The organism is Mycobacterium sp. ENV421 (genome assembly GCF_002887815.1).
GTDB lineage: Bacteria > Actinomycetota > Actinomycetes > Mycobacteriales > Mycobacteriaceae > Mycobacterium.
On record NZ_PDHO01000012.1, the window covers coordinates 55,820 to 151,220 of the forward strand.

The 95,401-nt window shown below is 67.7% G+C and carries 85 protein-coding genes and 1 pseudogene (1 of these 86 only partly in view); 58 read left to right on the plus strand and 28 right to left on the minus strand.

What is annotated here, in order from left to right; all coding sequences use genetic code 11:
- The 3 genes in view from carA to pyrF are tightly spaced (at most 9 nt apart) and all read left to right on the plus strand, a layout consistent with a single transcriptional unit that may run on beyond the window.
- Nucleotides 1–467, plus strand: partial view of a glutamine-hydrolyzing carbamoyl-phosphate synthase small subunit gene (gene carA / locus CRM90_RS16010; RefSeq protein ID WP_102807945.1) — the 3' portion only. Its footprint begins 655 nt before the window's first position; the window shows 467 of its 1,122 coding nt (coding positions 656–1,122); its start codon lies off the left edge, out of view; the stop codon is at nucleotides 465–467.
- Complete coding sequence (carB, locus tag CRM90_RS16015) at nucleotides 468–3,809, plus strand: carbamoyl-phosphate synthase large subunit (RefSeq protein WP_102807946.1); 3,342 nt, start codon at nucleotides 468–470, stop codon at nucleotides 3,807–3,809.
- Nucleotides 3,810–3,818: 9 nt separating this feature from the next.
- Nucleotides 3,819–4,640, plus strand: coding sequence for an orotidine-5'-phosphate decarboxylase (gene pyrF / locus CRM90_RS16020; protein ID WP_102807947.1), 822 nt, complete (start codon nucleotides 3,819–3,821; stop codon nucleotides 4,638–4,640).
- Here the strand turns inward: pyrF and CRM90_RS16025 are convergent.
- Nucleotides 4,637–5,080, minus strand: a complete 444-nt coding sequence (locus CRM90_RS16025; RefSeq protein WP_102807948.1) for a hypothetical protein — start codon at nucleotides 5,078–5,080, stop codon at nucleotides 4,637–4,639. The genes pyrF and CRM90_RS16025 overlap by 4 nt on opposite strands.
- A 469-nt stretch (nucleotides 5,081–5,549) precedes the next feature.
- On the opposite strand from CRM90_RS16025, the gene mihF reads away from it, so the two are divergent.
- The 5 genes from mihF to metK all read left to right on the plus strand — a co-directional run bounded on the left by mihF (nucleotide 5,550) and on the right by metK (nucleotide 9,472).
- The gene (mihF, locus tag CRM90_RS16030) at nucleotides 5,550–5,873 is read left to right on the plus strand and encodes an integration host factor, actinobacterial type (RefSeq protein ID WP_036338016.1); all 324 of its coding nucleotides are present in this window, start codon (nucleotides 5,550–5,552) and stop codon (nucleotides 5,871–5,873) included.
- Between the two features lie 7 nt (nucleotides 5,874–5,880).
- Entirely contained in the window at nucleotides 5,881–6,498 is a 618-nt protein-coding gene (gene gmk, locus CRM90_RS16035) for a guanylate kinase (RefSeq protein ID WP_102807949.1), read from the plus strand.
- An 81-nt stretch (nucleotides 6,499–6,579) separates the two neighbouring features.
- Nucleotides 6,580–6,882 (plus strand): DNA-directed RNA polymerase subunit omega, encoded by a 303-nt coding sequence (rpoZ, locus tag CRM90_RS16040; protein WP_036338010.1) that lies wholly within the window; start codon nucleotides 6,580–6,582, stop codon nucleotides 6,880–6,882.
- Between the two features lie 21 nt (nucleotides 6,883–6,903).
- Complete coding sequence (gene coaBC / locus CRM90_RS16045; RefSeq protein ID WP_502693281.1) at nucleotides 6,904–8,148, plus strand: bifunctional phosphopantothenoylcysteine decarboxylase/phosphopantothenate--cysteine ligase CoaBC; 1,245 nt, start codon at nucleotides 6,904–6,906, stop codon at nucleotides 8,146–8,148.
- Between the two features lie 115 nt (nucleotides 8,149–8,263).
- Nucleotides 8,264–9,472 (plus strand): methionine adenosyltransferase, encoded by a 1,209-nt coding sequence (gene metK / locus CRM90_RS16050; protein WP_083122934.1) that lies wholly within the window; start codon nucleotides 8,264–8,266, stop codon nucleotides 9,470–9,472.
- An 11-nt stretch (nucleotides 9,473–9,483) separates the two neighbouring features.
- Here metK and CRM90_RS16055 read toward each other — a convergent pair whose 3' ends face one another.
- From CRM90_RS16055 to CRM90_RS16070, 4 genes are all read right to left on the minus strand, one after another.
- Nucleotides 9,484–10,227: a 3-oxoacyl-ACP reductase family protein gene (locus tag CRM90_RS16055; protein ID WP_102807951.1), complete on the minus strand. Its 744-nt coding sequence runs from the start codon at nucleotides 10,225–10,227 to the stop codon at nucleotides 9,484–9,486.
- Between the two features lie 67 nt (nucleotides 10,228–10,294).
- Nucleotides 10,295–11,887, minus strand: a complete 1,593-nt coding sequence (locus CRM90_RS16060) for an adenylate/guanylate cyclase domain-containing protein (RefSeq protein WP_102807952.1) — start codon at nucleotides 11,885–11,887, stop codon at nucleotides 10,295–10,297.
- Nucleotides 11,888–11,948: 61 nt separating this feature from the next.
- On the minus strand, nucleotides 11,949–12,344 hold the full coding sequence (locus tag CRM90_RS16065) for a hemophore-related protein (RefSeq protein WP_036337995.1): 396 nt from the start codon (nucleotides 12,342–12,344) through the stop codon (nucleotides 11,949–11,951).
- A gap of 93 nt (nucleotides 12,345–12,437) precedes the next feature.
- The gene (locus CRM90_RS16070; RefSeq protein WP_102807953.1) at nucleotides 12,438–13,376 is read right to left on the minus strand and encodes an alpha/beta hydrolase; all 939 of its coding nucleotides are present in this window, start codon (nucleotides 13,374–13,376) and stop codon (nucleotides 12,438–12,440) included.
- On the opposite strand from CRM90_RS16070, the gene CRM90_RS16075 reads away from it, so the two are divergent.
- From CRM90_RS16075 to ribD, 8 genes are all read left to right on the plus strand, one after another.
- Complete coding sequence (locus CRM90_RS16075) at nucleotides 13,342–14,094, plus strand: lysoplasmalogenase (protein ID WP_102808018.1); 753 nt, start codon at nucleotides 13,342–13,344, stop codon at nucleotides 14,092–14,094. The genes CRM90_RS16070 and CRM90_RS16075 overlap by 35 nt on opposite strands.
- Nucleotides 14,095–14,126: 32 nt before the next feature.
- On the plus strand, nucleotides 14,127–16,124 hold the full coding sequence (locus CRM90_RS16080) for a primosomal protein N' (RefSeq protein WP_102807954.1): 1,998 nt from the start codon (nucleotides 14,127–14,129) through the stop codon (nucleotides 16,122–16,124).
- Nucleotides 16,125–16,149: 25 nt separating this feature from the next.
- Nucleotides 16,150–17,955 carry a DUF2207 domain-containing protein gene (locus CRM90_RS16085; protein ID WP_102807955.1) on the plus strand — a complete coding sequence of 602 codons (1,806 nt, stop codon included), beginning with the start codon at nucleotides 16,150–16,152 and terminating at the stop codon, nucleotides 17,953–17,955.
- The gene (locus CRM90_RS16090) at nucleotides 17,949–18,485 is read left to right on the plus strand and encodes a LemA family protein (protein WP_102807956.1); all 537 of its coding nucleotides are present in this window, start codon (nucleotides 17,949–17,951) and stop codon (nucleotides 18,483–18,485) included. The genes CRM90_RS16085 and CRM90_RS16090 overlap by 7 nt, the downstream gene beginning before the upstream one ends.
- A 4-nt stretch (nucleotides 18,486–18,489) precedes the next feature.
- Nucleotides 18,490–19,419, plus strand: coding sequence for a methionyl-tRNA formyltransferase (gene fmt, locus CRM90_RS16095; protein WP_102807957.1), 930 nt, complete (start codon nucleotides 18,490–18,492; stop codon nucleotides 19,417–19,419).
- Nucleotides 19,420–19,568: 149 nt separating this feature from the next.
- Nucleotides 19,569–20,909 carry an RsmB/NOP family class I SAM-dependent RNA methyltransferase gene (locus tag CRM90_RS16100; RefSeq protein ID WP_102808020.1) on the plus strand — a complete coding sequence of 447 codons (1,341 nt, stop codon included), beginning with the start codon at nucleotides 19,569–19,571 and terminating at the stop codon, nucleotides 20,907–20,909.
- On the plus strand, nucleotides 20,909–21,592 hold the full coding sequence (gene rpe / locus CRM90_RS16105; RefSeq protein WP_199189917.1) for a ribulose-phosphate 3-epimerase: 684 nt from the start codon (nucleotides 20,909–20,911) through the stop codon (nucleotides 21,590–21,592). Before CRM90_RS16100 ends, rpe begins: the two co-directional genes overlap by 1 nt.
- Nucleotides 21,589–22,608 carry a bifunctional diaminohydroxyphosphoribosylaminopyrimidine deaminase/5-amino-6-(5-phosphoribosylamino)uracil reductase RibD gene (gene ribD / locus CRM90_RS16110; RefSeq protein ID WP_102807958.1) on the plus strand — a complete coding sequence of 340 codons (1,020 nt, stop codon included), beginning with the start codon at nucleotides 21,589–21,591 and terminating at the stop codon, nucleotides 22,606–22,608. The genes rpe and ribD overlap by 4 nt, the downstream gene beginning before the upstream one ends.
- Here the strand turns inward: ribD and CRM90_RS16115 are convergent.
- Both CRM90_RS16115 and CRM90_RS16120 read right to left on the minus strand, forming a co-directional pair.
- A complete protein-coding gene (locus tag CRM90_RS16115) occupies nucleotides 22,605–23,159 on the minus strand; it encodes a type 1 glutamine amidotransferase domain-containing protein (RefSeq protein ID WP_102808021.1) in 555 nt (184 codons plus the stop codon). The two genes, ribD and CRM90_RS16115, sit on opposite strands and share 4 nt — an antisense overlap.
- 29 nt (nucleotides 23,160–23,188) lie before the next feature.
- Nucleotides 23,189–24,022, minus strand: a complete 834-nt coding sequence (locus tag CRM90_RS16120; protein WP_102807959.1) for a GntR family transcriptional regulator — start codon at nucleotides 24,020–24,022, stop codon at nucleotides 23,189–23,191.
- Between the two features lie 195 nt (nucleotides 24,023–24,217).
- Here CRM90_RS16120 and CRM90_RS16125 point away from each other — a divergent pair, with 195 nt between their 5' ends.
- Genes CRM90_RS16125 through lysA form a run of 10 tightly spaced genes read left to right on the plus strand, consistent with a single transcriptional unit; the run spans nucleotide 24,218 to nucleotide 35,721 of the window.
- Nucleotides 24,218–25,861 (plus strand): ABC transporter substrate-binding protein, encoded by a 1,644-nt coding sequence (locus tag CRM90_RS16125; protein ID WP_102807960.1) that lies wholly within the window; start codon nucleotides 24,218–24,220, stop codon nucleotides 25,859–25,861.
- 6 nt (nucleotides 25,862–25,867) lie between these two features.
- Nucleotides 25,868–26,836, plus strand: coding sequence for an ABC transporter permease (locus CRM90_RS16130; protein WP_102807961.1), 969 nt, complete (start codon nucleotides 25,868–25,870; stop codon nucleotides 26,834–26,836).
- On the plus strand, nucleotides 26,833–27,750 hold the full coding sequence (locus CRM90_RS16135; protein ID WP_102807962.1) for an ABC transporter permease: 918 nt from the start codon (nucleotides 26,833–26,835) through the stop codon (nucleotides 27,748–27,750). The genes CRM90_RS16130 and CRM90_RS16135 overlap by 4 nt, the downstream gene beginning before the upstream one ends.
- The gene (locus tag CRM90_RS16140) at nucleotides 27,747–28,718 is read left to right on the plus strand and encodes an ABC transporter ATP-binding protein (RefSeq protein ID WP_102807963.1); all 972 of its coding nucleotides are present in this window, start codon (nucleotides 27,747–27,749) and stop codon (nucleotides 28,716–28,718) included. The genes CRM90_RS16135 and CRM90_RS16140 overlap by 4 nt, the downstream gene beginning before the upstream one ends.
- Nucleotides 28,715–29,737: an ABC transporter ATP-binding protein gene (locus CRM90_RS16145; RefSeq protein ID WP_158249026.1), complete on the plus strand. Its 1,023-nt coding sequence runs from the start codon at nucleotides 28,715–28,717 to the stop codon at nucleotides 29,735–29,737. Before CRM90_RS16140 ends, CRM90_RS16145 begins: the two co-directional genes overlap by 4 nt.
- Entirely contained in the window at nucleotides 29,734–30,918 is a 1,185-nt protein-coding gene (locus CRM90_RS16150) for a M20 family metallopeptidase (RefSeq protein ID WP_158249027.1), read from the plus strand. Before CRM90_RS16145 ends, CRM90_RS16150 begins: the two co-directional genes overlap by 4 nt.
- Before the next feature lie 29 nt (nucleotides 30,919–30,947).
- Nucleotides 30,948–32,312: an aspartate aminotransferase family protein gene (locus CRM90_RS16155; protein WP_102807966.1), complete on the plus strand. Its 1,365-nt coding sequence runs from the start codon at nucleotides 30,948–30,950 to the stop codon at nucleotides 32,310–32,312.
- Nucleotides 32,309–33,742, plus strand: coding sequence for a xylulokinase (locus CRM90_RS16160; RefSeq protein ID WP_102807967.1), 1,434 nt, complete (start codon nucleotides 32,309–32,311; stop codon nucleotides 33,740–33,742). The genes CRM90_RS16155 and CRM90_RS16160 overlap by 4 nt, the downstream gene beginning before the upstream one ends.
- Nucleotides 33,742–34,467 (plus strand): glucosamine-6-phosphate deaminase, encoded by a 726-nt coding sequence (locus CRM90_RS16165; RefSeq protein WP_102807968.1) that lies wholly within the window; start codon nucleotides 33,742–33,744, stop codon nucleotides 34,465–34,467. The genes CRM90_RS16160 and CRM90_RS16165 overlap by 1 nt, the downstream gene beginning before the upstream one ends.
- Nucleotides 34,468–35,721: a diaminopimelate decarboxylase gene (gene lysA, locus CRM90_RS16170; protein ID WP_102807969.1), complete on the plus strand. Its 1,254-nt coding sequence runs from the start codon at nucleotides 34,468–34,470 to the stop codon at nucleotides 35,719–35,721.
- 1 nt (nucleotide 35,722) lies between these two features.
- Here the strand turns inward: lysA and CRM90_RS16175 are convergent, their stop codons facing one another.
- Together CRM90_RS16175 and CRM90_RS16180 are read right to left on the minus strand one after the other, a co-directional pair.
- Nucleotides 35,723–37,282 (minus strand): MFS transporter, encoded by a 1,560-nt coding sequence (locus CRM90_RS16175; protein WP_102807970.1) that lies wholly within the window; start codon nucleotides 37,280–37,282, stop codon nucleotides 35,723–35,725.
- Nucleotides 37,283–37,293: 11 nt separating this feature from the next.
- Entirely contained in the window at nucleotides 37,294–37,992 is a 699-nt protein-coding gene (locus CRM90_RS16180; RefSeq protein ID WP_199189918.1) for an LppX_LprAFG lipoprotein, read from the minus strand.
- Nucleotides 37,993–38,122: 130 nt separating this feature from the next.
- On the opposite strand from CRM90_RS16180, the gene CRM90_RS16185 reads away from it, so the two are divergent.
- From CRM90_RS16185 to CRM90_RS16200, 3 genes are all read left to right on the plus strand, one after another.
- Nucleotides 38,123–38,722: a riboflavin synthase gene (locus CRM90_RS16185; RefSeq protein ID WP_102807972.1), complete on the plus strand. Its 600-nt coding sequence runs from the start codon at nucleotides 38,123–38,125 to the stop codon at nucleotides 38,720–38,722.
- A 399-nt stretch (nucleotides 38,723–39,121) separates the two neighbouring features.
- Nucleotides 39,122–42,034 carry a beta strand repeat-containing protein gene (locus tag CRM90_RS16195; protein WP_233209359.1) on the plus strand — a complete coding sequence of 971 codons (2,913 nt, stop codon included), beginning with the start codon at nucleotides 39,122–39,124 and terminating at the stop codon, nucleotides 42,032–42,034.
- A gap of 411 nt (nucleotides 42,035–42,445) precedes the next feature.
- The gene (locus CRM90_RS16200) at nucleotides 42,446–46,387 is read left to right on the plus strand and encodes a beta strand repeat-containing protein (protein ID WP_142391384.1); all 3,942 of its coding nucleotides are present in this window, start codon (nucleotides 42,446–42,448) and stop codon (nucleotides 46,385–46,387) included.
- A gap of 469 nt (nucleotides 46,388–46,856) precedes the next feature.
- Here the strand turns inward: CRM90_RS16200 and CRM90_RS16205 are convergent, their stop codons facing one another.
- Nucleotides 46,857–47,351, minus strand: a complete 495-nt coding sequence (locus tag CRM90_RS16205) for a hypothetical protein (RefSeq protein ID WP_102807976.1) — start codon at nucleotides 47,349–47,351, stop codon at nucleotides 46,857–46,859.
- A 1-nt stretch (nucleotide 47,352) separates the two neighbouring features.
- Here CRM90_RS16205 and CRM90_RS16210 point away from each other — a divergent pair, with 1 nt between their 5' ends.
- A complete protein-coding gene (locus tag CRM90_RS16210) occupies nucleotides 47,353–49,668 on the plus strand; it encodes an Ig-like domain-containing protein (protein WP_102807977.1) in 2,316 nt (771 codons plus the stop codon).
- 11 nt (nucleotides 49,669–49,679) lie between these two features.
- On the opposite strand, the pseudogene CRM90_RS30505 reads toward CRM90_RS16210, so the two are convergent.
- Nucleotides 49,680–49,787, minus strand: a pseudogene (locus CRM90_RS30505) (hypothetical protein); the annotation flags it as partial.
- 194 nt (nucleotides 49,788–49,981) lie between these two features.
- On the opposite strand from CRM90_RS30505, the gene CRM90_RS16215 reads away from it, so the two are divergent.
- From CRM90_RS16215 to CRM90_RS16225, 3 genes are read left to right on the plus strand one after another with little or no spacing between them, the layout of a single operon-like run.
- Complete coding sequence (locus CRM90_RS16215; protein WP_102807978.1) at nucleotides 49,982–51,253, plus strand: bifunctional 3,4-dihydroxy-2-butanone-4-phosphate synthase/GTP cyclohydrolase II; 1,272 nt, start codon at nucleotides 49,982–49,984, stop codon at nucleotides 51,251–51,253.
- Between the two features lie 34 nt (nucleotides 51,254–51,287).
- Nucleotides 51,288–51,767: a 6,7-dimethyl-8-ribityllumazine synthase gene (gene ribH / locus CRM90_RS16220; RefSeq protein ID WP_102807979.1), complete on the plus strand. Its 480-nt coding sequence runs from the start codon at nucleotides 51,288–51,290 to the stop codon at nucleotides 51,765–51,767.
- A complete protein-coding gene (locus CRM90_RS16225) occupies nucleotides 51,764–52,228 on the plus strand; it encodes a PH domain-containing protein (protein ID WP_102807980.1) in 465 nt (154 codons plus the stop codon). Before ribH ends, CRM90_RS16225 begins: the two co-directional genes overlap by 4 nt.
- Here CRM90_RS16225 and CRM90_RS16230 read toward each other — a convergent pair.
- Nucleotides 52,215–52,679, minus strand: a complete 465-nt coding sequence (locus tag CRM90_RS16230) for a GNAT family N-acetyltransferase (protein WP_102808022.1) — start codon at nucleotides 52,677–52,679, stop codon at nucleotides 52,215–52,217. The two genes, CRM90_RS16225 and CRM90_RS16230, sit on opposite strands and share 14 nt — an antisense overlap.
- 46 nt (nucleotides 52,680–52,725) lie before the next feature.
- Between CRM90_RS16230 and uvrC the strand changes: the two genes are divergently transcribed.
- The 4 genes from uvrC to whiA are packed head-to-tail and all read left to right on the plus strand — an operon-like array spanning nucleotide 52,726 to nucleotide 57,696.
- A complete protein-coding gene (uvrC, locus tag CRM90_RS16235) occupies nucleotides 52,726–54,750 on the plus strand; it encodes an excinuclease ABC subunit UvrC (protein ID WP_102808023.1) in 2,025 nt (674 codons plus the stop codon).
- A 23-nt stretch (nucleotides 54,751–54,773) separates the two neighbouring features.
- Nucleotides 54,774–55,664 (plus strand): RNase adapter RapZ, encoded by an 891-nt coding sequence (gene rapZ / locus CRM90_RS16240; protein WP_102808024.1) that lies wholly within the window; start codon nucleotides 54,774–54,776, stop codon nucleotides 55,662–55,664.
- Complete coding sequence (gene yvcK / locus CRM90_RS16245) at nucleotides 55,661–56,722, plus strand: uridine diphosphate-N-acetylglucosamine-binding protein YvcK (RefSeq protein ID WP_102807981.1); 1,062 nt, start codon at nucleotides 55,661–55,663, stop codon at nucleotides 56,720–56,722. Before rapZ ends, yvcK begins: the two co-directional genes overlap by 4 nt.
- Entirely contained in the window at nucleotides 56,719–57,696 is a 978-nt protein-coding gene (whiA, locus tag CRM90_RS16250; RefSeq protein ID WP_102808025.1) for a DNA-binding protein WhiA, read from the plus strand. Before yvcK ends, whiA begins: the two co-directional genes overlap by 4 nt.
- Here whiA and CRM90_RS16255 read toward each other — a convergent pair.
- Complete coding sequence (locus CRM90_RS16255) at nucleotides 57,693–58,358, minus strand: MOSC domain-containing protein (protein WP_102808026.1); 666 nt, start codon at nucleotides 58,356–58,358, stop codon at nucleotides 57,693–57,695. The genes whiA and CRM90_RS16255 overlap by 4 nt on opposite strands.
- Before the next feature lie 228 nt (nucleotides 58,359–58,586).
- Between CRM90_RS16255 and CRM90_RS16260 the strand changes: the two genes are divergently transcribed.
- The 5 genes from CRM90_RS16260 to secG all read left to right on the plus strand — a co-directional run bounded on the left by CRM90_RS16260 (nucleotide 58,587) and on the right by secG (nucleotide 62,704).
- Nucleotides 58,587–59,309: an ABC transporter substrate-binding protein gene (locus tag CRM90_RS16260; RefSeq protein ID WP_102807982.1), complete on the plus strand. Its 723-nt coding sequence runs from the start codon at nucleotides 58,587–58,589 to the stop codon at nucleotides 59,307–59,309.
- Between the two features lie 77 nt (nucleotides 59,310–59,386).
- A complete protein-coding gene (gene gap, locus CRM90_RS16265) occupies nucleotides 59,387–60,409 on the plus strand; it encodes a type I glyceraldehyde-3-phosphate dehydrogenase (protein WP_102807983.1) in 1,023 nt (340 codons plus the stop codon).
- Nucleotides 60,410–60,414: 5 nt separating this feature from the next.
- Nucleotides 60,415–61,623, plus strand: coding sequence for a phosphoglycerate kinase (locus tag CRM90_RS16270; RefSeq protein WP_102807984.1), 1,209 nt, complete (start codon nucleotides 60,415–60,417; stop codon nucleotides 61,621–61,623).
- Nucleotides 61,624–61,630: 7 nt separating this feature from the next.
- On the plus strand, nucleotides 61,631–62,416 hold the full coding sequence (gene tpiA, locus CRM90_RS16275; protein ID WP_102807985.1) for a triose-phosphate isomerase: 786 nt from the start codon (nucleotides 61,631–61,633) through the stop codon (nucleotides 62,414–62,416).
- 54 nt (nucleotides 62,417–62,470) lie between these two features.
- Entirely contained in the window at nucleotides 62,471–62,704 is a 234-nt protein-coding gene (secG, locus tag CRM90_RS16280; protein WP_036337899.1) for a preprotein translocase subunit SecG, read from the plus strand.
- Here secG and CRM90_RS16285 read toward each other — a convergent pair.
- Nucleotides 62,701–63,648 carry a quinone oxidoreductase family protein gene (locus CRM90_RS16285; protein WP_102807986.1) on the minus strand — a complete coding sequence of 316 codons (948 nt, stop codon included), beginning with the start codon at nucleotides 63,646–63,648 and terminating at the stop codon, nucleotides 62,701–62,703. The genes secG and CRM90_RS16285 overlap by 4 nt on opposite strands.
- 74 nt (nucleotides 63,649–63,722) lie before the next feature.
- Here CRM90_RS16285 and CRM90_RS16290 point away from each other — a divergent pair, with 74 nt between their 5' ends.
- Nucleotides 63,723–64,205 (plus strand): MarR family winged helix-turn-helix transcriptional regulator, encoded by a 483-nt coding sequence (locus CRM90_RS16290; RefSeq protein ID WP_233209360.1) that lies wholly within the window; start codon nucleotides 63,723–63,725, stop codon nucleotides 64,203–64,205.
- On the opposite strand, the gene CRM90_RS16295 is transcribed toward CRM90_RS16290, so the two are convergent.
- Nucleotides 64,147–65,490, minus strand: a complete 1,344-nt coding sequence (locus CRM90_RS16295) for an HNH endonuclease signature motif containing protein (RefSeq protein ID WP_102807988.1) — start codon at nucleotides 65,488–65,490, stop codon at nucleotides 64,147–64,149. The genes CRM90_RS16290 and CRM90_RS16295 overlap by 59 nt on opposite strands.
- Nucleotides 65,491–65,620: 130 nt before the next feature.
- Here CRM90_RS16295 and ppc point away from each other — a divergent pair, with 130 nt between their 5' ends.
- Nucleotides 65,621–68,428, plus strand: a complete 2,808-nt coding sequence (ppc, locus tag CRM90_RS16300; RefSeq protein WP_102807989.1) for a phosphoenolpyruvate carboxylase — start codon at nucleotides 65,621–65,623, stop codon at nucleotides 68,426–68,428.
- A 3-nt stretch (nucleotides 68,429–68,431) separates the two neighbouring features.
- Nucleotides 68,432–68,899 carry a DUF309 domain-containing protein gene (locus tag CRM90_RS16305; RefSeq protein WP_102807990.1) on the plus strand — a complete coding sequence of 156 codons (468 nt, stop codon included), beginning with the start codon at nucleotides 68,432–68,434 and terminating at the stop codon, nucleotides 68,897–68,899.
- A 162-nt stretch (nucleotides 68,900–69,061) separates the two neighbouring features.
- On the opposite strand, the gene CRM90_RS16310 is transcribed toward CRM90_RS16305, so the two are convergent.
- From CRM90_RS16310 to tkt, 7 genes are read right to left on the minus strand one after another with little or no spacing between them, the layout of a single operon-like run.
- Nucleotides 69,062–70,378 carry a cytochrome P450 gene (locus CRM90_RS16310; RefSeq protein ID WP_102807991.1) on the minus strand — a complete coding sequence of 439 codons (1,317 nt, stop codon included), beginning with the start codon at nucleotides 70,376–70,378 and terminating at the stop codon, nucleotides 69,062–69,064.
- A gap of 9 nt (nucleotides 70,379–70,387) precedes the next feature.
- Entirely contained in the window at nucleotides 70,388–70,774 is a 387-nt protein-coding gene (locus CRM90_RS16315) for an ATPase (RefSeq protein WP_102807992.1), read from the minus strand.
- 4 nt (nucleotides 70,775–70,778) lie between these two features.
- Nucleotides 70,779–71,522 (minus strand): 6-phosphogluconolactonase, encoded by a 744-nt coding sequence (pgl, locus tag CRM90_RS16320; RefSeq protein WP_102807993.1) that lies wholly within the window; start codon nucleotides 71,520–71,522, stop codon nucleotides 70,779–70,781.
- Between the two features lie 25 nt (nucleotides 71,523–71,547).
- The gene (opcA, locus tag CRM90_RS16325) at nucleotides 71,548–72,459 is read right to left on the minus strand and encodes a glucose-6-phosphate dehydrogenase assembly protein OpcA (protein WP_102807994.1); all 912 of its coding nucleotides are present in this window, start codon (nucleotides 72,457–72,459) and stop codon (nucleotides 71,548–71,550) included.
- Nucleotides 72,460–74,025, minus strand: coding sequence for a glucose-6-phosphate dehydrogenase (gene zwf, locus CRM90_RS16330; protein WP_102807995.1), 1,566 nt, complete (start codon nucleotides 74,023–74,025; stop codon nucleotides 72,460–72,462). It lies immediately after the preceding gene.
- Complete coding sequence (tal, locus tag CRM90_RS16335) at nucleotides 74,022–75,152, minus strand: transaldolase (RefSeq protein ID WP_102807996.1); 1,131 nt, start codon at nucleotides 75,150–75,152, stop codon at nucleotides 74,022–74,024. Before tal ends, zwf begins: the two co-directional genes overlap by 4 nt.
- Nucleotides 75,153–75,179: 27 nt before the next feature.
- Complete coding sequence (gene tkt / locus CRM90_RS16340; RefSeq protein WP_102807997.1) at nucleotides 75,180–77,273, minus strand: transketolase; 2,094 nt, start codon at nucleotides 77,271–77,273, stop codon at nucleotides 75,180–75,182.
- A 234-nt stretch (nucleotides 77,274–77,507) separates the two neighbouring features.
- Between tkt and CRM90_RS16345 the strand changes: the two genes are divergently transcribed.
- Entirely contained in the window at nucleotides 77,508–78,437 is a 930-nt protein-coding gene (locus tag CRM90_RS16345) for a heme o synthase (protein ID WP_102807998.1), read from the plus strand.
- Here the strand turns inward: CRM90_RS16345 and CRM90_RS16350 are convergent.
- Nucleotides 78,434–79,642 carry a hypothetical protein gene (locus CRM90_RS16350; RefSeq protein ID WP_142391385.1) on the minus strand — a complete coding sequence of 403 codons (1,209 nt, stop codon included), beginning with the start codon at nucleotides 79,640–79,642 and terminating at the stop codon, nucleotides 78,434–78,436. The genes CRM90_RS16345 and CRM90_RS16350 overlap by 4 nt on opposite strands.
- A gap of 329 nt (nucleotides 79,643–79,971) precedes the next feature.
- A complete protein-coding gene (locus CRM90_RS16355; RefSeq protein WP_102808000.1) occupies nucleotides 79,972–80,946 on the minus strand; it encodes a quinone oxidoreductase family protein in 975 nt (324 codons plus the stop codon).
- A gap of 18 nt (nucleotides 80,947–80,964) precedes the next feature.
- On the opposite strand from CRM90_RS16355, the gene CRM90_RS16360 reads away from it, so the two are divergent.
- Nucleotides 80,965–81,915 carry an ATP-grasp domain-containing protein gene (locus CRM90_RS16360; protein ID WP_102808001.1) on the plus strand — a complete coding sequence of 317 codons (951 nt, stop codon included), beginning with the start codon at nucleotides 80,965–80,967 and terminating at the stop codon, nucleotides 81,913–81,915.
- On the opposite strand, the gene CRM90_RS16365 is transcribed toward CRM90_RS16360, so the two are convergent.
- From CRM90_RS16365 to mptB, 4 genes are all read right to left on the minus strand, one after another.
- The gene (locus CRM90_RS16365; RefSeq protein WP_199189924.1) at nucleotides 81,865–82,794 is read right to left on the minus strand and encodes a COX15/CtaA family protein; all 930 of its coding nucleotides are present in this window, start codon (nucleotides 82,792–82,794) and stop codon (nucleotides 81,865–81,867) included. The two genes, CRM90_RS16360 and CRM90_RS16365, sit on opposite strands and share 51 nt — an antisense overlap.
- Before the next feature lie 91 nt (nucleotides 82,795–82,885).
- Entirely contained in the window at nucleotides 82,886–83,662 is a 777-nt protein-coding gene (locus tag CRM90_RS16370; RefSeq protein ID WP_102808003.1) for an ABC transporter permease, read from the minus strand.
- Nucleotides 83,659–84,591, minus strand: coding sequence for an ABC transporter ATP-binding protein (locus CRM90_RS16375; RefSeq protein ID WP_036337866.1), 933 nt, complete (start codon nucleotides 84,589–84,591; stop codon nucleotides 83,659–83,661). Before CRM90_RS16375 ends, CRM90_RS16370 begins: the two co-directional genes overlap by 4 nt.
- Nucleotides 84,588–86,321, minus strand: coding sequence for a polyprenol phosphomannose-dependent alpha 1,6 mannosyltransferase MptB (gene mptB, locus CRM90_RS16380; protein ID WP_199189920.1), 1,734 nt, complete (start codon nucleotides 86,319–86,321; stop codon nucleotides 84,588–84,590). The genes CRM90_RS16375 and mptB overlap by 4 nt, the downstream gene beginning before the upstream one ends.
- Before the next feature lie 36 nt (nucleotides 86,322–86,357).
- Here mptB and CRM90_RS16385 point away from each other — a divergent pair, with 36 nt between their 5' ends.
- Genes CRM90_RS16385 through trxA form a run of 11 tightly spaced genes read left to right on the plus strand, consistent with a single transcriptional unit; the run spans nucleotide 86,358 to nucleotide 95,347 of the window.
- A complete protein-coding gene (locus tag CRM90_RS16385; protein ID WP_102808005.1) occupies nucleotides 86,358–87,104 on the plus strand; it encodes a helix-turn-helix transcriptional regulator in 747 nt (248 codons plus the stop codon).
- Between the two features lie 54 nt (nucleotides 87,105–87,158).
- Nucleotides 87,159–88,565: a Fe-S cluster assembly protein SufB gene (gene sufB / locus CRM90_RS16390; protein ID WP_502693282.1), complete on the plus strand. Its 1,407-nt coding sequence runs from the start codon at nucleotides 87,159–87,161 to the stop codon at nucleotides 88,563–88,565.
- Nucleotides 88,566–89,756 (plus strand): Fe-S cluster assembly protein SufD, encoded by a 1,191-nt coding sequence (gene sufD / locus CRM90_RS16395; RefSeq protein WP_102808007.1) that lies wholly within the window; start codon nucleotides 88,566–88,568, stop codon nucleotides 89,754–89,756.
- On the plus strand, nucleotides 89,753–90,520 hold the full coding sequence (sufC, locus tag CRM90_RS16400; protein ID WP_102808008.1) for a Fe-S cluster assembly ATPase SufC: 768 nt from the start codon (nucleotides 89,753–89,755) through the stop codon (nucleotides 90,518–90,520). The genes sufD and sufC overlap by 4 nt, the downstream gene beginning before the upstream one ends.
- Nucleotide 90,521: 1 nt before the next feature.
- Complete coding sequence (locus tag CRM90_RS16405) at nucleotides 90,522–91,772, plus strand: cysteine desulfurase (protein ID WP_102808009.1); 1,251 nt, start codon at nucleotides 90,522–90,524, stop codon at nucleotides 91,770–91,772.
- Nucleotides 91,773–91,787: 15 nt separating this feature from the next.
- Nucleotides 91,788–92,237 (plus strand): Fe-S cluster assembly sulfur transfer protein SufU, encoded by a 450-nt coding sequence (gene sufU / locus CRM90_RS16410; RefSeq protein WP_199189921.1) that lies wholly within the window; start codon nucleotides 91,788–91,790, stop codon nucleotides 92,235–92,237.
- Entirely contained in the window at nucleotides 92,234–92,566 is a 333-nt protein-coding gene (locus CRM90_RS16415) for a metal-sulfur cluster assembly factor (RefSeq protein WP_102808011.1), read from the plus strand. The genes sufU and CRM90_RS16415 overlap by 4 nt, the downstream gene beginning before the upstream one ends.
- 9 nt (nucleotides 92,567–92,575) lie before the next feature.
- The gene (locus CRM90_RS16420) at nucleotides 92,576–93,145 is read left to right on the plus strand and encodes a hypothetical protein (RefSeq protein ID WP_102808012.1); all 570 of its coding nucleotides are present in this window, start codon (nucleotides 92,576–92,578) and stop codon (nucleotides 93,143–93,145) included.
- Entirely contained in the window at nucleotides 93,145–93,783 is a 639-nt protein-coding gene (locus tag CRM90_RS16425; protein ID WP_199189922.1) for a hypothetical protein, read from the plus strand. Before CRM90_RS16420 ends, CRM90_RS16425 begins: the two co-directional genes overlap by 1 nt.
- Nucleotides 93,784–93,827: 44 nt before the next feature.
- The gene (locus CRM90_RS16430) at nucleotides 93,828–94,943 is read left to right on the plus strand and encodes an oxidoreductase (protein ID WP_502693283.1); all 1,116 of its coding nucleotides are present in this window, start codon (nucleotides 93,828–93,830) and stop codon (nucleotides 94,941–94,943) included.
- Between the two features lie 44 nt (nucleotides 94,944–94,987).
- A complete protein-coding gene (trxA, locus tag CRM90_RS16435) occupies nucleotides 94,988–95,347 on the plus strand; it encodes a thioredoxin (RefSeq protein WP_102808015.1) in 360 nt (119 codons plus the stop codon).
- Nucleotides 95,348–95,401: the final 54 nt, after the last annotated feature.

Consider the following 95,401-nt stretch of genomic DNA (forward strand, 5'->3'; position numbering starts at 1 on the left):
ACCTGCGGCCGGACGGGGTGTTCCTGTCCAACGGGCCCGGCGACCCGGCGACCGCCGACCACATCGTGGAGGTCACCCGTGCGGTGCTCGGTGCCGGAATCCCGCTGTTCGGCATCTGCTTCGGCAACCAGATCCTCGGCCGGGCACTGGGCCGGTCCACCTACAAGATGGTGTTCGGGCACCGCGGCATCAACGTGCCGGTGATCGACCACCAGACCGGCACCGTCGCGATCACGGCGCAGAACCACGGCTTCGCGCTGGAAGGTGAAGCCGGCGAACGATTCGACACGGACTTCGGGCCGGCCATGGTCAGTCACACCTGTGCCAACGACGGCGTCGTCGAGGGCATCAAACTCGTTGACGGACGGGCGTTCTCGGTGCAGTACCACCCGGAGGCCGCGGCCGGACCACATGACGCGAACTACCTGTTCGACCAATTCATCGACCTGATGGCGGGGGAGAAGTAGATGCCACGTCGCGACGACCTGAAGCACATTCTGGTCATCGGCTCCGGCCCGATCCTGATCGGGCAGGCAGCCGAGTTCGACTACTCCGGCACCCAGGCCTGCCGCGTGCTGCGCGCCGAAGGTCTCGAGGTCACCCTGATCAACTCCAATCCGGCGACGATCATGACCGACCCGGAGTACGCCGACCACACCTACGTCGAACCGATCACCCCGGCGTTCGTCGAGAAGGTGATCGCCCAGCAGGCGGCGCGCGGCAACAAGATCGACGCCGTGCTGGCCACCCTGGGCGGCCAGACCGCGCTGAACACCGCGGTTGCGCTGTACGAGAACGGCGCGCTGGAGCGCTACAACGTCGAGATGATCGGCGCCGACTTCGACGCCATTCAGCGTGGCGAGGACCGGCAGAAGTTCAAGGACATCGTCGCGAAAGTCGGTGGCGAATCGGCGAAGTCGCGGGTCTGCTACACCATGGCCGAGGTCCGGGATACCGTCGCCGAGCTCGGACTGCCAGTGGTCGTGCGGCCCTCGTTCACCATGGGTGGCCTGGGGTCGGGCATGGCGTACTCGGTCGAGGACGTCGAGCGGATGGCTGGTGACGGGCTGGCCGCATCGCCCACCGCCAACGTGCTGATCGAGGAATCGATCTACGGCTGGAAGGAATTCGAGCTCGAGCTGATGCGCGACCACCACGACAACGTGGTGGTGGTGTGCTCGATCGAGAACTTCGACCCGATGGGCGTGCACACCGGCGACTCGGTGACCGTCGCGCCCGCGATGACGCTGACCGACCGCGAATACCAGGTCATGCGGGATCTGGGTATCGCGATCCTGCGTGAAGTCGGCGTCGACACCGGCGGCTGCAACATCCAGTTCGCGGTGGACCCGAAAGACGGCCGGCTCATCGTCATCGAGATGAACCCGCGGGTGTCGCGGTCCAGTGCGCTGGCGTCGAAGGCCACCGGATTCCCGATCGCCAAGATCGCCGCCAAGCTGGCGATCGGCTACACCCTCGACGAGATCGTCAACGACATCACCAAGGAGACCCCGGCCTGCTTCGAGCCGACGCTGGACTACGTGGTGGTCAAGGCGCCTCGGTTCGCGTTCGAGAAGTTCCCCGGCGCCGACCCGACGCTCACCACCACGATGAAGTCGGTCGGCGAGGCGATGTCGTTGGGCCGCAACTTCGTCGAGGCGCTCGGCAAGGTCATGCGCTCGCTGGAGACCACCCGCGCCGGGTTCTGGACCGGGCGCGACGACGACGGCGCGGTGGACGAGGTACTGGGCCGGCTGCGCACCCCGACCGAGGGCCGGCTCTACGACATCGAGCTGGCGCTGCGCCTCGGCGCCAGTGTCGAAGACACCGCGGCAGCCTCCGGAGTCGACCCCTGGTTCGTCGACCAGATCGCCGGCCTGGTGGCATTGCGCCAGGAGCTGATCGACGCCCCGGTCCTCGACGAGGACCTGCTACGCCGGGCCAAACACAGCGGACTGTCGGACCGCCAGATCTCCTCGCTGCGCACCGAATTGGCCGGGGAAGCCGGGGTCCGGGCGCTGCGCCGGCGCCTCGGCATCCATCCGGTGTTCAAGACCGTCGACACCTGTGCGGCCGAGTTCGAGGCCAAGACCCCGTACCACTACTCCAGCTACGAGCTGGATCCCGCGGCCGAGACCGAGGTGGCCCCGCAGACCGAGCGGCCGAAGGTGCTGATCCTCGGTTCCGGGCCCAACCGGATCGGGCAGGGTATCGAGTTCGACTACAGCTGCGTGCACGCCGCGACGACGCTGAGCGAGGCCGGCTTCGAGACCGTGATGGTCAACTGCAACCCGGAGACGGTGTCGACCGACTACGACACCGCCGACCGGCTGTACTTCGAACCGCTCACCTTCGAGGACGTCCTCGAGGTGTACCACGCCGAATCGCAGTCCGGACTGGGCGGCCCGGGCGTGGTCGGGGTGATCGTGCAGCTCGGCGGGCAGACCCCGCTGGGGCTTGCGCAGCGGCTTGCCGACGCCGGGGTGCCGATCGTCGGGACCAGGCCCGAGGCCATCGACCTGGCCGAGGACCGCGGGCGCTTCGGGCAGGTGCTGCACGAAGCCGGCCTGCCCGCACCGAAATTCGGCACCGCCACCAGCTTCGAGCAGGCTCGCGACATCGCGGCCAGGATCGGCTATCCGGTGCTGGTGCGGCCGTCCTATGTGCTGGGCGGACGCGGCATGGAGATCGTGTACGACGAGAAGACGTTGCACGGCTACATCACCCGCGCCACCCAACTCTCACCCGAACATCCGGTCCTGGTCGACCGGTTCCTCGAAGACGCCATCGAGATCGACGTCGACGCGCTCTGTGACGGCACCGAGGTCTACATCGGCGGCGTGATGGAGCACATCGAAGAGGCAGGCATCCACTCCGGTGACTCGGCGTGCGCGCTGCCGCCGGTGACGCTGGGCCGCAGCGACATCGAGGCGGTGCGCCGCGCCACCGAGGCGATCGCCCACGGTGTGGGGGTGGTCGGCCTGCTCAACGTGCAGTACGCGCTCAAGGATGATGTCCTCTACGTCTTGGAGGCCAACCCGCGGGCCAGCCGCACCGTGCCGTTCGTCTCGAAGGCCACCGCGGTGCCGCTGGCCAAGGCGTGCGCACGAGTCATGCTGGGCGCCAGCATCTCCCAGCTCCGCGGGGAAGGGGTGCTGGCCGCCACCGGCGACGGCGCCACCCCGGCGCCGAACGCGCCGATCGCGGTCAAGGAAGCGGTGCTGCCGTTCCACCGGTTCCGCAAGGCCGACGGCACCGGCATCGACTCGCTGCTCGGACCGGAGATGAAGTCCACCGGCGAGGTGATGGGCATCGACCGCGACTTCGGAAGCGCGTTCGCCAAGAGCCAGACCGCCGCCTACGGATCGCTGCCCAGCACCGGCACGATCTTCGTGTCGGTGGCCAACCGGGACAAGCGTTCGCTGGTCTTCCCGGTCAAGCGCCTCGCCGACCTCGGCTTCCGCGTGCTGGCCACCGAGGGAACCGCGGAGATGTTGCGGCGCAACGGAATTCCGTGCGACGTCGTGCGCAAGCATTTCGAGGAACCAGGGGACGGCCGCCCGGCGATGTCGGCGGTGGACGCCATCCTCGCCGGCGACGTCAACATGGTGATCAACACCCCGTACGGCAACTCCGGGCCGCGCATCGACGGTTACGAGATCCGCTCGGCCGCGGTGTCGATGAACGTCCCGTGCATCACCACGGTGCAGGGCGCCTCGGCGGCGGTGCAGGGCATCGAGGCCGGTATCCGCGATGACATCGACGTGCGCTCGCTGCAGGAACTGCACGCCGCGCTGGGTCATGACTGAGATGTGCCGATGACCGAGACCTTCGGCGTCCGGCTGGCCGCGGCGATCGCCGAGCGCGGTCCGCTGTGCCTGGGCATCGACCCGCACCCGGAGCTGCTGCGCGCCTGGGATCTACCGGTCAGCGCCGACGGCCTGGCCCGGTTCAGCGAGAACTGCGTGCAGGCGTATGCCGGATTCGCGATCGTCAAACCACAGGTGGCGTTCTTCGAGGCTTACGGCTCAGCGGGTTTCGCGGTCCTCGAGACCACGATCGCCGCGCTGCGGGAGGCGGGTGTGCTGGTGCTCGCCGACGCCAAGCGCGGCGACATCGGGTCGACGATGGCGGCGTACGCGCAGGCCTGGGCCGGCGACGGTCCGCTGGCCGCCGACGCGGTCACCGCCTCGCCCTACCTCGGGTTCGGCTCGCTGCACCCGCTTTTGGAGCTGGCCGCGACCAACGGCCGCGGCGTGTTCGTGCTCGCCGCGACGTCCAACCCCGAAGGCGCCTCGGTGCAGCGCGCCATGACCGGGCAGCGCACCGTCGCGCAGGCGATCGTCGACGAGGCGGCTGCGATCAACCGAGCCGACCAGCCGCAACTGGGCTCGGTCGGCGTCGTGGTCGGCGCCACGCTGGATGTGGTGCCCGACCTCAGTGAGCTCGGCGGGCCGGTGCTGGTGCCCGGCGTCGGCGCCCAGGGCGGACGCCCCGAGACCCTCGGCGGTCTCGGGGGCGCCCTACCCGGGCAGGTGCTGCCCGCGGTGAGCCGGGAGGTCCTGCGCGCCGGACCGGCCGTCGCCGCGATTCGGGCGGCGGCCGACCAGCTGCGTGACCAGGTGGCGTATCTGGCCTAGAGCGGGATCCACACCCCGAACAGCCAGAATCCCCAGGCCTGGTAGCCCCGGTCGAACACCGGGCTGACCCAGTTGCCGTTGTAGTTGAACGGCTGATGATCCCACCGGCCCTGGTCGATCCCGCGCCAGCCGAGGTCGCGCGGCGGCGGGCCGGGCCGCCAGCCGCGGTCGTCGTCGCCGCGCCATTGCGGGCCGCCAGGCCCGCTACCAGGGCCGCCACGCCAGTCCGCCGGGCCGGGGCCGCGGCGATCACCTCCGGGGCCGTCAGGGCCGCGCTGGCCGGGTCCTTGGCAACCCTGGAAACCGCACTGGCCTGGGCCTTGGCCTGGTCCGGGGCCCGGACCGGGATCGGCCAGCGCCGGCGCCGCTCCCACCGTGAGCCCCGCGATGGTGATCCCAACTGCCAGTGCGGCAGCCCGGGTGGAATGTGTGATGGACATGGCACGCCCCTTCGAGGGTCGAATTTCTCGCTGAACACCCCGACATCCACCACGTTAGGTAGCTGGGCTATGCAAAATCTTTCGCTCAGCTATGTGTGCGGTAAGCGCGCGGACGGGTGCGTCTCGACACGCCCGACACGCCGCGACCTGCCTGTGAGGTGAAATTCGGACCCGGCTCACCCCGTCGGACGGGTGTCCGGTCTACGGCGAACCACCGGTTAGTGGAGAACATGCAGGTCGCAGCGCATTTTCCGGCCGGATCGCGAAGATCGGCGCGTCGTCGCGCAGCGGGCGGACGGCTGTCCCGACAGCTGTCCGAACAAGGTGATCTTGTGCCATATCCTGCGGCTTTGCATCGGTAATCAGGGGGTGGGGTTAGATTTCGTCAGAGAGCGTGGGTACGGTCGGCGTCGCTGGCTGAAGTACCCGGCCCAGGCAAAACAATGATGGTGATGAGACGGAGGAACCCGTGGCCCTTCCCCAGTTGACCGACGAGCAGCGTGCAGCCGCGTTGGAGAAGGCTGCTGCCGCGCGTCGCGCACGAGCTGAGCTCAAGGATCGGCTCAAGCGTGGTGGCACCAACCTCAAGCAGGTGCTCAAGGACGCTGAGACCGACGAGGTCCTCGGCAAGATGAAGGTTTCCGCACTGCTGGAAGCCCTGCCCAAGGTGGGCAAGGTCAAGGCGCAGGAAATCATGACCGAGCTCGAGATCGCCCCGACCCGCCGCCTGCGCGGACTCGGCGATCGGCAGCGCAAGGCACTGCTGGAAAAGTTCGACTTCACCGCTGACTAGACAGTCGGTGAATGCCGGCGGAGGGCCGGACAGCGCGGGCGCTACGCCCGACCACCGCGGCCGTGGCCGAGTGGTGGTGCTGTCCGGGCCATCCGGGGTAGGGAAGTCGACGATCGTCCGTTGCCTGCGTGAGCAAGTACCCGACCTGCACTTCAGCGTGTCGGCCACCACCCGGGCCCGGCGCCCGGGTGAGGTGGACGGGGTCGACTACCACTTCGTCACCCCCGCACGTTTTCAGCAGCTGATCGACGACGGTGAGCTGCTCGAATGGGCAGAGATCCACAATGGTCTGCAACGGTCCGGCACGCTGGCCGCGCCGGTGGCCGAGGCCGCCGCGACCGGTCACCCGGTTCTGATCGAGGTCGACCTGGCCGGTGCCGAGGCCGTGAAACGGGCGATGCCGGAGGCGCTGACCGTGTTCCTGGCGCCGCCCAGCTGGGAGGCCCTCGAACAGCGATTGGCCGGTCGGGGTACCGAAACCCAGGAGCACGTGGAGCGTCGGCTGGCCACCGCCCGGGCCGAGCTCGCAGCTCAGGGCCGGTTCGACGTGGTTGTCGTGAACAGCCAATTGGAGTCGGCCTGCGCCGAATTGGTATCCTTGCTGGTGGGCCGCGAAGATTCATGACAATTCAGCCCCCGCAGCCGGCGTGAGACACCGCCTCATCAGACCGAGTCAGACCCACAATCCGCCAGGAAGAAGTTCTACGTGACGCAAGCCAGCACGGATCACTACGATCCGGCCCCGGGTGCCGCAACCGCCTATGACACACCGTTGGGCATCACCAACCCGCCCATCGACGAGTTGCTGGACCGGGTGTCGAGCAAGTACGCGCTGGTGATCTATGCGGCCAAGCGTGCCCGGCAGATCAACGACTACTACAACCAGCTCGGTGACGGCATCCTCGAATACGTCGGCCCGCTGGTCGAGCCCGGCCTCCAGGAGAAGCCGCTGTCGATCTCGATGCGCGAGATCCACGGCGACCTGCTCGAGCACACCGAAGGCGAGTAGCCCAGCAGCCCGGGCCAGTTGATGAACCGCAAGCGGATCATCGTCGGCGTCGCCGGAGGCATCGCCGCATACAAGGCGTGTTCGGTCGTTCGCCAGCTCAGCGAGGCCGGTCACGACGTCCGCGTCATCCCCACCGAATCAGCCTTGCGGTTCGTCGGCGCCGCCACGTTCGAGGCCCTGTCCGGGCATCCGGTTCACACCGGCGTCTTCGAAGACGTCGACGAAGTTCCGCACGTCCGGCTCGGGCAGGAAGCCGACCTCGTCGTCGTCGCGCCGGCCACCGCCGATCTGCTGGCCCGCGCCGTCTCCGGCCGTGCCGACGACCTGCTGACCGCGACTCTGCTCACGGCCCGCTGCCCGGTGCTGTTCGCGCCGGCCATGCACACCGAGATGTGGCTGCATCCGGCCACCGTCGCCAACGTGGAGATGCTGCGCCGCCGCGGGGCGGTGGTGCTGGAACCGGCATCCGGGCGACTCACCGGCGCCGACACCGGCCCGGGACGGCTGCCCGAGCCGGAGGAGATCACCACTTTCGCCGAACTTCTGCTGGCCCGCGCCGACGCGATGCCGTTCGACCTCAGCGGTGTCAAACTCCTGGTGAGTGCGGGTGGCACCCGCGAGGCGATCGACCCGGTCCGCTTCATCGGCAACCGCAGCTCCGGCAAGCAGGGGTACGCCGTGGCCAGGGTCGCCGCCCAGCGCGGTGCCGACGTCACGCTGATCGCCGGCAACACCGCCGGGCTCGCCGACCCCGCCGGCGTACACGTCCTGCACATCACGTCCGCCGCGCAGCTGCACGAGGCCGTCACCAAGCACGCGCCGGACGCCCACGTTCTCGTGATGGCCGCCGCCGTCGCCGACTTCCGGCCCGCCCACGTGGAGGCCAGCAAGATCAAGAAGAAGCCCGATGTGGTGGATGCGCCCGCTATCGAGTTGGTGCGTACCGACGACGTGCTGGCCGGGGCGGTGCGTCAGCGTACCGACGGGCAGCTGCCCAACATGCGGGCCATCGTCGGCTTCGCCGCCGAAACCGGCGACAGAGAAGGTGATGTGCTGTTCCACGCCCGCGCCAAGCTGTCCCGCAAAGGCTGCGATCTGCTCGTCGTCAACGCGGTCGGTGAGGGGCGGGCATTCGAGGTGGACAACAACGATGGATGGTTGTTGAGCGCCGACGGCACCGAGTTTGCGTTGGAACACGGGTCGAAGACGCTGATGGCAAGCCGTATCGTGGACGCGATCGCGATGCTCCTGCGGCGCGAGGCCTAGCTTCGCAAGATAACGAAATGTGCGCATAAGCCTTGCGCGGGACGTACCGTGCCGGTTTGGTCTGTCAGGGGCGAATATATGATTCGCCGAACTAAGTTCTTGAAAGGAAAACACTGTGAGCACAGGTCGGCTGTTTACCAGCGAGTCGGTCACCGAAGGACACCCCGACAAGATCTGTGACGCCATCAGCGACTCGATTCTCGACTCGCTGCTTGCCGCGGACCCGAAGTCCCGCGTCGCGGTGGAGACCGCTGTCACCACCGGCCAAGTGCACGTCATCGGCGAGGTGACCACGTCGGCCAAGGAAGCGTTCGCCGACATCAACGACACCGTGCGCAAGCGCATTCTGGACATCGGCTACGACTCCTCGGAGAAGGGCTTCGACGGCGAGACCGCCGGCGTCAACATCGGCATCGGCCGGCAGTCGCCCGACATCGCCCAGGGCGTGGACACCGCTCACGAGACCCGCGTCGAGGGGGCCGGCGACCCGCTGGATCTGCAGGGCGCGGGCGACCAGGGGCTGATGTTCGGCTACGCCATCAAGGACACCCCGGAGCTCATGCCGCTGCCGATCGCGCTGGCGCACCGGCTGGCCCGCCGGCTGACCGAGGTACGAAAGAGCGGCGTGCTGGACTACCTGCGCCCCGACGGCAAGACCCAGGTCACCGTGCAGTACGAGGGCACCACCCCGGTGCGACTGGACACCGTCGTGCTCTCCACGCAGCACGCCGCAGGCATCGACCTGGAGAACACCCTGGCCCCGGACATCCGGGAGAAGGTGGTCAACACCGTGCTGGCCGATCTCGGCCACGACACCATGGACACCTCGGACTTCCGGCTGCTGGTGAATCCGACCGGAAAGTTCGTGCTCGGCGGCCCGATGGGTGACGCCGGCCTGACCGGCCGCAAGATCATCGTCGACACCTACGGCGGCTGGGCCCGCCACGGCGGCGGTGCGTTCTCCGGCAAGGACCCGTCAAAGGTGGACCGCTCGGCCGCGTACGCGATGCGCTGGGTGGCCAAGAACGTCGTCGCCGCCGGCCTGGCCGAGCGGGTCGAGGTGCAGGTCGCCTACGCCATCGGCAAGGCCGCCCCGGTGGGCCTGTTCGTCGAGACCTTCGGCTCCGAGACCGTCGACCCGGCCCGCATCGAGAAGGCCATCACCGCGGTGTTCGACCTGCGCCCGGGCGCCATCGTGCGCGACCTGGACCTGCTGCGCCCGATCTACGCGCCGACCGCCGCCTACGGCCACTTCGGTCGCACCGATATCGACCTGCCGTGGGAGCGGCTGGACAAGGTCGACGACCTGAAGAACTCGGTCTAGCCGCCTGCGCGCTAGATGACGAACCCGCCGTCGACGTTCCACGTGGTGCCGGTGACGTAGCCGGCCTCCGGCGACGCCAGATAGGCGACCGCACTGGCGATATCGCGAGGCTGCCCGTAGCGCCCGACGGCGATGAAGGGCCGCACCTGGTCGGAGAATCCGCCGACCTCGGGATTCATGTCGGTGGCCACCGGTCCGGGCTGGATGGTGTTGATCGTGATACCGCGCGGCCCGAGCTCGCGGACCAGGCCGCGGCTGAGGCCCGCGACGGCCGCCTTCGTCAGCGCGTACACGGCCAGCCCGTTCATCGGCACCCGGTCGGCGTTGACGCTGCCGATGGTGATGATCCGCCCGCCCTCGCCCAGATGCGGGACCGCCCGCTGGATCGCGGCGTAGACACCGCGCACGTTGACCGCGAGCAACCGGTCGAACTCCTCGAGCGGAAAGTCCTCGATCAGGCCGGCGGAGGCGATACCGGCGTTGTTGACCAGGATGTCCAGCCCGCCAAGGGCCGCGACGGTTTCGTCGACCGCGGCGGTGACGGCGGCCGGGTCGGCGCTGTCGGCCTGGATCGCGACGACCTTGCCCCCCTCGGCGACCAGTTCGTCAGCCAGGGCCTGAGCCGTCTGGGCCGACGATTGGTAGGTGAACGCCACCGCGGCGCCGTCGGCGACCAGGCGCCGCACGATCTCGGCGCCGATGCCGCGCGAGCCGCCGGTGACCAGTGCGCGCCGGCCGGCCAGGGGTGTGGTCATGGGGTTCCTCCGTTACGTCGTCCAGCTGTTGGAATGCCAAACCAGAACAAGTAGCGCAGGCCCGAGATCATTCCGCCGGGGCAGCCAACCGGGTCGGCGACGATCGGCCGCGCAGCACCACCTCGTCGCCCAAAGTCCAGAAGCGCTGTTCGGCGGCGTCGGCGGCGTCCAGGGCAGCAGCCGACGCCAGCACGCCGGCGCCGGTCTTCTTGGCCATCTCGCACAGCCGGGAGGCCTCGTGCACCGGGTCGCCGATCACGGTGTACTCGAAACGGTGGTGGGACCCGATGTTGCCGGCCACCACGATGCCGGCCGCCACTCCGATGCCCACCGAGATGTCCGGCACGTCGCGGCGCAGGCGATCGGCGATCGCCCGGGCGGCGGCCAGCGCGTTGGTCTCGGGGTGTTCCTGCGCGACCGGTGCGCCGAACACCGCCAGTGCGCCGTCGCCTTCGAATTTGTTGATCAGCCCGCCGCAGAGCTCGACCTCGTCGACCACCACGCCGAAGAATTCGTTGAGCAACTCGACGACCTGGACCGGCGGCCGGCTGCCCACCACCTCAGTCGATCCGACGATGTCGACGAATAGCACTGCGGCCGAACACTCTTCGCCGCCGAGGTTGATGTTGCGCTTTTCGGCGGCCAGTGCGACATCGCGCCCGACGTGGCGGCCGAACAGATCCCGGACCCGGTCGCGCTCGCGTAGTCCCTCGACCATCCGGTTGAAGCCGCGCTGCAGTTCACCGAGTTCGGTGCCGTCGAACACCACCACGTGGGTGTCGAGATCCCCGTCCTCGACCCGCTGCATCGCCGCGCGCACGACCTGAACCGGCGTGGCGATCAACCAGGAGGCGATCAGGATCAGGATGAAGCCGAAAATCGCTGCGGCACCGGCCAAGAGCAACACCGCCACCGACAGCTGGGTCACCGTCATATTGCGCAGTGTCAGGGTGAAACCCGCGGCAAGCGCGATCCCGATGACGGGCACGCAGGACCCCAGCACCCACGCCATGATCGTGCGACCCAGCACTCCAGGGCCGCCACGGTGCTCGGGTGTGCCGGTCTCGAGCGCTTGAGCCGCGACCGGACGCAAGGCGAATTCGGTGAAGAAATAACAACTCGCCGACACCACGATCCCGCTGAACGTGATCCCGAACAGCATCTTGGGGATGTATCCGGTGTCGACCATGCCGTACAGAGTGGTCAGCAGGGCCGCGCCAACACCCCAGAGCACCAACGGGATAACGGTCAGCTGCCAGGGGGCGCGGAAAGTGTTGCGCTGATCGCGCGCGGTGGGCGAGCGATCCTCGATCGACCACCGCAATGCGTCGAGGACGCGGCGGGTGGCCCACACCCAGCCGACGATCACCGCGACGACCACGTAGGCGGGAGCCACCACAGTCGTGATCACGTGGGCGCGGCCGGCGAAAATGTTGGGCACCGGGATGGCGACCGTGATCACCGACATCGCGACGGCGACGCCGATGAGGTTGGCCACCACCACGAAGACCGTGAGGATCACCTGGATCCGGATGCGCCGGCGGCGCTGACTTTCCGAGACCCGTCCGAGCAGCCACGAGCCGTACTCCGGGGTGGCCTGGGCCTGGGTGCTCTGTTGGGTGAGCCACTCCAGGACGCGGTGAGTTCGTTGGACCGGCATCAAACAGTCAGCCCGGCCGTCGAGTCATAACGGCCGGGCTGTACTGGTGAGGCGGAGTTGATCAGCCGACGAACTGGTCGAACGCCCACTGATACTGCGGCGGGATGACCTGGACGCCGCACTGCTTCTGCAGCGTGCCCAGCGGAGCCAGCAGTGCGGTGAACTCCTGGTACTCCTGCGGGTTCGACTGGGCGTAGGCCTGCAGGGTGGCGGAGGCCTGAGCGCGCGGCTGCAGGGCCGCGGTCATCAGCATCCGCTGCCCGTCCGGGTGCGTGTTGAGGTAGCCCTGGATCGCGCCCTGAGACTGGGCGACCTGGGCATCGACGGCGGGCTTGCTGCAGTCCGGCGCCGCGACGGCGGCCGGAGCGGCGATGACGGCGGATGCCAGACCGACCGCGACGGCGCCGAGACAGATGCCGAGCGTGCGCCGGGTGCCGGCGGCTTCAGCAATGTTCATGGGGTAGATCCTCCCGATTGTGGCGATTGGTGCCATTGTGGCCTGTCCGGACGGTCCCGACAAGGTTGCTGCTAGCCGTGCGTTTTCGTCCGCTCAGGCGTGCAACGCTGCGCGCAGAGCGGCTAATCCACGGTCGGCCGCCTCAGTGGCGGCCGGCACCACCCCGGCGTAACCGAGGTAGCCGTGCACCAATGTGTCGGCCAAATGCAGCTCGACCGTTACACCCGCGGCCGCCAACAACTCGGCGTAGCGGGCGCCGTCGTCGCGCAGCGGGTCGTGCCCGGCGACGGCGACGTATGCCGGGGGTAGACCGGAGAGGTCGGCGGCGCGGCCCGGCGCCAGGGCGGCCGGCGGGTCGGTCAGGTCGACGTGGCCGGCATACCACCTGGTGAACGCCTCGATCGCGGCATTGTCGAGAACCGGTGCGCCGGCGTTCTCGGTGAACGACGGCAGCGAGTTGTCCCACATCGTCGACGGGTACCAGAGCAGCTGGAACGCGATCGGCGGGCCGCCGTTGTCCCGGGCCAGCTGCGCCACGACCGCCGACAGCGTGCCGCCCGCGGAGTCGCCGGCCACCGCGAGCCGCGAGCCGTCCGCGCCGAAGCGATCGGCGTTGTCGGCCACCCATCGGGTGGCCGCCCAGACGTCGTCGACCGCGGCCGGGTAGGGATGCTCCGGGGCCAGTCGATAGTCGACCGACACCACCAGCGTGCCCGCGGCGACGGCGTGTTCGCGGGCCGTGCCGTCGTGGGTGTCCAGGTCACCGACGGCGAAACCGCCGCCATGGAAGTACATGGTCACCGGCGGATCACTCACACCGTCCGGCCAGTAGACCCGGACCGGAATCGGGCCCGCCGGGCCGTCGATCTGGTGGTTCTCCACCCGCAAATCCGGGTGCACGGGGCGGCGCGGGAGATCACGCAGCCGGCGACGCGCCTCGTCGATGCCGCCGTCGACGGTCAACTGGAAAGGCACCGCGTCCAGTACCTTCTGCAGGATGGCATCGACCGGCGGTTTGTCCGAGCTGGGCATTAAATCACCGTACTTACGCACCCTGACAACCTGGTGGGCGGCCGGTGTCGCGGTCGCGGTCGGCTACGGCGTCTTCCTAGCGGTCGAGGCGCTGCGGCTGCCTGCCAACGCCGAGCTCACCGGCCAATTTCCCGGCCAGCCCGTCGTCAAGGCGCTGATGGCTGTGCTGCTGGCGGTGGCTGCGCTCTGGCACCCGATCGTCCGGGAGCGGCGCTGGCTGCTGGCGGCCCTTCTGTTCTCGGCGGGCGGTGACTTCTTCCTGGCGATGCCCTGGTGGCAGCCGTCGTTCGTGCTGGGCCTCGGCTCGTTCCTGGTGGCCCACCTTTGTTTCCTGGGTGCGCTGCTGCCGCTGCGGGGTACCAGCCGGCCGCGCACGGTCGTGTGCGCCGTCGTGGTCATCGCCTGCGTGAGTTTGCTGATCTGGTTCTGGCCGAGCCTGGTGGCCGATGGGCTGACCATCCCTGTCCTCGTCTATATGGCGGTGCTGGCCGCGATGGTGTGTTCGGCGTTGTTGGCCCGGCTCCCCACGGTGTGGACGGCGCTGGGGGCGGTGTGTTTCGCGGTGTCGGACGGGATGATCGGCATCGGCCGCTTCGTGCTGGACTCCAACGCACTGGAGGTCCCGATCTGGTGGGTGTACGCGACATCAATGGTGCTGATCACCGCGGGCTTGTTCTTCGGCCGGGCGGGGGCTGACCAAAACGGCGGCGCTGACTAAAAGTCTGTCGGGCCCGTCGTTAGTCTTCGACGATGCCGATCCGGCGGGCCGCCGAGCACGAACCCATCGCCCGGGTGCTGCCGATGTTGTCGGTTCCGCACCTGGACCGTGAATTCGACTACCTGGTGTCGGCCGAACAATCCGACGATGCCCAGCCCGGGGTACGGGTGCGGGTCCGCTTCCACGGCCGGCTGGTCGACGCCTTCGTGCTCGAGCGCCGGTCCGACACCGACCACGTCGGACAGTTGGGCTGGCTGGACCGGGTGATCTCGGCCGAGCCGGTGCTCACCCCGGAGGTGCGCAGGCTCGTCGACGCCGTCGCCGCCCGCTACGCCGGCACCCGCCCGGACGTACTGCGGCTGGCCATTCCGCCGCGCCACGCCCGCGCCGAGAAGATGCAGGCCGAGGCGCCGCTGCTGCCCGTCGTCGAGCCGGTCGACCCGGCCGGCTGGGCCCGCTACAGCCGCGGAGACCAGTTCCTGACCGCCCTGAGCGAAGGCCGGGCCGCCCGCGCGGTGTGGCAGGCGCTGCCCGGCGAGCAGTGGTGCGACCGGATCGCCGAAGCCGCCGCGGCGGCGGTCGGCGGGGGCTACGGGGTGCTGGCCGTGGTTCCCGACCAGCGCGACATCGACGCGCTGTGGCAGGCCGCCACCGCCCGGATCGACCCGGCGGCCGTCGTCGCGCTGTCGGCGGGCCTGGGACCGTCGGCGCGCTACCGGCGCTGGCTGTCGGCGCTGCGGGGGCAGGCCCGCCTGGTCATCGGCACCCGCAGCGCGGTGTTCGCCCCCGTCGAACGCCTCGGTCTGGTGATCGTCTGGGACGACGGCGACGACACCCTGGCCGAACCGCGCGCCCCGTATCCGCACGCCCGCGAGGTGGCGATGCTGCGCGCGCATCAGCTGCGCTGCGCGGCGGTGATCGGCGGTTACGCCCGCACCGCCGAGGCGCATGCGCTGGTGCGCAGCGGCTGGGCGCACGACCTGGTGGCGGCGCGGCCGCTGGTCCGGGCGGCGGCGCCGCGGGTGGTGGCCCTCGACGACGAGGGTTACGCCGAAGAACGCGACCCGGCCGCCCGCTCGGCGCGGCTGCCGTCGCTGGCATTGCGGGCCGCGCGCGGCGCACTGGAACGCGAGGCGCCGGTGCTGATCCAGGTGCCGCGGCGGGGTTACGTCCCGTCGGTGGCGTGCGCCCGGTGCCGGACAATCGCCCGCTGCCGGCACTGCATGGGGCCGCTGTCGCTGTCCGAACGGGATGCCGCCGGAGCGGTGTGCCGCTGGTGTGGGCGGATGGACACCGCGCTGCGCTGCCGGCGCTGCGGCTCGGACGCGATCCGCGCGGTCGTCGTCGGTGCGCGCCGGACCGCCGAGGAGATGGGCCGGGCCTTCCCGGGCACCACGGTGATCACCTCGGCGGGCGACGCCGTGCACACCGAGATCGAGCCGGGGCCTGCCCTCGTCGTCGCCACCCCCGGCGCCGAACCCCGGGTTGAGGGCGGCTACGGCGCCGCGCTGCTGCTGGACAGCTGGGCGCTGCTGGGCCGCCAGGACCTGCGGGCGGCCGAGGACACCCTGCGGCGCTGGATGGCCGCCGCCGCGCAGGTGCGGCCCCGCGGCGACGGCGGGGTGGTGGCGGTGGTCGCCGAATCAGCCATCCCGACCGTGCAGGCGCTGATCAAGTGGGACCCGGTCGGCCACGCTGAAGCCGAGGTGGAGGCCCGCGCCGAGGTCGGGCTGCCGCCGAGCGTGCACATGGCCGCCGTCGACGGCGGCGCGGCCGCCGTCGGTGCGCTGCTCGACCACGCCGAACTGCCCGAAGACGCCGACCAGCTCGGACCCGTCGACCTGCCGCCGGGAGTCCGCCGCCCACCCGCCACCGCGCCCGGTGAACCCGTCATCCGGATGCTCGTGCGGGTCGGCCGGGACGAGGGTCTGGCATTGGCCGCGTCGCTGCGCAGCGCCATCGCGATCGCCAGCGCCCGGCACGACCACGAAGCAGTCCGGGTACAGATCGACCCCTTGCACATAGGGTGAGACCCGTCGAAACGGGGGAGGCGCGATGAAGTGGACGGGTCGGGTCATCTGGGTCTCGATCGCCATGCTGCTCATCGTCATCGGCCTGCTGTGGCCGCTGGTGTTCACCGGCAGTGCGCAGGGTGGCCCGTCGTCAGATCCGGTGGTCATCACCGACTATCGCGCCGAGTTCGTCGTCGACCGCGACGGCCGGCTGGACGCCACCGAGATCATCACCGGTGAGTTCCCCAGCGGACGGCACGGGATCTTCCGGTACTGGGACGTCGCCAACCTCAACAGCCCCCACGTCCGCCAGGAACCGCGGATCACCGAGATCCTTCTCGACGACCAGCCGGTGCCCTTCACGTTGCAGTGGGAGAGCGGAAAACGCTTCCGGGTGGCCAAGATCGGCGATCCGAACAGCTACCTCGACTACGGCACCCACGTCTACCGGATCCGCTACAGCATCGACGGCGTCCTCGACCCGGGCGACACCGGTGCGGACCGCAGGTTCGCGTCGTCGACCGGTGATCCCTCGGCGCAGTCGGCGTTCTTCTGGAACGTCGTCGCCCCGGCGTGGAACAACACCATCGACCACGCCGACATCTCGATCACCCTGCCCGGTGGGGTCAGCGGCGCCCAGTGCTCGGTCGGCTTTCGCCTCGGCCGCGCCTGCGACGACCTGACCGTCAGCGGCGATCGCGTGCACCTGTCGGCGAGCAATCTGGCTCCTCGCACACCGGTCACGGTGCGGGCCGGAGTCGAGGTACCCACCCCGCCCCGTGCCGAGCTGCCCTGGACCTTCGGCTGGGACCCGGTCCTCGGCCGGTCGCTGCCCGCCGCCCTGTGGCTGGTCGGCGCGACAGTGGCGGCCGGCCTCGGCGCCTTCCTGTGGTGGCGCACGACGGTCGAGCCACCACCCGGGTTTCCGCTGCAGTACGCGCCGCCGCCCGGCCTGGGACCGGTGCAATGCGAATACATCCGCACCGAGAAGGTGCCGGCCAACGGTCTGACCGCGACGCTGTTCTACCTCGCCGAACGCAAGCTGATCACGCTGCACCAGGTCAGCGCGAAGAAGTGGACCATCACCGGCAGCGCACGGTCGGCGGCGTGGGCCGACGTCGACCCGGTCAGCATCGCCGTCGGCGGGGCGCTCAAGGTGATCGGGCCGGACGCCCGCTTCGACGCCAACGGCACCGTGACCGCGGGCAAGAAGCTGTCCAGCGCCAAGGAGGACATGACCGCGGCGGTCAAGAACTGGGCGTTCGACGGCCTGATGGTCAAGCGCTCGAAGGAGCTCTGGCTGCGGTTCTTCAATTTCCTCGCCCTGGTGCTGGCCGGCTGCGCCTTCATCTGGTCCCCGGCCACGCTGTGGGGGCTGCCGTTCGCGCTGTTCTTCCTGTTCTCGGTCAGGTCCTGGACCGACGGCGTGGGCAGCAGGCGCACCGCCGCGGGGCGCGAACTGTGGTCGCAGGTCGGCGGTTTCCACCGGATGCTGGCCACCGACTCGGCCGAGTCGCGCTTCGACTTCGCCGCCCGCAAGGACCTCTACACCGCCTACATCCCGTTCGCGGTGGCCGGCGGGGTGGCCGCGCTGTGGGCACGCAAGTACCAGACCGCGACCGGCCAAGTCGATCCGCAGCCGGACTGGTATCACTCGTCGTCGGGCACCGGTTGGCATACCGCGACCAGCGGGGGTGCTAGTTTCGACAGCTTCGAGTCGGCGTTGTCGTCGTCGATCGGCGCCTACACCGCCTCGCAGTCCTCGTCGTCGTCCAGCAGTGGCGGCGGTGGGGGCGGTGGCGGCGGAGGCGGCGGCGGTGGTGGCGGGGGAGGAGGCGGATCGTGGTGAGCTTCGTGCTGATCGTGGTGCTGGTGCTCGCGGTCTTGGTGCTGATCGGATTTGTGCTGGGCTACAACAAAGTTCGCGCCGCCGACGTCCGGGTCGACGAAGCGCTGGGCGGCATCGACGTTCAGCTCACCCGGCGGGCGTCGCTGATCCCCAGCCTGGTGCAGACCGTCCAGAGCTTCGCGGCGCACGAGAAGGCCATCCTGGACCACGTCGCCGACGCGCAGACCGCGCTGGCTGCTGCAACCACGGGGAAGTCTGTGGCGCAACGGAGTTCGGCCGAAAAGGAGTTCGACAGCGCGGTCGGTCAGGTGCTGGCGCTGGGCCAGACCTACCCGCAACTGAACTCCTCGAACAACTTCCTCAACCTGCAGCAGAATCTCGCCGACACCGAGGACAAGCTCGCGTTCGCCCGGCAGTACTACAACGACGCGGTGGCGACGGTGAACCGGCTGATCACCACGATTCCGACGATGTTCGTGGCGCCGATGGCCGGGGTCTCGCAGCGCGAGTTCTACCAGGTGCCAAAGTAGAGGCATGCGAATCGTTTTCGCCGGCACACCAGAACCGGCCCTGCCGTCGCTGCAGCGGCTGATCGACTCACCGCGCCACGACGTGATCGCGGTGCTCACCCGTCCGGACGCGGCCGCCGGACGCCGCGGCAAACCCGCGCCGTCACCGGTTGCCCGCCTCGCGGACGAGGTAGGGATCCCGGTGCTGCGCCCGGCACGGCCGAACTCGCCGGAGTTCGTCGCCGAGCTGGCCGAGCTGGCTCCGGAGTGCTGCGCGGTGGTGGCCTACGGCGCGCTGCTGTCCGAGGCGTTGCTCGCCGTTCCCCCGCACGGCTGGATCAACCTGCACTTCTCGCTGCTGCCCGCCTGGCGCGGCGCGGCGCCCGTGCAGGCCGCGATTGCCGCCGGCGACTCCGTTACCGGCGCAACGACTTTCCTGATCGAACCGAGTCTGGACTCCGGACCGGTCTACGGCGTGGTCACCGAGACTGTGCGACCTGCCGACACCTCCGGTGATCTGCTGGACCGGCTGGCCGTCTCCGGTGCCGGCCTGCTGGAGGCGACGCTGGACGGCATCGGCGACGGAACCCTGACGCCGGTGCCGCAGCCCGCTGACGGGGTCAGTGTCGCGCCGAAGATCACTGTCGAGCAGGCGCGGATCTCCTGGGACCTGCCCGCTCACGTCGTCGACCGCCGGATCCGCGCGGTCACCCCCAATCCCGGTGCGTGGACGATGATCGGCGACCTGCGGGTCAAGGTCGGCCCGGTCAGCGTCGACGAGGCGGCCCCGGCGTTGGCGCCGGGGGAGATGACCGTGGATAGGTCCGGGGTCCGGGTGGGTACCGGGTCGCAGCCGGTACTCCTCGGCCAGGTGCAGCCACCCGGCAAGAAGCTCATGAACGCGGCGGACTGGGCCCGCGGTGCCCGGCTCGACGAGACGGTGCGGGCATCGTGACGGATCGACCGCAGCGGCCAGGACGCGGCAAACCGCAGGGCGGCAAGCGTTTTCAAAATGGCTCCGGCCAGAAGCGGGACCGCACCGGAGCGCCGCCCGGACGGGATCGCACCCAGCAACGCCCGCCGCGCAGGTCGCGGCGCACCCCGCTGGACCCGGCCCGTCAGGCGGCGTTCGACGTGCTGCGCGCGGTATCGGAGCGGGACGCCTACGCGAACCTGGTGTTACCGTCGATGCTGGCCGAGCGCGGCATCCACGGCCGCGACGCGGCATTCGCCACCGAACTCGCCTACGGCACCTGCCGCACCATGGGTCTGCTGGACGCCGTGATCTCGGCCGCCGCTGGCCGCCCCATCGAGCAGATCGACCCGGTGCTGCTGGACCTGCTGCGCCTGGGCAGCTATCAGCTGCTGCGCACCAACGTCGCCGAACATGCCGCGGTATCCACCACCGTCGAGCAGGCCGGCATCGAATTCGACAGTGTCCGAGCAGGTTTCGTCAACGGCGTATTGCGCACGATCTCCGGGCGCGACGAGGCCGGCTGGGTGGCCGAACTGGCCCCGTCCAAGGACACCGACCCGGTCGGCCACCTGGCGTTCGTCAACGCCCATCCACGCTGGATCGCCCAGTCGTTCGCCGATGCGCTCGGCGCCCACGCGGGCGAGCTGGACGCCGCCCTGGCCGCCGACAACGCCCGCCCCGGCGTGCACCTGGCCGCACGCCCCGGTGTGCTGACCGCCGACGAGCTGGCCACCGCGGTCGACGGGACTGTCGGCCGCTACTCGCCGTACGCGGTGTACCTCGGCAGCGGTGACCCGGGCCGGCTGGCCGCGGTGCGCGAGGACAAGGCGCTGGTGCAGGACGAGGGCAGCCAGCTGGTGGCCCGGGCGCTGACGCTGGCACCGCTGGTCGGCGACGACGGTGGCCGCTGGCTGGACCTGTGCTCCGGCCCGGGCGGTAAGACCGCGCTGATCGCCGCGATCGCCGCACAGCAGGGTGGCACCGTCACCGCGATCGAGCCGGCCTCGCGCCGGGCCGAGCTGGTCGAGCAGAACACCCGTGGCCTGCCGGTCGAGGTGCTGCGCGTCGACGGCCGCGAGTCGTCGCTGCAGCCCGGCAGTTTCGACCGGGTACTCGTCGACGCGCCCTGCACCGGACTGGGGGCGTTGCGGCGCCGCCCGGAGGCCCGCTGGCGCCGCACCCCGGCCGACGTCCCGGTGCTGGCCAAGCTGCAGCGCGAACTGCTGGCCGCCGCGATCGCCCTGGTCCGCCCCGGCGGCGTGGTGCTCTACGCCACCTGTTCCCCGCACCTGGCCGAGACCGTCGGAGTGGTCTCCGATGCGCTGCGCCGCCATCGCGTCACCGCGCTGGACACCCGCCCGCTGTTCGCCCCGGCAGACCAACTCGGTGACGGCCCGCACGTGCAGCTGTGGCCGCACCGGCACGGCACCGACGCCATGTTCGCGGCCGCTCTGCAGAAGACTGTTTAATGGCTGCCATGCGACCCCTGATCGCCCCGTCGATCCTGTCCGCCGACTTCGCCCGCCTGGCCGAGGAGGCCGCCGCGGTCGAGGGCGCCGACTGGCTGCACGTCGACGTGATGGACGGCCACTTCGTCCCCAACCTCACGTTGGGCCTGCCGGTGGTGGAGAGCCTGCTCAAGGCAACCGACATCCCGATGGACTGCCATCTGATGATCGACGACCCCGACCGCTGGGCGCCCGGCTACGCCGAGGCAGGCGCGTACAACGTGACGTTCCACGCCGAGGCGACCGACAACCCGGTCGCGGTGGCCCGCGACATCCGCGCCGCGGGCGCCAAGGCCGGCCTGTCGGTCAAGCCGGGCACCCCGCTGGAGCCGTACCTGGACATCCTGCGCGACTTCGACACGCTGCTGGTGATGTCGGTCGAGCCGGGCTTCGGCGGCCAGAGCTTCATCGCCGAGGTGCTGTCCAAGGTTGCGACCGCCCGCCGGCTGGTCGACTCGGGCGATCTGACGATCCTGGTGGAGATCGACGGCGGCATCAACGCGGACACCATCGAGCAGGCCGCCGAGGCCGGCGTCGACTGCTTCGTCGCCGGCTCGGCGGTCTACGGCGCCGGTGACCCGGCCGCGGCGGTCGAGGCGCTGCGCAGGCAGGCCGCCTCCGCGTCGCAGCATCTGCGCATATGACCGCACCCACGCCGGCGGAGGTCGACGCCGCGATGCGGCTGGGCATCGACCGGGCGCAGCGGGTCAAAGGCTCGACGTACCCGAATCCGCCTGTGGGAGCGGTCATTCTGAGTGCGGAGGGCGAAGTCGTCGGCGTCGGTGGCACTGCGCCCACCGGCGGCCCGCATGCCGAGGTGATGGCACTGAGGGAGGCGGGGGAGCGGGCGGCCGGCGGTATCGCCGTCGTCACGCTAGAACCGTGCAACCATCATGGGCGCACCCCGCCGTGCGTCGATGCCCTGATCCAGGCCCGGGTGGCGTCCGTGGTGTACGCCGTCGCCGATCCCAATCCGGTGGCCTCCGGAGGTGCTGATCGCCTGCGCGCCGCCGGAATCGACGTTGTCGCCGGAGTGTGCGCCGAGGAGGTGGCCGCCGGTCCGCTGCGCGAGTGGCTGCACAAGCAGCGGGCCGGACGCCCGCACGTCACCTGGAAATTCGCCACCAGTGTCGACGGCCGCAGCGCGGCCGCGGACGGATCCTCGCAGTGGATAACCAGTGCGGCCGCCCGCGCCGACCTGCACATCCGCCGCGCCGCATGCGACGCGATCGTCGTCGGCACCGGCACGGTGGACATCGACGACCCGACGCTGACGGCCCGGTTGCCCGGCGGCGGGCTTGCCGAGCGACAGCCACTGCGTGTGGTGGTCGGCATGCGGGAGATCTCGCCGGAAGCCAATGTGCTCAACGAGGATTCGCACACGATGGTGATCCGCACCCACGATCCGCACGAGGTGATCCAGGCGTTGTCCGATCGCACCGATGTGCTGCTCGAGGGCGGGCCGACCCTGGCCGGCGCGTTCCTGCGGGCCGGTGTCATCGACCGAATCCTGGCCTACGTCGGGCCGATCCTGCTCGGCGGTCCGGTCACCGCCGTCGACGACGTCGGCGTGCCCAGCATTGCGCGGGCGTTGCGCTGGCGCTACGACGGCGTCGACCGGATCGGGCCGGACCTGCTGCTGAGCCTGGTGCCCGGCTAGCCGGCGAACGTTTCGACCAGTTGTCCGCAGAACGCGGGCAGATCGTCGGGCTTGCGGCTGGAGACCAGGGTGTTCGGGCCGCCGGTGCACACCACGACCTCCTGGTCGACCCACTCGGCCCCGGCGTTGCGCAGATCGGTCTGCACGCTGGGCCACGAGGTGATCTGACGGCCCTCGACCACATCGGCCTCGATCAGGGTCCACGGCCCGTGGCAGATCACGCCGACCGGCTTGCCCGCGTCGAAGAAGCCCTTGATGAAGCCGACCGCCGACGAGTTGGTGCGCAGCAGATCGGGGTTGGCCACCCCGCCGGGCAGCACCAGACCGTCGTAGTCGGACGCCGAGACGGCGTCGGCCGCCTTGTCTGCCTCGAAGGTGTCGGCCGGGGTGAGGTGGTTGAACGCCTGGACCTTGCCGACCTCGGTCGATACCAGCTCCGGGGTGCCGCCGGCCTTCTCGACGGCTTCCCACGGCTTGGTCAACTCGACCTGCTCGGTGCCCTCGGGGGCGACCAGGAATGCGATCTTCTTGCCAGAGAGTTCGTTGCTCATGACCAGTCGGGTACCCGCCGACCGCTTGGTCAATACACCGGGTTGGTCAACGGTGCGACCGACCAGTTGGACAACTCCGAGGGCCCAAGGATGCGGTGGCGGGTCTGGCCCGCGGTGTAGAACGTGAATTTCGTGGCGCGGTAGCACTGTTCGAAGCAGTCGAAGGCCTGCCCGTCGGCGTCGAAGCTGACCCCGCGCACTCGGACGATCGGGTCGCCCGCCGGGATGTCCAGGTGTTCGGCCTCCCAGCTGTTGGGGGTGTCGACTTCGAACGCCTGCTCGGTGTACTCATCGGTGAGCTGGTAACGCTCCGCGATGAAGCGATACAGCGAGCCGCCCTCGGCCAGGAGATCGTGGTCGATCGCGGGGACTCTGTCCAACGGCAACACGGCGCGCTCGAGGATCTTGTCGGAGCTGCCGATGCTGCGTTTACGCCAGATCTCCCACACCGGTTGGCCGGGATCGACCCCCAACGCGGTGGCAATCGTCGTACTCGGAAGTCCGACACCGATGGAGATCAACGCGGTGCTGACCGCGGGGAGTCCGCGCTCGTTGTCGAGCAGGGTGTGTAGCAGTTCGCCGGGGCGCGTCGGGTCGCTCGCGATACGCGGCTCGGCGACGAATGTCCCCAGGCCCTGCCGCCGGGTGATCTTGCCGGCCCGCTCGAGTTCGTCGAGGGCGCGCCGCACGCTGATGCCGCTGACTCCGGCGATCTCGGCGAGCTCTGTTGTCGAGGGCAGGCGATCGCCGGGCTGGAGGCCGCGCTCAGCCATGATCCCGAGCACGAGGTCGTAGACGTGCTGGTACCGCAGCTTGCGGTCCGCGGGCGCCGCGGTGGTCTCGGCGCGCTTGGCCGTCGGCATCGTGGTGTTCTCCCTCCCCGCACCAACAGGTTAGTGCACTCAGTATGCAGATACCCGGTATTGCGGTGATTATGCTTGTGAACTGAGAGTTTTCCCGAATAACCCGAAAACTTTCCGAAACAATCACGCAATGGGCCGGCAATCAACGACACTCATACTACTCTGTATACAGAGTGTGGCTCAGAAGGGATTGCCATGGCATCAGCGATAGATCGTCGGACGTTTCTGCGGACCTCGGCGGTGGTTGCCGCCGCCGTGGGCGGAGCGGCGGCGCTCGCGTCCTGCGCACCGCAGACGGCGAGCAGCACCGTGTTGCGGGTCGGCTCCACCACCGATATCGACTCGTTGAATCCGTTCACCGCGGACTCCACCCAGTCCGACGACGTCCTGCAACTGGTCTACGACCGGTTGATGGGCTATGACGCGCAACTCAACATCGGGCCCTCGCTGGCCACCGACGTGCAGGTCACCGACGGCGGCAAGACCTTCACCTACAGCCTGCGGTCCGGGGTGAAGTGGCACGACGGCAAGGACTTCAGCGCCGACGACGTCGTCTTCACCTTCCTGATGGTGCGCGACAACGACTACGGCACCTATGGGGCCTACGTGAAGGACCTCACCGATGCGGTCAAAGTCGGCGACAACCAGGTTCGGCTGACCTACTCGCAGCCGCAGACGCTGCAGCCCGGCGTCATCATGCCCATCGCCCCAAAGCACCTGTGGGAGAGCGTCGCAAAGGACGATCTGCCCAAGTATGCAAACGACAAGCCGGTCGGAACCGGACCGTTCAGCTTCGTCTCCTGGGACAAGGGCAGTGTTGCCACCGTCACCCGAAACGATGCGTGGTGGGGTGCCAAACCGGCAGCCCAGAAAGTCACCTGGACCAAATTCGGCTCCGACGACGTGGTCACCCAGGCGCTGCGGAGCGGCGACATCGACATCGTCCCGGAGGTGCCGCCCACGATCTACACCGGTCTGCAGAACGCCTCCAACGTCAAAACGACTGCGATGGAATCGTTCTCATTCCACATGATCGGCTTCAACTGTTCGACCGCCCCCGGCTCGAAGGGCAACCCCATTCTGCGTGATCCGGTGGTGCGCCAGGCGCTGTCCTGCGCGGTCGACCGCAGGCAGCTGGTCGAGCTGGCGCTGGCCGGCTATGGAGAACCCGGTACCGATCTGCTGCCACCGGCCTTCGGCGACTTCCACTTCGTGCCCGCACCCGACGCGGTGTTGGACAACAATCCGGCCAAGGCCAAGGAGCTGCTCGACAAGGCCGGCTACACCGACCGCAACGGCGATGGCATCCGCGAATCCAAAGACGGTGCGCCACTGGAGTTCCGGCTGCTGGTCATCGCCGACACCACGGTGGATATGAAGGCCGCCGACCTGTTTGTCACCGCGGCCAAAGCCGTCGGGGTGAACCTCAAGCTGTCCAGCACCGACGCCGACAGCATGGGCGCGACGGTCTACAACGCCGACACCCCGGACTGGGACGTGATGATCTGGGGCTGGGATTCCTCGTTCTACGACCCGTCGTACCTCCTGGGCATCGCCACCACCGACCAAATCGGCGGCAACAACGACACGTTCTGGACCGACCCCCGCTATGACGAGCTCTATCAACAGCAATCGACCACAGTCGACCGCGCTGCCCGGGTCGCGCTGGTCCAGGAGATGCAGGCCATTCACTACGCCGCCTGCCCCTACATCGTGATGTGGTATCAGAAGAAGCTCACCGGTACCCGGACCACTACCTGGACCGGTTGGCAGCCGATGAACGGCGGCATGATCCTGAACTTCCCACGGGTGAACTACCTCGACGTGAAGCCGGCCTGAGACTCGATGCTGAGGTACCTCGGGCAAAAGGTTTCTTACCTGGTGCTCACTCTGGTGGCGGTGGTGGCGACGAATTTCGTTCTCTTCCATCTGATGCCGGGCGATCCGGTGACACACATCGCGCGCGGCCAGCACCTGGACGCCGACGCGATCGCCCGGCTGCGCACCTATTACGGGCTCGACGAGCCGATGGCGTCCCAGTTCGTCACGTATCTGCACAACCTGATCACGGGCGACCTCGGATTCTCCTACACCTATCAGGCCGCTGTGGGACCGATCGTGGTGAAAGCCCTTGGCAACACGTTGATCCTGGTGACCATCTCCACCCTGCTGGTGATCATCCTCGGCGTGCTGATCGGGGTGTTCGCCGCATCCCGGCGCGGAACGCGTACCGACTCCGGCCTGGTGATCGGATCGCTGGTGTTCTGGAGCCTGCCGACGTTCTGGGTGGGCATGCTGCTGATCTTCGTCTTCGCCGTCGCGCTCGGGTGGTTCCCGATCGCGGGCATGTACACGGCTGACGCGCTATACCCGACGGTGTTCACCCGAATCGCTGACTTGGCACGGCATCTCGTGTTGCCCACGATCGCGATGGTGCTGGTCGACATCGCCCAATTCGTCCTGATCACCCGCAGCTCGCTGCTGGCGACCCTGTCCGAGGATTACATGACCACTGCGCGGGCCAAGGGCCTGACTCCGCGACGGGTGCTCTGGCGCCACGGGGTGCGCAATGCGCTGCTACCGGTGGTGACGGCCACCACGCTGTACGCCAGTGCCACCGTCGGTGGCACCATCCAGGTGGAGACGGTGTTCTCCTGGCCCGGCATGGGCCAGTTGATCTACCTGTCGGTGATCCGGCGCGACTACCCGGTGATGGAAGCCTGCTTCCTGATCTTCGCGGTGGTGGTCGTGCTGGCCAACTTCGCCAGCGACGTCGTCTACCGGATGCTCGACCCGCGGGTGCGGCTGACGTGACCGGCCCGCTGCTCGACCCCAGCCTGGAACCCGAAGAGCCTGCCGCGGCGCACGTGCCCGGCGGCTGGCGCGGTGTGCTGCGTCAACTCCTGGCCGACCCGATGGGCCGCATCGGCCTGCTCACCGTCGCCGCCGTCATGCTCGTGGCGATCCTCGGCCCGCTGCTGGCGCCATACGACCGAACCGATGTCGCCGAGTCGCGCACCGGAATCCTGTTGCCGCCCAGCGGCGCCCACTGGCTGGGCACCGACGAACTGGGCCGGGACATCCTGCGTCAGGTGCTGGCAGGCACGTCGGTGTCACTGGAGATCGGCCTGATCGCCACCCTGATCACGGTTCTGATCGGGACTCTGGTCGGCGTGCTGGCCGGCTGGTTCACCGGTTTCGTCGACGCCGTGCTGATGCGGATCACCGACTTCTTCCTGGTGCTGCCCAACCTGCCGCTGATGATCGCACTCGGCGCGATCATCGGGCAGAGCCTGCCGATGATCGTGCTCGTGATCGCGGTCACCAGCTGGCCAAGCACCGCGCGTATCGTCCGCTCCCAGGCGCTCGCGCTGCGCGAACGTGAAGTGGTGGCCCGCGCCAAAACAGTCGGACTGTCCTCGGTGGGCATCCTGTGGCGGCTGATCCTGCCCGGGGTCATGGCACTCGTGATCGCCAACGCGGTCTTGGTGATCGCCGGGTCGATCCTCGCCGAAGCCACGCTGTCGTTCCTCGGACTCGGCGACCCCACCCGCACCTCATGGGGGCAGATCCTGCACAACGCCTTCGCCGCCGGGGCGGTGGGCAACGGTTTCTGGTGGTATTTCCTGCCGCCCGGCGTCGGCATCGTGGCGGTGGTGCTCGCCTTCTCACTGGTCGGCCAGAGCCTGGAGCGGATCCTCAACCCCCGGCTGGCGGTGGTCGAATGACACTGCTCAGCATTCGCAATCTGACCGTCACCTACGGTGCCGGGGTACGGGCGGTCGACGGAGTCGACCTGGATGTCTCAGCCGGTGAGGTGGTCGGGCTGGCCGGGGAATCCGGTTGCGGCAAAAGCACGTTGGCGCTCGCGGTGGCGCGACTGCTGCCGCGCGGCGCCGTCGCGACCGCCGACGAGCTGAGCTTCGCGGGAACGGATCTGCGCACCGTCGCCGAGGCCGAACTGCGGGCTATCCGGTGGCGGCGGTTGTCACTGGTGTTCCAGGGCGCGATGAACGGATTCAACCCGGTGATGACGGTCGGCGATCAGATCCGCGAGGCGATCCGGGCGCACGAACCCGCCGCCGATCGAAAAGCTCTGCGGCACAGAGTCGCAGAGCTGCTGACCCAGGTCGGGATCCCGGCGGGACGCGCCGCCGACTATCCGCATCAACTCTCCGGCGGGATGAAGCAGCGTGCGATGATCGCGATGGCACTGGCGTGTCGGCCCGATCTGGTGATCGCCGACGAACCCACCACGGCACTCGATGTCATGACCCAGGCGCAGATCCTCGAGTTGATCCGCGGCCTGGCCGACGAACTCGGGCTGGCGATGCTGATCATCTCCCACGACCTGACCGTGCTCGCCGAACTGTGCGACCGGGTCGCGGTCATGTACGCCGGGCGGATCGCCGAGCGTGGGCCGGCCGAGGAGATCTTGACCTCCGGGACCAGGCCCGCGCATCCCTACACTCGCCGATTGCTGGACTGCTATCCGCGGCTGGACTCCGGACAGGCGTCGATCAGCGGGATCCCGGGCAGCCCGCCCGATCTGGCACACCCGCCCGCGGGGTGCCGGTTCCACGACCGCTGCGCCGAGCGATTGGCCCGCTGCGCGACCGACGATCCGGCGTTGCGGCCGGTGCCCGGTGGCGTCGACCATGTCGCGGCATGCCACCTGGTGGGGGTGCCCGCATGACCAAGCCGGTGGTCGCCGAGGTGCGCGACCTACACGTGCACTTCCCGGTGCGACACGGCCGTCGACGGCTGATCGCCCGTGCGGTCGACGGTGTCGACCTGTGTGTCCGCGAGGGTGAGATCGTGGCTCTGGTCGGTGAATCGGGTTGCGGCAAAACCACCGTCGCGCGCACGATCATGCGGCTCGTCGAGGCCAGCTCGGGATCGGTGTCGGTAGGCGGGGTCGACATCACCCACGCCCGCGGTGCCGCGCTGCGCAGGCAGCGCCGTGATTTCCAGATGATCTTCCAGGACCCGTTCGAGAGCCTGCCCAGCGACGCCACCGCGATCGGCGTCGTCAGCGAGGGCCTCGCCATCCACCGTCGCGACCTGGATGCGGCGGGCCGGCGCCGGGTTGCGCTGGCGGCGCTGGAGATGTGCGGGTTGACCCCGGCGGCGGCGATCGCGCAGCGCCGCATCTTCCAACTCTCCGGCGGCCAGCGCCAGCGGGTGGCCATCGCGGCCGCGCTCGCGCTGGAACCCCGGCTGCTGGTGGCCGACGAACCGGTCTCGATGCTCGACGTGTCGCTGCGCGCCGGGGTCGTCAGGGTCTTGCTGGACATGCGCGAACGCCTCGGGGTGGCCATCCTGTTCATCACCCACGACCTCGCCTTGGCCGGCGTGTTCGCCGACCGGGTGGCGGTCCTCTACCTGGGCCGGGTGGTCGAGCAAGGCCCCGCCGCCGACGTGATCGGCACGCCCCGGCACCCCTACACCCGCGCGCTGGTCGACGTCATGCCGAAGGCCGGTGAGGGCAGACGGGCGGCTCGCACGCTGCTGAGCGGTGAGCCGCCCAACGCCACCGCCACCCCGCCGGGCTGCAGTTTCGCGCCGCGCTGTCCGCTCTACCGGCAGCTCGGCCAGCCCGAACGCTGCCGCACCGACCAGCCCACACTGGCCGCCGCAACATCGGAACATGTTGTGGCATGCCATTTTTCGGACCTCGAAGAATCACCAACACCGAAGGAGAACACGACATGACCGTCACTCGTGACGAAGCGATCGAGCTGCTCGAGGCGATGGTTCGAATCGACTCCGTGACGCCCTGGCTGATCCCGGGCGGCGCCGGAGAGGGTGAGGTCGCCCGGTTCATGCGCGACTGGCTGGCCGATCTGGGCCTGGACGTGACGCTGGAGGAGGTGGAACCCGGCCGGCCCAACGTGCTGGCCTGGCTGCGGGGCAGCGCACCCGGCCCGACGATCTGCCTGTCCGCCCACAGCGACACCGTCGGCTATGCGAACTGGGCCGACACCGCCCTGCAGCCGGTGATCGACGGCGACCGGATGATCGGGCTCGGGGTGGCCGACGACAAGGGCGGCTGCGCCGCCGCGATGCTGGCGGTGCGCGAATTGGTGCGCTCGGGAACGGAATTGGCCGGCAATGTGCTGGTCGCGCTGGTGATCGACGAGGAGGGCATCAGCATCGGCACCGAGCATCTGGTGGCCCACCATGCCGACGAGATCGACCTGGCCATCAACCTCGAGCCCGACGGTTCGCACACCATCTACGGCGAGCACCAGGGATTCGGCTGGATCGACATCGTGGTGCACGGTGAGCCGGCCCACGGATCGGCACCCGACAAGGGCGTCGACGCGATCGTGCACATGGCCGAGGTGGTGACCCGCCTACACCAACTCGACGAGACCCGCTGGAAGCCGAACCCCGACCCCAAGAACGGCCGCACGGTGTTTCACACCGGGACGATCCGCGGCGGCACCGACTACGCCACCTACCCCAATCAGGCCGTGCTGGGCATCGAGATCGGCACCCAGCCGGGTGAGACGCTGGCCGACCGGGTCGCCGAGATCGAGGCGATCTTTGCAGAGGTCACGCAGTCCGAGCCGCGCTTCCGCGGTGAGGTGATCGTCCGACTGGACCGCGATCCCTTCACCGGTGAGGGCAACGAGGCGCTGCTGAGCGCACTGGGCGACGCGACGGAAGCCGTCAACGGGGTGCGCTCACCGGTGACCGGCCTCAACGCCTGGACCGACGCCGCCCTGTTCCAGAGCGCAGGCATCCCCACGGTTCTGTTCGGGCCGGAGGGCGGCAACTATCACGCCGCCCAGGAGTGGGTCTCCATCCCGGACACGATCGCCACCACCGAAATCCTCCACCGCACGCTGGTGACCCTGCTGGGCACCTCCGTCTCTGCTTCCCAGTGATGACAACGACTGCAACGAAAGAGAATCCGATGTCGTTCGCCGACGCGTACGCCGCCCGCACCGCCACCACCTCGACCATGTACGAACGGGCCAAGCGCACGATCCCCGGCGGGGCGGGCTCGACAGCCCGGCTGCCGCGCAACGGGTGGAAGCCGTATCCCATCTTCATGGCGCAGGGCAGTGGGTCGCGGCTGACCGATGTGGACGGAAACACCTACATCGACTATCTGCTGGGGCTGGGCCCGATGATCCTGGGACACCGCCATCCGGTGGTGACCAACGCGGTCACCGAGGCGGTGCGCGATCTGGGCACGTGCTTCGGGCTGCCCTACGAGCTGGAGATCGAGGCCGCCGAGAAGGTGGTGGCGGCCGTGCCCGGGATCGAGCAGGTGCGCTTCACCAACTCCGGATCCGAAGCGGTGGGCACCGCGGTCCGGCTGGCCCGGGCGACCACCGGCCGTCGCATCGTGGTCCGGTTCGAAGGGCACTACCACGGCTGGCAGGACACCGTGTACTGGTCCAATCACGTCGACCCGGAGCTGGCCGGGCCCGCCGACCATCCCCGGCCGGTCGCGATGGGCCCGGGGGTGCCCGCCGAACTGGAGGACACCTTGGTCGTGCTGACCTGGAACGATCCGGACAGTTTCGTCGAGCTGATGAACCGGCGCGGCGACGAGATCGCCGCCGTGCTCACCGAACCCGCGGTGTTCAACACCGGGTGCATCCTTCCCGAACCCGGCTATCTGGAACTGCTGCGCAGTGAAACCCGCAAGCACGGTGCCCTGCTGATCTTCGACGAGGTGATCACCGGTTTCCGCTTCGCCCGCGGCGGTGCCCAGGAATGGTTCGGGGTCACCCCGGATCTCACGACGCTGGCCAAGGGACTCGGCGGCGGGTTCCCGGTGGCCGCGGTCGGCGGCTCCACGGAGGCCATGCGCCTGGTGGCCGAGGGCGTCTACTCCCATTCGGGCACCTACAACGCCAATGTCGTGCAGTGCGCGGCGGTGTCGGCCACGATGGATCTGCTGGCCGAACCTGGGCTCTACGAGCGTCAGCGGGCGCTCGGTCACCGGCTGGCCGCAGGTCTCGGCGAGCTCGCAGCCGAGCGCGGTCTGGACGCCTACTGTGAGGGTCTGGGCACGGTGTTCCAGTTGTGGTTCGCCGACGGCCCGATCCACAATTGGCGCGATGCGGTGGCGCGGGCCGACGAGCCCCTGTTCACCCGGTGGTACGAGGAGATGGTCATTCGCGGGGTGCTGTTCCATCCGCTGCAGTTCGAGAACCTGTTCGTGTCGCTGGTTCACGACGACCGCGACATCGACGAGACACTGCAGGCAGCCGCCGACGCGCTGACCGTCGTCGCCCGCACGCGGACGCCTGCTTCCCAGTCGTGACCGGACCGGTAGTCATCGGCGTCGACCTCGGCACATCGGCGGTCAAGATCGTCGCGGTCGATCACCACGGCAGGGCCGTTGCGTCGGCGCGGGCCGAATATCCGACGAGACGACCGGAAGCCGAAGCAGCCGAACAGGATCCACGCGACTGGTGGCAGGCGCTCGGTGCCGCCGGAGACATTGTCTCGGGCCGGGTGGCGCCACAGCGCTGGCATGCGATCGGTCTGACCGCGATGTTGCCCACGCTGGTCGAGCTCGACGGAGCACTCGAACCGGTGGGCGCGGCGATCACGTGGGAGGACGGCAGGGCCGAGCGGAATGCCGACGAGCTGCGCGCGAGGGTCGGTGACGCGGTGCTGTACCGGATCACCGGACAACGGGTCGACGGCCGGTACCTGGCGCCGATGCACGCCAGGCTCCAGGGGCTCGGCCGCGCGGGCACGACTGTGGCCGGCGCCAAAGATGTCCTGTTCCACCAGCTGACCGGGGCGTTGCTCACCGACCCCAGCACCGCCGCGGGTAGCGCCGCCTTTGACATCGAATCCGGTTGCTGGCGTGCCGAACTGGTCGAGGCGATGGGTCTGCCGCAGTTACCAGAGGTCGCTTCCGCAGCCACGGCGCTGCCGCTGTCGGCGCGGTGGCGGCAGCGCTGGGGGGTGCCCGGGGAGCTGCCCGTGGTACTGGGTGCGGCCGACTCCGCGCTCGGTGCGCGGGGGGTGGGCGCGTTGGCTCACGGTGATGTCGGGGTGATCGCCGGCACCAGCGCGGTCGTCCTGGGTATCTCCGATCAGCCGACCAGAGATCCGGCCATGCGCTACCTGGTGACTCCGCTCGCCGGTACCGGCTGGGGGCTCGAAATGGATTTGTTGGCAATGGGTTCGGCGTTCGACGGTGTCGCGGCGCTGTTCGGCCTGGCCGGGCCGGCGGATCTGCTCGAGGCGGCGGCCGCGGTGGCCCATGCCGACGCGCCGTTGTTCCTGCCGTACCTGTCACCGGGTGAGCAGGGCGCGCTGTGGGACCCGAGCCTGACGGGCAGTGTGCAGGGTCTGCGGCTGGGCATGGGTGTCGGGCACATCGGCCGGGCGTTGCTCACCGGGATCGTCGTCGAACTGCGCCGTTGCATCGACGTGCTGGCGGCGACAACGGGCCGTTCGGGCCCGGTCCGGCTAGGCGGCGGCAGCGCGGTGAGCCCGTTGATGTGGCAGGACATCGCGGATGCGACCGGACGCGAGGTGTGGGTGGATCCGACGGTGACCGACCACTCGGCGATCGGTGCGGCGTTGTTCGCCGCAGATGTGACCGGCCGCCCGATCATCCGGGACGACGCGCCGCAGATCATCGCCCCGCGACCCGAATGGCATGCCTGGTGGACCGATTGCGTCGCCCGCCACGACCGAGCCCGGGTGGCAGCGGGCGGGAGGACGAACTGATGCGGGTGACCGTGGTCGACGACGAGACGTTCGCCACCACCGCCGCAACGGCGGTGCTGGAGGCTCTGCCATCGAATAGACCCACACTCGGCGTGGCCACCGGCGAGACCCCGATGCGGGTCTACGCCGAGTTGGGCTGCCGCAGCCGCCGAGGGGACGTCGACCTTTCCGGTGCCCGGGTGATCGCGTTGGACGAGTATGTCGGCCTCGACGCCGATGATCCCCGCAGCTATGCGGTGTATGTGCGCACGCGCATCGCCGATCCGCTGGGCATCGCGGCCGCCAATGTCCATGTGCCACAAGGTGACAGTGATGATCCTGGCATGGCGGCGGAGGAATTCGAGCGGCAGCTCACCGAGGCGGGTGGAGTCGACGTTCAGATCGCCGGGATCGGCTCCAACGGGCACCTGGCGTTCAACGAGCCCGGCTCGGCGCTCGACTCCACGACGCGGGTGGTGGAGCTGTCCGCGCAGACCCGGCGCGACAACGCCCGGTTCTTCGGTGGCCGGGTCGACGACGTCCCACGGCGGGCGATCACTCAGGGGCTGGCGACGATCAGCCGAGCCCGTTCGATCCTGCTGCTCGCCGCGGGCCGGGCGAAGGCAGACGCGTTGGCGGCGGCACTGCGCGGACCGGTCGTCTCCGGTGTGCCGGCGTCAGTGTTGCAGCGGCACGGCGACGTGACAGTGATCGCGGATCGGGCGGCATGGAGCAGGATGACATAGATGAGTGATCCGGACGTGCTCGACCTGTTCCCACCCGGCTCCCGGATGGCCGACGGCGTGCTGACCGTCGGGGGCTGCCGCCTCGATGACCTGGCTGCCGAATTCGGCACCCCGGTCATGGTGATCGCCGAGGACGCGGTGCGGCAGCGGGCCAGGGACTATCTCACGGCGTTCCGTAGCCGGTGGGCCCGAGCGGATGTGGCGTTCGCGTCGAAAGCATTCCCCTGCACAGCGATTCAGCGACTGGCCAGCGAGGAAGGGCTATTGCTCGACGTCGCCGGCGGGGGAGAGATCGCCACCGCCTTGGCTGCCGGTGCCGACCCGGCGCGGATGCTGTTGCACGGCAACGCCAAGACCGACGAAGAAATCGGTATGGCCGTCAGCAATGGGGTCGGCCTGATCGTTGTCGACAACTTCGACGACATCGACCGACTGGAACGCATTGTCGAGCCGGGCAGCAGGCAGGCCTGCCTGGTGCGCGTCGTGCCTGGTATCGAAGCCGAGACCCACGCCGCGGTGGCGACCGGCCATGCCGGCTCAAAATTCGGTCTGCTGCCTGCGGATGCGCGGGTGGCGATCGAGAGGATTCGTCGCAGCCGGGTGTTGCGCTGCGACGGGGTGCACACGCACGTCGGCTCGCAGTTGCTCGACGCCGAACAGCTCGCCGCCGCCGTGGCCCCGGTCGCCGAGCTGGGCAGCTTCGACGTATACGACTTCGGGGGCGGCCTCGGGGTGCGCTACACCTACGCCGATCACCCGCCGACGGTGGACGCCTACGCCGACACCATGATCGAGAAGGCCCGCGGCCTGGTTCCCGCCGAGGCCCGCATCATCGTCGAGCCGGGGCGGTCGATGACCGCGTCGGCGGCCTGCACGGTCTACCGGGTGACCACCGTCAAACACGGGGTGGTCACCCACGTCGCGGTCGACGGCGGGATGGGCGACAACCTCGAGGTGTCGCTGTACGGACAACGGTTCGAGGCGACCCTCGTCGACCGGATCGGTGGGGGAACCGACGTCACCGTCGTCGGCAGGCACTGCGAATCCGGCGACCAGCTGATCGATGGTGTCCCGCTTGACAATCCGGTGGTCGGGGATCTGTTGGCCGTCCCGGTCACCGGGGCGTACTGCTACACGATGTCCAACCAGTACAACGGGGCACGCCGCATCCCGGTGGTGTTCGCCGCGAACGGCGACGCAAGGCTCGTGGTACGCCGCGACACCTGGGCCGATCTGTTGGCCCGCGACGTGTGAGCTAAGCGGCCACCGTCTGCTCGGCCTCGGTCTCGTCGGCGTGCGCCTGCCTGCCCCCGATGAACAGGGCCAGAACGGCGCCGACCAGGCAGACGATCACGGTGACGAAGAAGATCGAGCCGTACTGCATCGCGAAGGCGGTGCGGTAGCGCTCGGCCTCGCCGGCGATCTTGGCGGCCAGGCTGTTGCCGCCCGGGCTCGGCAGTGTGGCCAGGATCTGGTTGAACCGGTACAGGCCCCACGCGGAGAGCGCCGCGACGCCGATCAGCATGCCGGTCATGCGGGCCACCACGACGAGTGAGGAAGCGATGCCGTGCTGAGCAGGCGGCACCACCCGCAGTGCGGCTGAGGTGAGCGGGCCGATCACCAGACCCAGCCCGAAGCCGGCCAGTGCCAGGTCGGTGTCGATCACCGGCAGGGACACGAACCCGAAATCGTGGCGGGCGCCGGCCACATTGGTGCCCCAGTGTGACACCAGCAGGTATGCGCCCGAGGAGATCAGCATTCCGACGACGGCGACGATCCGGTCGCCGATCCGGGTGGCGACCCAGCCGCCGATGAGCGCTCCGACCGGCAGCGCGATCAGGAAGTGCAGCAGCAGGAACGCGGCCTGCGTCTGGTCCTTGCCCAGCACACCCTGGCCGAACAGTTCGACGTTGACCAACGTCACCATCAACGCCGCTCCTGCGCACAGCGAGGTGCCCAACGAAGCCAGGAACGGCACGAACCGCACGCCCGCCGGTTCGATCAACCGGGTGCGGGCGAACCGCTCCCAGACGAAGAATGCGATGGCTGCGATGACAGCGCCGATCACGAGGATCAGGCCGTGCGGCGGAAGCAGCGTCTTGCCGTCGGGGTTCGGGTTGTACAGCCCGATCACGGCCAAGCCCAATGCGATCGCGAGCAGGATGCCGCCGATCAGATCGACCTTTTCGGGGTTCTCGCTGCGGTCATGGGAGGGCAGGCTGAAGTGGATCGCCACCATCGCGATCACGGTGAGCGGCACGTTGATCCAGAACACGTCCTGCCACTTGCCCAGCAGCAACACCACACCGATGCCATAGAGCGGGCCGAGCACGCTGCCCAGCTCCTGGGCGGCGCCGATGCCGCCGAGCACCGCGGCGCGGCTGCGGGCAGCCCACAGGTCGGCCGCGAGTGCGAGCGTCACGGGCAGCAGGGCGCCTGCGGCGACGCCCTGGACGAGACGCCCGATCACCAGCATCGTCAGGTCGGTGGACAGCGCGGTCACCACCGAGCCGGCCGCGAACGTGACCAGCGACAGCTGCAGCATCAGCTTGCGCCCGAAGCGGTCGGACAGCCGGCCCAGCAGCGGCATCGCCGCGATGTAGCCCAGCATGTACCAGGTGATGATCGGGGTGACTTGCTGGAGCTTGTTCACCGGGATGCCGACCGTCGACATGATGTCGACCATGATCGTGACCACGACATACGTGTCGAGCGCCCCGAGTAGAACGGCGAGGCTACCCGCACTGATCACGATCCGGCGGCTGCGGCCGGAGGTTCCAGCCCGGTGGGCGGCGGTGTCCAGAGACTCAGCCATCACCGGGCCCGTCAGACGGCGGGCTTGGTGACGGTGACCGGCTTGTCCCACTCCGACAGCGTGATCTGGATGCTGCTGCCGTTACCGGTGTCGGCCTTGGCCTGGACCAGCTGATGCGGATCAGCCTTCTGGATCCAGACGGTGGCGGGCAGTGGGCTGGTTGCCTTGAGCGGGATCAGCTTGTTCATGGCGTCGGCGCTGACCTTGCCGGTGATGCGGATGGTGTCCACACCGTTGATGGTCTCGCTGGCCTCCGACTTGGCGTCGGTGATGGAGGCGAGCCAGTTGGCCAGCCCGTTGTCCGGGTTGAGGACCACCGAGGGGTCGTAGATGTCCTTGGCCGGGCCCATGTCGAGCCAGTTGTTGGGGGTCAGCGCGGCGTAGAGGGTGCCGTCGAGCACGACCAGCTGGATGTCGACGTCCGAGCCGCCCATCGAGATGGTCGAGTTCCCGGACACCGCGGTGGCGGGCACGTTGGTCAGGTCGCCGGAGAGCTTCTTGACGGGCAGACCCTCGATCTTGCCGCCGACGGTGATGTCGAGGTGGGCGCTCTTGAGGGCCTTGGTGACCTGGATGGACTGCTGCAGCAGCCCGGCGGCCTCCGGTAGCGGCTCGGAGGGCTTCGACGAGGACGAGCAGCCCGCGACGAACAGGGCTGCTGTTGCGAGGAGGGCGGCGAGGACGGCGAACATTCGGCGGCGCGTCTGCATAGGAGCATCGTAGAGGGTCGGGGTGACCAGACCTGCGGCGCCGGGCTGAACCCAGTCCGCGTTATGCGCTGTGAACTGCAGATTTAGTGGACCTAAGCGAGTGTCGTCACGGCCGGGCTAGATTGGGCGCGTGTTCACCGGAATCGTCGAGGAACTGGGTGAGATCGTCGGCAAGGATGAGCTGGCCGACTCGGCGCGGTTTGTGATCCGCGGCCCGGTCGTGACCGCGGATGCCCGGCACGGCGACTCGATCGCCGTGAACGGTGTCTGCCTGACAGTCGTCGAGGTGCTGCCCGGCGGGCAGTTCAGTGCCGACGTGATGGCCGAGACGCTCAACCGGTCCAGCCTGGCCGCCGTCGATGTCGGAAGTGCGGTGAACCTGGAACGCGCCGCTGCGGTCAACAGCCGGCTCGGCGGTCATATCGTCCAGGGCCACGTCGACGGGACCGGCCGCGTCGTCAGCCGCGCACCGTCCGAGCACTGGGAGATCGTGCGGATCGCGCTGCCGCCGGAGCTGTCGCGGTATGTGGTGGAAAAGGGCTCGATCACCGTCGACGGCATCTCCCTGACGGTGTCCGGGTTGGGTGACGACTTCTTCGAGGTATCCCTGATCCCCACCACGCTGGCGCTCACCACACTCGGTCGTGCGGCGGTCGACACGCCGGTGAACCTCGAAGTCGATGTCATCGCGAAATACGTGGAACGTTTGCTCGCCGACCGCAGTCGATGACGCCGTGGTGTGACTAATCGATTGATTAGTACGGACATTTGCTGCGCAATTAGACAGAACTGAGGCAAAACCGCTACTGATCTATCGAATTCGCTGATCAGAGACTAGTCAATCTAGCTGACGAAATTGTCCTTGGCGAAAATGCCGGGCGATGTTAGGTTGCGGAAAGCATGTAACGCTGAGTCTCTCCCAAGCAATGTGTGTGAGCCGCGTCACGCAAGTGTCGGCACGCCTCGATAGTTCGGAGGATCGGTGAGTTCTCATAAGCGCGTCGGTCGCCACCGGAAGCGGGCGGCCCGCCATCGCAAACGGGTCGCTCGCAATCGGCAGCGCGCGGCTCGCAATGGAATCCTCGCAGCGGCGGTAGGGGTGGGGCTCGCGGTCGCGACGGGTCAGGGAGTGGCGTCGGCCGCCACCGATGGCGGTTCCCCGGATTCCGGATCCAAGGCCAGTTCAGCGAGTGATGCGGGACCTTCTTCGAAACCGACGCGCGCGACCACAACCGCCGGATCTGCGCGCACGCGTCTCTCGGCCAAACAATCGTCAGCAACTCCCAAACCTTCTTCTGCCAAAAGCGGCGCTACGTCGACCGTCGCAACCGTGACGACCACAGCAACCGCGACGACCACACCGACCGCGACGACCACAGCCGCAACGACTAGCCCCGCGAGCGACGACCAGAGTCCCGTCGATAGTGCGCCTACCCCGACGACTCCTGCCGCGCCTGTGGTGAAAACCGGTGCGACCGTTGAAACTGCTGCGACCGTTGAAACTGCTGCGACCACTGAAACTGCTGCGACCGTTGAAACTGTCACCGCCCCAATGCAACTCGAGAAATCAACAACGGCCGCTATCAAACCTGCCGCCGCGGCTGAGACTCCCGCAGCGGGGTCGGCGGCCTGGTACTTCATGGGGGTGCTGACCAGGGCGGTCGACCGCCTCGCTGGTTGGCCCGGCTTGCCGCACAACTTCGTCACGGCGGCCAACTACGTAACCGACCAGAACCTCGACGCTCTCGATAATCAGCTCGACGCGTTGGTCACCACTGCGGTCGCGGGCAGCCCGGCCCGGTGGATTCCCGACCTGTCCAGCATCCTGGGCCTTTTCGTCAAGCCCGCGATTCCCATCTATACGTTCTCGGACACGCTCAACGCGTGGGGCGACTTCCTCAATCGGATCGTGCCTCCGTTCAACATCTCCCCGGGCGCGGGCACCTTCGGCGTCATCACGCAGTACAAGATCATGGGCGCTGCCGTGGTCGGCACAGCGACGGTGTTGACCGATATGCTCAATGGTGTCTACGACCCGGCCCAGTGGGAGATCGACGTCATCAAGTCGACCACCGGCGCCGATGTCACCAGGGCTGACCTGACCAACTCCACCACCCTCGAAACCAAGATCGCTGCGGCGCAGGCGGCTGCAATTTTGACCCTGGGGCTCAGCGACGGTGGTGCGTACTACGATCCGACACGGGCATGGAACATAACGCTGCCGACTTGGACCGCCGCGCAGGTCAATCCGTTCACAGTCGTGGCGTACGTCGCGTTGGTCGCCATGTACAAGCGGTTCGAGGAAATTGCCGTTGCGACCGCATTCACTACGAGCACGACGTACGACAGTTGGCTCTACACACTGAGTTTAGGCGGCGATAGCTCGCGCTCGGAGTACGCGGCGGGCACGTTTCATGCAGTTGATCCCGATGGCAGATCAGTCGACTTCGGGACCTCGCTGCTCGGGACATTCACCTCGGCAGGTGGCGGGCTGGTCACCATCAACACCAGCGACGGTGGATTCACCTACACGAACACGCTTCCGGGCGCAGCGTTCTTTCACCGGGCTACATCGGAAAACGAGGCCGACAGATACGACACCGTGGACATTCCGGTGACGTCCGCGGACGGCGTCAGGTACACCGCCACATTCAGTATCAAGATCATCGACGGATCCAATAGTGCCCCAACGGTTTCCGGCACCTCTGTCGGCGGCGCCGATGGGCTGGGCGTGGTCCGGGGCGCCGTCACTGGCAGCGACTCAGACGGCGACACGTTGACGTATTCGCTGGTCGACTCCTCGGTCAATGGTCTCACTGGAAACTCCGCGTACACCAAAAATGGTGCGGGCAACGGTGGCATCATCACCCTCAATCCGACCACCGGCGACTACACCTATATCTCGACAACGACGGCTAGCAACACGCAGAGCTTCCAGGTGCAAATATCGGACGGTCACGGCGGGAGCGTCGTCTCGACCGTTACCGTGCCGAATACCACCACCACGCTCACGCCGGCCAATGTCGATACCTCCACGCAGTATGTCGTCACCGGCTCGGTTCCAGTACCCGGCGGTGACGCTGGAATCTTCACCAGCTATGCGCTCGGCGCCGCGCCGGCGAAGGGCACCGTGACGTCGTTCAGTCCGACCACCGGCGCATTCACCTACACCCGAAACGTGAGCCTTGGCCACACCACGACGCCTGATGACGTGGTCACCGTGATCGCCACCGACGCCACCGGGCGCACAGTGACATTGCAAATGGCTGTGCAGCCGACGGTACCCAACGCGGTGCCCGTGGTGGTCTCGGCCACGACGGATGTGGGGAACGGGAGTTCGGCGAGGTGGGGCCTTAACACCAGTACGTGGACGCAGACCACCACCGGGAAGATCACGGCGACCGACGGTGACAGCGACGCACTCAGTTACTCGTTGGTGAATCCGACGACATATGCCCCAATCACCACTACCGCCAACGGTGGAACAGTGAGCTTTAGTGCTGATGGGTCGTACATCTACACCATCCAGAAAGATAAGGCGTACTTCCACACCGCCGCCAGGATCGGCGCCAGCGGCGCGTCGGTGAGCGACACCTTCACTGTCGCGGTGAGTGACGGATTTGGTGGAGTTGCGTACACCACCGTGACTATGGCCATCTACGGCGTGAACAGCACGCCCACGATGAGCACTGGAAGCCCGGTGTGTGCTTTTGCCCTCTGCACCGTGGGCGGAATCAATGTCAGCGATCTCGATGGTGACCTCGACGGATACTTCACGCTGCCCACATCAAATGACGGCACCGGTCGGGCCTGGTACACCCTGACGGCGGGATCCATGACCATCTGGGGTGGAGACGGAGTCGGAACGACCACCATCAGTTGGGGCGGCAATACCAACGGACTCGGCACGCAAGTGACCGTTACCAACCGGCTGACGATCTACGACGGCTACTACCGGGTCAGCAACGGCATCGTCGACACCAGCTATCCGAGTCGTGTGTGGAAAGAATGGACCAGCTCCGGCACCACCACCGGCAACTAGCGCTCAGCTGACCGCGTGCCGATATGGGGGGCGGTCATCGCACCGATACCACGCACAGCGGGGCAACGCGGCTGTGCCGTTAACCCAGCTGAGCGGCTTGTCTCGTCTCAACCGTCGTCAACACTGTCCTTCTCAGCGGAAGCGCTAGAAGCGCCACCGCCCCACAGGTCTTTCGACTGTGTTAATTTGCTGCATCTTTGACGCTGTGCACTCGCACAGCGTCGAAAAACGACACGTTAGTGCCCCTTAGGGCATAAAGTGCCAGGTGAAAGAGCTCTTCGCAAATTTGACTGAAACAAGCTGTGGCAAAAACCTGTGAGCCATGTTACGTTGCGGGTCACTCAAAGTGGCGTACGTCTCCCACACAGTAAGGTGCGAGCCCCGTCACGTAGGACAGTGTCGGGAGATCGTTTGAGTTCCAAGAAGCATGCGGCTCGCCACCGAAAGCTGGCGGGCCGCCATCGGAAGCGTGCCGCCGGGAACGGTAAGCGCGCGGCGCGCAATGGAATGTTGGCCGCCGCGGTGGGCCTGGGTCTGGCGGTAAGCGTCGGAAACGGTGTCGCTGCGGCGTCCACCGACGGCGGCTCGGATTCCGGAAACTCTTCGGCGAGCAACTCCGGCAGCAATTCCGGTCATTCCACGAACTCCACCCGCGGTCCCAAGAATGCCGGGCCCGCTCGCACCCGTTCGACAGCCAAGCAGCCGACGAAGTCTGACTCCAACAGCGGTTCCTCGGTGTCCGTCCGGTCGTCAACCACGGGCCGTATCCCGTCGGCGGACAGCACTGTCGAATCGTCCACCTCGACGATCTCTCAGTCCGAATCGTCCACCTCGACGATCTCTCAGTCCGAATCGTCCACCTCGACGATCTCTCAGTCCGAATCGTCCACCTCGACGATCTCTCAGTCCGAATCGTCCACCTCGACGATCTCTCAGTCCGAATCGTCCACCTCGACGATCTCTCAGCCCGAATCGTCCACCTCGACACTGTCGTCGACCGACACCGTCACGACCCCGGCCACTGCCGTTGACACCGCGACCGTCGCGCCGACCGAGGCTCCGCCGGCCACCGCGACAACTTCAAAGGCCGGCGCAGTGAGCAAGTCCACCACCGCCAGGTCCGCCGTCGCGCCGTCGGCCGCCGCCTATTCGATGAACGGCGACCTGACTGCCGTCCAGGACGGCGCGGGTCCGATCACGACGCCCGCGCATTATGACATCCAGACCACGCTCGACGCCTGGGCGGCGCAGCTCGACGCGCTGGTGGCGGCTCCGCTCACTGGCGCCAACGGCTGGCTCAAGTTCCCGGTCACGTTCCTGGACGCGTTCTTCAAGCCCTCGATCGTGGTCGACCGGCTCTCCTACGGCCTCAACGGCCTGGCAACCCTGATCGATCAATTCGTGCCGCCGTTCAAAATGGTCGATGGTGCTCCTTCGGCCATCACGGAGGCGTCGGTGACGGCTGCGGTGCTCGCGGGCGCCATCGTGCTGTTCAACACCTCACAGACCGTCGACATCCCGCACTGGATAGACGAGGCGATCAGTCTGGCCGGGGCGTTGCAAGACATCGCCGCGAACCCCGTCGTCAACGGCCTCACCGCGAACGACATGGATGGTGTCGTCGGGGCGGCGAGGGCGGCATTCCTGTCGCCAAAGACCGTGTTGGACATGACAATCGACCTCGGCAAGGCCCCGAATCCGGTGTCGCTGGCGATGTATGTGGTCGTGGTCGCGATCTTCCGGCGCTTCGCGGACGTGGCGACTGATCACGCCCCGGTCGTCACCGACATGCGGCAGACCAGTCAGCATCTCCCAGGTGCCAGCGGAACCACCGTCTCGGGGTATGTCCAGTTCTATGATGCCGACGGCGACCCGATCACCTCGTACGGTTTCACCGAACCCGACGACAGCCGCTTCACCGTCACCGTGGTCGATGGCACCAACGGGCGGATGAATTGGACTGTGTGGGACTGGAATCCGCTGGGCCCCACCACTCCCAAGACGCTGACGTTCACGCTGACGGTCTTGGCGCAAGGCGACGGTCAGATCAGCGTGTCGAAGCCGTACATGCCAAACGGGGATGAAACCGTGAAGACGGTCACCGTGACCGTCTACTACAACCAGGCTGTAGGGACGATGACCAACACGGTCTCGAGCACCTCGTCCCTAGGTGTGGTTCGCGGCTCGATCAGCACACCGCAGAACGCGGACAACCCGACGACATTCGCACTCAACGGAGCCAGTGGGGGCTCGGCGTACACCGCCAACGGCGGCATCGTGAAGCTCAACGCGGCCACCGGCGCCTACACCTACATCCCGAACCGGGCCTCGACTGCCACGACGGATTCGTTCCAGGTGGTCAGTACCGACAGCTTCGGCTACAGCTACACCACGTCAGTCTCGGTGCCGGTGAGTTCGGTGTCACCGGTGACGACCTTCAACACCAGGACCGGCACTGTGACCGGCAATCTGGACATCCCCGCCGGCAGTGCCGATAGCGGGCTGATGACCTACACGCTGGGCACCGCCCCCAACTCCGCCAGGGGCACGGTGACGGTGAATGCCGATGGCACCTTCGTTTACACCAGGTCGGCGACGGCCGGATCGCAGCCCACGACGGACTCGTTCACGATCCTGGGTACCGACAGCAGCGGGAAAACGGTGACCGTCGCGGTGGTCAACGTCAACGCTACGACGGGCAACAGTGCACCGGTGGGCAACGGTGTGACAGTGGGCAGTTCGAAACTGGAGCGGATCGTCGGTCCGTACGACAAGCAGACCACGACCGGAACTCTGAAAGCGACTGACGCAGACGGTGATCCGGTGACCTGGGCGGCCGGCACATACAGCACCGCCCAGGGCGGGTCGATCACGGTTGCTGCCAACGGCACGTTCACCTACACGAACCAGAAGTACGCGTGGTTCGGCGTCTCGGACAGCTATTGGCACGACCATGCTGTCACGGGGGACCCCGGGGACACGTTCACCGTCAACGTCAGTGACGGCTTCGGCGGTACCACCGCAGTGACCTACGGCATTCCGATCGAAAAACAAAATGCGACACCGACATTGTCGGGAACGGTCAACGGAACCCCGACGGTCGATATTCTGGGCGTGCGGAGAGGCTCGATCAACACCGGCTCCGACGATGACGGCGACAGCCTGACCTACGGCCTCGTCGGTGCCACCCTAGGGTCGGCCTATACCGCCAACGGCGGCATCGTGACGATGAACGGCACATCGTTCACCTACATTCCCAAGGTCGGGGTGACCTCGGATTCGTTCCAGGTGCAGGTGAACGACGGTCACGGCGGCATCACCACGGCGACGGTCAGCCTCACCGGGCTGACGACGCCCGGCACGACGACGAACATAAACAAGGCAACGCTGGGTACCGAGACTGGAACGCTGAACATTCCGTCGCCGAGCGACACCACGACTCTCGGTCTGGCCTACAGCGTCGGTACCGGTCCGTCAAAGGGCACGGTGACGCTCACCAACACCGGTGGCACCTATACCTATACCTACGTGCGGAACTCGAGCCTGGGCCATTCGACGTCCAACGTCGATTCATTCACCATCAACGCCACCGACGCCTCGGGCAAGACGGTGACGGTCGCGACGATCAGCGTGGCGCCGGACGTGGCCAACACCGTGCCCGTGATATCTACAGCGACAACAGATAAGGGCAGCACGGACAGCAACAAGTGGCGGTTGGACACGTTGGCGGGCAACAACCGTCAACAGACGACCACCGGCAAGATCACCGCGACTGACGCCGACGGTGACACGCTCACGTATTCGTTGGTGGATGGCACGACCCACGCCGCCGTTACCACCACGACCAATGGTGGGTCGGTCACGTTCAATGCCGACGGGTCGTACACGTACACGATCGTCAAGGACAAGTCGTACTTCCACGCCGCGGCCAAGGTCGGTGCCTCTGGTGCGGCAGTGAACGACACGTTCACTGTCGCGGTCAGCGACAGCCTCGGCGGCGTCGCCTATACCACGGTGACGATGGCCACCTACGCGGTGAACAGCGCACCGACCTTCGTCAGTTCCAGTGGCGTGACCAATGTGTTTGGACTGAAGACCGTGAGCGGTATCAAGTTCTCAGACGCCGATGGGGACACAATCGGGACAACGCGCAACCCGTCGAACGGATCTGCCGGGTACTTCGCTCCGAGCGGATTCACCGGCGGTACCGACAACGTCCAAAGCGGCACAGGGGCGCTGGTCACCTTCACCGGCACCTACACGCTCTACGTGCAGGACGGTTATTACACGGTCAGCAACGGTGTCATCACCGGCTCCTATGCCGTGTCGACGCCGACAAAGTCCTGGAGTTGACCGGCCCCGGTACCCGAAGCAATAGATCAGTCGCCAGCCCACTTGACTAATTGTCGACTGCCGGAGTCGATGTGATGTTGCTGGCCAACGGTGATGGGTTCGGTTTGCCGCGATTGACAGCTCCACGTCCTGGGTGTTTCGTGCTGGCCCGACTTAGCTGAGCATCATGCACGTTGATTTGCTATAGGCACTCTTGGCGTAGTCGCATTCTGTGCCTGAGCTACGCGAAACACATGGAATCCACAGTGGACACACAGCTCAAAGCGCCTGGAACACACCGAACATCGTAGATCCTTGAGCCTGCAACAGGCACAGTGTCGGGTTGTGGGGTCAACAGGCACCGCGGTTAGCTGTGTTGCGCAGGGCTCGGCTATGTCGCGTCTCACGGGTCGGGAGAGTCGGTGGCTTCCAAGAAGAAGCGGGCGGGTCGCCATCGGAAACAGGCGGCTCGGCATAGGAAAGTCGTCGCTCAGACCAGGACACACACCGCGCGCAACGGCGTCGTCGCCGCTGCGGTGGGCATCGGACTGGCAGTAGCCGCCGGCCAGGGCGTGGCTTCGGCTGCCACCGACGTCGGCTCGTCGAACTCCGGATCGAAGTCGAGTTCGGCGGACGATTCCGCCAAGGCTGCCAGCTCGACTGCCGCCCACCGCTCGGTCGGGCGGACCAAGCCCCGGACCACTCGCTCGTCCACTAGCGCGTCGCCAACGACTACGTCCAAGAACACGGGCTCGACGAGTGCGGCCGCGGTATCGACAACGAAGACCGCAGCCGGCGCTGTCTCAACGGATGCGGCGGCCGGATCCTCGGCTGCTGCGGTAAGCACAACCTCGACGAGCGCGACCGCTGCCGAGACGGTCGTGGAGTCGACCGCCAGCGCCACGCCCAAAACCGCCGCCTCGTCGTCCGTGGCAACAGCCTCAGCGACGGCGTCGTCCTCGCCGGCGAACGTTTTCCTGGCCACCTTGTCCAGGGCGATCAACCGCCTCGCCGGCTGGCCCGGTACTCCGAAGAATTTTGTCACCATCACGAACCACACGATCGATCAGGCTCTCGACACCGCCGATAGTCAGCTCGACTCCTCGGTCGCGACGGCGGTCGCGGGCAGCCCGGCTCGTTGGGTTCCCGATCTCGTCGGCGTACTGAATCTCTTTGTCGTCTCGGCGATTCCCGACTACACGTTCAGTGACACCCTCAACGCATGGGGTGACTTCCTGAACCGGGTGGTGCGGCCGTTCAAGATCGTCTCCTCGGCGAGCACGTTCGGCGTCATCACGCCGTACAAGATCATGGCGGCCGCGGTTGCCGGTGCCGCAACGGTGCTGACGGACATGCTCAACAATGTCTACGACCCGGCGCAGTGGGAGATCGACGTCATCTATGTGACGACCGGGGCCACCGTCACCCGATCTGATCTGAGCGACTCCACCACATTGGAAACCAAGATCGCAGCGTCGGTGGCGCTGGGTGGCGGCGTCTACAGCACCCCGACAGAGGCGTTCGATCTGACTTTGCCGACTTGGACTGCGGCACAAGTGAATCCGTTCACCGTCGCCACCTACGTCGTGCTGGTCGGTTTGTACAAGCGGTTCCAGGAGATGGCCGCTCTGACAACCTTCACGACCAGCACCCAGTACAACTCTGGTACCCCGTACACCATCGACTTGGGGAGTGCCAGCACGCGCTCGGAGTACGCCAACGGAACGTTCACCGCGGTCGATGGGGACGGTAATCCGGTGAGCTTCGCCCCTGCCGACGGCAACACGTACACGTCAGCATGGGGGGCTTTGGTAACGATCAACACCTACAGCGGCGGATACACCTACACGGCCACGCTTCCCGGTGCGGCGTACTTCCACGCAGGCGCGGCCGGCGCGTACGACACGGTGCAGATACCCGTGACCTCGGCCGACGGTGCACCGTACACCCTCACCTTCCAGGTCAAGATCGTCTCGACGACGAACACCGCCCCCACGGTGTCCACCACGGTGGGTACCGCTGACGCGCTGGGCGTCGTGCGAGGCACCGTCAACGGCAGCGACGCCGAGGGGGACACACTGACGTATTCCTTGGTCAGCTCATCGGTCAGCGGGCTGAGCGGCAATTCCGCCAAGACCTCGAATGGCGGCATCGTCACCCTCAACTCGTCCACCGGCGTCTTCACCTACACCTCGACGACCACTGGCGGTACCTCGGCAAGCTTCCAGATGCAGGTGGATGACGGCCACGGTGGCACTGTCACCCAGACGGTCACGGTGCCCAACACCACCTCGATCACTCCGGCCAACGTCAACACCGCGACGATCGGCGTCGTCACCGGTTCGGTGCCGGCCCCCGGCAGCGACGCCGGGATGTACACGTACAGCCTGGCCGGCGGTCCGGCGTACGGCACCGTGACGTTCGATGCGAGCACCGGCGCTTTCACCTACACCCGGACTGCGTCGGGCCATACCGAGCCGGCGGCCGACTCGTTCACCGTGCTCGCCACCGATGCCAACGGCCGCTCCGTCACCCTGAAGATGACCGTCCAGCCGACGATCGCCGACACTGCGCCGACCATCACCGGGACCACGACGAGTGTTGGCAGCACAGATACGACGAAGTGGGGTCTCAACACGAGTACGTGGACGCAGACCACCACCGGCAAGCTCACCGCGACCGACGCCGACGGTGACACGCTCACCTACTCGCTGGTTGATGGCTCGACCCACGCCGCCGTAACGACCACCACCAACGGTGGCACCGTCACGTTCAATGCGGACGGCTCGTACACGTACTCGATCACCAAGAATCAGGCGTACTTCCATGGTGCGGCGAAGATCGGGGCGACTGGAACGGCGGTGGCCGACTCCTTCACCGTCGCGGTGAGCGACGGGTACGGGGGCGTCGCGTACACCACCATCACTATGCCGATTTACGCGGTGAACAGCCCGCCCGTGATCACCGGCTTCGGCAGCCTCGCGTGCGCCTTCTACCTCTGCACGGTGGGCACGATGACAATCAGTGATCCTGACGGCGACAGCATTCCGGAGGCGAAGATCACCGCCGGTACGGGTGCCGGGTACACCCTGGCCACCGGATCGGTCACCAGCTGGGGCTCCGGCGTGACCACCATCTCGTGGACCGCCGGCGGCACCTTCGGTACGACGGCTACCGCCAATACCTTCACCGTTTACGACGGCTACTACACCGTCACCAACGGTGTGACCAACACCAGCAGCCCGGCGACGTTCTGGGTGTCCTACGCCGCCGCCTCCGGCACCCGGACCACCGGCAACTAACGCGCGCCTCGTCAGAGCCCTGCCAGCTGCGGAAGCGTCGCGTGGGCGATCAGGAAGTAGAGAGTCAGGCCGGTGCCGTCGACGATCGTGGCGATCATCGGCGCCGACACCACCGCCGGACATCCGTCGTTAGTCCCCGGGGTCCGTCCTGTCACGCACGTCACACCGCGTCGCTGGCCTGCAGATATCGCCGATCGAGACGGCCGCTCGACGGCCGATTGGGCCGCTGAGCAGGACGGGCAATAGTTGCTCTTCCAAGGTGGTTCATACTGTCTGGAGGCAGCATTACGTGAGAAACGGGTAGGCGGCAAGGATGACGAGGCTGGACACCGTCGAACGGGCGGTCGCCGATATCGCGGCCGGCAAGGCCGTCGTCGTCATCGATGACGAGGACCGCGAGAACGAGGGTGACCTGATCTTCGCCGCCGAGAAGGCGACGCCGGAGCTGGTCGCGTTCATGGTCCGCTACACCTCGGGCTACCTGTGTGTGCCGCTGTCCGGCGAGATCTGCGACAAGCTTGGGCTGCTGCCCATGTACGCGGTCAACCAGGACAAGCACGGCACCGCCTACACCGTCACCGTCGACGCCAAACATGGTGTGGGAACCGGTATTTCGGCCGCCGATCGGGCGACGACGATGCGGTTGCTTGCCGACCCGGCCAGTGTCTCGGAGGACTTCACCAAGCCTGGTCACGTGGTTCCGTTGCGCGCCAAGGACGGCGGCGTGCTGCGGCGTCCCGGTCACACCGAAGCCGCGGTCGACCTGGCCCGGTTGGCGGGTCTGCAGCCTGCCGGTGCGATCTGCGAGATCGTCAGCCAGAAGGACGACGGTTCGATGGCCCAGACCGACGAGTTGCGGGTGTTCGCCGACGAGCACGACCTGGCCTTGATCTCAATCGCCGATCTGATCGAGTGGCGGCGCAAGCACGAAAAGCACATCGAGCGCATCGCCGAGGCCCGGATCCCCACCCGCCATGGCGAGTTCCGCGCGGTCGGCTACTCGAGCATGTACGAAGAGGTGGAGCATGTCGCCCTGGTCAAGGGTGACATCAGCGGTCCGGAGAACGACGGCCACGACGTACTGGTGCGAGTCCACTCCGAGTGCCTGACCGGTGACGTGTTCGGTTCGCGGCGCTGTGACTGCGGCCCCCAGCTGGACGCCGCGCTGGCGATGGTCGCGCGCGAGGGTCGCGGCATCGTGCTCTACATGCGCGGCCACGAGGGCCGGGGCATCGGTCTGATGCACAAGCTGCAGGCCTACCAGCTCCAGGACGCCGGCGCCGACACCGTCGACGCCAACCTGGAGCTCGGCTTGCCCGCCGACGCACGCGACTACGGGATCGGCGCGCAGATCTTGGTGGACCTCGGTGTGCGCTCGATGCGGCTGCTGACCAACAACCCGGCCAAGCGGGTCGGCTTGGACGGCTATGGGCTGCATATCATCGAGCGGGTGCCACTGCCGGTGCGGGCCAACGCCGAGAACATTCGCTACCTGATGACCAAGCGTGACCGGATGGGTCACGACCTGACCGGCCTCGACGACTACGACCAGGTCGTTCCCGGTGACGTGGGCGGGGCCCTGTAGTGAGCGCCACGAGCGACGCTTGCGGAGCGAGTGAATGAGCGGAGGCGCCGGCGTCCCGGAGCTTCCGGAGATGGACGCCTCGGAGTTGTCACTGGCCATCGTGGCCAGCACCTGGCATTCGAAAATCTGCAACGCGCTGCTCGACGGTGCCCGCCGGGTGGCCGACGACTGCGGCGTGCCCAGCCCGACCGTCGTCCGCGTCCTGGGGGCCATCGAAATCCCGGTCGTCGCACAGGAACTCGCGCGCACTCATGACGCCGTCGTCGCGCTGGGTGTCGTGATCCGCGGGCAGACACCGCATTTCGATTATGTCTGCGATGCCGTCACCCAGGGCCTGACCCGGGTGTCGCTGGACGAGTCGACGCCGGTGGCCAACGGGGTGCTGACCGTCAACACCGAGGAGCAGGCACTCGACCGCGCCGGTCTGCCCGATTCCGCCGAGGACAAAGGTGCGCAGGCCGCCGCCGCCGCGTTGTCGACCGCGTTGACGCTGCGTCACCTCCGCGGGGCATGACCGACACCACCAGCCGCTGGGATGTCGTGCTGCGGCCGCGCCTGACGCCGTATGTCGCGTATGCGGCCGCGTTCGTGGTCGCGACCTCCGGGATCGTCGTCGGTGTCCTGCTGAAGATCCGCTACACCGGGGCGATCCTGCAGACCGCCGATCAGGTGGCGATGGGCGTGCTCGGGCTGATCCTGGCGGCCGCGATCCTGCTGCTGGCCACGCCGCGACTGCGGATCGGGCCGGACGGGCTCGGTGTTCGCAACATCCTGCTCGAGCGGGTGATCCCGTGGAGTGACGTGGTGGGGGTGTCGTTCCCGCAGGGCTCGCGGTGGGCCCGGGTCGATCTGGAGGACTACGAATACACCGCGGTGCTGGCCATCCAGGCGATAGACGGCGAACGCGCGGTGCACGCGATGGACACTCTCCGGACGCAGCTCGCCAAGTACCGGCCTGATCTCACGGGATCGTGAGTCTCATCACCACTTCGCCGGTGGCCCCGCAATTCGGCACCTCGGTGAACCCCAGGCTCTCGTAGACCGTTCGGGCGGCCGCGTTGTCGGGCGCCATCCGCAGAGTCGCGGTGCGTGCCCCGCGCCGTCGGGCCCAGTCCACCGCGGCCGCCACCAGCCTGCGGGCCAGCCCGTGCCCTCGTGCCGCGGGCTCGAGCCACAGGGAGTACACGTACGCCGCCTGAGCGCTCTCCTGATAGACGGCGACCATGCCGACGGGCCTGCCGTCCAGCATCGCCACGAATTGCGCATGGTCGCGCAGCCGCCGGCGCCAGTCGGGCGCGGTGAACCGGGCCTCGACGAGGTACTGCGTGTCGGTCGTCCCGAACGTCTCGGTGAGCGCGCGCAGCCTCAGCTCGGCGAACTGTTCCCAGTCCGACTCGGTGAGACGAGTGATGCGCGCTGCTGGCACGCCCACGACGGTAGTGCCTGTCGGCGCTCGGACTAACCTTGTGGACGTGCCCGACCCGTCGACGTACCGCCCGGCGCCCGGGTCCATTCCGGTTGAACCGGGTGTTTACCGATTCCGAGATCCGCATGGCCGGGTGATCTACGTCGGCAAGGCTAAAAGCCTGCGGCCTCGGCTGACGTCGTACTTCCAGGACATCTCCGCCCTGCATCCACGCACCCGCCAGATGGTGACCACCGCGGCCAAGGTCGAGTGGACGGTGGTCAACACCGAGGTCGAAGCTCTGCAGTTGGAATACAACTGGATCAAGGAGTTCGATCCGCGGTTCAACGTCCGGTACCGCGACGACAAGTCCTACCCGGTGCTGGCCGTCACCCTCAACGAGGAGTATCCGCGGCTGTCGGTCTACCGCGGTCCGCGCCGCAAGGGTGTGCGCTATTTCGGCCCGTATTCGCATGCCTGGGCCATCCGCGAAACGCTCGACCTGCTCACCCGGGTCTTTCCCGCCCGCACCTGTTCGGCGGGAGTGTTCAAGCGGCACAGCCAGATCGAGCGTCCGTGCCTACTGGGCTACATCGACAAGTGCTCGGCGCCATGCGTCGGAAGGGTCAGCGCTGAGGAACACCGCAAGATCGTTCTGGATTTCTGCGACTTCCTCTCCGGCAAGACCGACCGCTTCGCCCGCGAACTCGAACTGGAGATGAACGCGGCGTCCGCCGAATTGAACTTCGAGCGCGCCGCCCGGCTGCGCGATGACATCGCCGCGCTCAAGCGTGCGCTGGAGAAGCAGGCCGTGGTGCTCGGGGACGGTACCGACGCCGATGTGGTCGCGTTTGCCGACGACGATCTGGAAGCCGCCGTGCAGGTCTTCCACGTCCGGGGCGGGCGGGTGCGTGGCCAGCGCGGCTGGGTCGTCGAAAAGCCTTCCGACCCTGGCGAATCAGCCGAAGGACGGCTGGTGGAGCAGTTCCTCACCCAGTTCTACGGTGCTGAAGCTGAATTGGGCGGCCCGCCCGGGGCCGAATTGGGTGGTGCCGCAGACGAATCCACCAATCCGGTGCCGCGCGAGGTGCTGGTGCCCTGCCTGCCGCCCAACGCCGATGAGCTGGCCGACTGGCTGTCCGGGTTGCGTGGGTCGCGGGTGGCGCTGCGGGTGCCGCGGCGCGGCGACAAGAAGGCGCTGGCCGAGACGGTGCACCGTAACGCCAAAGAGGCGCTGCAGCAGCACAAGCTCAAGCGGGCCGGCGATTTCACCGCGAGATCGGCTGCGCTGCAGAACATTCAGGAATCACTCGGACTGGCCGATGCGCCGCTGCGCATCGAGTGCGTCGACATCAGTCATGTGCAGGGCACCGATGTGGTGGCCTCCATGGTGGTGTTCGAGGACGGTCTGCCGCGTAAGTCGGACTACCGGCACTTCGCCATCCGGGAGGCTGCGGGCGAGGGCCGCTCCGACGACGTCGCCTCGATCGCCGAGGTGACGCGGCGCCGGTTCGCCCGCCATGTCCATGAACAGCAGCAGCCCCCCGATGAGTTGGCGCCGGAGGGCAAGTCGCGCAAGTTCGCCTACCCGCCCAACCTCTACGTCGTCGACGGGGGCGCTCCCCAGGTCAACGCCGCCCAAGCGGTGCTCGACGAGCTCGGCGTCACCGATGTCGCCGTGATCGGTCTGGCCAAGCGCCTCGAGGAGGTGTGGGTCCCCGCCGAAGCGGAACCGCTCATCCTCCCGCGGAACAGTGAAGGGCTCTACCTGCTGCAGCGGGTCCGCGACGAAGCCCACCGCTTCGCCATCGCGTATCACCGCAGTAAGCGCTCCAAGCGGATGACGGCGTCGGCGCTGGACTCGGTGCCGGGGCTCGGGGAGATCCGGCGCAAGGCGCTGGTGAGCCACTTCGGGTCGCTGGCCCGATTGCGTCAGGCCAGTGTCGAGGAGATCACCACGGTGCCAGGGATCGGCACCGCGACCGCCGCCGCGGTACTGGAAGCGCTAGGCGTGACGGTGGATTCGCCGGTATCGGCTGCAGCGGACGATCCGGTCGGCAAAGATCAGTCTGCTGAACAGGCGACCCGATGACAGAGCACAGCACAGGCGAAGAGATGCACACCGGCCACACCGGCGAGGATTCAGGTATCGACGTGGTGTTGGTGACGGGGCTGTCCGGGGCAGGCCGGGGAACCGCGGCCAAGGTGCTCGAAGACCTGGGCTGGTACGTCGCCGACAATCTGCCGCCCGAACTCATCGCCAGGATGGTGGACTTCGGCCTGACCGCCGGCTCGCGGATCACCCAACTGGCGGTGGTGATGGACGTCCGGTCCCGCGGGTTCACCGGGGATCTGGACTGGGTACGCAACGAGCTGGTGACCCGCGGCATCCATCCGCGGGTGTTGTTCATGGAGGCTTCCGACGACATCCTGGTCCGCCGCTACGAAAGCAACCGGCGCAGTCATCCGCTGCAGGGCAATCAGACCCTGGCCGAAGGTATTGCCGCCGAGCGGGCCATGCTGGCCCCGGTGCGGGCGTCGGCGGATCTGGTCATCGACACCTCCACCCTCTCGGTGCACGGCCTGCGCGAGAGCATCGAACGGGCATTCGCGGGGCAGACCGTCGCGCAGATCAGCGTCACGGTCGAGTCGTTCGGGTTCAAGTACGGGCTGCCGATGGACTCCGACATGGTGATGGACGTCCGCTTCCTGCCGAACCCGCACTGGGTGGACGAATTGCGGGCGCACTCCGGCCAGCATCCGGCAGTCCGTGACTACGTCCTGGGCCAACCCGGCGCCGCGGAGTTCCTGCAGACCTACCATCAGCTGCTGAGGCTGGTCGTCGATGGCTACAGCCGGGAGGGGAAGCGCTACATGACCGTGGCCATCGGCTGCACCGGCGGTAAGCACCGCAGTGTGGCGATGGCCGAGGCGCTCGCCGGATTACTGGAGAACCACGAGCACCTGACCGTTCGCGTTCTGCACCGCGATCTGGGTCGCGAATGACACGCATCGTCGCCCTCGGTGGTGGCCACGGTTTGTACGCGACCCTGTCCGCGGCACGCCGGCTCACGCCGCACGTCACCGCGGTGGTCACGGTCGCCGACGACGGGGGTTCCTCCGGGCGGCTGCGCAGCGAACTTGACATCATCCCGCCTGGCGATCTGCGAATGGCGTTGGCGGCGTTGGCATCTGACAGCCCGCACGGCCGGCTGTGGGCCACCATCATCCAGCATCGGTTCGGCGGCAGCGGCGCGCTGGCCGGGCATCCGATCGGCAACCTGATGCTGGCCGGCCTCAACGAGTTGCTGGCTGATCCGGTGGCCGCGCTCGACGAGTTGGGCCGGATCCTCGGCGTCAAGGGCAGGGTGCTGCCGATGTGCCCGATCGCGCTGCAGATCGAGGCCGACGTCGCCGGGCTGGAAGGCGATCCCCGGATGAGCCGGGTGATCCGCGGTCAGGTGGCCGTCGCGACAACACCGGGCAAGGTTCGTCGGGTGCGGCTGCTGCCGGGTGACCCGCCGGCCACCCGCCAGGCCGTCGACGCGATCATGCACGCCGATCTGGTGGTGCTCGGGCCGGGCTCCTGGTTCACCAGTGTGATCCCGCACGTGCTGGTGCCGGAGCTGGCCGCTGCGCTGAAGGAGACCACCGCCCGCCGCGCGCTGGTGCTGAACCTGGCCGCCGAGCCGGGGGAGACGGCCGGTTTCTCCGCCGAGCGGCATCTGCACGTCCTCGCGCAGCATGCGCCGGGCTTCTCGGTGCATGAGATCGTGGTCGACGCCACCCGCGTCCCATCTGACCGGGAGCGTGACCAACTGCGGCGTACCGCAAGCCTGCTGGAAGCTTCAGTTCAGTTTGCCGACGTGACCAGACCTGGTACACCTTTACATGACCCGGCCAAGCTGGCTGCAGCGCTTGACGGTGTGCGCACCCGAAATTCGGTGACCGCGCCGCCTTCCCCTCCACCTGCTGCATCCGTGCAGGCCGGCGGAGGGCGACAGGGGGACGGGGTGCAGGACCCGACTGGCAACGGACCGAGAGGTGACGACCTGTGGCGATGACTGCCGAGGTGAAGGACGAACTCAGCCGGCTGGCCGTCAATTCTGTGAGCGCACGCCGGGCCGAGGTGGCCTCGCTGTTGCGATTCGCCGGTGGCCTGCACATCGTGTCGGGCCGAGTCGTGGTCGAAGCCGAGGTGGACCTGGGCATCATCGCCCGGCGGCTGCGCAAGGACATCTACGACCTGTACGGCTACAACGCGGTGGTGCACGTGCTGTCGGCCAGCGGCATCCGCAAGAGCACCCGGTATCTGGTGCGGGTCGCCAAGGACGGTGAGGCGCTGGCCCGTCAGACGGGTCTGCTGGACATGCGCGGCCGGCCGGTGCGCGGACTGCCCGCTCAGGTGGTCGGCGGCAGTGTCGGTGACGCGGAGGCGGCATGGCGGGGTGCGTTCCTCGCGCACGGCTCGCTGACCGAGCCGGGGCGGTCCTCAGCGCTCGAAGTCAGTTGTCCCGGACCGGAAGCCGCGCTGGCGCTGGTGGGTGCCGCCCGGCGGCTCGGGGTCAGCGCGAAGGCACGGGAGGTGCGGGGCACCGACCGGGTCGTGGTGCGCGATGGCGAGGCCATCGGTGCACTGCTGACCCGGATGGGCGCCCAGGACACCCGGCTCACCTGGGAGGAGCGGCGGATGCGCCGGGAGGTGCGCGCCACCGCCAACCGGCTGGCCAACTTCGACGACGCGAACCTGCGCCGCTCGGCCCGGGCCGCGGTCGCCGCCGCGGCCCGTGTGGAGCGGGCGTTGGAGATCCTGGCTGACACGGTGCCCGACCATCTGGCCGCGGCGGGCAAGCTTCGGGTCGAACACCGGCAGGCGTCGCTGGAGGAACTGGGCCGCCTCGCCGACCCGCCGATGACCAAAGATGCTGTGGCCGGGCGTATTCGGCGGCTGTTGTCGATGGCGGATCGCAAAGCCAAGCAGGACGGCATCCCGGACACCGAGTCGGCCGTCACGCCCGACCTGCTGGAAGACGCCTAGATCGACTTGGTCACCCGGTCGGCGACAAAGGCCTTGAGTTCGTCGGACAGCGCGTCGGCGGCCCGCAGCCGGGGGAGCAGGCTGGGGTCTGTCATCCGCGCGCGGAACACCAGGGCGATCGTCACATCGTGATCGGGCTTGTCCTCGACGACGATCTCGTCTCCCGCGCGCACCGGGCCGGGGGAGATGACCCGTAGGTAGGCCCCGGGCTTGCCGGCGTCGGTGAACGTCTTGATCCAGCCGGCGATGTCGAGGAACGCCGCGAACGTGCGGCACGGGGTGCGGGGGGCCGAGACTTCGAGCAGCAGACCGCCGGTGCCCACCCGCCAGCGTTCGCCGATCAGCGCTCCTGTCACGTCGACGCCGGAGGTGGTGAGGTTCTCGCCGAACATCCCGTCGGTCAACGGCCGTTCGAGGCGGGTGGCCCACTCGTCGAGGTCTTCGCGGGAGTAGACGTAGACGGCTTGGTCGTCCCCCCCGTGCAGCTTCTGGTTGCCGATCGTGTCCCCGACCAGGCCGCTGCCCATACCGCCGCGCATCGGCCCCGGAGCGCGCACCATCACCGCGTCGGGCGTCGCCGCCTTGTCGATGCCGGTGCGTCTCGCCGGCTTGTCGGGATTCGCGCGGACGCGGGCCAGATTGACCGACAACACACTTGCCACCACCACAGGGTAATGGCGGTGCTTCGGCGGTGCTCGTCCAGTCCGATCGCGCCCGACGAAAGACTGCTCGCCGATGACGAGCCGGTCGATACGAGCGTCGAAATGCTGTGTGCCGATGAGTTTTTCGCGATAGTTCCGGTCGCTCGGGGCGGTGCTCCTAGGGCTGGGCGGGGTTCCTCGGCGGCGAGCACCTATGGGGGCGCCGGACAGGGGGCTAGCGTTCATGCCATGGCCGAGGTGTTGCGAGTCGGGGCGGCCTTGCCCGACCCACCGTTCAACGACGCCGGGCCAACAGGCTCCGGCCTCGACGTCGAGCTCATGGCCGCCATCGGCGAGCGGCTCGGCGCGTCGGTGGAGTTCGTGCGATACCAGGGCCGCGACTTCAACGGCATCTTCGACGCACTGGACTCCGGCGAGTTCGACTGCGTCGCCTCCGGCACCACGATCACCGGATCCCGCGCGTTGAAGGCCGCGTTCTGCGATCCGTACCTGATCTCCGGCCAGGCGCTCGCCGTCGACGCCACCCGGCTGCCCGACGTCACATCGACAGACGATCTCGAGGGGCTGACCCTCGGCGTGCAGCAGGGCAACACCAGCCAGCCGATCGCCAACCGGCTGCTTGCCGCCGGCAAGGTCGCGCGGGTGCGGGTGTACGACTACGGCAACATCCGGACCGCGTTGCGAGATCTGTCCAGCGGTCGCTGCGATGCGTTGATGAAACTCGACCCGGTGCTGACCCGGCTGGCCGCGGCGGCGCCGGGCGTGACCGTCGTTCAGCGCGGCATCACCACCGAGAAGATCGCGATCGCGGTACCGACCACCGATACCGCGTTGCTGGGCCGGATCAACGTCGCGCAGGCCGCTCTCGAGCAGGACGGGACGTTGCCGGCGATCCGGGAGCGGTGGACCGGCTCACCACGCGCCGACCAGAGCGGGCCCCGGATCTCCTGAGGTTCCAGGCGGTCGCGCATGCCGGTGAGCAGGCCACTAGGCTGGGCGGGTACTGAGAAGCTACTAGAGGAGACAACGTGACCATCCGGGTTGGCGTTAACGGCTTCGGCCGCATCGGACGCAACTTCTTCCGGGCTCTCGACGCGCAGAAGGCGCAGGGCAAGAACGCGGATATCGAGATCATCGCGGTCAACGATCTGACCGACAACGCGGCGCTGGCGCACCTGCTGAAATTCGACTCGATCCTTGGCCGGTTGCCGTACGACGTGAGCCTCGAGGGTGAGGACACCATCGTCGTCGGCGACACCAAGATCAAGGCGCTCGAGGTCAAGGCCGGCCCGGCTGAACTGCCGTGGGGCGACCTCGGCGTCGACATCGTGGTCGAGTCCACCGGCATCTTCACCAAGCGCGACAAGGCGCAGGGTCACCTCGATGCCGGTGCCAAGAAGGTCATCATCTCCGCGCCGGCCACCGACGAGGACATCACGATCGTGCTGGGCGTCAACGACGACAAGTACGACGGTAGCCAGAACATCATCTCCAATGCGTCGTGCACCACGAACTGCCTCGGCCCGCTGGCCAAGGTCCTCAACGACGAGTTCGGCATCGTCAAGGGTCTGATGACGACGATCCACGCCTACACCCAGGATCAGAACCTGCAGGACGGCCCGCACAGCGATCTGCGCCGCGCCCGGGCGGCCGCGCTGAACATCGTGCCGACCTCGACCGGTGCCGCCAAGGCGATCGGCCTGGTGCTGCCGGAGCTCAAGGGCAAGCTGGATGGCTACGCGCTGCGGGTGCCGATCCCCACCGGGTCGGTGACCGACCTGACCGCCGAGCTGAGCAAGTCGGCGAGCGCTGCCGACATCAACGCCGCCATGAAGGCCGCCGCCGACGGCAAGCTCAAGGGCATCCTCAAGTACTACGACGCGCCGATCGTGTCCTCCGACATCGTCACCGACCCGCACAGCTCGATCTTCGACTCGGGTCTGACCAAGGTCATCGACAACCAGGCCAAGGTCGTGTCGTGGTACGACAACGAGTGGGGCTACTCGAACCGTCTGGTGGACCTGGTCGCGCTGGTCGGTAAGTCGCTGTAGCAGCAATGGCCGTCCAGACACTCGACGACCTGCTGGCCGAGGGTGTTTCGGGTCGGGGCGTTCTCGTGCGCTCCGACCTGAACGTCCCGCTCGACGGTGGGAAGATCACTGATCCGGGCCGCATCATCGCGTCGGTCCCGACGCTGAAGGCGCTGGCCGACGCCGGGGCGAAGGTCATCGTGACCGCTCACCTCGGCCGCCCCAAAGGTGGTGTGGATCCGGCGTTCTCGCTGGCGCCGGTGGCCACTGCGCTGTCCGAGCGGCTGGGCAGGCACGTCCAGCTGGCCGGCGACGTGGTCGGCACCGACGCACTCGCCCGCGCCGAGGGGCTCACCGACGGGGACGTCCTGTTGCTGGAGAACATCCGGTTCGACCCGCGTGAGACCAGCAAGGACGACAGCGAACGGTTGGCGCTGGCCAAGGCACTCGTCGAATTGGTCGGCGAGGACGGCGCTTTCGTCTCCGACGGATTCGGTGTGGTGCACCGCAAGCAGGCGTCGGTGTACGACGTGGCCACACTGCTGCCGCACTACGCGGGAACGCTGGTGGCCGCCGAGGTCAAGGTGCTCCAACAGCTGACCAGCTCCAGTGAGCGGCCGTATGCCGTGGTGCTCGGCGGGTCGAAGGTGTCGGACAAGCTCGCCGTCATCGAGAATCTGGCGACCAAGGCGGACAGCATCGTCATCGGCGGCGGTATGTGCTTCACCTTCCTTGCCGCGCAAGGTGTTTCGGTGGGTACCTCGCTTTTGCAGGAGGAGATGATCGAGACCTGCCGTCAGCTGCTGGAGACCTACGGCGATGTCATCCACCTGCCGGTGGACATCGTGGTCGCGGAGAAGTTCGCGGCCGACTCGCCTGCGGAAACCGTGTGGGCGGACAGCATCCCGGCCGACAAGATGGGCCTGGACATCGGCCCGGAGTCGGTGAAGCGGTTCACCAAGCTGCTGTCCAACGCCCGCACCATCTTCTGGAACGGACCGATGGGTGTGTTCGAGTTCCCGGCGTTCGCCGCGGGGACCAAAGGGGTGGCCGAGGCGATCGTCGCCGCGACCGGCAAGGGCGCGTTCAGTGTCGTCGGTGGTGGCGATTCGGCGGCCGCGGTGCGCCAGCTGGGTCTGCCGGAGGACGGTTTCTCGCACATTTCGACCGGCGGCGGTGCATCGCTGGAATACCTTGAGGGCAAAACACTGCCCGGCATCGAAGTATTGAACTAGGAGTCCTGTGTCCCGTAAACCGCTGATCGCGGGCAACTGGAAGATGAACCTCAACCACTTCGAGGCCATCGCTCTGGTCCAGAAGATCGCGTTCTCGTTGCCCGACAAGTACTTCGACAAGGTCGACGTGACGGTGATCCCGCCGTTCACCGATCTGCGCAGTGTGCAGACCCTGGTCGATGGCGACAAGCTGCGGCTGACCTACGGCGCGCAGGACCTGTCGCAGCACGACTCGGGCGCCTACACCGGCGACATCAGCGGTGCGTTCCTGGCCAAGCTGGGGTGCACATTCGTGGTGGTCGGGCACTCCGAGCGGCGCACGTATCACCACGAGGACGACGCGGTGGTCGCCGAGAAGGCGGCTGCGGCGTTCCGGCATGGGCTGACGCCGATCGTGTGCATCGGCGAGCAGCTCGAGATCCGCGAGGCCGGCGACCACGTCGAGTTCTGCGTGAACTCGTTGCGCGGGTCGCTGGCCGGGCTCACCAAGGAGCAGCTGACCGATGTGGTGATCGCCTACGAGCCGGTGTGGGCGATCGGCACCGGGCGGGTGGCCAGTGCGGCCGACGCGCAGGAGGTGTGCGCCGCGATCCGGGCCGAGCTCGGCAACATCGCGACGCGGGAGACCGCCGACGGTGTCCGGGTGCTCTACGGCGGCTCGGTGAACGCCAAGAACGTCGGGGAGATCGTCGCTCAGCAGGACGTCGACGGCGCGCTGGTCGGCGGGGCGTCGCTGGACGGGGAGCAGTTCGCCACTCTGTCGGCGATCGCCGCGGGTGGGCCCCTGCCGTGAACCCTCCCGTGACCGATGCCGTGATGACGGCCCCGACCAGGTAGTCTGGTCGCCATGGTTTTGACTTTGCAGATCATCCTGGTCACCACCAGCGTTCTGGTGGTGCTCTTGGTGCTCCTGCACCGTGCCAAGGGTGGCGGCCTGTCGACGCTGTTCGGCGGCGGTGTGCAGTCCAGCCTGTCCGGGTCGACCGTGGTCGAGAAGAACCTCGACCGCCTCACGCTGTTCGTCACCGGTATCTGGGTGGTGTCCATCATCGGCATGGCCCTCCAGATCAAGTACAGCTAGTCCGTTTCAGGCGTGAAGACGATCCGCTGACCGTTCTCGGGCTGCGGCCACACCTGTTCGACCTCCGCCAGCGGGACCGCGCGCGCCTGCGTCCGCAGGGTGCCGTTGGAGATTTCGGCCGCCAATTCCGGCAGCTCCGCCACGATATCGGCGACCGGCACCGACCCGATACCGCTGCCGACGATCTGCATCGGCATGGATCGCAGAGCCGCCGATGGGATGCCGGCGTCGGCGCCGGCCATCGAACCGATCTGAATCCACGTCAGCGGCTGTGCTGAGTCGTGGCGGCCGCGCGCCAGGCCGGCCATGATGTCGGCCGCGGGCGGTCCCCACAGGTAGTCGAGCACAATGTCGGCCGCGGTGATCCGGTCGATGCTCGTGGTGATCTCGTCGAGTGCGACCACGTCGTCGGCGCCGAGGTCGGGCAGCAGTGCCAGCTGCCTGCGGTCCCGGCCGATGCCGATCACCGCCCCAGCGCCGAGATACTTGGCGACCTGCACTGCCAGACGCCCGGCGGTTCCGGTCGCGCCCAGAATCACGACGGTCTGTCCCCGGTGCATCAGGGTACGGCGGCGTAACGCCACCCACGACGACATGGCGGGGTTCATCGCCGCGGCTATCGCGACCGGATCGGCGTCGTCGGGGAGCACGACACTGCGGCGCACGTCGACGACGGTCTGTTGGGCCATCGCACCGAGGTCGGTGGCCACGACGAAGTAGCGCAACATGCCGTCGGAGGCGCGGCCGACACCGTCGATCCCGGGCACCAGGGGCAGGACGCCGGTGCTGGTGTAGTGGGCTCCGCTGGCGCGGGACCGCACCAGCGGATGCAGACCTGCCGCAAGGACGTCGACGACGATGTCGGTGTTCCCGATCGCGATTGCCTGCGGAACTTCCTGATAGACAGGCGGTTTCGTGAAGTCTGTGACGACCGCTGCGTACACGGCATCCTCCAAAATAGATGGTATTACGAACTAAATTTAGATGGTAATACGAACCAATGCGGTACGCTAGTGCGATGCCGGGCGATATCTCAGAAGCGCTGCTGGAAGACCTGGTGCGCACCTCGTTCGCGGTGACTGCGGTGTTGAACCGGGTCGCCGCCGACAACGACCTGTCCCTGACGCAGCTGCGTGCGCTGGCCATCCTGCGCGACCGCGAACCCACCATGGCGCAACTCGCCGAATACCTCGGCTTGGAGCGATCGTCGGTGAGCGGGTTGATGGACCGCGCGGTGCGCCGCGGTCTGGTCAAACGGGCCACCAGCCGCGAGGACGGCCGCTCGGTGCACGTCACCCTGACCGCCACCGGGCAGCGGCTCGGCGCCGATCTCGCCGACACGGTCGCCGGCCTGCTGACACCGATGACCAGCCGGCTCAGCGCCGCCGAGCAGAAGCGACTGACCGCGCTGCTGTCGGGAATGCTCGACCCCGCGCCGCCCGTCACCCCGACTCCCCGTCGTCCTCGCGGAGCAACCGTTCCGGGTGGTGCGCGTCGTTGACCCGTGGGGGACCGGTGCCGTCGCTCCACGCGATCCGGCCGTCCTCGGTGACAGTCGTCGTGTACGTGCCCTCGGTCGCCATCGCGTGGTCGCACGGGCAGCCGAAGTACAGGTTGTCGGCGTCGGTCGGGCCGCCGGCGCTCCACTCCAGCGCATGATGCACTTCGGAGTGGTAGCCGGGCTCGAAACAGTCCGGCTTGGTGCACCCGCGGTCGCGGGCATGGCAGATGATCCGATGGTCGGCAGTCGCAAGCCGTTTCGCGCGGCCTAGGTACAGCGGGCGTGCCGAGTGATCCTCGAACACCGCCAGGTAGTGCACCGCTTCGCCGGCCATCCGGATGACGTCGCGCATCGGGAGCCGGCCGGTTCCGCCGGTACGGGCCCAGCCCGCCGCCTGCTCCAGCTCGCCCAGCGTCGTCGTCACGATCACGGTCACCGGCAGTCCGCGATGCTGCCCCAACGCCCCCGATGACAGAGCCGCCTTGAGGCCGAGCGTGATTCCGTCGTGGCAGCGTTGTTCCGGGCTTCGGTTGTCGCGTCCCCCGGTGCCGTCGGGGAGATGGCGCCCCGGCCGGACTGCGGCCGTCACCGCTTCGATGTAGGCGCGGCTCTCCGGATCCACCCAGCCGGAAAGCCTGCTCATCCCGTCCGGACCCTGCCGGCCCAGCCGCAACCCGCGCCGTCGTGCCCGATCCTCGTCGGTGAACGTGCCGTCGGGATTCAGGCAGTTTGCGATCTCGACACCGATCGCCGCGACGAACTTCGAATCCTGTTCGCGCGCCCGGCGAACCAACGCACGTTCCGCCGCGGCCCGGTCGGCCGCAGTGACGAACGACGGCAGCCGGTCGAGCGCAGTGCACACTGCCGCGATGTGGTCCTCGCCGACCTCCCCGGCCTCGACCGCGGCCGCCACCACCGGCAATTCCGGCGGTAGCGTCGGACCGGTCAGAGATCGACGCGGCCGCAGTCGAGCCGCCAGCGCGAACCGACGCTTGACCTCCCCGGCCGTCAGGCGTAACCGGCTGGCCAGGACGTCACGGACCTTCACTCCGGCAGGCGACGACGAGCCGTCGACCGGTTCGGCGATCTCGCCGAACATCCGGTAGGACAGCCCGCGGTTCACTCGGTTCTGGCCCTCCAGGCGTTCGGCCACCTCGATGCGAAACGTGTTGCCGGCCAGATCAGTACAGATCGACCGGAGCCTGCCGTACGCAGCGTCGACGGCATCGAGCTCGGCGCGAACCCGCTCATGCACCGCGTGGGTGGTCAGGGGTTCGACGGACATGACGCCACGGTATCGAACAATTGTTCGAGCACCAGGGGCGAAACCGCAACCTGTGGACGAAGTCGGCTCTGTGGACAACGCCACGACCCCACGCCCTGCAGCCCATAGCGGACACCGGAATACTTGGGGGATGGCTGAAGCTCCGGATGTGTCGCTGGAACCGATCGGCGCGGTACAGCGCACCCAGGTCGGGCGGGAGGCCACCGAGCCGATGCGGGAGGACATCCGGCTGCTGGGGGCGATCCTCGGTGACACCGTGCGCGAGCAGAACGGCGACGAGGTCTTCGACCTCGTCGAAAAAGCCCGCGTCGAATCGTTCCGGGTGCGCCGATCCGAGATCGACCGGTCCGAGCTGGCCCAGCTGTTCGACGGCATCGACGTCCACCAGGCCATCCCGGTGATCCGCGCGTTCAGCCACTTCGCCCTGCTGGCCAACGTCGCCGAGGACATCCACCGCGAACGGCGCCGCGCGATCCACGTCGCCGCCGGGGAACCACCACAGAACAGCACCCTCGCCGCCACCTACGACAAGCTCGATGCCGCCCAGCTGGACGCGGCAACGGTTCAGGAAGCACTCACCGGGGCATTGGTGGCGCCGGTCATCACCGCCCACCCCACCGAGACCCGCAGGCGCACCGTCTTCGACACCCAGCACCGCATCACCCAGCTGATGCGCGTGCGGCTACACGGTCAGGACGAAACCGAGGACGGCCGGCCGGTCGAGACCGAACTGCGCAGGCAGATCCTGACGCTATGGCAGACCGCACTGATCCGGTTGTCCCGCTTGAAGATCCAGGACGAGATCGAAGTCGGCCTGCGGTACTACCCGGCGGCGTTCTTCGAGGTGATCCCGAAGGTCAATGCTGAGGTTCGCGACGCGCTGCGAACCCGCTGGCCCGACGCCGAGCTGCTGCCCGAGCCGATCCTGCGGCCAGGCTCCTGGATCGGCGGCGATCGCGACGGAAACCCGAACGTCACCGCCGACGTGGTCCGGCTGGCCACCGGCAGCGCCGCCTACACCGCCCTGGGACACTACTTCGCCGAGCTCAACAAGCTCGAACAGGAATTGTCGATGTCGGCGCGCCTGGTGAAGACCACCGACACTCTCGTCGCCCTGGCCGACGCCTGCCACGAGCCGGCCCGGATGGACGAGCCCTACCGGCGGGCACTGCGGGTGGTGCACGCCCGGCTCACCGCGACCGGGCAGAAGATCCTCGATCGCGAACCGGCGCACACCCTCGATCTCGGCCTCGAACCGTACGACACACCCGACGAGCTGCTCGCCGACCTGAACACCATCGACGCGTCATTGCGCGCCAACGGCAGCACCCTGCTGGCCGACGACCGGCTTGCCCGGTTGCGGGAAGCCGTGGACGTCTTCGGTTTTCACCTGAGCAGCCTGGACATGCGGCAGAACTCCGAGGTGCACGAACAGGTCATCGCCGAACTGCTGTCCTGGGCCGGGGTCCATCCGGACTATGCGTCGCTGTCCGAGCCGGAGCGGGTCGAGGTGCTGGCCGCCGAGCTGAAGACCCGCCGGCCCCTGGTGCGCGACGACTCCGAGCTCTCCGAGCTGGCCCGCAAAGAACTCGACATCGTGTTCGCCGCCGCCCGTGCGGTCACGGTGTTCGGCCCCGAAGCGGTGCCCAACTACATCATCTCGATGTGCCAGTCGGTCTCGGACATGCTGGAAGCCGCGATCCTGCTCAAAGAGGCGGGTCTGCTCGATGTTTCGAGTGGCGACGTCTACGCGCCCGTCGGAATCGTGCCCCTGTTCGAAACGATCGACGACCTGCAGCACGGCGCCTCGATCCTCGAGTCTGCGCTGGACCTGCCGCTCTACCGTGCGATGGTGCATGCCCGCGGCGAGAGCCAGGAGGTGATGCTCGGCTATTCGGACTCCAACAAGGACGGCGGATATCTGGCCGCCAACTGGGCGCTCTACCGGGCCGAACTGGATCTGGTGGAATCGGCCCGCAAGACCGGAATTCGGTTGCGGCTCTTCCACGGTCGGGGCGGCACCGTCGGCCGGGGCGGTGGCCCGAGCTACGATGCGATTTTGGCCCAGCCGCCGGGTGCGGTGAACGGTTCGCTCCGGCTGACCGAACAGGGCGAGGTGATCGCCGCGAAGTACGCCGAGCCGCGGATCGCGCACCGCAACCTGGAGACATTGCTCGCCGCCACGCTGGAGTCGACGCTGCTCGACACCGAGGGCCTCGGCGACCTCGCCGAGCAGGCGTACGAGGTGCTCGACGACCTGGCCGCCCGGGCTCAGCGTGCCTACGCCGAATTGGTCCACGAGACACCAGGTTTCGTCGACTACTTCAAGGCTTCTACACCGGTCAGCGAGATCGGTTCGCTCAACATCGGCAGCAGGCCGACGTCGCGCAAACCCACCACGTCGATCTCCGATCTGCGGGCCATCCCGTGGGTGCTGGCCTGGAGCCAGTCGCGCGTGATGCTGCCCGGCTGGTACGGCACCGGCACCGCGGTCGAGGAGTGGATCGCCGATGGTCCGGAATCGCCCGAGGCCCGGCTCGAGGTCTTGCAGGAGCTGTACAAGAACTGGCCGTTCTTCGCCACAGTGCTCTCCAACATGGCGCAGGTGCTCGCCAAGGCCGACATGGGCTTGGCCGCCCGGTATTCCGAGCTGGTCGAGGACGAGGAGCTCCGCGCCCGGGTGTTCGACAAGATCGTCGCCGAGTACGGCCGCACGCTGCGGATCCATCAGCTGATCACCGGCCAGGACGACCTGCTCGCCGACAACCCGGCGCTGGCCAGGTCGGTGTTCAACCGTTTTCCATACCTGGAGCCGCTCAACCACTTACAGGTCGAGCTGCTGCGCCGCTACCGGTCCGGAGACGACGACGAGCTGGTCCAGCGCGGCATCCTGCTCACCATGAGTGGGTTGGCGTCGGCACTGCGCAACAGCGGTTAGCCGATGGCCCGCGACCGCGACGAGTCCGGCCGGCCCCGCAATGCCAGGGCCCGCGACGCACTCGGCCGGCCGCTGCCGCCTGGCGCGCAGGGGGAACCCCGCATTCCCGACGACCTGAGTCTCCCGCCGGCCGAAACCCTCGCCTACGCGCAAGATCTGCTCAGCCGAGGGCGGGCGTTTCACGCTCACGAAGTCTTCGAGGCGGCCTGGCAGAACGGACCCGATGACGAGCGACCGCTGTGGCAGGGGCTGGCCCAGTTCGCGGTCGGTGTCACGCACATCCAACGCGGCAATCGCACGGGTGCTGCCGCACTGCTGCGCCGGGCATCAACGCTGCTTGCCGAGGTCCCAGGAGCGCCCTACGGCATCGACATCGTCGGTCTGGCCGCCACCGGGGCCGCGCTGGCAGACGATCTCGCCGCAGGCGTCGAGATCGATGCGGAGCGGTTGCGGCCGCACTTGACCCCGTGATGGAACCAACAGCTGGCCGATAGCGTCAAAACGGTTATGACACAACCCGACTGCTCCCTGGAGAACACCGCCGAACTGCTCGGACCGCTTCCGCAGACGGCGGCACAGGTGCTGGGCGATTGGTCAGGCACCGACCCCGGCGACGACTGGTGGTGACGCGCACTAGCGGCCGGCACCTGACGGAGCGGCTCCCAGGCTGACAGGTAGGCGTTTTACTCCGCGCAGCAACGTGCTGTCGTTGAGCGTCGGTTCGCCGTCCAGCGCGAGTTCTGGAAAGCGCCGAAACAGAGCCTCCAGGCCGATGTTCAGTTCTAGGCGGGCGAGTGCTGCGCCGATACAGACGTGAATACCGGAACTGAAGCTGAGGTGGTCGCGGGCGTTGGCGCGTGTGGTGTCGAATTCGAGAGGACGCTCGAAGAGCGCCGGATCGCGGTTGGCTCCGGCGATGAGCACGAACACCGCCTGCCCTTCGTCGATGGCGCAGCCCTCGATCTGCACCGGCTTTGTCGCCACCCGCAGCCCGATCTGGGCCACCGAGTCGTAGCGGAGCGACTCTTCGACTGCATTGGGCCAGCCTTCGGGATGCGCCTGCAGATGCGCCAGCTGTTCCGGATGGCGCAGAAGCGCGACCACCGCGTTGCCGAATGCGTGTGTGGTGGTGATGAATCCGGCACCGAGGAGCAGGCCGGCGAACATCCTGACCTCGTCTTCGGTGAGGTCGTCGTCGTGGAGTACGGCTGACAGGATGCTGTTGTCCGCGTCGTTGAGCCGGAGTCGCTCGATATGTGCGGCGATGTAGCCTTCGAAATCGCGCAAGGCCACCGAGGCGGTGTAAAAGTCGTTCCAGGCAGGAACGGTTGTGGTCAGTAGCTTGGCGGCAGGGTCGGCGAAGGCGTGCAGCGCCGGTATCTCCTCGCGGGGGAGTCCCAGCATCTCGGCGATGACCTCGATGGGGATCCGGGCCGCGAAGGCGGGGATCAGATCGCAGTGCGACTCGCCCTCGAGATCGTCGAGCACCCTGTCGGTGATCTCGTGAATGCGATCGCGCAGTCCGTCGATCGCTCGAGGTGTGAAAGCACGCGATACCAGGCGACGCAACCGGGTGTGCACGGGCGGATCCACCACGAGGAGCGAGGGCGGCTCGACGGGATTCATCATGTCCGGGGCCGTCTTGGCGGCCAGCCACCGGACCGCACGAACAGGAAACCGATCCTGCGGTTTGACGGTCCGGAATCGGTCGTCGCGCAGAACGTTTCGGACGATCTGCGCGTCAGCGGTGACCCAACCGCCGCCGATCCCGGGAGACATTCGACCCCGCCGGCGGACCTCCTCGATGAGGCGATAGGTGTTCTCGGGTCTCCCGCTGTCGATGACCAGTCGGGCGAACGGGTCTCCGCGATGAGCGAGCAGCGTGAGCGCCGAACGAGAAAGTCCGTAATCCAACAACCAGTGCACCCGGGTTTTGACGTGCAGGTCCATGGTGACGCGCTAGCGGCCCTGGCGACGGATCGCGTTGACCACCCCGCGGATGGCCGACTCCGTGGCGGCCAGCGGTGAGATCACCGCTTCGCCGACACCCACGATGCGTTCGACGCGCTCGACGATCCCTTCCATGCGGGCGACCACCGCGTCGAGCCGAGGCGCCAGCTCGTCGATGCGGCTCAGCGTGGAGTTGAACACGACAAGCGTCTCCTCGAAGTACTCGAGGGTGCCGTTCATGCCGCTCATGGTCTTGTTCAGATCGGTGAGCGCATCGCTCATCCCGGACAGGATGGTGTCGAGCTGGTCGACGGTGACGTCGGCGTTGAGTGCCGCCTGGGCCAGGGTCTTGATCCGGTCCCGGCCAGACCGTGGCGGGGGCGGCTTGTCAACCATGGGCTCAGTGTGGCAGCTTGCCGGCCGCCTCGGTGTCGAGAAGCCAAACCGTGGCGTCGCGGCCTTTCGCGCCGGCAGCCGGCCAGTCGGCGGCCTTGGCGCCGCCGACGGCCTCGGCGACCGCCTCGGCCTTGCCCTCACCGGATACCACCAGCCACACCTCGCGCGACCGATTGACGGCGGGAAGGGTCAGCGTGATCCGCCGGGGCGGCGGTTTGGGGGAGTCCTCGACACCGACCACCAGCCGCTTGGTCTCCGCGACCGCAGGGGTGTGCGGGAACAGCGAGTTGATGTGGCCTTCCGGCCCCATCCCCAGCAGGTGCACGTCGAATACCGGTGTCGGTTCGCCCGGCCCGGCGTTGGCGGCGAGCACACTCTCATAGGCCAGGGCCGCAGCGTCCAGGTCGTCGCCGAACTCGCCGTCACTGGCCGCCATCGGGTGCACGTTGATGTCCGGGATGTCGATGTGGCCGAGCAGCGCCTCGCGGGCCTGCTTGTCGTTGCGCTCGTCGTCATCGGCGGGGACGTAGCGTTCGTCGCCCCAGAAGATATGCACCTTCGACCAGTCGATCGCGCCGTCGTGGGCGCCGACATGCTTGAGCAGGTTGATTCCCGTTCCGCCGCCGGTCAGTACGACGAACGCCTGCCCGCGCGCGGTGATGGCGGCGGTGATCGCCCCGACCAGCCGGTCGCCGACGGCGGCCACCAGCGCTGAGGTATCCGGATAGGTCTCGACTATCTGGTTCACATCGCGACCTTTCGACTCGGCTCGACTAGACGTACTGCACCTTTTCAATACCCGCCAACGCCTCGTGGTAAATCTCGTCGGCGTCGAGCCGGCGAAGATCCTCGGCAAGGCATTCCCGGGTCTCCCGCCGCGGCAACGGCAACAGCGCCTCCGGACGGTCGGTGCGGGTCAGGGTGGCGGTCACGCCCTCCTGTGGGCGGGCCAGTGTCACGGTCTCGGAGGCGCGCACCAGTTCGACCTTCAACTCGCCGACGGAACGTGTCACGGTGCCGTCGATCCGGCTGGCCAGCCAGCCCGCCAGGATGTCGAGGGCCGGCTCGTCCTTCAGACCGGACACCGACGCCGACGTCAGGGGCTCGTACGGCGCCTGGTCCACCGCCGACGCGAGGAGTGCGCGCCAGTAGGTGATCCGGCTCCACGCCAGATCGGTGTCGCCGTCGGTGTAACCCTTCAGCCGGCTCTTGATCGCCGCCAGCGGGTCTTCGGTTCCGGTGGCATCAGTGATCCGGCGAATCGCCAAGCGCCCCAACGGATCCTCAGCGGGGTTGGCCGGCGCGACGCCCGGCCACCACGCCACCACCGGGGTGTCGGGCAGCAGGAAGGGCAACACCACACTGCTGGCGTGGTTGGACAGCGGACCGGAGATCCGCAGCACCACCACCTCGCCCGCACCTGCGTCCGCGCCCACGCGGAGCTGACCGTCCAGCCGCGCTTCGTTGGCCAGCCGGTCGGCCGGGACCACCACGATGATGCGGCAGGGATGTTCGCGGCTCGCCGCCACCGCCGCCTCGATGGAGTCCTCGACCCGAGCCTCGGTGTCGGGTGCGACCACCAGGGTCAGCACCCGACCCAGCGTGATCGCGCCGCCCTCTTCACGCAGCGCGGTGATCTTCTTGTTGAGTGCGTTCGTCGTCGTATCGGGCAGGTCGACAATCATCTATGGACGCCTCCATTCACGACCGGACCGCTGCAGCACCTCGAATGCCGAGTCGGGTCCCCAGGTGCCCGACTCGTAGGGATCAGGCTTACCGTGCGAGGCCCAGTAATCCAGCACGGGATCGAGTATCTCCCAAGACAATTCGACTTCGGCGTTGCCGGGGAACAGCGACGGCTCGCCGAGTAGTACGTCGAGGATCAGCCGCTCGTAGGCTTCCGGTGAATCCTCGGCGAATGCCGACCCGTAGGAGAAGTCCATGTTGACGTCGCGGACCTCCATGGCACTGCCGGGCACTTTCGACCCGAAGCGCAGCGTGATGCCCTCATCCGGCTGGACGCGGATCACCAACGCGTTCTTGCCCAATTCCTCGGTCATCGTCGCGTCGAACGGCAGGTGAGGAGCTCGCCGGAACACCAGCGCCACCTCGGTCACCCTGCGGCCCAACCGCTTTCCGGTCCGCAGATAGAACGGCACACCGGCCCAGCGCCGGGTATCGACGTCGAGGGTGATCGCGGCGAACGTCTCGGTGGTGGACTCCTTCGAGAAGCCCTCCTCGTCGAGCAGCCCGACGACCTTCTCGCCACCCTGCCATCCCGCGGTGTACTGGCCCCGTGCGGAGGTGGCATCCAGCGGCTGCGCCAGCGAAGTCGCCGAAAGCACCTTGATCTTCTCGGCTTTCACCTCGTCCGGGTGAAAACTGACCGGCTCTTCCATCGCGGTGAGCGCCAGCAGCTGCAGCAGATGGTTCTGGATGACGTCGCGCGCCGCCCCGATCCCGTCGTAGTAGCCGCCGCGACCACCCAAGCCGATGTCCTCGGCCATCGTGATCTGCACACTGTCGACGTAATGGTTGTTCCAGATCGGCTCGAACAACTCGTTGGCGAAGCGCAGCGCCAGGATGTTCTGCACCGTCTCCTTGCCGAGATAGTGGTCGATGCGGAACACCGACTCCTCGGGGAACACACTGTTGACCACCTGGTTGAGCTCGATCGCGCTCTGCAGGTCATGGCCGAACGGCTTCTCGATGACCACCCGGCTCCAGCGGCCCTCCTGCTGGCGGGCCAGCCCGGATTTCTTCAGCTGCTCGCACACCACCGGGAAGGCTTTCGGCGGAATCGACAGGTAGAAGGCGTGATTGCCGCCGGTGCCGCGTTCCACATCGAGCTTTTCCAGCGTTTCGGCCAGCCGGCCGAACGAGGCCTCATCGTCGAAGGAGCCCTGGACGAACCGGAAGCCTTCGGCCAGCCGGTCCCACACCTCTTGGCGAAACGGGGTGCGGGCGTGCTGGCAGACCGCGTCGTGCACGATGGCGCCGAAATCCTCGTCGGCCCAGTCCCGCCGGGCGAAACCGACCAGCGAGAACGACGGCGGCAACAGGCCGCGGTTGGCCAGGTCGTAGATCGCCGGCATCAGCTTCTTGCGGGCCAGATCGCCGGTGACACCGAAGATCACCACCCCGCACGGGCCGGCGATCATCGGCATCCGCTTGTCCCGCTTGTCGCGCAGCGGGTTGTGCCAGCTGGTCGGAGCGGGCGCTGCCACCCCGGGTACGGGACGGTCCGTCATTTGGCTGCGGCGTCGAGCTGGTCCTGGGTCGCGTCGAGCAGTTCCTGCCACGACTTCTCGAACTTCTCGACGCCCTCGTTCTCCAGCAGCAGGAAGACGTCACGCAGGTCGATGCCGATGGCGTCGAGCTTGTCGAACACCTCCTGCGCCGCACCCGCAGTGCCGGTGATCGTGTCGCCGGTGACAACCCCATGGTCGGCCACTGCGTCCATCGTCTTCTCCGGCATGGTGTTCACCGTGTTGGGGGCGACCAGCTCGGTGACGTAGAGAGTGTCGGAGTAGTCCGGATTCTTGACACCCGTGGACGCCCACAACGGACGCTGCACGCGGGCGCCGGCATCGGCCAGTGCGCTGAAGCGGTCGCCGCCGAGGAACACCTCTTCGTAGGCCGCGTACGCCAAGCGCGCGTTGGCGACCCCGGCCTGGCCGCGCAGCGCCAACGCTGAGTCATTTCCGGAGTCGGACGCTATCTGTTCCAGCCGCTTGTCGATCTCGGTGTCCACCCGGGACACGAAGAACGAAGCGACGGAATGGATCTTCGAGATGTCGTGGCCGGCTTGCTTGGCCTTCTCCAGGCCCTGCAGGTAGGCGTCCATCACCAGCCGGTAGCGCTCCACGGAGAAGATCAGGGTCACGTTGACCGAGATGCCCTCGGCCAGCACCGACGCGATGGCGGGCACGCCCGCCTCGGTGGCCGGGATCTTGATCAGCAGGTTGGGCCGGTCGACGATCTTCCACAGCTCGATGGCCTGCAGGATGGTCTTGTCGGTCTCGTGGGCCAGGCGCGGGTCGACCTCGATCGAGACCCGGCCGTCGACGCCGTCGGAGGCCTCCCACTGCGGTCGCAGTACGTCGCAGGCCTCCCGGACGTCGTCGGTGGTGACGGTGCGGATCGTCGCGTCGACGTCGGCCCCACGCTCGGCGAGCTCGGAAACCTGTGCGTCGTAGGCGTTTCCGTTGGACAGGGCGGCCTGGAAGATCGACGGGTTGGTGGTGACCCCGACCACGCTGTGCGTGTCGATCAGCTCCTGCAGGTTGCCCGACCGCAACCGGTCCCGGGACAGGTCGTCGAGCCAGACGGACACACCGGCCGCCGACAGTGCGGCGAGGTTCGGATTCTGTGCCATGACGTTCCCTTCAGTTGGTCGTGCGGGTTAGTTGTCGATCACACGTTCCGCGGCGTCGGCGACAGCTTCGGCGGTGAACCCGAACTCGCGGAACAAGGTTTTGTCGTCGGCGGATTCGCCGTAGTGCTCGATGGAGATGATCTCGCCGGTGTCGCCGACGAACCGGTACCAGCTCTGCGCCACTCCGGCTTCCACCGCGACCCGGGCCGACACGTCGGGCGGCAGAACGCTGTCGCGGTATTCCTGCGGCTGCGAGTTGAACCACTCGACGCACGGCATCGACACCACGTAGGCATTGATGTCCTTGGCCGCCAACAACTTCTGCGCGTCGACTGCCAGCTGTAGCTCGGATCCGGTGGCGATGATGATCACGTCGGCGTCATCGGCCGGGTTGCCACCACCGAGGACATAGCCACCGCGTTCGACGCCCTCGGCGCTGGTGCCCTCCAGCACCGGAATGCCCTGGCGGGTCAGGATGAAACCGACCGGCCCGGCACCGTTGCCACGGGCGATGATGCTGCGCCAGGCGTAGGCGGTCTCGTTCGGATCGCCGGGACGCACCACCGACAGCTTCGGGATCGCCCGCAGCGCGGCCAGGTGTTCGATCGGCTGATGGGTGGGGCCGTCCTCGCCAAGACCGATCGAGTCGTGCGTCCAGATGTAGATGGTGTCGATGTCCATCAGCGACGCCAGCCGCACCGAGGCCCGCATGTAGTCGGAGAACTGCAGGAACGTACCGCCGAAGGCGCGGGTCGGCCCGTGCAGCACGATGCCGGACAGGATCGCACCCATCGCGTGCTCGCGGATCCCGAAGTGCAGCACCCGGCCGTACCAGTCGGCGGTGAAGTCCTCGGTGGAGATCGACGGCGGCCCGAACGACTTGACGCCCTTGATGGTGGTGTTGTTGCTACCGGCCAGATCGGCTGAGCCACCCCACAATTCGGGCAGCTTCGGTGCGACGTCGTTGAGCACCTGGCCGAAGGCGGCGCGGGTGGCGACCGCCTTGGAACCCGGTTCCCAGTAGGTGATGTCGGAGTCCCAGCCGTCGGGCAGTTCCTGCGCCAGCAGCCGGTCCAGCAGCGCCTTGCGCTCCGGTTCGCGCTGCGCCCAGGCGTCGAAGTCGCCCTGCCATTTCTCGTGCGCCTCGCGACCGCGGTCGACAAGCTTGCGGGTGTGCGCGATGACCTCGTCGTGCACCTCGAACTTCTTGTCCGGGTCGAAACCGAGGACCTTCTTGGTGGCGGCCACCTCGTCGTCGCCGAGTGCGGCGCCGTGCACCCCACCGGTGTTCATCTTGGTGGGCGCCGGATAACCGATGATCGTCCGGACCGCGATGAACGACGGCTTGTCGGTCACCTTCTTGGCCTCGGCGATGGCTTCTTCGATGCCGACGACGTTCTCGCCGCCCTCGACTTCCTGGACGTGCCAGCCGTACGCGCGGTAGCGGGCCGGGACATCCTCGGACAGCGCGATGTCGGTGTCGTGCTCGATCGAGATCTTGTTGTGGTCGTAGAACACGATGAGGTTGCCCAGCTGCTGGGTGCCCGCCAGGGACGACGCCTCGCTGGTGATGCCCTCTTCGATGTCGCCGTCCGAGGCGATCACGTAGATGTGGTGGTCGAACGGGCTGGTGCCGGCCGGGGCGTCGGGGTCGAACAGGCCGCGCTCGTAACGTGCGGCCATCGCCATACCGACCGCGGATGCCAGGCCCTGGCCCAGCGGGCCGGTGGTGATCTCCACGCCCAGGGTGTGCCGGAACTCCGGGTGGCCGGGGGTCTTGGAACCCCAGGTGCGCAGCGACTCGATGTCGGAGAGCTCCAGGCCGAACCCGCCCAAGTACAGCTGCAGATACAGCGTCAGGCTGCTGTGGCCGCAGGACAGGATGAACCGGTCGCGACCCAGCCAGTGGGTGTCGCTCGGATCGTGCCGCATCACCCGCTGGAACAGCGTGTAGGCCAGCGGCGCCAGGCTCATGGCGGTTCCCGGGTGGCCGTTGCCGACCTTCTGCACGGCGTCGGCGGCCAGCACCCGGACCGTGTCGACGGCCTTCGAATCGACTGGCGTCCAATCGTCCGGATGGTGGGGCTGGGTCAGCGTGGCGATCTCTTCGACAGTGGTCACAAACTCGCTCCTGGCTTAGTCAAAACGCGGCAAGCTGGGGTGGTCCTCTTCACCCTAGTGCTGCTCGGTGCTCGGCTGCATAGTGCTGCTACCAGCGTTACCCGCGGGTGAAGCTCTACAGGAGGAACTGTGTCATCACGGTGGAATCGCCGTGAATCGACCCGTCGGTGTCGGGGACCGTCCGGGGCCGACTACCATCCTCTGTAGTAGATCGTCGGGTCAGGAGTCAGTTGCGTGAGAGTTCGCGAAGTGCACCTCGTTGACGGGGCGCCCGTTCGGTTCCGCGACAGGCTGCTGGGATACCTCGCCCTGACCAAGCCGCGGGTCATCGAGCTGCTGCTCGTCACCACCATTCCGGCCATGCTGTTGGCCGGCCGCGGCACCGTCGATCTGCCGCTGATCCTCAACACCCTGTTCGGCGGTCTGCTGGCCGCGGCAGGCGCCAACACGCTCAACTGTGTGGCCGACGCCGACATCGACAAGGTGATGAAGCGCACCGAACGGCGGCCGCTGGCCCGGGCCACCGTGCCCCGCAGCCACGCCCTGGTCTTCGGGCTGACGCTCTCGGTCGGATCGTTCTTCTGGCTGTGGTGGACCACCAACCTGCTCTCGGCGCACCTGGCCGCGGCAACCATCGCCTTCTACGTGCTCGTCTACACCCTGCTGCTCAAGCGCCGCACCTCACAGAACGTGGTGTGGGGCGGTGCGGCCGGCTGCATGCCGGTGATGATCGGCTGGTCGGCCGTCACCGACACGATCGGCTGGCAGGCGCTGGTGATGTTCGCGATCATCTTCTTCTGGACGCCGCCGCACACCTGGGCGCTGGCCATGAAGTACAAGGACGACTACCGCGCGGCGGGCGTGCCCATGCTGCCGGTGGTGGCCACCGAGTTGCAGGTCACCAAGCAGATCCTGATCTACACCTGGCTGACCGTGATCGCCACGCTGGCGCTCGCGCCGGCGTGCGGCTGGCTGTACGGCTCGGTGGCCGCACTGGCCGGGGCCTGGTTCCTGATCATGGCGCATCGCCTGCATGCCGGCGTACGTCGCGGCAACCCGGTCAAGCCGCTGCGACTGTTCCTGCAGTCGAACAACTACCTGGCGCTGGTGTTCGTCGCGCTAGCGGTCGATTCTGCGCTGGCGCTGCCGACGTTGTTGCGCTAGTTTTTGGCGCGCGGGGCGGCATGGCCGGTACCGCGGGCTGCCCGCGCGTTATGTGTCGCGACGTGGCGCATGTTCGCTCCAGCCTTTGGCCGGCTCGTCCTGGCCGCGGTAAGTGTGTTGGCGACCGCATCATTGACGCTGTCGTTGGTGTCGATCGACAATCGGGTGAGGTCATGACCAACGCGCGTCACGGCTTGGCGGGGCGTCACGGTGGCGGGGTCGCCCGCAGCCGCCGCGGTGCCGTGCAGGCCGCCTGCGCTGGAAGCAGCCAGGGTATTGACCGCTGCTGACGAATGCTGCGGATGAAGACCATCGAATCCCTGCTGAATGTCGCCTGGTATCCGCCCGATCAGCGCAACTTGCTCGTTCCATGGCAGCAATAGCTGCGTTCTTGCCTGCGAACCCGCGGGATCGTAGACGCTCAGGACGTCGTTGATAGCGGGCGTCAACACCGTTGCCAGCTGATGACCTATCACGGGAATCCCCGAGATAGACGTGATCAACGGTGCCTGACGGAGCAGCAATACATCCGACGTGCTGCCGTTGCCGATCGGCGTGATCACCCTATTGCTGCCGTCCGGCGCCGGCACGAAGCTGTTGTAGTCGGCCTGCGTCGTCGTCAGTGCACCGATGACAGCGTTAGCCCAGGCGACGCCCGCACCGGGGCCAACAAGAAACTTCGGCGCGTCGACAACGCCGTCACCCTGCAATCGCACCGACGCCATCGCAGAACCATTCGGACCGGCGCTGTTGTCGGCGATGTCTGTTGGCGTCGCCTTCACCAAGCCGAGCGAGGCTCGCATGCCGTTTGCGCCGTTGGTATCCCGCATCAGGACAACTGCGTGATCACCGGGTAATGCGTAGAGCTGAGTCTGTATTGAACCCAGCTCAGCCGCGTCTGAACCGTAAGCGACGACAACGACAGTTGTGTACTTGTCGGCGGTGTTAAAAGATGCCACCGCCAAGGCCTGCTCGACAAACACCACATCGACCTGATCGCAACCTGTACAGGAGAGCAACTCCGGCGACATGTTGTCGAATGCCCCGTTGACGTTGATGAGCTGCGTCGAAGCAGCCAACAACGACACGTCTGACGTGGCCGTCACTTGCTGTGTCACACCGATCGCCACCAGCATCGCGGCCGCCGGGACGAGGATTGCGGCGGTAGCGCCAGCAATGTGCCGAGAAGCGGTGGAGGCCCGCATTATTTCCTGCTCTCAGTTGGCGCGTTCGAGTTTGCCGGAGCCTCCACCTTGGGACGTTCTGGTTGTCCCGACGGAAGATGTTCCTACGTCTCCCAACACCCCTAGACGATAGGCGAATTAGCTGACGCGCATGGCAAAGCCGGCATACCCGGGACAATTCACCAGACCAGGCGTCTAGGTCACCCTCAATGGCGCAGAGGGTTGGCCCTGATTCCGCTCACGTTTTCGGCACGGCGTGAAGCCCCCGGGCCGTCAGACCCGAGTATTACATCCAGAGCCGGTCGTATGGGATGAACTCGGCTGCCTTGCCGGCGGTTGCGACCGCGCGATCAGGGCAGCAGCACGATCGAGCCGGTCGTCTTGCGGCCCTGGAGATCCCGGTGCGCCTGCGCGGCTTCGGCCAAGGGGTAGTGGCCGCCGACCGTGATCGTGATCGCACCGGAGGCGATCGCATCGAGTAGTTCACCCGCGCGCCACGCGAATTCGTCCGGGGTACGGGTGAAGTGGGCGAGGTTGGGCCGGGTCAGGAACACCGACCCGGCGGCGTTGAGCCGCTGCGGATCCACCGGCGGCACGGGTCCGCTGGACGCACCGAACAGTGCCAGGGTGCCGCGGATCGCCAGGCTCGCGAGGCTGGCGTCGAACGTGGTCTTGCCGACGCCGTCGTAGACGGCGGCGACACCGTGACCGTTGGTGAGGTCGCGGATCGCCGCGGCGAAGTCGGCGGGGTCCTCTGGGTAGTCCAGTACCTCGATCGCGCCCGCCTGGCGGGACAGTTCCGCTTTCTGCGGGCTGGAGGCGGTGGTGATCACCCGGGCGCCCAGGCTGGTCGCCCACTGGGTCAGGATCAGTCCGACGCCGCCGGCCCCGGCGTGCACGAGCACGAAATCGCGCGCCTGCACCGCGTAAACCGACTTGATCAGGTAGTGCGCGGTCATACCCTTGAGCAGCGCCGAGGCGATGGCGTCCGACGGCACCGAATCAGGGACGTAGGCGACGAAATCAGCTGGAGCGGTGCTGAACTCGGCATAGGCTCCGGATGCCACCGCGGTGACAACCCGATCGCCGGGCGCGATCGCCGCGACGTCGTCGCCGACCGCGACGATCGTTCCGCACACCTCGGTGCCCACCACGAACGGCAGTTCCCGCGGATACAGACCGGACCGGAAGTAGGTGTCGATGTAGTTGACGCCGATCGCATCCGCCTGGATGAGCACCTCGGCCGGGCCGGGTGTGGGCTGCGGCTTCTCGACGTAGTTCAGGACCTCGGGACCGCCCGTCTCGGCGACTTCGATTGCGTGCATGTCACTATCATCCCTGCTGTGAGCGCCCGCCCGAATCTGGCACGTCCCGACGTCTTCCATCCGAGCATCGTGCTGGCCGGCTGCCCGCAGCTCGTTTCCGGTGACGGTGACGACGACGGCCTGATCGCCGCTCTGCGGACCCGCGGGCTGCACGCCCGCTGGCTGTCCTGGGACGACCCGCAGACCGAAACCGCCGACCTGGTGATCCTGCGCGCCGCCTGGGACTACGCCGAACGTCGCGAGGAGTTCCTGGCCTGGACCCGCCGGGTGCGCCACCTGCTCAACGCCCCGGACGTGGTGGCGTGGAACAGCGACAAGCACTATTTGCAGGATCTGGCCGACGCGGGCGTACCGACCGTCCCGTCGTATTTCTTCGCACCGGGGGACAAGGTGCACCTGCCCACGGGCGAGGTGGTGATCAAGCCCGCGATCGGCGCAGGGTCGATCGACACCGGCCGGTTCGTCGACCGGGCCGCCGCACGCGCACACGTCGCCGCGCTGCAGGACAGCGGGCGTACAGCGCTCGTGCAGCCCTACGACGCCCGCGTGGAGCAGGGGGAGACCGCGCTGGTGTTCCTCGGGGGCCGGCAGTCCCACGCGTTCACCAAAGGCCCGATGCTGCCGCCGGAAGGGGAGTCGCCGACGCTGCACGAGTCCGGCACCTACGTGGAGGAGTCGCTGGCCTCGGCGGATCCGGACTTCGAGATGTGGGACGTCGGCGTGGCTGCGCTGGCTGCCGCCAGTCGCCATCTCGGTATCGAGGCCAGTGAATTGCTCTATGCCCGAGTCGATCTCATCGGCGGCGCCGACGATCCGCAGGTGCTGGAGCTCGAGGTGATCGAGCCCGGGCTCGGCTGGCGCCAGCTCGACGAGCGGACCCGCGACCTGCAGCAGCGTGCGTTCGCACTCGAGGTCGAGTCAGCGTGTGAGCGTCTTGGGCTCGGCCCGCTGTCGCATCGACGCCCATAGCGCCGCGGTGGCCGCAGTGCAGGCCGCCGCGCCCGCGACGTGCACGGCCACCAGTGCGGCAGGCACGCCGGTGAAGAACTGAACCGCGCCGACCAGTCCTTGGGCCAGCACCAAACCCACCAGCACCGCCAACCGCTTCATGATGAACCGCGGTGCGAACACCGCCTGCAACCCGGCGGCCAGCCCGATCAGCAGCGCCAGGTAGGCGATCAGCAGCGTCGCGTGCATGTGCACCAGCGTGAGGATCTCGACCTCGAGTCGCGGCACCGGGCGCTGCGGACTCTTGTCGCCGGCGTGCGGGCCTGCGGCGGTCACGAGGGTTCCGGTGGTCAGCGTCGCGGCCAGGGTCAGTGCGCCCAGCACGGTCAGATGCCGAAGCGGTTTGGGCACCAGCGCCGTCGAGATGCCGTCGTCGGGTTCGCCGATCTTGACGTAGAGCAGGGTGGCCAGCCACACCATCGCCATCGACGCCAGTAGGTGGATCGCGACCGTCCACCACGCCAGCCCGGCCAGCACGGTGATCCCGCCGAGCACCGCCTGCACCACCGTCGACGCGGGCATCAGCCAGGCGTAGATCAGCACCTCCCGGCGGCGACGGGCGCGGGTGACGGCCAGGACGGCCAGGATCGCAGTGATCACGACGAGGAAGGTGATCATCCGGTTGCCGAACTCGACGGCCTGGTGGATGCCGGGGACCGCGGCGTGCGGGACTGGGACGAAGCTGCCGGGGAAGCATTGCGGCCAGGTGGGGCAGCCGAGGCCGGATGCGGTGACCCGCACGATCGCGCCGGTGACGGCGATACCGCCCTGGGTCAGGATGACCGCGGCGGCGATGATGCGCTGGACGCGCAGGCTCGGCAGTGGCAGCAGGTCCACCAGCCGCAGGAAAAACCGTCCGACGGGCACGGCCTGATCGTAGAGGACGTCTAACTACGCCCTGTAGTAGGGATCGGCGTAGTGGGGATCTGGCTCAGGTGAACCGGAACCAGCGCAGCGCCGCCAGCGCCGACACCACGCCCCACGCCGCGAGCACCGCGATGCCGAACCAGTCGACGGACAGCGACATCGCCCGGGTCAGTGCTTCGGTGAGCGCCCCGGACGGCGTCAGCCGCGCCACCCAGGCCACCCCACGCGGAATCGCTCCGGTCTCCAAGGTCAGCGCCCCCAGCCCGGCGAACACGAACCACAGCAGGTTGGCGACGGCCAGCACGATCTCGGCGCGCAGCGTTCCGCCCAGCAGCAGACCCATCGCCGCGAACCCCGCCGTGCCCAGCGCGATCACCAGCGCGCCGAGCAGCAGGCCCGCCGGGTGCGGGCGCCAGCCCAGGGCCAAACCGATGCCGCCGAGCAGCAACGCCTGCAGGAACACCACGGTCACCACGGCCAGCGATTTGCCGGCGATGATGCCCCACACCGGAAGTGCGGTGGCGCCCAACCGTTTCAGTGCCCCGTAGCGGCGGTCGAACGCGACGGCGATGGCCTGGCCGGTGAACGCCGTGGAGATCACCGCCAGCGCCATGATCGCCGGGACGAACACCGCGACCCGGTGCGTGCCGAACGACCCGAGTGGCAACAGGGTGAGCCCGATCAACAGCGTGATGGGGATGAACATCGTCAGCAGCAGCTGTTCACCGTTGCGCAGCAACAGTTTCAGCTCGAGGCCGTACTGCGCGGCCAGCATCCGCGGCACGGTGCTGGGCCGTGGGTCGGGCGCGAAGGTGCCCGGGGGAAAGAGCTCGCTCGTCATGACCGCAACTCCCTACCGGTCAACTCCAGGAACACGTCTTCGAGGCTGCGCTGCTCGACCCGCACATCGGTGGCCAGCACATCGAGCCGTGCGCACCAGGCTGTGACGGTTGCCAGCACCTGCGGGTCGATCTTGCCTTCCACGAGGTATTCACCGGGCGAAACCTCTTTGGCCGCATAGCCTTCCGGTAGCGCCGCGATCAACAGCGACAGGTCGAGCTGGCGGGGCGCGGAGAATCGCAACTGTCCTTCGGCGCCGGAGTTCATCAGCTCCGCGGGTGTGCCCGATGCGACGGCCGAGCCATGATCGATGATCACGATCCGGTCGGCGAGCTCCTCGGCCTCCTTGAGCTGGTGGGTGGTCAACACCACCGTCACCCCGTCGCGGCGCAGCGCGTCGATGAGCTCCCACACCACCAGCCGCGCGTGCGCATCCATACCTGCGGTGGGCTCGTCGAGGAAGACCAGCTCGGGCCTGCCGACCAGGGCGCACGCAAGCGCCAGCCGCTGCTGCTGGCCACCGGAGAGCCTGCGGTAGGTGGTGCGGGCGGCGTCGGTCAGCCCCAGGGTGTCCAGCAGCCAGGCCGGGTCGAGCGGATTGGCGGCGTAGGAGGCCACCAGATTCAGCATCTCGCCGGCCCGGGCCGCCGGGTAGCCGCCGCCGCCCTGCAGCATGACGCCGATCCGCTCGCGCACCCGCGCGTTGTCGGCGACCGGGTCCAGGCCCAGCACCTCGATGGTGCCGCCGTCGGGCCGGGTGAAACCCTCGCACATCTCGACCGTCGTGGTCTTGCCTGCCCCGTTCGGGCCCAGCAGGGCCAGCACTTCGGCGGCGTGCACCTCGAGATCGAGATTCGCCACGGCCGTCGTCGACCCGTAATGCTTGGACACCCCGCGCAGTCGCACGGGGATTTCGCGGCCGGAACTCACGGTGACTCAGCGTATGCGCCGGGCGCCGGGCGCGGCGTCGGTGGTTCGGTGGCTGGCTCCGCGGACTCGGGTGTGGCCGGGGTGTCGGGCTCCTGACCGCTGAACGTTTCGTTGGTTCCGGGCACCTTGCGCCAGGGCAGCCGGTGGAACGTCCCCGCGATCAGCATCAGCACGATCACCGTGCTGGCCAGGGTGGCGTCGACGATCTGGAACAGGGCGAAGCGGTCGCCGTTGGCGGTTGGCCCGAAGATCCCGACGACGAGCGACACCGCGATGGTCGCGATGCGGAAGCCCGGGCGGGTGGCCCAGGCTGCCAGCGGGATGATCGCCCACAGCAGGTACCACGGCTGCACGACGGGAAACAGCAGGACTGTCGCGCCCAGCGCCACACCGAGACCGCCGACCGGATGCAACTTGCCCCGCATCACGGCCAGGAGCAGCCAGGTGACGGTGATCATGATGATCAGCACGCCCATGGCGCGGGTCAGCGACAACACGGCGGTGGTGTGGTCACCCAGCCCGAGCAGGATCCCGACCTGGCCGGTGCCCAGCGCCAGCAGCGTCGGAGGTGACATCCAGCTGCGCACCACGTTGGCGGTGCCGAGGGTGAACAGCCAGCCGAAGCCCAGGCCGCTGGCCCAGCCGATGATCGCCATGACCACCAGCGACAGCGATGTCATGAACGCGCTCGCCAGCACGAACGCCTTGACGGTCGACCCCCAGCGGTACGCCAGGGCCATGCCCACGAAGCCCAGCGCCAACAGCCCCGGGAGTTTCACCTGCGAGGACATCGTGATCAGCACGGAACCCAACACCAGCATCGCGGGCGGCATCCACTGGGCCCACTGGTCGCGCCCGTGCGGCCAGTGCATCGGCCGCGGCCACAGCGGCTTGGCGGAGTCGATGCCGCGCAGCGCGAACTCCGTTCCGGTCAGCATCAGGCCCAGCATCAACGCCTCGTTGTGGATACCGGCGACCAGATGCATCAGGAGCAGGGGATTGGCCGCACCCAGCCACAGCGCGCTGACCTCGGCGACGCCGCACCGGCGGGCCAGCCGCGGTACCGCCCACACGATCATCCCGACGCCGAGCAGCACCACCACCCGATGACTGAGCACGGCGGCGACGATGTTCTCTCCGGTCAGCGCCGAGATTCCGCGTCCCACCCACAGGAACAGCGGGCCGTACGGCGCGGGCGTCTCGCGCCACAGGCTGGGCACCGAGAGGGTGAAGACGTGGTCCAAACCCAGCCCCGGGGCGGGCCCGACCTTGTAGGGATTGAGCCCGTTCGCCGAGATCTGGCTCTGCGCCAGATAGGAGTAGACGTCCTTGCTGTACATCGGCGGAGCGATCAGCAGCGGAACGATCCACAGCAGCAGAGTGTGATCAAGCTGACCGCGCGACATCCGCGGGTTGCCGAGGGCGAAGCGGCCCAGCATCAGCCAGGCCAGCGCCATCATCACCGCGCCCGTGGTGGTCATCGTCAGCGACACCGTCTGGATGCGCGACGGGAGGTTCAGCAGCCGCACGCCGAAGGTGGGGTCCTGGACCACGGGTCGGGCGCCGGCACCCAGCGCACCGATTGCCATCAGCACGGTTCCGGTGGCGCCGAACAACCGGGTGCGGCGCATGGCACGGAATTCGGCGTCGTTGAGAGGCGCGCCTACAGTGCGTTCATCGCCGTGCAAGCGGGCGATTGACGAACTCAGCGAAAGCTGGCGGGCTGCCACCACAGCACTCTAACCGGCGGCTTTTTCGCCCTCAGCTTGCTAAGGGTGCCCTTGCTAGACCTGTTCGGGCAATTGCGTAACACTGGTGTTGTGAAATTCCCGTCCGATGCTGACGCTGTGCCCGTGGTGGGCACCGTCGTGCATGACGGGCAGACCCGCCGGGCAATCGTGCAGCTCCTGCTCGAGTCGGGATCCATCACCGCCGCCGAGATCGGCCAGCGGCTGGGCATCTCCGCTGCCGGCGTGCGCCGGCACCTCGACGCGCTGATCGAGGCGGGCGACGCCCAGGCCAACGCCGCGGCGGCGTGGCAGCAGGCAGGCCGCGGCAGGCCCGCCAAGCGTTACCGGCTCACCGCGGCCGGACGGGCCAAGCTGGAGCACACCTACGACGACCTGGCTTCCGCCGCGATCCGCCAACTCCGCGAGATCGGCGGCGACCAGGCGGTCCAGACGTTCGCCCGGCGCCGTATCGACGCCATCCTCGCGGGAGTGGCGCAGGGCCCCGACGACGTCGAGTCCACGGCCGAGCGGGTCGCCGACGCGATGACCAAGGCCGGTTACGCGGCGACGACGACGCGGGTCGGCGGCCCGATGCAGGGCATCCAGATCTGCCAGCACCACTGCCCGGTCTCGCATGTCGCCGAAGAGTTTCCGGAACTGTGCGAAGCCGAGAAGGAGGCGATGTCCGAGATCCTCGGCACCCACGTCCAGCGACTGGCCACCATCGCCAACGGCGACTGCGCCTGCACCACCCACGTGCCGCTCACACCGGCACACCACTAGACCAGAAGGAGCGTCGCCATGACACTCACCCCGGAAGCCAAGCCGGCAGAGCCGATGACCCAGGAAGAGGCCATCGCCTCACTGGGCCGTTACGGCTACGGCTGGTCGGACTCCGACGCCGCGGGCGCCGGCGCGCAGCGCGGCCTGTCCGAAGCGGTGGTGCGCGACATCTCGGCCAAGAAGAGCGAGCCCGAGTGGATGCTCGACATCCGGCTCAAGGCGCTGCGCACGTTCGACAAGAAGCCGATGCCGAACTGGGGCTCCAACCTCGAGGGCATCGACTTCGACAACATCAAGTACTTCGTGCGCTCGAGCGAGAAGCAGGCCGCCACGTGGGATGACCTGCCCGCCGACATCAAGAACACCTACGACCGGCTCGGTATCCCGGAGGCCGAGAAGCAGCGCCTGGTGTCGGGTGTGGCCGCACAGTACGAGTCCGAGGTGGTCTACCACTCGATCCGTGAGGACCTCGAGGCCCAGGGCGTGATCTTCCTGGACACCGACTCGGGCCTGCGCGAGCACCCGGAGCTCTTCAAGCAGTACTTCGGCACCGTGATCCCGGCCGGGGACAACAAGTTCTCCGCGCTCAACACCGCGGTGTGGTCGGGTGGTTCGTTCATCTACGTCCCGAAGGGCGTGCACGTCGACATCCCGCTGCAGGCCTACTTCCGGATCAACACCGAGAACATGGGCCAGTTCGAGCGGACGCTGATCATCGTCGACGAAGACGCCTACGTGCACTACGTCGAGGGCTGTACCGCGCCGATCTACAAGAGCGACTCGCTGCACTCGGCGGTCGTCGAGATCATCGTGAAGCCCGGTGGCCGTTGCCGTTACACGACCATCCAGAACTGGTCGAACAACGTCTACAACCTGGTGACCAAGCGTGCCCGCGCCGAGGCCGGCGCCACCATGGAGTGGGTCGACGGCAACATCGGCTCGAAGGTCACGATGAAGTACCCGGCGGTGTGGATGACCGGTGAGCACGCCAAGGGTGAGGTGCTGTCGGTGGCGTTCGCCGGCGAAGGCCAGCACCAGGACACCGGCGCCAAGATGCTGCACCTGGCTCCGTACACGTCGAGCAACATCGTGTCCAAGTCGGTGGCCCGCGGTGGCGGCCGGGCGTCCTACCGGGGCCTGGTCCAGGTCAACAAGGGTGCGCACGGATCGCGGTCGAGCGTGAAATGCGATGCGCTGCTTGTCGATACGGTCAGCCGCAGTGACACCTACCCCTATGTCGACATCCGCGAGGACGACGTCACGATGGGCCACGAGGCCACCGTGTCGAAGGTCAGCGAAGATCAACTGTTCTACCTGATGAGCCGCGGCATGACCGAGGACGAGGCAATGGCGATGGTCGTGCGCGGCTTCGTCGAGCCGATCGCCAAGGAACTGCCCATGGAATACGCCCTGGAGCTGAACCGGCTGATCGAGCTGCAAATGGAAGGTGCTGTCGGTTAAGTGAGCAATCTCTCGAAGGCAGTGGAGGGCTCGCACCTCACTGCCATCAACAAGGGCGAGCAATTCAGCTCGTTCGACGTCGACGCCTTCGAGGTGCCCGGCGGCCGCGACGAGTTGTGGCGGTTCACCCCGCTCAAGCGGCTGCGCGGCCTGCACGACGGCTCGGCCGTCGCCAACGGCACCGCGGCGATCACGGTGACCGAGCGCCCCGGCGTCACGGTCGAGACCGTGCGGCGCGGTGACGAGCGACTCGGCCAGGGCGGGGTGCCCAGCGATCGGGTTGCCGCGCAGGCGTTCTCGTCGTTCAACTCGGCGACGGTGGTGACCGTCGCACGGGACACCGAGGTCGCCGAGCCCATCGAGATCACCGTCGACGGCCCCGGTGCGGGCGGGGTGGCCTACGGTCACCTGCAGATCCGGGTCGAAGAACTCTCCCGGGCGATCGTCGTCGTCGACCTGCGCGGCAGCGGTACCTATGCTGACAACGTCGAGATCATCGTCGGCGACTCGGCCGGTCTCGGCGTCATCTGGATCGCGGACTTCGCCGACGACATGGTGCACGTCAGCGCGCACCACGCCAAGCTCGGCAAGGACTCGGTTCTCGGGCACGTCAACGTCACCCTCGGCGGTGACGTGGTGCGTACCTCGACCACCGTGCGGTTCACCGGTCCGGGCGGGGACGCCAAGCTGCTCGGCACCTACTTCGCCGACGCCGGGCAGTTCTTCGAGTCCCGACTGCTGGTCGACCACGCGCAACCGAACTGCAAGTCGGACGTGCTGTACAAGGGTGCGCTGCAAGGGGATCCGGATTCCAAGAAGCCCGACGCGCACACCGTGTGGGTGGGCGACGTGCTGATCCGGGCCGAGGCCACCGGCACCGACACCTTCGAGGTCAACCGCAACCTGGTGCTCACCGACGGCGCCCGCGCCGACTCGGTGCCCAACCTGGAGATCGAGACCGGCGAGATCGTCGGCGCCGGGCACGCCAGTGCCACCGGCCGTTTCGACGACGAGCAGCTGTTCTATCTGCGTGCCCGCGGTATCCCGGAGGCGCAAGCCCGCCGGCTGGTGGTGCGCGGCTTCTTCAACGAGATCATCGCCAAAATCGCGGTCCCCGAGGTGCGCGAGCGCCTGACCGATGCCATCGAACGAGAACTTGCCATCACTGAGTCGAAAGCCACACAGCCATGAGCACTTTGGAAATCAAGGATCTGCACGTCAGCGTCGCCAACGAGGACGGTACCGAGAAGGAGATCCTCAAGGGCGTCAACCTGACGGTGAAGTCGGGGGAGACCCACGCGGTCATGGGCCCCAACGGTTCGGGTAAGTCCACGCTGTCGTATTCGATTGCGGGCCATCCCAAGTACCACGTCACCTCGGGGTCGATCACCCTCGACGGGCAGGACGTGCTGGCGATGAGCGTCGACGAACGCGCCCGCGCCGGCCTGTTCCTGGCCATGCAGTACCCGGTCGAGGTGCCCGGTGTGTCGATGTCGAACTTCCTGCGCACCGCGGCGACCGCGGTCCGTGGCGAGGCCCCGAAGCTGCGGCACTGGGTCAAGGAAGTCAAGGCGGCGATGACCGATCTGGAGATCGACCCGCAGTTCGCCGAACGCAGTGTGAACGAAGGCTTTTCCGGCGGCGAGAAGAAGCGCCACGAGATTCTGCAGCTGGGTCTGCTGAAGCCGAAGATCGCGATCCTCGACGAGACCGACTCCGGCCTGGATGTCGACGCCCTGCGGGTGGTCTCCGAAGGCGTCAACCGCTATGCCGAGGCCGAGAACGCCGGGGTCCTGCTGATCACGCACTACACCCGGATCCTGCGCTACATCCGTCCGCAGTTCGTGCACGTCTTCGTCGACGGCCGGATCGTCGAGTCGGGTGGCGCGGAACTGGCCGACGAGCTCGAAGAGAACGGCTACGTGCGCTTCACCCAGGCGGCGGCAGGAGCCTGACATGACCGCGTCGGTGGATCTGGACGTCGTGGGTATCCGCGCGGATTTCCCGATCCTCACGCGGGTGATGCGGGGCGGACATCAGCTGGCCTACTTGGATTCCGGGGCGACGTCGCAGAAACCGCTGCAGGTTCTCGATGCCGAACGGGAGTTCCTGACCACGTCCAACGGTGCGGTGCATCGCGGGGCGCACCAGCTGATGGAGGAGTCCACCGACGCCTACGAGCAGGGTCGTGCCGATATCGCGTCCTTCGTCGGTGCCGACACCGACGAGCTGGTGTTCACCAAGAACGCCACCGAGTCGCTGAACCTGGTGTCGTATGTGTTGGGCGACAAGCGGTTCGAGAAGGCCCTCGGCCCCGGCGACGTCATCGTCACCACCGAGCTGGAGCACCACGCCAACCTGATTCCCTGGCAGGAGCTCGCCCGCCGCACCGGGGCAACCCTGCGCTGGTACGGCGTGACCGAGGACGGCCGCATCGACCTCGATTCACTGCAGCTCGACGAACGGGTGAAAGTCGTCGCCTTCAGCCATCATTCGAATGTCACCGGCGCGATTGCGCCAGTCACGGAGATGGTCCGGCGGGCCAAGTCTGTCGGCGCGCTGACCGTGCTGGACGCCTGCCAGTCGGTGCCGCATCAGCCGGTGGACTTCCACCGCCTCGACGTCGACTACGCCGCGTTCTCGGGGCACAAGATGCTGGGCCCCACCGGTATCGGCGTGCTGTACGGGCGGCGCGAGCTGCTCGACGCGATGCCACCGTTCCTCACCGGCGGGTCGATGATCGAGACCGTCACCATGGAGGCCGCCACCTATGCCCCCGCGCCGCAGCGGTTCGAGGCGGGCACGCCGATGACCTCGCAGGTGGTCGGATTGGGCGCGGCCGCGCGGTATTTGGACAGGATCGGGATGGGCGCGGTCGAGGCGCACGAGAGGGAACTGGTCGCCGCCGCGCTCGACGGCTTGGCCGCACTGCCGCAGGTACGCATCATCGGGCCAGCCACCCTGGAACACCGCGGTTCGCCGGTGAGCTTCGTCGTCGACGGTGTGCATGCCCACGACGTGGGTCAGGTGCTCGACGACGACGGTGTGGCCGTGCGGGTCGGGCACCACTGCGCGTGGCCGCTGCACCGCCGGTTCGGCATCGCCGCGACCGCCCGGGCGTCATTCGCCGTCTACAACACCCTCGACGAGGTGGATCGACTGGTGGCGGGTGTCAAGCGGGCCATCGAGTTCTTTGGGCGGGATTGAGTGAAACTCGAGCAGATGTACCAGGAAGTGATCCTGGACCACTACAAGCACCCGCACCACCGCGGGCTGCGTGAGCCGTTCGGCGCCGAGGTGCATCACGTCAATCCGACGTGCGGCGACGAGGTGACGCTGCGGGTGGCGCTGTCCGCGGACGGCGAACAGGTCACCGACATCTCCTACGACGGCCAGGGCTGCTCGATCAGCCAGGCCGCCACCTCGGTGCTCACCGATCAGGTGATCGGGCTGACCGTCGGCGACGCGTTGAAGACCGTGGCGGCGTTCACCGAGATGGTGTCGTCGCGGGGCACCGTCGAGGGCGACGAGGACGTGCTCGGCGACGGAGTGGCCTTCGCCGGTGTGGCGAAGTATCCGGCCCGGGTGAAGTGCGCGCTGCTGGGCTGGCTGGCGTTCAAAGACGCGGTGGCTCAGGCATCGCATCGAAAAGACTTGGAGGAGAAGCGATGACGGAGCCCAATCTGATCGACGATATCGAGGAAGCCATGCGCGACGTGGTAGATCCCGAACTGGGGATCAACGTCGTCGACCTCGGTCTGGTCTACGACCTCAACGTCGAAGACGCCGAGGGCTCGAAGGTCGCCCTCGTTGACATGACGTTGACGTCGGCCGCTTGTCCGCTGACCGACGTGATCGAGGACCAGACGCGCACCGCGCTCGTCGGCGCCGGGCTCGTCAACGAGATCAAGATCAACTGGGTGTGGAACCCGCCGTGGGGCCCGGACAAGATCACCGAGGACGGCCGCGAACAGCTCCGCGCGCTGGGGTTCACTGTCTAATCTGAGCTGATGCTCACCGTTCCCGCCTTCGTGTGGCGCGGCGGCGGATTCGTCCGGGTCATCGTGGTCGGCATGAGCACCGGTGTCTTCATCGGCCTGCTGGCGTGGTTGGACTCCGGACTGTGGTTCGCCGCGCTGTTGGCCGCTGCCATCGTCACGGTGGTCTACGGGATCTGGCTGGGCCTGCGGATGGCGAAGTTCTGGCCCGGCGCCACGGCACTGACCGGTCAACAGCGTGTGCGCGTCGCCGGGGTGACCCGCTGGGGCGGTCGCATCGGCGACCCCGCCCTGGCTCAGCCGGTGGTCGACTACGCCGACGGGCTGCGCAAGTCCGCCGAGACCGGGCGGCCGTTCCGGTGGGTGGTGCCGCTGATCCTCGTCGTCGCGATCGGAACCGCGGTATGGGATGCGGTATTCGGCTCGACGCGTGACGTCGTCGCGTCTTGCGTGTACCTGGTGCTGCTTGCCTTCCAGCTGTTCTGGTGGCCCGGGCGCCGAGATCAGCTGCTGACCAACGCTGATCGTGCCCGGGAACGTGCGGTGGCGCTCATCGAGCGCACCCGGGGTGCGGCCGAGTGATGGCCCCACCCACGGTGGTGGCCACCCGCCGCCAACTGCACGGCATCGCCGAAAGCTTCCTTGCCGGGCCGCAGTACCGCGCGACCGGGACGATCCGACTGGCCGTTCGTCCGGATGGCTTCAGCGCCACCGCCCTGGCGATCGCGGTGCAGGGGAACACGCTGGTGTGGCAAGACGGCAGCATCGCGCTGACCGGCCGGGTACGTGACCTGGCGGCGGCCACCGGGCTCGATGTGGGCCCGCCCCCGGCCACGGTGTATCACAGCGTCGTCACACTGGAGCCCGACACCGACCTCGACATCGACACCGACGCCGCCGACGCCATCTACCGCAGCCTCTACGCCGGCGGGTTCGCGATCAAAGCTGTTGTCCCAGAATCGCATCCGGTGTTGTGGCCGGAGCACCTCGACGTCGCGGCCACGGTCGAGGAGGTCAACTACGGAGTGTCGGCGGGCGACGACTTTCACGAACTGCCCTACGCCTACGTCGGTCCGTGGGATTTCACCGCCGCACCGCGCACCGGACCGGTGTGGAACGCGCCGTTCGGCGCCGTGCGCGCACACGACCTCGCCGCCGACGTCGATACGCTGGCCGCCGACATCGCCGACTTCTTCCGCCGGGTCCAAGAATCGCTGTGAGTCCGACGGAATCCAGACCGCCCGCCGCGATGTTGCACACCGTCATGGAGGATGCGCGCGTGCAAGAGCTGTTCACCCCGCTGACGATCGGGTCGCTGACGGTGCCCAACCGGTTCGCGATGGCACCGATGACGCGTGCCGCCTCGCCGGACGGTGTTCCGGGAGCCGACGTGGCCGCCTACTACGGCCGCCGTGCGACCGGCGGCACCGGACTGATCATCACTGAGGGCGTTCGGATTCCGCATCCCGCCGCCGGCTGGCCGGACCGCATCCCCAACCTCGACGGCGACGATGTGCTGGCGGGCTGGCGCGCAGTCACCGCCGCCGTGCACGCCGGGGGTGCGACGATCGCCGCCCAGCTCTGGCATCAGGGCGTCGCGCGCGGTGTTCACGACGGTGACCGCCCCGATCAGACGCCGGTAAGCCCGTCGGGCATCGACATCGGCGGCGGCGCGACCGGCCGGGCGCTGGGCATCGAGGAGCTGCCGCAGCTCGCGCAGGCGTATGCGCTGGCGGCCGCCAACGCTGCGGCGGCCGGCTTCGACGCCGTCGAGATCCACGGCGCCCACGGCTACCTGCTGGACCAATTCCTCTGGGAGCACACCAATCACCGCACCGACGGCTACGGCGGCTCGCTGGCGGCACGCACCCGGTTCCCCGCCGAGGTGGTCGCCGCGGTGCGTGCGGCAGTGGGGCCCGGCTTCCCGATCATCTACCGCTTTTCGCAGTGGAAGATGAACCGCTACGACGCGCAGGTGGCCGCCAGCGCAGCGGAACTCGAGCAACTGTTGGCCCCGCTGGTCGAGGCCGGTGTTGACGTACTGCACCCGTCGACGCGGCGGCACTATCTGCCCGGCTTCGGTGACGAGGACCCGCAACTCAGTCTGGCCGGCTGGACCAAGAAGATGACCGGTCTGCCCGTCATCGCCGTCGGTTCGGTGGGTCTGGAGACCGAGTTCAACCCGGGTGCGGGGAGCGGACCGATCCCGCCGTCGCCCATCGACCGGCTGCTCGATCAGTTCGAGGCCGGTGAATTCGACATCGTCGCGGTCGGGCGTGCCCTGCTCGCCGACCCGGCGTGGGTCAACCACCTGCGCGAAGGCAAGCTCGACGAGTTCGGCGGTTTCGATGCGACCAGTGCACTGGGCCGTTTGTATTAGCTGCAACAGGGAACACACACCGACAACCAGACGTTAGGACTGACGTGGCTACCCAAGACCTGACCGCACAGAACTTCAACGACACCATCACCGGCAACGACATCGTGCTGGTCGACTTCTGGGCGTCGTGGTGCGGACCGTGTCGCGCCTTCGCCCCGACATTCACGACGTCGTCGGAACAGCACCCGGACGTCGTCTACGGCAAGGTCGACACCGAGGCTGAGCAGGAACTGGCGGCCGCCGCCGAGATCCGCTCGATCCCCACGCTGATGGCGTTCAAGAAGGGCAAGCTGATCTTCAACCAGGCCGGCGCCCTGCCGCCCGCGGCGCTGGAGGATCTCATCCGCCAGGTCAAGGAGTTCGACGTCGACTCGGCGATCGCGTCCCAGTCCAAGGACGCCTAAGCCTCGATCCACCGATAAATTGGTTGGTCGTGGGGTGTCGGAATGAGGAAAGTG

Bases quoted from the DNA above. Each gene is read 5' to 3' on its own strand.
- carB (WP_102807946.1), top strand. From the start codon at position 468: ATGCCACGTCGCGACGACCTGAAGCACATTCTGGTCATCGGCTCCGGC.
- pyrF (WP_102807947.1), top strand. From the start codon at position 3,819: ATGACCGAGACCTTCGGCGTCCGGCTGGCCGCGGCGATCGCCGAGCGC.
- CRM90_RS16025 (WP_102807948.1), bottom strand. From the start codon at position 5,080: ATGTCCATCACACATTCCACCCGGGCTGCCGCACTGGCAGTTGGGATC.
- coaBC (WP_502693281.1), top strand. From the start codon at position 6,904: ATGAACCGCAAGCGGATCATCGTCGGCGTCGCCGGAGGCATCGCCGCA.
- CRM90_RS16055 (WP_102807951.1), bottom strand. From the start codon at position 10,227: ATGACCACACCCCTGGCCGGCCGGCGCGCACTGGTCACCGGCGGCTCG.
- CRM90_RS16060 (WP_102807952.1), bottom strand. From the start codon at position 11,887: ATGCCGGTCCAACGAACTCACCGCGTCCTGGAGTGGCTCACCCAACAG.
- CRM90_RS16065 (WP_036337995.1), bottom strand. From the start codon at position 12,344: ATGAACATTGCTGAAGCCGCCGGCACCCGGCGCACGCTCGGCATCTGT.
- CRM90_RS16075 (WP_102808018.1), top strand. From the start codon at position 13,342: ATGGCATCGACCGGCGGTTTGTCCGAGCTGGGCATTAAATCACCGTAC.
- CRM90_RS16070 (WP_102807953.1), bottom strand. From the start codon at position 13,376: ATGCCCAGCTCGGACAAACCGCCGGTCGATGCCATCCTGCAGAAGGTA.
- CRM90_RS16080 (WP_102807954.1), top strand. From the start codon at position 14,127: ATGCCGATCCGGCGGGCCGCCGAGCACGAACCCATCGCCCGGGTGCTG.
- CRM90_RS16085 (WP_102807955.1), top strand. From the start codon at position 16,150: ATGAAGTGGACGGGTCGGGTCATCTGGGTCTCGATCGCCATGCTGCTC.
- fmt (WP_102807957.1), top strand. From the start codon at position 18,490: ATGCGAATCGTTTTCGCCGGCACACCAGAACCGGCCCTGCCGTCGCTG.
- rpe (WP_199189917.1), top strand. From the start codon at position 20,909: ATGGCTGCCATGCGACCCCTGATCGCCCCGTCGATCCTGTCCGCCGAC.
- ribD (WP_102807958.1), top strand. From the start codon at position 21,589: ATGACCGCACCCACGCCGGCGGAGGTCGACGCCGCGATGCGGCTGGGC.
- CRM90_RS16115 (WP_102808021.1), bottom strand. From the start codon at position 23,159: ATGAGCAACGAACTCTCTGGCAAGAAGATCGCATTCCTGGTCGCCCCC.
- CRM90_RS16120 (WP_102807959.1), bottom strand. From the start codon at position 24,022: ATGCCGACGGCCAAGCGCGCCGAGACCACCGCGGCGCCCGCGGACCGC.
- CRM90_RS16125 (WP_102807960.1), top strand. From the start codon at position 24,218: ATGGCATCAGCGATAGATCGTCGGACGTTTCTGCGGACCTCGGCGGTG.
- CRM90_RS16130 (WP_102807961.1), top strand. From the start codon at position 25,868: ATGCTGAGGTACCTCGGGCAAAAGGTTTCTTACCTGGTGCTCACTCTG.
- CRM90_RS16140 (WP_102807963.1), top strand. From the start codon at position 27,747: ATGACACTGCTCAGCATTCGCAATCTGACCGTCACCTACGGTGCCGGG.
- CRM90_RS16145 (WP_158249026.1), top strand. From the start codon at position 28,715: ATGACCAAGCCGGTGGTCGCCGAGGTGCGCGACCTACACGTGCACTTC.
- CRM90_RS16150 (WP_158249027.1), top strand. From the start codon at position 29,734: ATGACCGTCACTCGTGACGAAGCGATCGAGCTGCTCGAGGCGATGGTT.
- CRM90_RS16155 (WP_102807966.1), top strand. From the start codon at position 30,948: ATGTCGTTCGCCGACGCGTACGCCGCCCGCACCGCCACCACCTCGACC.
- CRM90_RS16165 (WP_102807968.1), top strand. From the start codon at position 33,742: ATGCGGGTGACCGTGGTCGACGACGAGACGTTCGCCACCACCGCCGCA.
- lysA (WP_102807969.1), top strand. From the start codon at position 34,468: ATGAGTGATCCGGACGTGCTCGACCTGTTCCCACCCGGCTCCCGGATG.
- CRM90_RS16175 (WP_102807970.1), bottom strand. From the start codon at position 37,282: ATGGCTGAGTCTCTGGACACCGCCGCCCACCGGGCTGGAACCTCCGGC.
- CRM90_RS16180 (WP_199189918.1), bottom strand. From the start codon at position 37,992: ATGCAGACGCGCCGCCGAATGTTCGCCGTCCTCGCCGCCCTCCTCGCA.
- CRM90_RS16215 (WP_102807978.1), top strand. From the start codon at position 49,982: ATGACGAGGCTGGACACCGTCGAACGGGCGGTCGCCGATATCGCGGCC.
- ribH (WP_102807979.1), top strand. From the start codon at position 51,288: ATGAGCGGAGGCGCCGGCGTCCCGGAGCTTCCGGAGATGGACGCCTCG.
- CRM90_RS16225 (WP_102807980.1), top strand. From the start codon at position 51,764: ATGACCGACACCACCAGCCGCTGGGATGTCGTGCTGCGGCCGCGCCTG.
- rapZ (WP_102808024.1), top strand. From the start codon at position 54,774: ATGCACACCGGCCACACCGGCGAGGATTCAGGTATCGACGTGGTGTTG.
- yvcK (WP_102807981.1), top strand. From the start codon at position 55,661: ATGACACGCATCGTCGCCCTCGGTGGTGGCCACGGTTTGTACGCGACC.
- whiA (WP_102808025.1), top strand. From the start codon at position 56,719: ATGACTGCCGAGGTGAAGGACGAACTCAGCCGGCTGGCCGTCAATTCT.
- CRM90_RS16260 (WP_102807982.1), top strand. From the start codon at position 58,587: ATGGCCGAGGTGTTGCGAGTCGGGGCGGCCTTGCCCGACCCACCGTTC.
- CRM90_RS16270 (WP_102807984.1), top strand. From the start codon at position 60,415: ATGGCCGTCCAGACACTCGACGACCTGCTGGCCGAGGGTGTTTCGGGT.
- secG (WP_036337899.1), top strand. From the start codon at position 62,471: ATGGTTTTGACTTTGCAGATCATCCTGGTCACCACCAGCGTTCTGGTG.
- CRM90_RS16290 (WP_233209360.1), top strand. From the start codon at position 63,723: ATGCCGGGCGATATCTCAGAAGCGCTGCTGGAAGACCTGGTGCGCACC.
- CRM90_RS16295 (WP_102807988.1), bottom strand. From the start codon at position 65,490: ATGTCCGTCGAACCCCTGACCACCCACGCGGTGCATGAGCGGGTTCGC.
- ppc (WP_102807989.1), top strand. From the start codon at position 65,621: ATGGCTGAAGCTCCGGATGTGTCGCTGGAACCGATCGGCGCGGTACAG.
- CRM90_RS16305 (WP_102807990.1), top strand. From the start codon at position 68,432: ATGGCCCGCGACCGCGACGAGTCCGGCCGGCCCCGCAATGCCAGGGCC.
- CRM90_RS16310 (WP_102807991.1), bottom strand. From the start codon at position 70,378: ATGGACCTGCACGTCAAAACCCGGGTGCACTGGTTGTTGGATTACGGA.
- CRM90_RS16315 (WP_102807992.1), bottom strand. From the start codon at position 70,774: ATGGTTGACAAGCCGCCCCCGCCACGGTCTGGCCGGGACCGGATCAAG.
- opcA (WP_102807994.1), bottom strand. From the start codon at position 72,459: ATGATTGTCGACCTGCCCGATACGACGACGAACGCACTCAACAAGAAG.
- zwf (WP_102807995.1), bottom strand. From the start codon at position 74,025: ATGACGGACCGTCCCGTACCCGGGGTGGCAGCGCCCGCTCCGACCAGC.
- tal (WP_102807996.1), bottom strand. From the start codon at position 75,152: ATGGCACAGAATCCGAACCTCGCCGCACTGTCGGCGGCCGGTGTGTCC.
- CRM90_RS16350 (WP_142391385.1), bottom strand. From the start codon at position 79,642: ATGCGGGCCTCCACCGCTTCTCGGCACATTGCTGGCGCTACCGCCGCA.
- CRM90_RS16355 (WP_102808000.1), bottom strand. From the start codon at position 80,946: ATGCACGCAATCGAAGTCGCCGAGACGGGCGGTCCCGAGGTCCTGAAC.
- CRM90_RS16370 (WP_102808003.1), bottom strand. From the start codon at position 83,662: ATGACGAGCGAGCTCTTTCCCCCGGGCACCTTCGCGCCCGACCCACGG.
- sufB (WP_502693282.1), top strand. From the start codon at position 87,159: ATGACCCAGGAAGAGGCCATCGCCTCACTGGGCCGTTACGGCTACGGC.
- sufC (WP_102808008.1), top strand. From the start codon at position 89,753: ATGAGCACTTTGGAAATCAAGGATCTGCACGTCAGCGTCGCCAACGAG.
- CRM90_RS16405 (WP_102808009.1), top strand. From the start codon at position 90,522: ATGACCGCGTCGGTGGATCTGGACGTCGTGGGTATCCGCGCGGATTTC.
- sufU (WP_199189921.1), top strand. From the start codon at position 91,788: ATGTACCAGGAAGTGATCCTGGACCACTACAAGCACCCGCACCACCGC.
- CRM90_RS16415 (WP_102808011.1), top strand. From the start codon at position 92,234: ATGACGGAGCCCAATCTGATCGACGATATCGAGGAAGCCATGCGCGAC.
- CRM90_RS16420 (WP_102808012.1), top strand. From the start codon at position 92,576: ATGCTCACCGTTCCCGCCTTCGTGTGGCGCGGCGGCGGATTCGTCCGG.
- CRM90_RS16425 (WP_199189922.1), top strand. From the start codon at position 93,145: ATGGCCCCACCCACGGTGGTGGCCACCCGCCGCCAACTGCACGGCATC.
- CRM90_RS16430 (WP_502693283.1), top strand. From the start codon at position 93,828: ATGGAGGATGCGCGCGTGCAAGAGCTGTTCACCCCGCTGACGATCGGG.